We start from the raw sequence: 87,608 nt of genomic DNA on the forward strand, positions 1-87,608 counted from the left end.
CGACGTCTTTCAATACGTGGAATCCTTTTTGAAAAAACACGGACTTCGCACTCAACCCGGAATCGCGGCCAAGATTAAGGAAGGAATTCTTTCCACGTTTTCCCGATTTCGCAGATAGATTTTTCGTAAAATCTCCGTAAGTTTCTGTAAATCTTCCTAAATCTCCGGACTTCTCGGTCCATTCTCCCTTAAAAACTGCTGTGTTTTTAATAATTCTGATTTTTCTCTGCTTGTTTTGAAAGCATTTTATAATTCGAGGCTATTAAAATGCTCTTTATTCTTAAAAAAGGGGCAGAATTCTCCGCGTTTCACCTGGTACGTTTCTTGCATTAAGATATTGAAAGCAGAAGCGAATTCAAGGAGCCAATCCTTTCCTTGGAGTGCGGTATATGATAGATATAAAATTTGGTCAACGTAAGGTAGTCAGTTTTCGGGGAAGTCATAAGGTCGTCGGGGGCCTAACGGAAAAGAATAAGATCGATATTCTTCTCTACATCAGTAAAGAATTTTCTTCGGTGGATAAACACGAAGAACTTTACGAATCCGTAATCAACATTTGTAAGGACATCTTCGAGTGCGATAATACGACATTGAGAATCTGGGAGAAGGGGCTTCTCGTTCCGGTTCGTTATCTTATGGAAACGACTCCTCCGAGAAGAAGCGTTTCGGAAAACGAAGGTTATTCCGGTCACACGTTTAAAACGAAGTCCTCTTTGCTCGTTCAAAATCTCGCGTATCATCCCGAATACATCGACGAGGGAGAATCCACTCTTTCCGTTATGTGTGTTCCCATTCTTTACAAGGACGAGGTTCTCGGTACGATCGCGGTCGAATCCGAACACAGCTTTTTTTACATCGAAGACGATATCGAAATTCTCGAGGCGCTCGCGGCGCAACTCGCGTTGGCTTTGACCTCGGTTCGTTTGATCGAAGGTCTTGTGGAAGCGAACCAACGCGAAGCGTCGATTCTCAAACAACTCGAGTTCGATATGAAGATGGGTCGTAACGTTCAAAGTCAGATCATCAACACGAACATTTCTCCTTGGAACGGAATTCATTTCGGAACCTACTACGAACCGATGACCGAGGTTTCAGGGGATTACTTCGACGTTGTGCGTCACGGGAACGCCATCACGGTCATCATCGCGGACGTTTCCGGTCACGGGATTCCCGCGGCTCTGGTTACAATGTCGATTCATTATCAATTCAGACGATGTACTTCTCTCGGTTTGGGTCTTACCGAAACGTTAACCGAACTCGGCGAATCGATTCGTCCTCAACTTCCGGACGGAACGTATTTCACCGCGTTTATCCTGAGAATCTACGGAGACTATTCATATTCTTACGTGAACGGTGCGCATCAAAAACTGATTCATTTTAGAAACGATACCGGTGTGATCGACGAACTCGATTCCAACGGAGTTCCCATGGGAATTTTCGAAGTCAGCAGAAGCAACTTCGAAGAAAAACACGGACGTATCAATCCCGGCGATATTCTCATTCTTACCTCGGACGGAATCGTGGAACAAAAAAATCCGGAACGCCAAGAACTCGGCAACGCGCGCTTTTTGGATTGGGTTCGTCAGGAGAAAAAAACTCTCGAAGAGCAAAGAGATCGTATCTACGTCGCTGATCTTGTGGATTCTTTGATCTCCCGTTTCAAACGGTATAAAGGAGAAGCGAGAAACGGAGACGATATCTCCATCATGGCTCTTCAGTGTAATCCGCTTTTGAACAAGGCCAAATCGATGATGAACGTCGCCAAAACCGCGGCCCGCGAAAAGAACGATTCTCTCGCGTATGATAAGGCCTTGGACGTTTATTCTTTGGACGATTCGATCAAGGACAGCCTTCTTCTTTTGGGAAGAATGTATTACAGAGATCGTAACTTTCCGAAGGCGATTCAGTTCCTCGATAAGTTCGTAAAAACATCGGGAGAAGATTCGGCTTACATCCATTATCTGATCGGAAGAGCTTACTACGAAACGGATAATATCAACGAAGCGAAACGTTCTCTCAAACGTTCTCTTGCGATCGATCACACGTATTCAAAGGCGAGCCTTCGTCTTGCAAGATGTTATCTCAAGGAAAACCAAAGTCCGAAGGCGATCAAGGTTCTTCAGCAAGGAATCAAGAGCGCACCTACGAACGAATATCTAAAGATCTCTCTCAAGAAACTGGAAGATCTTATGCGTAAGAAAGACGATTCTTCTCCGGACGGAGAGGAAGATGCGAAATTAGCCGTTTAACCTCGGCACGATCTAAACAAAAAAAGGAGATTAGTTCTGCATGCGTTGGTATATTATTTTAATCCTCGCCTTGTTGACCACGGGACTCTTTGCCCAAGAAACACCCGTAACCGAAACCGTCGCTCCTACACCGGACCCCGCGATCACAGCGGTGAGCGATGACATTGCAACGTTAAGGTCCGAGATCAATTGGCTCTGGACTTGTATCGCCGCATTTATGGTCTTTTTTATGCAGGCCGGATTCGCTTACGTGGAAGCCGGTTTTACCCGCGCGAAAAACGTAGTGAACATCTTGATGAAGAACTTCATAGACTTTTGTCTGGGTTCCATCTTCTTTTGGTTGCTCGGATTTTCGATCATGTTCGGTCCTCAACTGTTTCCGGGTTTCGGAATCGGTATGCCCGGTCTTGCGGAGAATCTGATCGTTAAGGACGGAGTTCCCGACAAGTGGGGATTCGCATTCTTTATCTTTCAGATGGTGTTTGCCGGAACCGCCGCGACGATCGTTTCGGGTGCGATGGCGGAACGGACCAAGTTCGTTTCTTATATCGTCTTTTCGGTTTTGATGACCGCACTCGTATATCCGTTCTTCGGTAGTCTTGCTTGGGCGGGTCTTTGGGGACTCGGCAAAGGATTTTTAGAACAACAAGGTTTTATAGACTTTGCGGGTTCCACCGTGGTTCACTCGGTCGGAGGTTGGGCCGGTCTTGCGGGCGCTTTGATTCTCGGGCCTCGGATCGGTAAATACCAGGACGGAAAATTATTTCCGATTCTCGGTCACAACATGTCGATGGCCGCGCTTGGTGTTTTTATTCTTTGGTTTGGTTGGTTCGGATTCAATCCGGGTTCCACAACCTCGGTCAACGGAGGAAACTTCGCGGTGATCGCGGTGACTACGAATATGGCCGCGGTTTCCGGAGCCTTGGCTTCGATGATCGTCACTTGGATCATGTTCAAAAAACCTGATATAGGTCTTTCGTTAAACGGCGCGTTAGCCGGTCTTGTCGCGATCACGGCTCCTTGTGCGAACGTGAGTATTTCTTCAGCGGTGATCATCGGTTTTATCGCGGGAATTCTCGTGGTGTTAAGCGTGTTGTTCTTCGATAGAATTCACATCGACGATCCTGTCGGAGCGGTTTCCGTTCACGGCGTTTGCGGCGCTTGGGGAACTCTTGCGGCCGGCTTGTTCGCTCAGGAGAATTACGGCGGAGTCAACGGTCTCTTTTTCGGAGGAGAATTGAGCGTCGTTCTGACTCAGTTGACCGGAATCGGAATCGCGTTCGTTTGGTCCTTCGGTGTAAGTTCGATCATCTTTTTGGTTTTGAAATACACTCTCGGTCTTCGGGTTTCCGAGGATGAAGAAATCACCGGTTTGGATATTCTCGAACACGGAAACGAGGCGTATCCGATTTCTAAGTGAGAATGGAACGTTAAAGACGAAGTCGTTTTAGCGCCGGAAAGGGTTGTTTCCGGCGTTTATAATTACGTTGACGGAATCCTTTTCGGTCTCAGATTTGATGCATGAGCCACTTCTGCGGCCGAGTTTCCAAATTTTTTCTTTTAGCGATCGTCTTTTTTCTCGTTTCGAACTGCTTCGACTACGAGGAGACTCTCACGATCAATCACGATTTTTCTGGAACATTAGAAGTTTCTTATGTAGTTCCGACCCGCAGAAATTCGGACGAATCCCTTATTAAATTCTTACCCACTCAAAAAGACGAGATTTTGGGAAGATTGAATAAGGGATTTTTTTCCAAAAACGTTTCTCTCAAAGATTACACGTATCAAAAGATCGTAACTCCGGAAACCGATCCGAGTTTGTTCCGAGAAAAAGGAAAGGTCTACTACAAGGTAGAGTTTCAGGATCTTTCTCAGATCGAAGACGCGATGCTCGGTAAGGTTCAGATCCGTAAAAAGGGAAACACGATCTACGTCAAACGCGAAATCCCGACGATCAGCCGCGCGCCCGAAACGTTGAAGAAGGACGGAGAAAAGAAAATTTATTCCGAAACACTTCGATTGCTTCGTACAAGTTCCATTCTTTTTAAGGTGAATTTTCCGATCGCTTCCGTATGCAGATCGAACCGCGGAGATGTGAATCTCGGAAAACTCAGTTATCGTTTGCCGTTAGCGGAAACGATCGAAAAGACCGGGAACAATTCCTGGGATTATAGAATCACCGTAATCTACTGATCAGAAGAATGACCCCGCTTCACCGTTTGTTTCTCCGTTATAAACGGTTCCAAACGTTTGAAATGGATCTTGACAACTCTCCAATTTTATTTACCTTTAAAATATGGAATATAAGAATCGATTGAGTTCCGATCCCAACATAATGCTCGGTAAACCGGTTATCAAAGGAACACGGATTACCGTCGAGTTGGTTCTGGAAAGATTGGGAGAAGGAATGTCGATCGAAGACGTAATTGCCGCCACGCCCGGCATAACAAAAGAAGATATTCTCGCTTGTCTTTCCTATTCGAGTGACGTTATTTCCAGAGAAAGTTTGATTGCAAGTTAAGATTCTTGCTCATAAAGAAGAACCGCTTGGAATCGTTTTACTAAGATATCATCCGAAAGACTTTCAAAAAATTGCAAATACCCTTTTGAAGTTTCTGGATCAATTCGGTGCAAAATTATACGGGAAATTTGCGGTTTTGACCGCAACTAAAGTAAGAATCCGAGAAATTCATCTTTGAACCTGAAGCTATAGTTCCGTATCATTTTAAACCCCGATCCGATTTCGCTTTCAGCTTCAACAAGCCCGCAAGCTCCGGATCGATTCTTTTTAGATTTCCCGTTTTCGAGTTCACGCCCGCATAGATCAAAATCCCCGAACAGATCAAAACGTCTTCGCGAAAGACCGCGAGTTCCCAAAAAATTTTTACTCCGCTATAAGAACCCTTAACGAAAATATCGAGTTTCTCGTCGAAACGCGCCTGAGCCTTGTAATCGATCGAAGTATGAATGACGTGAAAGTCGATTTCGTGAGTGGAAACGGATTCTCCATACGGAAGACCGTTGGCGCGAAAGTATTCCGTGATCGCGACGTCGAAGTAGACGAGGTAATTCGCGTTGAATACGATTCCCTGCGGGTCCGATTCCGCATAACGCACTCTGAGAGTATGAAAAAATTCGAATTCTTCCCTTGAAATTTTAGAAGCCATCGATTCGTCGTCCTTGTTACTTGTATCACATCGTATCGCGTCCGATTCGATTCTTATCTCATTCCAATCTTACGCTGATCCAAAACTATAAAAGATTCAATTTTCTGCATTTATCACCGAAGAGTAAAAAACCTTTGCGATCCTCTTCGGTGACTTTGTAGTGAAGTTCGCGGGTGAGATATTCTCGGACCACGGGTTCCGGAAGTCTCGATTCGTGCGAAATGATTTCCTCTATATGAGAAATTCCATATTCCAAAGATTGAATGAAAATGGAATCATCCGCTTCCAATATTTTTTTACTCGCCCAAAGCGCGAAGATAAATCCTACACCGGTAAGTTCGTTCCACCATTGCGCGAGATCCTTGACCTCGTAAAAATCGGGATTCCATTTTGCGAGCAACGCATTGTCGCCGAAAAGCATATGAGATCCGATTCCGTTTTCGATTTGTTCCTGAATCAGTTTCGAATCCGTGGGCTTCACGTCCGGTACAACTCCGCTTTCTTCGTGAACCAGAACTCTCACCAAGGACATGCTCGTTTTCGAACCGTTGTCCGTAAGAATCAAACGGGGCGGAAATTCTTCCCTTTTGTTTTTAAAGAATAGAATGGATCTTACTTTTTCCCGAGCGCATACTCCGGTCGCGTAATACGTGTTGAGAATTTTTTCGTTGCGAAGACATTCTATGGAAGAGATCAAACCGAGATCGATTTCTCCGTTTAAAAGATAGTCTTTGAGTATCGCGGGATTGTCCGAAACGATTTCGTGTTTTTTATCTTGTTCGAATCCCCAGGTTAACGGTCTTGCGTTTAGGTGTTTAACGATTCCTATTTTCAACTGTGCTCTCTTTCTAAAAACTCTAATAAGATCGGATAATCCCGTTCGCCCATATAAAGAACCGCGAAATGATTTCCCGCGGGAACGGCGGCCCCTTCCAAAAAGAACAATTCCTCCCCGACTACGAAATAATGGATTTCCTGCGCGTCCAAAAACGATTTCACAATGGACAATAGGATCGGGTCCGAGGTTTCCCATCGTGCCGAAAAATCGTCTTCGTTTTCTTCTTGGTTTCTTTCAAAGGGTTCCATAGCGACTCGAAAAATATTGCGGTTGAATTCTATTTTTTATACCGTCTAATTTTATCAATGGTTTTCAACGAGAAAGTTACCATCTCTCTGAAATTGAACGACCTAACTATGGAGTACGAGGATCTACGAAACTATCTAAATTCGCATCTTGAAAAAAATCCAACGGGTATCGTATTGGATTTCTCCCAAATCGAAGTGATCTCCTCGGTCGCTCTCGGGATTCTGGTGGGATTTACCAATCGTGTTCGCGGTCTGGGAATCGAAGTGGAGGTGGAAAACGTTTCTCCTCGCCTGAAACAAATCCTTAGACTTGTATCTCTTGACAGAGTATTCGGCTCTATATAAACCATTCTATACTATGACAGAAAGCCAATTCGGGATGACATCGATTTCCGACGAGGAATTTCAATTTATCAAATCCCTCATGTATAAAGAAACCGGGATATTTCTCGCGGATCATAAGAAGATTATGGTTCAATCCAGACTCAACGGAAGGGCGAGGCATTTCGGTTTAAAAACCGTATCCGAATACATCGGAAGGTTGCGCGCCGATCACGGATTTTTCAACAGCGAACTTACGGAACTCATCAATCGAATCACCACGAACAAAACGGATTTCTATCGCGAGAATCATCACTTCGAATTTTTAAAAAGTACATTCTTTCCTTCGGTCGAAGAAAAGGCCGCGAAGAGCGGAAAGAAAATCCTGAGAATTTGGTCCAGCGCCTGTTCGACCGGAGAAGAACCTTATACGATCGCGATGACTTGTCTCGAATATTTCGCGTTCAAATCGGGATGGGATATTAAGATTTATGCATCCGATATCGACACGAACGTGATCAACACCGCTAAGGAAGGAATCTATCGCGAGGATCGTCTTCAACCCGTGGACGACAAACTCAAAAATAAATATTTTATCAAACACAAGGATCCGGAAAGGGGAGAATTGTCGTACGAGGCAAAACCGGAACTGAAAGCGCTGATCGATTTTAGAAAAGTGAATCTTTTGGAAACTCCATATCCGATTCCTGAGAAAATGGACTGTGTGTTTTGTAGAAACGTAATTATCTATTTCGATAAACAGACTCAGAAAAAAATATTCGAGAATTTTGAGAAGGTCTTAAAGGATCGCGGTCTTCTTGTGATCGGTCATTCGGAAACCTTGTTCGGAATTTCGGAAAGTTATAAGTTCCTCGGTCATACGATTTATCAGAAAAAACCGGTGATCTAAGCGGGGATCTGTCGGAGTTCCGACAAATTTTTTTGATGGCCCCCACCCGAGATTAGGTGGCGGTGGCGGGCCTTGTGGGAGTTTTTCCGGCAAAATTCCTAATATCAGAAAAATTGCATATAGTCAAGCGAATTTTAGACACACAGTTTGTAGGAACTCCTACAAAATCTTCTCTTCGAATCTTCTCCCACAAATCTCCCATATCACTTAAATTCTTCCCAGATACGAATCCATTCTTTCTGCATTTCGTAGGGTTCGTAGATTACAATTCTTGAATTTGCTAATACGTCTAAGAAGCCGGCTTCGTTCGGGAATCTCGGAACGATATGCGCGTGGATATGAGGAATCGAACCGCCGGAATTTTTTCCCAAGTTATAACCGACGTTGAAACCCTGAACGTTCCAAAGTTTTTTAAGAATCGAAATCGCCTTCACGGTTCCTTCGTGAATTTCCAGAGCCTCTTCTTGCGTGAGTTCCTCGTAGGAAAGAATATGACGTTTCGGAAAGATGATCAAATGTCCCGGATTGTATGGATAAAGATTCACCGAAACGATCGTAAGAGGAGTTTCCGAAACGGTGAGATTGGGAACGTCCGGATCCTTTCTACAAATTCCGCAAAGGATACAATCCACTTCGGGTCTTTTCCCTCTCGCATAATCCAACTTATGAATTGAAAAAAGATTTTTCCTAGGTTCGTCCCATTGCGTAGAATTCGATTCTTCCATTGACCCTAGAATAATCCCGCGCTCGTCCGTGTCAAAATAGAATCTCCTTGCAGGACCGGCACTTCGGAAAAGAATGGAACGAGATTGGAACCGGTTCATTATTCAGTTCAAGGAAACGATATTCTTCGAATATTTGCGGAGAATTTTTCCAAAGACGATTCCGTTTTATTCTTAGATGGAACCGCGGGAGAAGGCGGGCACAGCCTTCTCTTCTTAAAAGAATTTCCCAAATCCAAAGTTATACTCTGCGATCGGGATCCGGTCATGTTGTCCAGGGCTCGTGCAAGGCTCGCAGATTTCGAGGAAAGAGTGATTCCGATCGAAACGAATTTTTCGGACATCGATTCGAATCTTTTAAACAAACACGGAATCGCAGAAGCGCCCCAGGGAATTCTTTTGGATCTGGGGATTTCCACGTTTCATCTTTTTCATTCGGGAAGGGGATTCAGTTTTCGCGAAGCCGAACCGCTCGACATGAGGCTTACACCGGACGGCGGTTTGAGCGCCGAAGACGTAATCAACACGTATTCCAAAGATAGATTGATGCAGATCTTTTATACGTACGGAGAAGAACGTTGGTCCAAGAAGATCGCCGAGGTCATCGTAGAAAGAAGAAAACAAAATTCGATTTCTTATACTTCGGAGCTCGCCGATCTGATTTCCAAAATCATACCGCGCAAGTTTTGGCCCCCCGGAAGACATCCCGCGACTCGAATCTTTCAAGCGCTTCGTATCGAAGTCAATCAGGAGTTGGCTCATATCGAAAGAGGGCTCGATTCTCTTTTGAATCTTTTGCGTATGGGTGGAGTGATTCAAGTCATCTCCTTTCATTCTCTCGAAGATAGAATCGTAAAAAATTCTTTGCGAGACTATGCGAAACAAAACGGGTTCGAACTTCTCACCAAAAAACCGATTCTTCCCTCCGAAGAGGAAACAAGGGAGAATCCCGCTTCTCGTTCCGCAAAATTGAGAGTGCTTAGAAAAACGAAATCGGTCGATAAAAAATATAGAAAGGAAGATTTCGAGGAAGAGGAAGAATAGATGTCGTCGTTTTCCGCGTTTTTCAGTCGTCCCGTTTGGAAGGATCTCGGAATTTTATTTTGGAATCTGGGCAAGGTCGTTCTGTTTCTAAGTATATTCTTTCTTTATGTATGGCAGAACGTTCAAGTCGCAAGACTCAACCGAGAAATCGGAATCGCAACCGGCGAAAAAATAAAACAGATCAAAAAGAACGACGACTTAAAGATCGGAGTCGCCACTTATACGTCCGCAAGAAGAATCGAAACACTTTATAGAAAAACATACAACTATCTTCCCATCACTGTGGGGGATAGAATCATCACGTTGAATTTACCTCCCGAAAAGAACGAAGAAGAGAATGAAGTTAACCAGCCTTCTCCATAAATTTCCAGAACTCAAAATCGGATCTATTCCTTCGGGTAAGAATCCGGACACGATCGAGGTGGATTATATCCAATCCGATTCGAGAAGGGCGAACGAATCCGACATATTCTGCGTCGCCGATTCGATCGGCTTGAAAACGGAAGAATTTATAACGAACACAAAGGCTTCTTTGATTTTGTTAAGCGAAGACACGAAAAACGCCGTCGACAACGACGCGGGTACGAATTCGAACTTGCAAAATGAAACTTCGACTGCGACCGCAGGTTCGAACGATTCCACTTCGTCCTTTAAGATTTCTTCTTCCAAAACCGTTTTGAAATGCAAAGGCGATCCAGAACAACTCCAAGGTCAAATCGCATCCTTTCTGTTAGGTGATCCTTCCAAGGACTTGGAAATCGTCGCAGTCACTGGAACGAACGGAAAAACGTCGCTTACAAATATTCTTTATACGCTCGCAAAAGATCAGGGAAAAAACTGCGGACTCATCGGAACGATCGGAGTCAAGTTCGGAGACCGGTTGATCGACACGGGTTATACTACGCCGGACGCTTCCTCCTTAAATCTGATTCTAAAACAGATGAAAGACGCGGGTGTAACCACCGTTTTTATGGAAGCGAGTTCCCACGGACTCAAACTCGGAAGAATGAACGGGATTTCGATCCGCGCGGGAGTGTTCACCAATCTCACTCAGGATCATCTCGACTTTCATTCCGATATGAACGATTACTTCGAGAGCAAGTTCCGTTTGTTCGAAATTCTGGACAAATCCAAATCCCCGTTTGCGGTTTTGGATTACGCTTCTCCGGGCGGCCGGGATCTATATGAGAAAATTCTAAACAAGTTACCGGCTTTGTCCGTAAGCGCGTTAGACGGTCCTTCGAAAGAATGGGCTGTCGACGATCTTTCTCTGACGTTGCAGGGAACTTCTTATTCACTCGGGCTTTCTTCGGGGGTTTCCGCGGGAAACAAACGAAACGTTCGCACCAATCTTTTGGGTTCGTTTAACGTGCGTAATACGGCTCTCGCATTTATCACGGGCGCAGGTTTGGGGCTGAACGAGGAGAAGATGCTTTCTTCCTTGGAGAAAATTCCCCAGATCCCGGGAAGATTTCAGATCGTGTACAACAAGGATCGTTCTCGGATGGCGGTCGTGGATTACGCGCATACTCCGGACGCCCTCGAAAATATAATTCGAAGTGTGAGGGATTCGCGCCCGAAACGTCTGATCACCTTGTTCGGATGCGGGGGAGATCGGGACAGAACCAAACGTCCTAAGATGGCGCGTATCGCGGAGGAACTTTCGGATCAGGTCATTCTCACCTCGGACAACCCGAGAACCGAACAACCCGAAGCGATCTTGGACGAGATTCAAACCGGGTTTTCTCAGGGTTTTAAGCCGCTTTTACGCGAAGTCGATCGCGCGCGTGCGATCGCCGAGGGAGTTGCGGGTTTGCCGGAAGGCGGTTGTCTTCTTGTGGCGGGAAAAGGACACGAAGAATATCAGATCATCGGTAAGGAAAAACGTCGTTTCAGCGATGTGGAAGAAGTTCAAAAAGCGTTCGGCCTTTTTTAAAAATTCTCCGATACAAAAAAAGAACACTCCGTTTTTTTGAAAACAGGGCAGGCAAAATGTTTTATTATCTCTACGATCTTTACTTCAATCACTTGGATTCTCTTCGGATTTTCAGCTATGTTACCTTTCGCGCGTTGATGGCGGGTTTGACTTCCATGCTCGTTACGTTTTGGCTCGGACATAAGGTCATCGACTTTTTATACGGTTTGAAGTTCAGGGAATCGGTTCGGGACGACGGTCCTAAATCCCACGAAGCGAAGAAGGGAACGCCGACGATGGGCGGTCTTTTGATCATCGGTTCGCTTTTGTTTTCGGTTTTGCTCTGGGGTAATTTAAAGAATTTGAATGTTCTTATGCTCGCCGGATTTTCTCTTTGTTTTTCCGCCTTGGGTTTTGCGGACGATTATATGAAGTCCGTCAAAAAGATCAAGGGGGGGATGCGCGCGAGAACCAAGTTCGTTCTTTCGATTCTGATTTCTCTGGCTTTTTGTATATTATTCTTTTATTATACGGGTTTGACCCCGTTCGGACATTCCGGTAAAATTCCCTTTCATCTGACGGATTTGTTTTTCCCGTTCGTAAAAGGTCCCGTGATCGCGTTAGGCGTTCTTGCGATTCCTTTTTCCATCATCGTTATCATCGGTTCTTCGCACGCCGTAAATCTTACGGACGGTTTGGACGGACTCGCGACCGGAACCGTCGCGATCGCCGTGGTAACTCTCGGGATCATCGCGTATTTTTCCGGAACTCCGATCGTCGCGAATTATTTAAACATTCCGTATCTTCCCGGCGCTCACGAATATTCCGTTTTTCTTTCGGCTCTTGCGGGAGCTCTTTTGGGTTTTCTTTGGTTCAACGCGCATCCGGCTCAGGTGTTTATGGGTGATACGGGATCTCTCTTTTTGGGAGCGACTCTCGGGATGGTCGTCATTCTTTTGAAAAAGGAAATTCTACTTTTGATCTTGGGAGCGATCTTCGTAAGCGAGGCTCTTTCCGTGATCCTTCAAGTCGGTTCGTTTAAACTCACGGGCAAACGGATTTTTAAGATGGCGCCTTTGCATCATCACTTCGAGTTGGGCGGCGTGAAAGAAACCAAGATCGTGATCCGTTTTTGGATCATCGCGGTCATTCTTGCGATCATCTCCTTATCCACATTGAAAATTCAATGATCGATTTTCTCGCAAGAAAGTGGAGGGAGGTCTGGCTTCCGGGGAAGAATTCTCTGGATGTCCTTTTGATTCTTACGATCTTCATTCTTCTCTTCTTGGGACTTTGTGTGATGTATTCCTCTTCGAGCATAACGGCTTGGAGAGAATTTAAGGATTCCGAATACTTTCTAAAAAAACAGGCGATCTGGAGTTGTATCGGGCTCGTATTCTTCTTTTTCTTTTCCGCGTTTCCGTATCAGAAGCTCGAAAAACTCGCGTTAGTCGGAATGATCGTCGCAATCGGTCTTTTGATTTTGGTTTTTATTCCCGGAGTCGGTAAGTCGGTTTCCACGTATTACGGACGGAACTTTCATAGATGGATTGCGATCGGTCCGTATCAGTTGCAACCTTCCGAGATGGCGAAGGTCGCGGTTCTGATTTATCTCGCGTCCCTCTTTCAAAAGTTGAAGTTGGAATCCTCTCCCGATTACAAAAAACTTTTGATTCCCACGGCGCTTTTGTTGACGGTCATCGTTTTGATTCTTGTCGAACCCGCGTTTGGAACCACTCTTGAAATTCTGTTCGTCATTTTGGGTTTTATCTTTTTATTCGGATTTCCGTTTCGAAACCTACTCGTTGTGGGGATCGTTTCGCTTCCGTTGATCTACATTCTGATCGATCGTGTGGGTTATCGGAAAAAACGCGTGGAAGTCTGGCTCGATCCGTATCGGTATCGTTTCGACGAAGGACATCAGCTCGTAACGTCGTTTCGCGCGTTTCTGGACGGAGGTTGGTTCGGAAATAAATTGGCCTCGGGTTACGCACATAGATATCTAACATACAGTCATACGGACTTCGTATTAGCCACGTTTGTCGAAGATTTCGGCTTTCTCGGGTTCGCGACTTTTATTTTTCTCATAATTCTTTTGTTATTCCGAAGTTTTTATCTCGTCCAAAAGGTCAAAGATCCGTTCGGATTTTATTTGGGAGCGGGAATCCTGATCATCTTAGGAACGCAGTTCATCATCAACATGTTCGTCGTGACCGGAATTTTTCCGATCACCGGGATCAGTTTGCCGTTCGTGAGTTACGGAGGATCTTCCATTCTCATCGTGTTGATTTCTCTTGGAATTCTTGTCAATATTACGCGAAAGGAAAACCTGGGTCTATGAGATCGATCGTAATCGCGGCCGGCGGGACCGGCGGACATATTTCACCGGGTGTCGCCTTGGCGGAAGTATTGACCGAAATGAAGGAAAAAATCGGATTCGAAAATTTATATCTATATTCTCTCGTAAGAAATCGGAACAACCCGGATCTGGAACAGGCTCCTTGTCCGGTTCTATGGCACAACCTTCCTCCGCTTTCGAGCAACATTCTGCTGTTTCCTTTTCGCTATACGTATCAAATACTCAAGACTTTTCTTTTATTCAAAAGATTGAATGTGGATGTCGTCATCGGAATGGGCGGTTATTCCACCGTGTCTTCCATTCTTTACGGAATCGTTTTCAGAAAGAAGGTTTATCTCTGCGAACAGAACACGGTTCCCGGAAACGTAAACCGTTTGTTTTTCCGTTTTACAAACAAGGCCGCTTTCAGTTTTCCACCGAAGAATTCGGCGATCCCGTGCGATTATCAAGTTCTTGGAAACCCTCTTCGTAAAAAGACGATTCCGAAGATGTCCTTAAAGTTTTCCGAAAAATACGACACAAAAAAGAAAAAACAATTCAACGTTCTTGTGATGGGCGGAAGCCAAGGCGCGAGACAAATCAACAACATCGTGGTCGCGTTGATGGGTCACGAAGAGATCAATACCCAGTTTAGATTCCGGGTCCTCACCGGTTCCGCTTTGTATGAAGAGGTTTCTCAAAAAACCAAAAAAGACGCCGAGCTCATTTCTTATTCGGACAATATGAAAGAACACTACGAATGGGCCAACTTCGTGATCGCACGTTCCGGTTCGGGAGTTCTTTCCGAATGCGCCGCATTCGCTTTGCCGATGATTCTGATCCCTTATCCGTATGCGAAGGACGATCATCAGATGGCCAACGCGAAATACTTCGAAATGAACGGAGCCGCGGTCGTAATCGATCAAAAGGACGAGGACGAATCCCATCTTTTTAGGATTTTGGATCAAATGGCGAATAACGTGAATTTGTTAAACGACATGTCCATCAGTTCGCTTCAGTGTTCCCACGTGGAAGCGTCCAAAGACACCGCGAAATATTTTTTCTCCCTCGATTGAAGATGAACCCCGACTGGAAAAATTATCAAAGACCGTTCTTTCTCGGAATCGGCGGTTCCGGAATGTCCTCTCTTGCGTTTTTACTTTTGAGCAAAGGATTGAAAGTCGGGGGCTACGACGGAAAACATTCTTCCGTTGTGGAAAAACTCGTCAACGACGGCGCTGTCGTATTACATAAATCTGATATTCTAGAAGTCGAAAATTACGACCTCGCGATCTATTCTTCCGCGATTCGATTGGATTCTCATCCGTTGGTAAAGAAGTTTAGAGAGAAAGGAATTCCTTTGGTGCACAGATCCGAATTGTTGCATCAAGTCATGTCCGAAAAAAAACAAATCTCCGTGGCGGGTTCTCACGGAAAAACGACCACAACCGCGATGACCGTGTTTCTTTTGGAACGATGTGGAATGTCTCCGTCCGTGATGGTGGGCGGAGAGGTTGCGTTTTTAAATGGAAAGGGCGGTTTTTGGGGTAAGGGAGAATGGGGGGTGTTCGAATCGGACGAGTCCGACGGAACATTCAACAATCATAATGCTGAAATCCGAGTTCTAACGAACGTAGACGAGGATCACCTCGACTATTATCAGACAAGGGAGAATTTGTTAAGCGCATTCGCCCGTTATATGGATCGTACGACTCGTAGATTGATCCTCAATCTGGACGATATCGGAATCGTGGATTCCTTGAATTTGATTCAGGATCGTTCCAAAATTTTGGGGTTTGCAAAAGAGGAAACTTCGAACTCGAACAAAATCGTATCGACCCTTGAGGATTCTCGCGTGGCGAAATATACGATCCGAGACGGGGTTTTGTATTTTCGCTTTCAGAAAAAAGAATATTCGTTTTCTCTAAAATATCCCGGTGAGCATTATTTGAAAAACGCTCTCGCCGCAATCCTGGCCGGTCACGAGGCAGGAGCCGACATCGCCGAACTTGTATCGAAGATCCCAGACTATTCCGGAGTAAGCAGAAGACTCGAATATATGGGAAGTAAAAACGGAATCGAAGTCTACGACGATTACGGACATCATCCCACCGAAATCAAAGCGGTGATCCAATCCATGGAAGGATTGAAAAAGGACGGAAGGGCTATCATTCTATTTCAACCGCACCGATATACACGCACTCAAAATCTTTATAAGGAATTTGCGGAAAGCCTCGATACGGGAGAAACGGTTTATCTTTTACCGATTTATTCCGCGGGAGAGGACCCGATCGACGGGGTCAAAACCGAACTCATCGGAAATTCGATGAAAATCCCCGCGAAAATTCTTCCCAAAGAAATCGAAGAAGGGGTCGCCGTTTTGAAAAGTTTTCTAAAACCGGGAGATAAGTTCGTAACTCTCGGCGCCGGAAACGTTCGGGATTGGGGACTTGCTTTTTTAAAAGATTAGAATATTCTAATTTAAAGATTCGATTCGGATCTGAAGATCCTTTTTTTCTTCCGGATCGGTCGTCAGCTCCAAAACCTTTTTGTAGTCGGCCTTCGCTTCTTCCTTTTGGTTCAATTCTTCATAAGCGTTCGCACGGAAGAATAAGACCGAAGACAAATCCCCGTTCGGATATTTTGCAACGTAGGTATTGAACGTAGAGACCGCAGATTTGAAACTTCCCGTTTCCAGATAAGAAATTCCTAAATTGAATAGTGCGTCGTGTTTTTTATCCGCGTTTTTCGTATCGTTTGAGTCGATTGCCTTTTGAAAAAATTGGATCGCCTTCGGATATTCTCGCGCTTCGAAGTAATACACTCCGACTTGAAAGTTGGCTTTGATTCCGTTCGGGTCCTTGGATAGAGCTTCGAGATATTCCTTTTCCAAGTTTCTCCGCGCGTATGCTCCTCGAAGTAACTTGAGAATCATCTTCGTATCCGGCATTCCGGTGATCTTGTCGATGAGACTTCCGTTCTGATCCAGAAAAAGAATCGAAGGATAACCCTTGATTCCGTATTTGCGTTTTAAGTTCGGAAACGTATCGCCATCCAAAGAAAGAGCGACAAACTTGGAGAGTTCGAGTTGCACTTCCTTTTTCGGATAGATTTCATTCTTCAGAGTTTTGCAGTAACCGCACCAATCCGCGTAAACGTCTATAAAGATCGGTTTGCCGTCGGTCTTCGCTTTTTCAAACGCGGTCTTAACCGATTTTTCCCATCGGATTTCGGCGGAGACGGGGGAAACGAAAAGGATCAGTAAAAATGCGGAAATAGCAAAACGTAAGTTCTTCATTCTCAATCATCAGACTCTTTTGCGAACGCTTTAGCGAGCGTTTTCTTTTGGAAGAATCGCAAAAATACGGTTGTCGGAGAACCGGAGGCCCGGAAAACTAGGGGCAGATTTTGTAAAGGAAACTCGGTTCATGGAATTTTTATTACAGTTGGAAAGCATTCTGAAAAAGAGAAAACAGGATCTTCCCGATAAATCTTATACCGCCGATTTGTTCCGTGGTGGAGTGGATCGAATTCTGAAAAAAGTAGGGGAAGAGGCCGGAGAGGTCATCATCGCCGCTAAGAACTCGGACAAAAAAGAACTCACACACGAAGCGGCCGATCTTCTTTTTCATCTGCAAGTGTTGCTCGTCGAACAAGGAATTTCTTTGCAAGACATCGTGGAAGAACTTCGCAAACGCCATTCTTAAAATGGATCTTCCGGCGATCGTCTTTTCCAAAAGAATTTCCGGAAGAATCATCCTCTTTCTTTTCGCCTTTCTACTTTATTCGTTTCTTTTTTATCAAAGCGCCTGGTTGAGCGACGATTCGTTCATCACGTTTCGCGTAGTCGATAATTTTTTGAGCGGTTTCGGTTTACGTTGGAATCCTCTGGAAAGGGTTCAGGTGTTTACACATCCGCTTTGGTTGTTTCTTTTGATTCCGATCGAATGGGCGGTTCGAGAAATTTCGATTTCCGCGTATCTTCTTTCCTACGTCTGCGGAATTCTTTTTTTATCCGTCTATTGTTTTTCCTTTTTTAGGTTTCGAAACGGACTTTTGTGGACCGCCTTGTCTTTCGGAGTATTTTTTTCTTCTCGAATATTCATAGATTATAATACTTCAGGGCTTGAGAATCCACTTTCTTTTCTGCTTCTTTTGATTTTTCAGATCAAGTTTTACTCCTTGTATGCGGAACAGAAGTCGGTCGAAACGGAAACGGCTTCGGCCGAGTCCGAAAAGAAATCGAACGGAACGATCAACTCGGATTCGTTTGAAATCGGGGTTTTGTCCGCGCTTTTGTTATTGACCCGTTTGGATCTGGGTCTGTTTTTGATTCTTCCCGGTTTTGTTTTTTTGGGGAGAATCTATCGGGATCATCGCATTCCATTTTTAAAATATTCCTTTTTAGGAATATTGCCTTTGATTTTTTATTTGGGATTTTCTCTCGTTTATTTCGGTTCTTTTTTTCCGAATACCTTTTACGCAAAAACGAATGTTTTATCAAGTTTTTCTGAAAGAATCGTTGCTGGTTGGGATTATCTGAGGATTAGCTTGAAATGGGATCCGATCGTAACGTTTGTTTTCGGGTTTCATTTGATTTGGATTTTTGCGGATCTTGCGAGTTCGGTTCTGAGCCGCTTTTCGAACTTCCCGCGGAAATTTCAATGGAAGTTGTCGCCCGAAGAACGCGCGATTCTCGGGTTGAGCGCCGGTTCGATTTTACTCGCGTTTTTATATCTCCTTTGGGTCGGGGGAGATTTTATGGCGGGAAGATTTTTGGGAACCTGTTTGATTCTTTCCGTTTTTTCCCAATTTCTTGTTTTGGCTCTTCGTTCCGAACAATCAAATTTGAATATTCAAAAATACGCAATTGTTTTCTGCGTTGTTGTCTCGATTTATTTTTTGGCGCATCCCGCGAGCCCGTTTCGTTATACGTTTGTTAGGTCTCCGGTCCGTGTGGATAGAGGAGTGGTGGACGAAAGGGCTTCGTATCAGGATAATTCTTCCCTAAAACGTTGGATGCAAGGAGTTACTCCGGAAACACATCCTTGGGCTGTCTATGGGAAAAAAATCGGTCAGAATGGAAGCGCGGGAACAAACGAGCGCGGGGAAACAAGTGCGTCGAACCGAAACCGACGAGATGCGCTTACGGCGATGGACGTACAACGTGTGCACGTTACAACCAATGTCGGTTTAGCGGGTTACTATGGAGGTCCGAACGTTCATTGGATTGATCTTTTGGGGATCACCGATCCGTTCTTGGCTAGATTGCCGGGCAAAGGTTTTCCGGGACATTACGTTCGTCTTTTGCCTTCCGGTTACCGGGAATACATCGAGGAAATTTCGTCGTCTCTTCCGAATCCTCTGCTTGATCGTTTTTATTACGAGGTTCGATTGTTAAGCGAAGAGGAGCTTTGGACGAAGGAACGTTGGGTGACGATCTTTAACTTCACTTTTTTGGGGAAGGGGAACTTCCGGGTCGTGGTCGAAACCGAAAAGGGATTTTACTATCCGTTCGACTTAAAGGCTTATCGAAACACCCTCTACGGTTTTCCGTATGCCGGTATGAGCGACGATGAGTTGAACAAACTTTTGATTCGGGAATATTTCGGTCGAGTTGTTCCGACAACTCTTCCGTGAAGTCAGGCGGCCCCACCCGCTTTTGGGTGGGGGGTGAGGCGGTGGGAGATTTCCCAAAAAACTCTATATCACAGAAACGTCCGCGATTCAACGAAAAAATAACCGCAAAAATTGTGGGAACTCCTACGAAATCGCCTCGTGCAAAAAACGATTTTCTAGAAAATCAAAAAATTCTAATATTCAAAATTAAGAATGGATTTAGCGGGAGTGACGATCTGAAAAATATTTTTGCTCGGAGAATTTTTGTTCAGCGCGTCCTTTGGAAAACGCACCAAAAAACGATAGATATGTTCCGTTTCCGCGGTCACGTCCGAATCGTATAGAATCGTTCCCGACGGATAAACCCCGGGTGGAACCGTATGATACGGATAACCGAACGTTCCGTAAACCGGAAGAGCCGAAAAACGGGAATTGCGAACCCTTGCCGTAAACGTCTGCGCGTAGTAACTCCAAATTTTTTCGGAAGCCTTATCGTTTAAGGAAAATTGAAACTCCAAAAACTCCGGCAGGACCCTCGTTTCGGGAACGATCTGAAACAGAATGTAAATCCCTTCGTTGCCGTTGAGAGAATTTACTTCCTTCCATCGTTCGACCCGATCCTTGGGAATTCGGGAAGCCAGTTCGTTTTTGAGATCCTTACGAATTTCGTCCAAATCCTCTTTTTCGATTTTGGACGCGGAAACGTAAAAACCCGCGCCGTAATAGGGAAGTTCCGTGAGACGATTAGGCTCTCCTTTGAGTCTTAGGGTCTTACTCGAACAGCTTAAAAGAAAAATCGAATATAGGAATATTATAAAAAACGAAAGTATCTTTCGTGTGAGTTCGGTTTCGGTCTTCGAAGCCGGATTTATACGATCAGTTTGGTTCCGCACGAAGGACAAAATTTTGCTCCGTAGATTTCGATTTTAAAACCGCATTCGTGACAGTATTTGGTGAGAATTTCTCCGGAACTCGGAGAAGAAACCTGAATCGGTTTTGGAATGTTCTGCGCGATCACTCGGATCTTCTCGTCGAAATCCTCCAGATCCTTTACGATTCCGGAAGAGATGTTTTGAAATTCGGTTTCGGTGAGTTTGCCCGTGTCGAATTCGATTTTAATGTCTCGCAAATTTTCGAGGATGACTTCGCGTCGATTGATGAGTTCTTGTTTTTCGGATTCCGTTTCGGAAGCCTTTGCGTTGATCGCAAATCGAACGTATAAAAACGGGGAGACTACGATTCCTAAAAGAACGATATAAAACGGAATGAGTAAAAGATCCATTACTTCTGTTTTTCCTGTATTTCGGAAAGATATCTCTGAAAAGAATCTTCGCCTTGTTTTACGTTTTTGCCGGACTCGGTTTTTGCCGCGTTCGGATTTTTACGTTTGATGAATAAGTAGATAAAAAGAATTCCGAGTAACCCGGCGAGCACAAGACTTAGATTGATCCAAGTGGAATCCGGGGTCGCAAGAATATTCTCTCCAAAACCGAAAACGACTGAGTTCGCCATTCCGGTATTACCGGCTTCCACGAATTTTTGAATCACAGGATCTGTTAGGGCTTCTTCTCCGAAACCGTTGACCATCTTGTTTACGATTACGTCCGCACTTTCACCCTTTTGAATTCTGTTTTCGATAAACAGTTTCAGTTTTGCGGAAACCGTACAATTGTTAAACGAACAACTTTTGATCGTAATCGATGGAATACAAATACAACGGATTCTGGAAGTGACCTCGTGAAAGGTTCGGATCTGATCCGGTTCGGTAAGATTGGTGAACGTAGAATCAGCGGAAACGTCGGAAAGTTTGAGCACGGGAAGAGCCGCAGACCAGATCGCGAATATGATTAGAATTTTAGAATATTCTTTTTTCATGATCTGGATTCTCCGATCGGAAGAAGAATCAAAAGACCCGAAAAGAAAAAGAGCAAGGATCCCGCCCAGATGAATTTTACGAGGGGGTTTACCCAAACTTCCAGGTTTGCCACGATCTGTCTCGGAAATCGATTGAAGTTTTCGAGTTTACGGACCGGTTGATTCTCGTTCGTGAAAAGATAATTCATAAACAAAAGAGGAAGATCCGGATTCTCATCCGAAAGATCGGAATGTTCGATCGCTCCGAGTTGAATGTAAAGATCCTCTTTCGGAGTGGAAGTGATCGCGGGTTCGCTCGTGGGAATATGAGTTTCAAAGTCCCCGCTCAAGTGCGATATCTGCGGATAAAATCTTCTTTCGGTAACCATCGTGGAAAATTCTTTCAGATGGCGTTTCACCAAAAACGTAGCCTCGTGCGATACGATTACGTTTTGGATATTCAATCCGTTCTTTGCGTCCCCGTTTACGAGAGGTTTTATCTTCAACGTGTTCGCTGAGATCTGATAGTTCCCGAGAACCCCGGTGTCTTGGCTGGAATATACGATCTCGTTTTTTTCGGGAGCGTTTAAGAAGTAGAAAAACTTAATGGATGTGTTTTGTTTAAAAGCGTTTCCGGCAAAGCCGATAAAAAGAATCACCATCGCCAAGTGAACGAGATAACCGCCGTATCTTCTTTTGTTTTTCAAAAGCATTCTAAAACCGGCAAAGAAATAATTCTCACTCGGATACGAAGCCTTTCTGGCGACGATTCCTCTGTGATATTCCTGAGCGATTCCTGCGATCGTAAAAATTCCGAGACCCACCGCGACAACCGAATACACTTCGCCTAAAACGTCTCCGAGACTGTAATCGCTGATCGTAAAATTCTGCGTATAAAAAAGAATATAAGCGCCCGCGCCTACGATTCCGACTAACAACGGTTTGAAGAGAGTGGAAAAGAAAATCTTATCCGCGCCCTTTCTCCAAGCGAGAAGAGGAGCCGAACCCATCAGAAGGATTAGAAGAATTCCGGACGGAACACCCCAAGAGTTAAACCAAGGAGCCTTAAATTCTCTTCCGTAGAGAAGGGGAGAAAATACTCCGAGAAGAATCGCAAGGGTTGCGATCACAAGAAGAAAGTTGTTAAAAAGAAAACTTCCTTCCTTGGAAGTCATCGCTTCGAGATTGCGCTCCGGTTTGAGCGCGTCCCTGCGGAAGATCAAAAATCCGAGAAAGAAAAAGAAACTGACTCCGATGTAGATGATAAAAGGGGTTCCGATCGTGGATTTGGAAAAACTATGAGGGCCTTCAAGAACGCCGCTTCGAGTGATCCAGGTTCCCAATAAACAAAAATGGAACGCGAGAATGATCAAAAGCATATTCCAAAACTTTAACATTCCTCTTCTTTCCTGAATGATCATGGAATGAAGAAACGCGGTAGATAAAAGCCAAGGCATCAGAGATGCGTTTTCAACGGGATCCCAAGCCCAATAACCGCCCCAACCCAATTCTTCGTAAGCCCATTTGGAACCGAGAAGGATTCCCGTTCCCAAAAAGAACCAGGAGAAGATCGTCCATCTTCGTACGAAACGAAACCAGTTTTCGGAAAGATGTCCGGTGATCAAAGCCGAAGCCGCGATCGCAAACGGAATCGCAAAACTCACGTAGCCGATGTACAAAATCGGAGGATGGATGACCATCGCCCAGTGTTGCAAAAGAGGATTGAGTCCTCTTCCCGCGACTGCGGCAGGTTGAAATTCCCGGAAAGGTTGTGCGTCCGGATAAAAAACCGCGAGATACGAAAAGAAAGCCGCGATTGCGGCTAACGTGAGGTTCATGACTGGAATTCTATCCTGAACGAGTTCTCTGGTTTGCCACAAAACGATAAACGTAAAAAGGGATAGAAGAAGATTCCAAAAAAGAAGAGAACCGGAGGAACCCGACCAGATTCCAGTAAGTCTGTAGAACAACGGAAGGTGTTCGTTCGAATGCATCACGACGTAATAGTTGGAAAGATCGGTTCTGAAAAGTTGAACGAGCAGAACTATAAACGCGAGAAGAATGACGGCGGTGTTCGCCATCAAGGTATATCTTCCGAGTTCGACGGCTTGTTTGTCGTCTTTCCAAATTCCGTAAGAGGTTTGAACGATGGAAAAAAGAAGAACCGCGAAAGAGGTTATGATGCAGAGTGCGCCGAAATCATTCATATTAGAAAATTGGAATCCTTTTTACTTGTTTTCTTCCGAATAGTCGGCTTCGTATTTGGAAGCGCATTTCGCCTCCACGTGATCGGAGACGAGAACCCCGTCCTTCATATAACCGTCCACTCGGGCTCTGGTTCCTTCCTTAAAGGCGTCGGGGAGCAGAGATTCTCCGGTGAAAAAAACCGGGATTTGTTTTTCGTTAAATTCTAAGATGAACTTTGCGGTTTTGCCTTCCCGAACCACGGAGCCTAATTTCACAAAACCTCTTACTCTCAAAAGGTCGTCATGATATTTGGCGGGGGAAGCGGCGAGTTCGGAAGCGTCGAGAAGAGTGTATGATGTTTCCTTGGAAGAGAAATATGCGATGGAGCCGAGGGATACAAGGATGATCCCTGCGAGGACCGTAAATTTGATGTTCATCGTTAAAGTTCCGATCGATTGTTTTTGTTTTAGACCATGAAATCAGAACGGACGGTCGGAGAAAAGTGGAAATATCCCCGTTTTATTCCGTTCTATGCCCGATTCAGGAATTTCGGATCTTATGAACGAGAATTCCGATCCATTCCTTGATCGATATCGTGGAGTTTTCCAGACACGACGTGGAAGGGAAAAAGTTATCGAGGGTCAGAACCGATTTCTGAGTTCTAAAATCCGTGGGAAACGGAATGATCGTAATCCCCTTTTCCTGAAAGATCTCCACGGATCGTTTCATGTGGAAGGAGGAAGTGACCAAAATCACCGAGGACCAACCGCGTTCTTTGAGCAACTCGACCGCAAATCTCTTATTCTCCGCCGTGTTTCTGCTTTTGGATTCCAGGATCAGGGAAGAATCCGGTATGCCCATCTGCTTTAAAAATCTTCCCGCGGGTTCAGACTCGGGAACTTCCTGATAAAAAAGATTTCCGGAACCGCCGGAGAATAGAATTCTCGGGGCCTTTCTGGCGTTGTAAAGTCTTACCGTTTCGGTCAGTCTTTCGGCGCTGTTGTAGAGTTCAACGGGTTCGTCGTGAATGCTCAAGGTGGAAACCATTCCGCCTAACACGAGTATGACGTCCGCCTTCGGAACTTTTTCGAGGGAAACGGGCGGATAATAAATTTCCAAGGATCGGATGAGAGTTTGAGAAACCGAACTCGTGGATAAGATCCAGAGAAACAAAACCGGAATCCAAACCGAGAATTTTTCTTTCCAGGTTCTGAGTTTCGCTCCGACAAAAAGAAGAATCACAAGAACCAAGGACAACGGAAACAGTACGAGTGTAACGAGTTTGGAAATCGAAAATAAGATCGTGGACATGAATGGATCGGGACTACGTCCCGTTCTCCTTATAGGATTAACGAAACGAGTAGGAATTATTCGAGCAGTTTTCCGCCGACCGCCCAGTTTTCTTTGGCTACTTCTTCGATTACGATGTAAGTCACTGCGGGAGGTTTACCTGCGACCTTATGTAAGGTTTCGGAAAATTCTTTTACGATTTCCTCTTTTTGTTCGCGAGTGAGAGGACCGGCTACTTGTAAATTTACGTAAGGCATGTGGAACGACTCCGTTTGAATTGAAAGAAAAACGATTTCGAAGGTCGCGAGTTTACACCGAATCGACGAACGCAATCGTTTGCTCTTTTCAAATCAAAGAAATCCGTAGCGAAATTGTAAATCGGTTTTCCGATTTCCGAGAATGTTCCGACAGGGTTGTCGTTTTGCGATTGCGAGTATGTGTTTTTTGTGATAAAGGGAATTGTCCGAAGATTTCCCACGAAGCCCGCCTCCACCGCCCAATGAGGGTGGGGGCCGACGTGATCACTACAACATCGTCGGAACTCCGACAACCTTCCCGTGATCACGAGAATTTCAAAGTCCGTCCGGAGTGAACGCGGCCCGATACGCTTCGGGAGGACAGGTCAAATACGAACAGGATTTTGCACCCGAGTTCTCCGAGTCTTCGGTCCAAACTCCTTTTACAGTCAGATCCGCACACGAAACTTTCACCGAGTTCGATTTCTGACGTCCGGACGAACGGCCTTGGCAACTCCAAACGGGAATGTTCGTAAAACAGGAACAGTTTCCCTGAAACGCCTGCGTGTCCGTGCAGTAAACGCAATCGGAACGGGTTTCGCTGAACGCGCCCGCGAGAAGACGAACCGTTTGATCCTTTTCGTATTCGTCCTTGTCCTTTTGACAAAATAGAATCGGAATGATTAAGAATATTAGAATATACTGTTTCATAAAATCTCCTATTGAACCATCGTAAACGGAAACGAAATCTTTAAGATCGCGTTTACGCCGGGATTGAGAGCGTAGTCTTTGTATCTGCTGAGATGATCCACATAAGAAATGTTGAATACGTTTTGAACGCTGAAGTCCACGCTCGGTTTGGATGTGCCGTCCCCGAAGTTGGGAAGTTCGAAACCGAGACCTATGTCAGTCAGATTGTAACCTTTCGTGGGTGTTTCTTTCGGATCGACCCTGTATTGGGAATCGTAGAATCTTCCGTTGACCGAAAAGTAAAAATTTTTCAACCCGAGAATGGAATCCTCCGTCCATCGAAGACCGGCCCGCGCTCGGTTCGGAGTCGTTCGTGGAAGAGGATTTGTGTCGTTTTGATTTCTGGAATGAACGATGTCGATTCCGCCGGATAAAACGAGTTTACGAGTGACTTCCGCTTGGATCGAAAATTCTCCCCCGCGCAAAACCGCGTCTCCTTGTTTGTATCTGTATTTCGGTAAACCGGAATCGACGTCTATCTCGGCGATGCTCGCGGCATATATGAAATTTTGAATGTGATTTTGGAACACGCTGATTTCGGTCTGGATTTTCGAAGAGGCGTATCGGAAGGATAAATCCAGATTATTTGAATATTCGGGTTTTAAGGTATTCTTGCCGATTTCGAATTTCCCCGTTCCTTCGTGGACCCCGTTTGAAAAAAGTTCGAAAGGAGTGGGCGCGCGAAAACCCCGTCCATAGTTCAACAGGGTCGAAAAGAATTTATCGATTCTCCAAACGAGACCCGTGGAACCCGTTGTCGCATAATAATTTTTGGTTTGTTCCGTGATTCCGAGCAAGGCGTTGTTGCGTATATCCGCGGATCGTTTGTCCGCTCGAACGCCCGCGCTCAACGTGACCGAACCTAGTTTGAGTTCCTCCAAAAAATAACCCGCTACGTTTACGATTCCGTAAGAAGGAATCAGAGGTTCGGTTCCGATCGTTCTGTTTTTTTGTTCCAAACCGGAAACTCCGAAGGTTCCTTTCAAAAAATTGAATATAGGTTTGTGGTGAAACTTCGCGTCCGCCGTTGCCGTATCCAGAAAAAGATTCAAGCCCTGATTCTTCGCTCTGGAAGTGACCTGATAAAACTGAAAGGACTTATCGAAAACGTCCACACTCTCGTCCAAAAGAACGTCTTTGATCGGAAGAAGTTTGTTTTTGGATTCGATTTCTCTTCGATTGTTTCTTTGATACGAAAGATCGATCTCCAGGTTTCCCGCGGAAAATATAAAGAAAGAATGGAAATGAGATTTTTCATGAAGCAATTTTTGAAACACGGTTGCGCCCGGATTTTCGTTCGGGTTGTCCAAAAGATCCTGGGTTTGTTCTCTTCGAAACGAATCCACGTAAAAGTTTCCCCATTTCCCGTCCAAACCGATCGACGCGCTTTGATTTTTTTCGATCATACCCGTGTTGCGCATCGTTCCGTTCGGAGTTGTGATTCTTCCGGCCTTTCTCGTGTTCGAACTGGCACGATAACCGAAACCGTCTATGTTTCCGTAGATCGCAAAGTTCCCCGCGTCTTGTTTATTGTTGGAGTAACTGTTTGAGTTGAAGATCCCGGCCATTTTCGGGACACCTTCTCCGCTTAAGGGAGCCTTGTCCCGAATCACGTTCACCACTCCGCCAAGCGCGTCCGAACCGTAGAGAAGACTCCCTGGTCCTCGGATGATTTCAATTTTTTGAATATTAAAAGCGTCTAATTCGACCGTGTGATCGTCTCCGAACTGTTGTTCCTCTTGACGGATTCCGTCCGTCATCACAAGAACCCTTTGCCCGGTCAAACCTCGGATGATCGGTTTGGAAGTTCCCGCTCCCGTAGTGAGGTTTGAAACACCCGGCGTGTTGTTGATCGCGGACATCGCATTCTCGCCTCTTTGACGATCGAGTTGTCTTCCCGAAAGAACCGTAATCGGTTGTGGAGAAGTGAGAAAGTCCGATATCGTGGATTTTGCGGTGACGTTGATCGCGGATTCGTCCAAAGAACTTTTGGAAAGAATCAGTTGGATTTTTTGATCCTTGTCGTTAACCTGAACGCCAATGGTTTCGGATTGATAACCCCTTGCGATCGCAATCACGGTGTATTTACCGGGGGGAACGTGGTCTAAAACGAATTCTCCCTTGTCGTCCGTGATTGTACCTTTTCGGAATTCCTGGATGAGAACCCTCGCGTTGGAAACCGGATTTCCGTCCTTGTCCTTGACGACGCCCGTTAATGCGACATCCAAAGCGAACAAAGAAAACGGTGAAATAAAAATCGAAAATAAGAATATTCTAATATATAAAAATGATTGCTTTTTCAAGCGAAACTCCCGGACAAAAAGTCCATTTTAAAACGAAATCGGGTGAAAACGATTTTGAATTTTAGGAGTGAAGAGGAGGGGCCCTACCGAGGCGGATCGGATCGAAGCTAAACGTAAGAACGAAGATTTCGGAAGTATAAAATTCTTCCCTTTGAAAAATGGGAGAGGATAGGGAAGACTGAAAATCAGGATTCCAAAAAGAATGAGTGCCTCTTTGAAACTGGCAAATCGGACAAGACTGCGCTTGTTGGTAGTCGTGATCGACGGAATAGGCTGGTTCTCCGAAAGTCCGATTCTCTCTTTCTGTGTGCGTATGAAGTCCCGCGCTTACAAAGAGCGTAAGCAGAATTGCCAGAAATCCGGATTTGAGAACTTTTGTGATCATTTCGTTTTAATGCTAATGATAAGCCAATATTAATAAGACGGGAAAGAATGTAAAATCATAATTCCTGAATTTTTACGGTTTGTTTCTTTTCCATTTATTCACTTTACTCGGAAATATTTTTTCCAATTCTTTATAAACGGAGGGATCATGTTAGAACTAAGACCCAACTGCGAAAATTGCGATAAACCACTGCCTCCGGAATCCGTCGAAGCGATGATCTGCACGTTCGAATGTACGTTTTGTGTTTCTTGTTACGATCAATTTCTTTTCGGAATCTGCCCGAACTGCGGAGGAAATTTCGTTCCACGTCCGATTCGCCCTGTGAACAACTGGAACGGCGACAACTACTTGGGAAAATATCCGGCAAGTACGAAGAAAAAATTTCGACCTATCAATGTGGAAGCGCATCTCGAATTCGTTAAAAAACTTTCTTCAATACCGCCTGAAAAAAGATAAACGAGCCGAGGACGAATGGAAATTTTTAAAGGGTCATTGTCGCAGAGTGGACATTTCTACGATCGAGGATTTGGGAATTCGAATCAAACCCGAGTCGATCGTATAAATCGAATAGAAGTCCCCGATTTCGGTAAGATATCCTTCCTTGATTTTCCCGTCGTTTGTCGTGATCTGAACATAGGGTCTCGAAGACCAACTTTCGGAATTTCTAATATTCTCGATCGAATCCAAATCGACCTTGTCGTATTCTTTCGGAGAATTTCCTTCGCGGATTCTTTTTACGGAATCCAGTTGGGAATGTAGAGCGGATTCTTCCTTAGGGGACATTTTGTTGATGGATATCCGATAGGTTTGGGAAGAATCGTTCGCCTCGCCCGTGTTAGTCGCTTCTGCTATAAAACCGGGTTCGACCGCGATCGGTTTTTCGGAAACATTCAAAGAATTTAATATTTCTACTTTGATGTGTCCTTCTATCAAAACGATTTTTTCCTTATCCGGATTTGCGGAAACCAACAAGGAGGTTCCGAGCAGAACGGAACGAATATGAGGACTGTTCACTTCCACGATGGAACCTTCGCGTTTTGATACGGAAGAAAAAAGAATGGAACCTTCCTGAACTTCGATTCTCAGAGTTTGTGAATCGGATTTTGCAGTGAAACGCGTTTTGGGAAACGCACGTATGGAGAATTCTCCTTGTCCGTTTAAACCGAGATCACAGGTTGAATTTTCCTGCGTCTGTAATTGAATCTCGTTTCCGATTTGAGTTTGTTCGCAGATTCCTTGAGACGCCTTTTTGTTTAAGACGATTTTGTAAGAATCCCCTCTCGTTTGATAATATAAGAACGTTCCGAAAACGATTAAAAGAGAAGCCGCCGCCAAAAGAAAGGCTCCGGTTTTCTTTTGCCAAGAAATCGTATGAACTTTTTGCGGAATCGGAAAATCTTCGGGATCTAAAGAACCTAAAAGGGTTTTGACTCGGATTAAATCGAAATATTCTCTGAGAGCCTCCGGATCGTTTTTCAATTCTTCCGGAAGTTCTTTGGATTTTTGCGAATCCGAAAATAAGTGAAGTAGATTTTCTTTTGAATGTTCTTTCATTCCTTCACTCCTTCCAGCCAGGTTTTGTCGATTCCCAACGATTTTAATTCTTCTCTCAAAAGGGTCAGTGCGGATACCAATCTTCTGCTCACGGTTCTTTGTGCGACTCCCGTTCGCTCCGAAGTCTCCGCGATGGACTTTCCGTGTATACAATGCAGAATAACAATCGATCTTTCCGGTTCTTTCAAAATGGAAATCGATTTCTTCAATTTCTCCATTAGGATTTTTTGTTCTTCTAACTTATAAGTCGAGGACTCAAAAGAAGAAACCAAATTCTCCCAAGATGAAAATTCGACGACATTTTTGTCCTTTTGACTTTTACGATAAAAATCAATCAGCTCGTTTCTTGCAATCGAATAGATCCAAGTACTTTCCGATCCCTTGGTTGCGTCGAACTTTTCCCGATGATTGTACACCTTGATAAAAGTTTCTTGGCAAAGTTCTTCCGCTGTCTCGGTTGTAATACCAGACTTTAAAAAGAAAAACTTGAGTTTATCGTAGTAACTCTTATAAAGGTACTCGACGTTGTCTAATGTTACACTCATTCGTGTGAGGGGCGCTTCCAAGACTTATTACGAATGGACGATTTCATGTTCGCCAAAATTATTGATTCTTTTGTTAAAAAAAACGTAAAAAATTTTTTTCTCACTTTTTCGGTGCTTCTTGCACTCGTGTTTTCCCCGAAAGTCCGAGCGGACGTTTTGATTCTGAAAAACGGTAAAAGAATCAAAGCCGATCAAGTGAAGATGAAAAACGGCAATTCGGTCGAAATTCGGATCGGAAACGAAACTCAAACGATAGACTTCTCGAAGGTGGAATCGATTCTCCCCGAATTTTCCGCCAAAAAGAAAATCAAAGAGGTGGTAAGGAAAGAAAAAATTTCCAAAGAAGCGGATACTACTCCGGTTCTTGCCCCCGCAAAATCGGAACAAACGATTCCACTTTCCCCAACGGAACCGGAACCCGCAAAGACGGAACCCCAAGAAATTAATACGACATCGGTCGCAGAGCCGAAAAAAAAGAATCGTTATTACCGTTTGCAGGCGCTGATTCCGGGTTGGTCTCCGCTTCTGCTTTCAGACAATTACAGAATAAAAGCGACGGGCGGTTTGATCGCATTCTCCGAACTTTATCTTTTATACAAGGGTTTTGAATTTTTCGAAAAGCCGGAACGTTTTTTCCAAGCGCCTTTTGGTCCGCCTGCTTCGGAAGCCATTGTTCCTTGGATCGCGAGTTTTTCTTCTTCTTTCAACTCGAGTACGAACAATTTTCCGGTTTTGTTTTTCCAATTTCAGGCCCCGCAACTCGTCGTTACGAATCGCGGTCACATCATGGAAGAATCCGAGTTCAATCGACAGAAACAATTTTACATGGTTGCGTTCGCCGCGGTTCTCACCTTGGATTTCGTTTTGAGTAGCAAGGATTTGATCGAAGGTGATTTTCGAAGCGTTCGTTTGTCGACGAGCGACGGAGGAAGAACCTCTAACATTTCCCTGACTTGGGTCTTTTAAAAAATAAGATTCTTCGGAATGATTTTCTTTTTATGTGGCGAACTCGTTTTTTCGATTTCGTAGATCAATGCGTTGTCCTTCGTAACATCGAAGGATTTTACGCATATGAAACAAAAACATAGAAAACGATTTTTATTCGTTACGTAATTCGTCCTTTTCGCTTGCGACACTAAGTCTTCCGATTCGAACACCGAAATTTTTCTGCATCTGATTGCGGAACGTCCTTCTCTTCTGATGGTGGGGGACAGCATCTCCTCTTTTTGGCCGGAAGAATTGTTGGATCCGTTCACGGTTGTAAAAGCCGCGTTTCCGAATCGAAACACACAACAAATTTTAACCGCCGCGCAGAATGTACAAGGGCATTATAGAGCCTGCACGTATAACGGAGGGGCGAACGATTATTTGGGAGTTGTTTCTCCCGTGAGCGACGTTCGTATCACCGAAACGGTTCAAAGGCAAAAGGATACGATCGGGATTATGAAATCGAAATGTGATGCGATCGTAGTGATCGGTTTCTGGAACGTAGAAGCCCCTTGGCCCATCTTTGCCGCTCGCCAGTTGAACGAGAAGATGAAAACTACGATTCACGACGAATTCATATTGGATCCGACCGCGGAGATTACGCCCGATATGCTCATGGACGGAGGACATCTTACGTATAGGGGTTATCAGGTTTTGTCTCCGCTGATCAAGGAGTCGTTTCGTTTGGGCGGGATCTTGATCCAATGAATTATAAAACAATAATTTACGTTTTAATTGTATTCTTTTGGTCCTCTTTTGTTTTCGGAGAATCCTTATTCTTTACTTCCCCGGAACCTAAGGATCGTTTAGCGGCTTCTTTCCAAAAACAAATTCAGGAATCGGGAACCGCAAAGAGGGAAACCACAAACATCGCGATTCAAGCCGAGAAAACCTTAGGGAAGAATTTTTCCGTATTTGCATCCGCACCTTATACTAGACTGCAGGAATCCGGTGAAAATCGAAAGCAACATCTCGATCAACAGCAAGTCGGATTAAAAGTTTTATACAACTTCGGGGATTGGAGTGCAATCGGAGGTTCTCATTATTTCTTTGCGACGGGTAAGGAGCGTTTGGGCATCGGTTCTGAACGATTCGGCAATCTGGAATTTTACGGGGGACTTCTGTTTCAAAAAGGTCCTTGGGGATTTTTTGGGCGGGCTCGATGGAATACCCAAGTCACGCCGTATCTGCGCGAAAGAAGAGGAGAAGAATTCGAGAAGGTATGGTATTTCGATCTATGGTTTTCCTATAAGGCCGAAGTATTCGAGTGGATCGTGGAAGTTTCCAGAGTGATCCAATACGATCCTCAAAAGGAGAATTTATACTCCACGATCGTTGCGCCGGGAATGTTGGCGCACTTCGATCTTTTGAGCGTGGGGTTATCGGTTCCGTTCACGACTTCGAGAAGTTATACGCCGGACGGAACATTAGCGGTTCCGAATGCGACGTTTCAGAAAAACGACTTCGATTACGGAGCGATGATCAAGGTCTTCAAGTATTATTGATCTCGATTTTTGTTTCGTTTTCCCGTAAAGAGGATTGCATTTCGACTACCTTGCCGAACCATTTTTCCTTGATCAACATGAACGGTCTTTCGGTGATCAGATGAAAAAAATAACCTAACAGTAATAATACGATTCCGATCGGAATCGTATTCAAAAGAAGATCCGAATACTTCGCGGTTTTGGCGTTGATGAATGTGGGCGCGAGAATTCCCTGAAAGAAAAAATGAATGAGATACGTACAATACGTAAGTTTCGCCACGGGTGAGAATATCTTCCAAGAAAAGACTCGATTCGTCAGACTTCCGGTTTTCATCGATAACAATGCGATCGTCGCCCAAGCGACGGAGTTTATGTTAAAACGAAATACCATAGAGATCAGTCCCTTATCGTATTCGCAGAAAAAAGCGGAGACTACGATCAGCGAAGTCCAAGCGGCAATCGAGGCGAACAGGAATTTTTTCCGATCGTTTAAGAAGTTTTGAATTTCTTTCGGATACGTGTTGTAAACATAAGCAAGAATGATTCCCGTAAAAAGACAATCCAATCTTCCTTGAAGAGGGTAGTAGATATTTTCAAGGTAGAGTTTTCTTGTAAGTTCCGGCGTCGCAGGTTCTATGATCGTAAAATATACGATACAACGATACAGAATCGGAACGACTAAAAAGCCGAACAACGTGGAAAGTCTGTGCCTTCTTTTTACTTTTCTAAAGATCAACAAAAGAAAAAGAGGAAACAACAGATAAAATTGTTCCTCCAAAGAAAGAGACCAACCGTGCGGAAGTGTTCCCATCACGTAATTGGAAACGTACAGAAAATCGTAAATCACCTTGGATTGAAGATTGTTGACGTAGTCCGCGTAGTCGGGGCGAAGTTTTATAAAAAGAGGTGCGATGATGAATGTTTGGAAAAGTAGGAACGCGAAGTAGGGAGGAAAAATTCTAAGAGTACGTTTGCTGAAGAACTTTCCGAGTTTGATCGTGTTCTTATTTTCGATTTCCTTGAACAACGGGCCCGAAATCAAAAAGCCACTCAAAACGAAAAAAATGTCCATACACTGGCTCGTAGAATATAATAGATTTCGCATGATCCAGCTTTTGTCCTGAATGAACATTTCGAAACCGATGTAAAGATGTCCCAATACCAGAAGAAAAAAACCCAAACAACGGATTCCGTTTAAGGACGAGATTTCTCTCGGATCGGATTGGAATATTCCAAAAAAATAATATTTGATCGATTTGAGCATGCTAAATCCGGGAAATATCCGGACTTACGCGTTTCGATCTGAGTTTTTGAATCGCGTTCGGAAGTTACGGATCTCCGTATATAAATACGGAATCCGAAATTGCGAACGCCATTTTTTTTGAAAAATGGCGAGGTCGAATTTGACCACCGTATCCATCCGTAGATTTTACAAAGGAGAATCTACGATGAAAAAAATAAAATCCATGTTGGTGATCGCGTTTGTTTTCGGAATGGTCGCCTGTTCTCACAAAGAAAAAGACAACAACAATGAGGTTGCGGCCATTATTCTTTTGGCGCAAGCAAGTGCCGATCAAAAAACGAACACGCAGGTATCTCAGTTATTCTCGGCTCTTTATCCGTTACCCGCGGACGCGACTTCTTCCACAAATAGGGTGTTAGGCGATGTAGACCCTTCTTACAATCCGTTTGCCGCCGTTGTGTCTCAGGCTTGTCAATTGGGCGGAACACAATCTATCGACGGAACGATCACCGCAAGCATGACGGGTAACGTGGGAAACGACATACTCTGGACTTATGATAATTGTAAGGAAAACTCGATCGGAATGGGACCTAACGGGGTTGCGATTCCTGTTCCGCTAACGTATAACGGAACTTTAAAACGATCCTTAAATCAAAAGTTCAACGCATCGACTTCCGGTAACGTTTACACTTCCATAAATTCAGGAACCGATCGGATTCAATCCTCGAATTATTCGATCAACGGAACCACGTTTCCGACATTTGATATTACGTTTACGAGAAACGATTCGGTTTACACTCGGACGGAATATCAAACCGGAAAATTCAAAGGAGTTCTGGAAGAACACGTTCGAGTTACCGGTGTGATCGACGGAATCAACGTGGATACTACGATCAATTATAAAATGTATTTCGGCGCTCAGTAAAAAGATTGGCCTAAGAAGAATGGCGATTCGTCCGTTGCGTTTTGCGGATGAATCGTCTGATCGTTGTTTTGATTCCCTGAAATGTTAAAATTTTAAACCGAAGTCGCAGGTGATATAGATCACAACACGCCTAAAATTCTTTCCAAGGTTTTTTGTTTTTCCTCGAACGGAAAAAAGTGAGTGGTTCCGGGCCAGATCTCCACAGTCGAATTTTGATTACCCGATGCGATTCTTCTCGCGCCGGAAGGCGAACAAACCTCGTGCGGATTCGGAATCGTTATGTGCGTTTCCGTTTTGATTTTTCCATATTGAAAGAGACTCAGATAACTTACCGAATCGAAAATTTTCGCTTCGATCTCCGGAGCGCAACGTAAGAGCGCCTGTTTGTTTTCGCCGATTCGAAAACAACTTTGGATATAATCCTCGTAAATCGTATCGTCCCATCTGGAAAACGAAGGAGTTCTTTTATAAATTTTACGAACCGTATCCAGATCCTTGAATTCTCTTCTTCGTTTGATCGCCACTTTTGCAAGAGGGTTGTGAAAAAGTCTGGAATACGTTATTTGCAAAAAATCTAATGCGACCGGATCGTGTGCGATCACCTTCTTAAATTTTTGAGGAGAATGATACGATGATAAAAGAAGACTCGCGCCCCCTAAGGAATGGCCGACCCCCGTTATATTTTCCAGATTCTCGTGTTGAATCAAAGCGAGGATCTGATCTCGAAAAAAATACCAATTCTTAAAATTCAAAGTATCTTCGGATTCTCCGTGACCCGCAAAATCCAAAGCGATCACTCTATGCGTTTTGTTCAGAGAATCGATGTAAAACTTATAAGTAAGAGCGCTGTAGCCGTTTGCATGACATAGAAGAAGAATCGGTTTTGAAGAAGAATTCGAGTCCGTATCGATATAAGAAAGATTGAGTCCTCGAAAGGAGAATGTTTTTCTGAGCATGACGAAAAGATTTGACCTTGATCTTTCCAACTCCTGCGGTGAACTGGTTTTCGTAAAGCCAAAACCGGAGCTCTTCATGCAGATTCAAGTCCTCATCGTTTTTATCATCGCTCTTGCGTTTAACGCACTTGCAAACATTCTCATTAAGGCGAGTTCTTTAGGCGACGTATCCGAAAAGCCGGAAGGGTTTCAAGGACTTCTTCAGGTTATCTTCAATCCGATCTTTATCGGAGGTCTGGCTTCTTTCGGTTTGGCTCTTTTGGGATATCGTTTCGTTTTAGGAAAAGGTCTTAAACTTTCTCTTGCGTATCCCGTCTTTACGAGCGCGGGTTTTATCATCGTGTTGATCGTATCATCGATCGCGTTTAAGGAAAGATTGACCTGGGCTCAGTGGGCCGGAATCGTTTTGATCCTCGCCGGTGTTTGGCTTTGCGCGGCCAACATGTTCGAAGCGAAGTCGTAGTCGATCCGCGAACGTCTACTGAAACGTAACTTGAAAGATTTTGTTCGCGGTGGAATCCGCGACAAGAAGTCTTTGATTCGCACAATCGATCTTAACCGCGCCGATCGCGGCGAACGTATGGGAAATCGTAGTGACGTTTAAGAACTCATCCACGATACGAATCACGTTCGAACTGGAATCCGAAACGAACATAACTCCGTTGTTGTCCATGGCGATATGAGCCGGTCCGTTGAAAGACGCACTCGTACCTCTGCCGTCCACGCTTGCCCCCGTTCCCGTTCCTAAAAGTGTGGAAACCGTCGAAGTGTTCAAATCGATTTTTCGAATTCTATGATCTTGAATGTCCGCGGCTAAGATGCTGTTGTTTTTTCGATCATAAGCGATTCCTAATGGAGATTTGAACAGGGCGGTCAAAACGCTTCCGTCTTGATAACCTAACGAACTTCCGGATAACGTGCTGACCGATAGAAAGTTCAGATTGAATTTTCGAATGTCGTGATTGCCGAGTTCTCCTAGATATAAATTTCTTTCACGATCGAAATCCATAAAGAAGGGCCCGTTGAACAACGCGCCTGAGTTGTCTCCGTTTTGAAGGCCCGCCGTACCTCCCGGGCTTCCGGCGAACAAAGTGAATTGATCTTGTGCATCGATCTTATAGACTTGCGCGCTACTTTTACAGGAAACGTATTTGTCTCCGGTGACGGGGTCGTATTTGATGCCTGCGGGATCGCCTAACGTAAAGCTGGTGCTCAGAGTGGTGACGATATTGCTTGAAGGAATGATCTTACGAATCTTGTTTACGGTTTGTTCCGAAACGTAAATGTTTCCGAACGAATCCAATTCGATTCCGAAAGGGTTTTGGAACGTCGCGGTCGATATGCTTCCGTCTACGCTGGAAGCGGTTCCGGTTCCCGTAAACACCGTGACGACCGGATTTTTGGTGAGTTTTAAAGTACAAAGATAACATTCCTTAAGAATACAATCCAAGATCGTGTTTTCCGTCCAGGCCTGGCTCATAAAGATACTCGGGTTGTAGATCTTAGAAGTATTGCAAGAAATGAAGATAAGGATTGAGGGAAGAATTTTATAAAACATGAATGCCTTCCTGAAACAAATACAGCATAAACGTTCGCGATTAAAAACGATAGGAAAAATCGAATTGGAAATTTCTTTTTTACAAAAATTGCAAACGATCCAAGGAGCGGATTCCGTTTTGAAACGTCCTCGGTCTGGCGTTTTCCACGATCGGTTTCTCCTGAACGGAGATAAAAAAAGGTATCTCAATTTGATCTTTTCGTCTCTATGGGCAAAGATTCTTCTTTGAGAGGTTGTCATCCGATGAACAAAGGTCCACTTTCCGGAGTAAAAGTAATCGACTTAAGTCTGCTTCTTCCCGGGCCGCTTTGCTCCATGTATTTGGGAGATATGGGAGCGGACGTGATCAAGATCGAAAATCCAAGAGCCATGGACGCGACCCGCGTGATGTTTAAAAAAGCGAACGGCGCACCGTCTTTGTTCCTTATGTTAAACCGAAATAAAAAGGCGATCACGCTCAATCTGAAAAAGGAAAAATCCAAGGAAATTCTTTTTAAACTATTAGAAGATGCTGATATACTTCTGGAAGGATTCAGACCGGACGGACTTTCCAAGATGGGACTCGGTTACGACGATCTCAAGGAAAAATTTCCGAGATTGATCTATTGCGGAATTTACGGCTACGGAACCGAAGGAAAATACAGGGACTTCGCGGGACACGACGTGAACTATCTTTCCTTATCGGGTGTTCTTTCCCAAACCGGGAAAACTCCGCAGATCCCGGGCTTTCAGCTCGCGGACATAGGCGGTGGAACGATGACCGCATTGTCTTCCATTCTCGCGGCATTGTATGCGAGGGAAAAAACCGGAAAAGGACAAAAGATCGCCGTGTCGATGATGGATTCTTCCCTTCCTTTTCTTTCCTTATACGGAGGAATATACGCCGCCACCGGGAAAAATCCGGAAGGCGGGAACGAACTTCTTTCGGGTAAATTACCGAATTATAATGTTTATCAGACCAAGGAAGGAAGATGGGTCGCGTTAGGCGCTCTTGAGGACATGTTCTTCAAGACGTTTCTTCGTCAATCGGGACTGGACAAACACTTGGAGGAATTCCCGGCGGAAGAAAAGAATTTCGGCAAATGGAAGGAGATTCTTACCTCGTATTTCGCCTCAAAAACATTAGAAGATTTGAATGTTCTTTTCGAAAACGAAGATTCCTGCCTCACACCCGTGAAAACGATGGAAGAGGTGAGCCAAGATCCGGTTCTCAAAGAAAGAGGAATGATCCTCGATAAAAAACATCCGGAATACGGGGACTACTTTCAGTTCGGAGCGCCCTTTCCATTCTCCGAAACGCCGGTCACATATCGTTTGGAACCGCCAAAACACGGGGAACATAATGCGTCGATTTACGCTTCTTTGGGTTATACGGAGGAGGAAATCGAAACGATGAAAAAGGAAAAAGTGATCTGATTTAACTTTGAAACATTTAAGACACCGAAATATTTTTCCGAAATCGAAAGCGTTGGAAGTCCAAACAGAACGTTCGTTCTTTGAATATGATAAGAATCATATAGATACGCTTTCGTTTCGAAGAGGTTCATTATAGGTATCTAAATTCTAAATTTAGAATGAATAAAAAAGCTGAAAAACAAGCGAGACTTATGATTTTTCCCCCATATTTTGGTTTGATCTAATCGCCGTAAAAAAAAAAGTAGGATCAGAACACTCTCGCAAAAAGGGAAAAACCGATGTACCAGGAATTTACTGAACAACAGCTCGAAATCAGGGACCAGATCCGCAATTTCGTGAAGAAAGAAATCACACACGAAGTCGCAATCCACTGGGACGAAGAAAATAAACATCCCGAAGAACTCATCAATCGTATGAGAAAAGAACTCGGAGTCAACGGTTTGACCATCCCCGAAGAATACGGCGGTTGGGGACTCGGTTCTGTTGAGCAGTGCCTTGTAACTGAAGAACTTTCCAGAGGATGCCTCGGAATTTCTCTTTGTTTCGGTTACACCGGTCTTGGAATCCTTCCTATTTTGAAGGGAGCTTCTCACGAGCAAAAGAAGAAATGGTTACAACCGGTCGTTGACGGAGAATACGGAGTATCTTTCTGTCTTTCCGAGCCTGGCGCAGGATCGGACGTTCCCGGTATGAGCACTACCGCCGTTAAAAAAGGCGACAAGTGGGTCATCAACGGAACTAAACAGTGGATCACCGGTGGCGGTAGCGCTGGAGCTTATACTGTATTTGCATACACCGATAAAGGAAGAGGAACCAGAGGAGTTAGCTGTTTCTACGTTAAGAGAGACACTCCCGGTTTGACCGTCGGTAAAAAAGAAGACAAACTCGGAATCCGCGCATCCGATACTCGTCAGATCATTTTCGAAGATTGTGCCGTTGAAGAAGCGAACATGATCGGAAAAGAAAACTTAGGATTTATTTACGCACTTCAAACTCTGAACGCTTCTCGTCCTTACGTTGCGGCTATGGGAGTGGGTGTCGCTCAAGCGGCTCTTGACTACGCTTCCAAATACGCAAGACAAAGAGAGCAGTTCGGATCTAAGATCTCCAGCTTCCAAGCGGTTCAACACATGCTTGCGGATATGTCTATCGGTCTTGAAACTTCCCGCCAAGTGACTTATCTTGCGGCGAGAATGTCCGATGCCGAGGATCCAAGACTTCCAAAGTATTCCGCGATCGCAAAAGCTCACGCTTCCGAAACCGCAATGAAATGCGCTCTGGATGCGGTTCAAATTTTCGGCGGATACGGTTACACAAAAGAATATCCTGTTGAAAAACTGATGAGAGACGCGAAGATTCTTTGTATCTTCGAAGGAACTACTCAGATTCAAAAGAACGAAATCGCGGCTTATGTGATCCGCGAGGCGGCTTCCGCAAAATAAGAAAACCGATCTTGTTCGGATTTTCAAAGGCGCTTGGTCGTAAGACCGGCGCCTTTTTTATTTTGGATCGATTGAATCGGCGGACCTAGTCGAGGTTTGATCGTTCTTCTTTTCTTTTTTCGATTTACCGGAACGGATTCGACTGAGTGAAACTGGAGTGATTCCGAGATAAGAAGCGATATGATATTGAGGAATGACATCCTCTATGTTCGGATGATTCTTCTTTAAAAGTTCGTATCTTTCTTCCGCATTCAAAGCGAGCAGTTCGTATTCTCTTCTGGCCTTTTTCAAAAAAAGATTTTCCGCGACGATTCTTCCCAAATGTTCCCAAGCGATATGAGTTTCGTATAACTGAGTTAGATGAGAGAAGTTCGCGACGGCGAGTTTACAATCGGTGATCGCTCGTATGTTGCAAGTAGAAGGTTGTTTTAAAAGAAGATCAAAATAGGAACCGGTGAATTCTCCCGGGAAGTTGAAACTTTTGATGTACTCGGTTCCGTCCGGCGTGAGATAATATTCTCGGAGAACGCCGGAGAATACGAACGCAAACTCGGTAGGAATTTTTCCTTGTCGGATTAAAAAATCTCCGTAGGAAAGTTCTTTCACGGTGTAGACGAGTTTTGCTTGGGTCCAAACCTCTTTCGGAATCGGAGAGATGGAATTCACCTTTTCATAAATCGTCCACCATTCCGGACTGTTTTCCACGACTGGATATTCTGCCACTCGCAGTAGTGAAATCGATCGTCGAATTTTTGCAAATCATATTGGGTATGATCTTGGAAAGAATTTTCCAAAAAGAACCGGCCCTTGTTCTCGTTTACGGTCGGGGCCGGTATAAACATTCAAATTTACGTAAGTGTGGCGTTTGATTCTTTTTAACGAATCGATTTTAAAAATGGAATCATCGCGGCCAAAAATCCTTTCGGATCTTCCGCAAACGGAACGTGACCCGTTTTTAAAAACACGAGTTTGGAGCCTTTGATCTTTTCGTGAAGTTTGGTTCCGAGCTCGGGAACGATCACCGGATCGCTTTCTCCCCATACGATGAGGGTGGGTGCGGAGATTTTGGAAACTTTTTCCCTGAGGTCGTGTCTTTCGTCTCCGAAACTTTTCCAGATCGCGGCTCTTATGTTTTTGGAACCTTCCACGGATTTCTTTTCTTCGATTCTATGGAGAATGGATTTTGTGTAATCGTTTTCCACTTTGATGTAATAGTTCGGAAAGGAATTCCAAGTCGCTCCGGTGAACCAAAGAGTGCTCATTAGTTTTACGAAAATTCTCGACTTAAAATCCGGATCGTTTAGACCGCCCGTGTCCACAAGGATCAAACCTTTTACTAAATTCGGTTTTTCTAATGCGAGATTCATGGAAGCGAAACCTCCGAGAGAATTTCCCACCAAAACCGCTCCCTGAGGCGCGAGTTTCTCCATAACCTCCGGAAGAACGTTCGCGAATTCCACCGCCGACGCGGAATCGAAAGGAACCGGGGAATCCGATTTTCCGTGTCCGGGCCAATCGATGCTGATAACTCTATGCAATTCCGCTAATGTAGGAACGATCGCTTCGAAGTCTCTGTGTTCGTGACCCGGTCCGGCGGAATGAAGAAGCATCAGGGTGTTGTCTCCTTTTCCATGAATCCAATACGCGATGCGGCCCATTCGAGTCGGAATAAAACCCGTGGGTTTTTCCTCGCTTTGAGTTTTCGGTTCTTCGATTACGGTTTGCATTTCCTGTCCTCCCGAACATGCGACGATCCATCCGATGTACAATACGGTTAAGATGCGGGTACAATTTTTCATAACCAGAGTTTGTATTAGAGAACAGAAAATGTCAATACTGCGAGCCTTCTTCGCACCGAGAATGCGATTATCCTATGATAATCTACTTTTTACGGGTGATCGCCCAGTGAACCAATTTAAAAAGAGGTTTGGTCCAAACGGGAGGAGTCGGGTTTTGAATCGAAGACTTAGGAAACAAAAGAAAGAATTCCAAAGGAACGATGATCTTTTTGTCCAAGAGTTCCTGTTTGTTTCGATAAGCCTGGAGTTTATCGTCGTTTAACATCGTATAGATGGAATTGATTCCGTTCTCGTCCATCAAGAAACTTCTGAGATAAATCGGCTTGTTATCCTTGTAAACAAGAAGACTTTCGGCTCCGTTGCTTTCGGTAAAGTAAAATTCCGTATCTGTAAAGATCGGATTTCTGGAAGTCCTAATGAGAAACGCCGCCACTCTTTCTTTTCCGAGAAGGGGAATTCTCGCGGCATGAACCTTACCCCCGCCATCCGACCAAAGAACGATTTCCTCTTTGAAAAATGGAAGAAGAAGTTCCGGTTGTCCTTTGGCCGAAGCCAATAAGAAGTTATGAAGTAGTTTTCTTTTCGCTTCCTTATCGGGAGAATATTTTTTTCTTCCGGACTTGAGCGCGTCCTTGGCTCTTTTGAGAGTTTGTCTACAATTCTCCTGCGTTTTTCCGATCGCTTCCGAAATGATTTTGTAATCCAGATCGAAAGATTCCCGAAGAATAAAAACCGCTCTTTCTATCGGATTCAATTTTTCTAATAGATGGAGGAAGGCCAGATCCAAGGTTTCCGGATCCGGCTCTTCCATTTCCGGCGAAGTGGGAATCGGTTCGGGCAACCAAGGCCCGATGTACGTTTCGCGTTTATTCTTCACCTTACGAAGAGTGTCCAAGGACAGACGCGTTGCAATCGTGGATAAGAACGCTTTCGGCGATCGGATTTCCGTGGAGACGGATTTCTCCCAGCGAAGAAAGGATTCTTGAACGATGTCTTCCGCGTCGTTTACGCTTCCGGTCATACGATACGCGATTCCGAAAACGAGAGACTTGTGTTCTAAAAATTGCCCGAGTCTGTCCAAGATTATTTCTCCGTTTCCGCCGCGAGGGTTCCGCTTGCGAATTCTTCCTTGTTTTCAGGAAAGGATTTCCAGAAATAAAAATCGAACGATTTTTCAAATCGAAAGGAGAGGATCGTAAATTTACAAATCAGTTCCTTGATCCACTTCGCACTTTTTGCGGTCCAGATTTTATTCGTGGGGGAATCGTCCGGGTTTGATTCTTGAATGACCCCGTCCTCTCTTCCAAGACTTACGTTTCTTCCGAGATACGCCAGGGAGAATGGGATTTTTCCTTTTTTAGAATCGATTCCGAGTTTGTGGGAAAGTCTTTCCGCCGCATAAACTCCCATAGGAAGCGCGGTTGCACAAGCCATTCTCAGATGATCGTAACCGCTTGAGACAACTTGAACGCAGTCGCCCGCGCCGATGATTTCGGGGTGGTCTTCCACTTCCAGGAATTGATTTACGTAAACCTGCCCGATCGGATTGGTTCTTAAACCCGAAGCGCCTCCGACCTTGGACGCGGCTAAACCGTTCGCCAATATACAGAAGTCGTGGCCGATTTCTCCTCCGTTCGCTGTGAGAAGTTTTTTATCCGCGTATTTTATAATTTTCGTATTTTCTAATATTCTAACATTGTTATCGGAGAAAAATCCGATCATTTTGTTTTTGCCATCGTCCGAAAAACCTTTCCCGAACGCGTTCGAGTCCACTAAGGTTACGATCGACTTCGGAAATACTTTGGAAAGCTCCGCGGCTGTTTCGATTCCGCTCAGGCCCGCTCCGAGAACCGTGATTCTTGCGGATTCGTTTTGTTTGATTCTTTCGTGCATTGTAGCGCACGCTTCCACGTCCGAAACTCCAACGTAAGAATCTCCGCTTGTTTCGACTTTGGATCCGTGAACCCCCAACGAATAAATCAAATGATCGTAACCGAGTTCCGATCCGTTTTCTAAAACGACCCGTTTCGATTCCGGTTCGATTTTCGCGATTCTTTCGATCACGAGTTTTACTTTTTTATGCAATAAGGATCTTACCGAATAGGTTCTTTTGAGAGTTCCCGCGAGCAGTTGGTGATTGCGGATTCTTTCCTGAAATTGTTCCTGAGCGGTGACTAAAACGATCTCTAACGGAAGTTTTTTTCTGACAAGACGATTGGCCGCGACGATTCCCGCGTAACCTCCGCCTGCGATCAAAACTGTTTTACCTTGTGACATGTTTGCCTCCCTGTCTGTAAGGAAGACGCGGCTGGGAATTTTCCCGTGACAGAAACTCGTAAATTTTTTCTTTCTTGAAACCCACTTCGAATCGGCGGGGTAACTCAGCATCCACCTCTCTATGGATCGGTGTCTATGAATATGTAATTAGAATTGTTCTAAATTCGAATTGACAGAAGAGCCCGTCGTTCGAACCATTGACCCAGGATGGTCCACATGTTTAGGATTTTGTCCATTTTGTTTCTCATCTCTCTCCTTGTAGCCTTCGGCGCTTGCAAGGAACCCGTTCAAAAAACGGAACTGGAAGGTTTCGTAGTAAAAAACGTAATTCATCCCAACAACAATCCTTACAATAAGGACAAGGTGGAATTGGGAAAACTTCTCTATTTTGATAAGCGACTTTCTCTCAAAGGAGATACGAACTGCGCCATCTGTCATTCCGTGGAAATTCAAAACTCGGAAAAAAATTCAGCGCCGAGAAACAAGATCCACAATTCTCCGGCCCCATCTTTGACGAACGTAGGTTTGTATAAGGACGTATTCTCCGATCCTCAAGCGAACGATCTCGAAGATATCGTAAAGGAAAGAGTTCACACCGCGGTGATGTTGAAGGACGAAAAGACGATCGTCGCAAGACTCAATCAGGTTCCCGAGTACAGAGAACTTTTCGAGAAGTCCTTCGGATCTCCCGGCATCACGATGGACCGAATCGTTAAGGCGATCTCCGCGTTCGAAAGAACGATCGTATCCAAGAATTCCAAATTCGATCGTTATGTGATGGGGGAAGAATCAGCGCTTTCACCCGCGCAGAAACGCGGCCTGGACGTTTTTATGAACAAGGCAAAATGTTCTCAATGTCATAAAGGCCCGAATTTTTCGGATTCGGAAAAACACACCACGGGTTTGAGCGGAATCGAACAAAAGATAAGAACCCCGAGCTTACGCGACGTGAGTAAGAAGAATGAATTCATGCACAACGGAAAGTTTACGAAATTAGAAGACGTCGTAGATCATTTCGTAAAAGGCGGTTCCAGAGGTTCCATCGAAGATCCTCTTTTGAAACCTTCCACGATTACGGAAGTGGAAAAGAAGGATCTGATCGAGTTTTTGAAATCTCTGGAAGGGGAATCTCATCCATTAGAAATGCCTAAAATTCCAAAGGCATAATATAGGAGACTCGTTTCTCAACTTCCCGAATCTATTTTTTCCAAAAGCGCGATCAGGATTCTTCTTTCTTCAAAGGTCGTATGTTTATAGATCCTCGTGAACATTTTTCTGGAGGAGCGAACCACCGCGGATCTCGCGGCCTTTCCTTTTTCCGTTAAGACGATTTCCGAAATCCTAGAATCCTGTACATTCTTAAAACGTTCCACGTAACCGTTGGCGACCAATCGTTTGACGATTTGTGTGACCGTGGATCGATCCCTAAAAACTTTTTTCGAGATGGAAGTCATCGACTCCGGAATTTTATTTCGTAAGGCGCAGAGAACGGCTCCTTGTGTAGGGCTTATATCCTTATACCCTTCTTTTTCATAACTCAAAGAAAGGCTGAAGAAGATTCTTTCCGAGATTCCGGAGAGTAAGTGTACGATCTTTTCGGGTTGCGCGCTCATACAACACGGCTCCTAAAAATGCTTTGTACCAAAAGCAAATACCGACATCGGAGATTCTTCTTCGAATCAAATACGTTGACCGATCCCGATCGAGTTATAGACAAATATTTATGAAACAAACTTCATCCATTTCTAACTTTGAAAGTATTGAGATCAACGAAAAATACAACGGGCCTCCCAAGAGCGGAAACGGGGGATACGTCGCGGGTATTACGGCCAATCGAATCGAGAACAACGCGGTTGTTATCAAAATTAGGGCGCCGGCTCCGTTGAACGAAACCTTGTATTATTCTCGGGACCCGAGCGGAAGCGGAATTAAATTATTGAGTAAGGGAACGAACTCGGTCATCGCGGACGCAAAGGAAGATTCAGAATTTTATATGGATGTTCCAGAGTTGAATTCTTCGTCGTTGGAAGGAATTCAAAATCCGGAACAGGAATACCTGGGTTTTCACAAACATCCGTTTCCAACCTGTTTCGTATGCGGTCCGAATCGGAATCACAAGGACGGGATGAGAATTTTTCCCGCGAAGATATCGGATCAGGTCGGGTTTACACATCTGCACGGCGCGTTTTGGAATCCTTGGAAGGATTTGAGCGGAACGGACGGAAAGATTCGCGATGAGATCGTATGGGCCGCTCTGGATTGTCCCGGAGGTTTCGCGGCTTCTTATGTGGAACCGACCTTGATCGTATTGGTAAAATTGCGGGGACGACTTTTGGAAAGTATATTTCCCGAAGTTCCGTACGCGATTCAAGCCTGGGAGATCGGAAGGAATCGCAGACAAAGAATCGCCGGAACGGCGATCTACAGAATCGACGACCGCAAATGTGTGGCGTATTCGGAAGCATTGTGGATGGTTCCCGGAAACTGGAATCCGGACAATCAAAAAGAATTATAAAAATTGAATATAATCAAAATCAAACGAGGGACTGATCATGTGTGTCCAAAAAACGCCTACCTTGAGCTTAGTAAACGCTTACTTTTTTCAAACCATGCAGGGATATTTACATTACAAATACCGGAGCATCAAAAGAAAACTTTTTGAAAACTTACCGGATAAGATCGTAGAGTTGGGTCCGGGAGTTGGTTCCAACCTGAGATACTTCAAACCCGGTACAACTTTATTGGCCGTAGAACCGAACGCAGGAATGCATTCTCTTTTGAAAAAGAATTCGGAGAAGTATTCCGTCAAAATCGAACTGGTAAACCTATCCGCGGAAAAACTTCCGTTTGCGGATTCTTCCGTGGACGCAGTGGTTTGCAGTTTGGTTCTTTGCACCGTTGAAAAACCGGATCAAGTTTTGAAAGAAATCAAACGTGTTTTGAAAGCGGGAGGAAAGTTCGTTTTTTTGGAACACGTTGCGGCGGAGCACGGATCCTGGATAGAATGGATTCAAAAGATCGTCTTTAAACCTTGGCTTTGGTTTTTTGAGGGATGTCGTCTGAACCGAGATACGTATCAAACTCTGCAGAACGCGGAGTTTTCGAATTTGAAAATCGAAAGGAGTTCGCTCTCTACGATTTTTTTACCGATCCGACCCCATATATACGGGATTGCGACTAAGTAATAAAGAAATTTATTTTTGTTCGGAAGTGTTCGAGGCGGATGCCGCGCTTTGAAGCAGTGCGGGGTCCGCCATCTTCATCAAACGATCGATGATATCGTTTACGTTGACGCCGAATTTTTCGAAGATATGATTCTTAGCGAGTTCGTAACGAAGAATGTCGATGTTCAACTGAATCTTGGATTGAGTCACTTGGAGTTCGGATTGAATCACGTTGTCCAAAGCGGCCTTAACTGCGACCGCCGTGAATCTACCCTGACGAAAACGTTCGGAAAGACCCCTGTAGTATTTACTTGCTTCTTCCCTTCTCTTTTTTGCGCCTTCAAAAAGATCCTTATCCGCGACAATGGCCGCATAACGGTTCGACAATTCTTCTTTGATGCTCAGTTTGAGTTCGGCTTCTTTCTTTTCTAAATTCTCCACATCCAATTTGGCGTTTCGAATATCGGCCTTGATTCCCTTGTCCCAAAGAGGATAAGAAAATTGGAATGCGGCGTAAGCTTCCGGATATTTAAAGGAAGCGATTCCTCGGTTCGTATCGGAAATGTTCTGTTGAGGAGAAACGATGTTCTGACCTCTCGTGGAATAAGCTCCCGATACTTTCAACGAAGGCATGTCTTCGGCTTCTTTGATTCTCAGATTGAGTTCTGCGATTTCCCTTTGTTTGCGAAGATTCTTCAGATCGGTTCTATGATCCAAAGCGAATAGATAATCCTTTTCCACTTCGAAGTCCGCAGGAACCTCTTCTTGAAGATCGGTAACACCTTCGATTTTGGAAGTTGGATCCGCGTTTAAAATACGAATCAGGTTTCTTTCCGCTTCCTTACGGGAAACCTTCGCCTTTTCCAAGTTCCCCGCGGTTTGGGAAAGAATGGAACTCCAAAGATTCACTTCAAAATTTTCTGAAAGACCGAGGTTGCGTTTTCTTGCGGTAAGGTCGCGGATGTTTTTTGTGTTGGATTGCAATTCTTCCAAGGTTTTCACGTTGGAATCGTAGATATTCAAACTCCAGTATTGAACGAGGGTTTGAACCACGAGTTGGGAAAGAGTATAGATCAATTCTTCCCTTTTGATAACCGTATTTTGTCTGATGATTGCGTCTTTGTCTTTCTGAGTTTTCCCAAAGCTATATTTGAGAAGTTCCTGGCTTAAAGTGATCGTAAGCGCACTTGTGTACTGCGGAGGAATCGCAAGAAAAGTCAGGTTTGACGGAGTGGTTTGCGGGTTTTCAAACGCGCTTGTATCGAAACGGGTAGTGCTTGCTTCGAACTTTGCGTAGGTTCCGGTTCTGAAATTCTTTTCAACACCGACGCTGAGTTTGTCCTGACTTTGTTTTTGTCCGGCAAAGACGTTGTTTCGGTTGTTGGGAAGATTCGTTTTAAAGACCGTGATCCCGCCTATGAGATTCCAAGTGAACTGAGACTCGTTTTTGAGTTCCGTTCCGTCGGCTTTTACGTATTCCATCTTTGCGTTTTGGATCGTGATGTTTTTTTCGAGGACGTGATTGACCGCTTCACGAAGAGTTAAACGCAGTACCCTTCTCGAATCGCTTAGGTTCCCTTCGGAAGATTTTTTTTCCTCTTCCAAAACGGCCTCTTCCGGTAAAATGTCCTCACCGATTATAGGTTGCGTTGCTACAAAAAGGATGGTTCCGAAAATGAGAAGATTTCTGAATTTTCCGCGAGTCCTTTCCTTTTTGAGATCCATGTAAGTGCCTACTTAATGGACATGGTTGAATGCAGGAAGTTTTTTACAAATCGAAAAATGAATTTTACGGGTCTAAAAGAGAACAATTCAATGAATTTACATTCACATAATCCCAATCGTCTCCTTCAAGAGAAAAGTCCTTATCTCCAACAACATGCGTACAACCCTGTGGACTGGTTTCCATGGGGTGAGGAAGCCTTAACCAAAGCAAGGGATCAGGACAAACTCATATTCTTATCGATAGGTTATGCGACATGTCATTGGTGCCACGTGATGGAGAGAGAATCCTTTGAAAATCAAACCATTGCGGATTATCTAAATTCTCATTACGTTTCGATCAAGGTGGATCGGGAAGAACGGCCCGATATCGATCGAATTTTTATGGACGCGTTGCACGCGATGGATCAGCAGGGAGGTTGGCCGCTCAATATGTTTTTGACTCCGGACGGCAAACCGATCACCGGAGGAACGTATTTTCCGCCCGAGCCGCGATACGGAAGAAAGAGCTTTTTAGAAGTTTTGAATGTGATTCAGGGTGTGTGGAGCACGAAACGTCAGGAACTGATCACGGCTTCCACGGAACTTTCGCAATATCTGAAAGAATCCGGAGAAGGACGCGCGAACGAAAAACAAGAGGCAGGTTTTCCTGCGGAGAATAGCTTCGATGCGGGATATTCCCTTTACGAAAGTTATTACGATCCTCAGTTCGGCGGCTTTAAAACGAATCATGTCAATAAATTTCCTCCGAGCATGGGGCTTTCGTTTTTGCTTCGATATCATCATTCTTCCGGAAATCCCCGTGCGCTGGAAATGGCCGAAAACACGCTTTTAGCGATGAAACAAGGCGGAATTTACGATCAGGTCGGGGGCGGTCTTTGCCGTTATTCCACCGATCATCACTGGTTGGTTCCTCACTTTGAGAAGATGCTCTATGACAATTCTTTGTTTTTGGAAAGCCTTGTGGAATATTCTCAGGTTTCCAAAAAGATTCCCGCGGAGTCGTTCGCATTGGACGTGATCGATTATCTACATCGGGACATGAGAATTCCAGGAGGTGGAATCTGTAGCGCGGAAGACGCCGACTCGGAAGGAGAAGAAGGACTTTTTTATATCTGGGATCTCGCGGAATTCAGGGAAGTCTGCGGCGAAGATTCTTCCTTGCTCGAAAAATTTTGGAACGTTACCGAGAAGGGAAACTTCGAAGAGAAGAATATTCTTCATGAAAGTTATCGAAGCGCGGTCGCGAAACTCGACTCTGAGGAATTGAAGCGCATCGACGCGGCCTTGGAAAGAGGCAGAAAAAAACTTTTGGAAAGAAGAAGCAAACGGATTCGTCCCTTGCGCGATGATAAGATTCTTACTTCTTGGAACGGTCTTTATATCAAGGCTCTTGTCAAGGCCGGTTCCGCGTTTCAAAGGGAAGAATTTTTGGTTCTCGCGGAAGAAACGTATTCTTTTATAGAAAAAAATCTGATCGATTCAAACGGAAGAATCTTACGAAGATTCCGAGACGGAGAATCCGGTATATTAGGATATTCGAATGATTACGCGGAGATGATCGCGGCTTCGATCGCGTTGTTCGAAGCGGGTCGAGGAATTCGTTATCTGAAAAACGCGGTCCTTTGGATGGAAGAGTCGATTCGTTTGTTCCGTTCTCCTGCGGGTGTGTTTTTTGACACCGGATCGGACGGAGAAGTTCTTTTGAGAAGAAGCGTGGACGGTTACGACGGTGTGGAACCTTCTGCGAACAGTTCTCTTGCGTATTCTTTGGTGAAGTTATCCTTGCTCGGTGTTCACTCGGATCGCTATCGCGAAATTGCGGAATCCATCTTTTTGTATTTTACGAAAGAATTGTCCACACACGCTTTGAGTTATCCGTTCCTTCTTTCCGCGTATTGGACTTATAAACATCATTCGAAAGAAATCGTTTTGATTCGTAAGAATGGAGAAGCGGGTAAGGATCTTTTGTCCGCGATCGGTAAGAAGTTTTTACCGAACTCGGTGGTTGCCGTCGTAAACGAGGACGAACTCGAGGAAGCGAGAAAACTTTCTTCTCTTTTTGAGGCAAGAGACAGCGGGGGAGGCGCGCTCGTGTATGTTTGTGAAAACTTTGCGTGCAAACTTCCCGTGGACAACGTTGCCGATTTGGAAAAGTTTCTCGAGTAGTAAATTCAATTTTGCAGGCGCTTTGTCGGAGTTCCGACAAGGCCGAGGGTCGAATCGCGTTTGACAGGATGCGATTTTTCTGTTAGAGGAGAATTGCGGGAGTTTTCCCACAAACCCGCCACCTCCACCCAATGCGGGTGGGGGCCGCCTCGCGATCACGATCGAATTGTCGGAGTTCCGACAAAGTGCGCGCTTCAATATCCGAGTTTGTGAAACATCTCGTTTGTGGCTTTGGCGCCTTGACAGTTGAGATGGATTTGATCCGAGTAATATTCAGATTTCATAAACTGTTTTTCAAACTGAAGAACCTTCAGATGCGGATACTTCGTTTTCAAAGGTTCGAACGCTTTCCAGAATTTCGAAAAATAGTTCGTGGGTTCTATATAATCCGGAAAAGGCATTACGATATAATAAACCTGGATGTTTTGATCCCGTGTGTAATTTAAAAAATCCTCGAACGCGGAAAAGTCGAAAGAAGGTTCCGTTTTGTAAGGAGCCAATACCTCGTCTTTGAGTTTGTCCTGACTCATCTGATAAAGAATGGCGTGTTGCGGTTTCATCCGGTCGGAGATATTGAGTCCCCCGTTCTGAAAATTCAACTTCTCCGAAATCCATTTGTTATCTCGGAAATTACTTTCGGGCGGCATACACTGAGGAGTATAAAGTTCGTCACAACCGCAGTCGAGTTTCATCTTCGCTTCTTCGGGTTTGTAGTTTTCGTATGAGAAAACGTTTAATAACGCCTTTCTGTATCTGTATGTGGAGAATGCGTTCGGGATCGAAGCGGAAAGGACGTATAAAAGTTCGGGTCCCTTGTATTGTTCCACCATTTCTCTCATGGAAAACAAATGGAGAATCCTGTGCGAAAAAAACTTCCAGTTGATTTCGGAAACTGTTTTTTGCATGGTCGCCGGAGCGCTTTCCATTACGAAATTCTTATACGTTAAACCGGAAACGAAACGGTTCACCAAATATTCAGAAAGACTCATATTCGGTTTTACGTATTGGATCAAAGTAGGATCGATGATCGGTTCTCCGTAACCTCTTGTGATAAGTCCGGGGCTGGACGCGAAAAGGATGAATTCCGGTTTTTTATTTCCGGCTTTTAGATATTTGGAAAGATAATGCGTATAATAACGCGCTCCCATAGCGGGAAGGCTAAAGTTATAAACCTTGGACGAGGAAGAGGGAACCAAGGACATACTTCTGGAATCCCCGAAGATCAATCCGTCGTAGTTCAAGGCTCCGGATTCCATATTCTTACGGACGTTGTTTACCAGAAAAACTTCGGTATGTTCGTAAAAATAGATTTCCGTGAACCGAGCCGTAAGCTCGATCGCAACCACGATTCCGAGAAGGATTAAAACGACTTTATTCTTAAAAAGCGAAGTAAATGACATTTTTGCCGAACACACCTTTTAGAACTATGCAGTAAAAGAAAAACAGATACGTAAGAATTCGGATTACTGCAGGTTTTTCGAATATAAAGAAAGCTGAATTGTTCTTATAGTGGAAATAATCCCAGAGGAGGAGAGGCCCGATAACCTTGATGATTTCCGTGAAATAATTGGCGATGCTGATCTGATCGTTCGGACCTTTGAGCGTGAAAAAGTTTTCGAAGATACTCGCCAAAAGAATTCTCGCGTGTTGACCGTCGTAACTTCTGAAGAAGATGGACGTCATCGCGAACATAAACGTGGTGAAAAAACAGGACCAGAAAAAGAATCCCTTCGTAAAGAACGCGTGATTTAAAAAAGGAAACGCACTTTTTGCGGAGAGTTTCAACTTTTCGAACGGTTCCTTGAAGATCATATAAAGAACGATGTAAAGACCGCAGGCAAGTCCCCAGAACGCGAAGTTCCAACTTGCACCGTGCCAAATTCCCGAAAGACCGAAGATGATGAACAAGTTTCTAAAATTGTAAAGTCTGCTTACCTTGCTTCCGCCTAACGGGATGTATACGTAATCCGTGAACCATCGGTTGAGCGTAACGTGCCATCTGCGGAACAGTTCTCGAAAATTCACGCTGAACTCGGGCGTAATGAAGTTCTCGCTCAGATTGAATCCGAGTAAAAACGCGGAACCTCTTGCAATATAAGAATATCCCGCAAAGTCGCAGTAGATCTGAAAGAAAAACGCCAAAAACGAAAGAATGATATGAATCGCGGAATGCCCGCCCGCTAAATCCGGATTCGCCTTATAGATCAAAGGATTGTCGAGAAAAACGAGGTTTACGAGTTCGGCGAGGTTGTCCGCGACGTAGGTTTTCATATAAAAACCCACGAGAATCAAAAGACAACCCTTGTAAAAAAGATCCAAGTTGATCTTTCTGTCTTCCTTGATCTGAGGAAGAAGATCTCCGGCTCTTTCGATTGGACCCGCGACCAACTGCGGAAAAAAACAAACGAACAAAGAGAAATCGATCAGGTTCGTTTCCGCTTTGAGTTTGCGATAATAAACGTCGATCACGTAAGAAAGCGTTTGAAACGTAAAAAAGCTGATTCCCACCGGGAGAATGATCTGTAAAAAAGTCGCGTCCTGAAACAAGGTCGGATCTTCCACTCCGAAAAGACCGGCCGAGGTTTTGACCGCGACGCTTAGATTCTCTATAAAAAAATTATAATATTTGAAAAAGCCGAGCATCCCCATATCGATCACGATCGCTAAGAACAAAAGCCATCCTCGGATCTTGTTGGATTCTTTTTGTTCTATGAGAAGAGCGATGTAGAAGTTCGAAACGGAAACGAAGATGATTAGAATCAAAAAGATCCAGTCCCACCAGCCGTAGAACGTATAAGACGCGATCAGAAGAAAAATATTCTGAATGTTGGTAGACGTTTTTCTTGCGGCGAAAAAATAACAAACCGCCAAAACGATTAGAAAGAAATAAATAAAGACCGCAGAGTTAAAGATCATGATCGACGGACCGATCCGAAAGGAACGGTTTCTCCTTTAGAGTTCCATTCTCTTGGCGTCTCGCCAGAGTCTGTCTAGATTATAATATTCTCTTTTTTCGGGAGTCATGATATGAATGATGATTTCGCCGAAATCTAAAAGTGTCCAACCCGAGTTCGCTGAGGTTCCGGTTTTATCCGCTTCCTTGTGCGCTAGTTTATATTCTTTTAATGTTTTTCTGACTTCTCTTGCGACTGCGTTCGCTTGAACGGCCGAGTTGACGGTGCAGATGACGAAGTAACTTAGATAGCTATTCACACCTTCTAAGTTTAGAATGCTGACTTCTTCACATTTTTTATCCACCATGATGTCGTGGATGATCTGAAGAATTTCTTTGGTTGTTGGGTTTTGTTTGGGAGCGGGGGTCATGAATCTTTATTTTCTCGGTTCGTAATCGGAGCCGACCACGACGGTCGCGTCGAGGCCAAGATCCTTTCTCAGTACGTGATGTACTTCTGCTTTTTCTAATACTGTCGATATGCGGTCCATGATCGCCGTGTTTCCGGAACGATCGATGACCACTGTTTTAGGAAATCCTTTTTTCCAAGCGTTGTCCGCGGCGAGAACCTTGATTCTTTTATCGGAAAGAATACTGCGAACGTCCTTTGCAAGACCCGCTACTTCGGTTCCGTTCAACACTTCGGTTCTTGCGAATTCCGCGTCCATAAAAACATCGGAGTTCATGTCCTTGGAGAATTTGCGAAACGCAACTCTGGCTCTCGCTATATCGGTCTTCAGATAAAGTTTTTTCGTCTTAGGGTCGTTAGACGGTTCACCCGGAAGTTCCGAAATGCCGAATTGAATTCTTCTGGAATTGGCGAACTTAACAAGACTTACAAAATCCTCTTTGGAAAGATCGGATTCGATCAGACTGTGAGCGAAGATCAGAAGAGGAGTGGTTAAGAATTCTTTTCTTTGGGAAAGAGTTTCATACAAAGTAAGCACCGCGCTTTCTTGACGGCTGATTCTTTCCAAGTAATCCAAGGTTTCTTTTTTATCCATCTTACTCGCGTAGTCGTACACGTCTTGACCGGACATCGTATAAACGCCCGGTTCACGGTTGTATTCGGAAGAATTGCGTACGGTTTTGTTATCCGTATAAACGCTCAAACCTCCGAGAAGATCCACGATACGAATCCAATTGGATGCGGTAAGAGAAATCGTATAATGCGGCTTGGCTCCGATCAAATCGGTGACCGCGCTTTTCACGGAGGACTTGGCCCCCGATTTCAAAAGATCCAAGGAATCGTCCGGATCGTCGAACGATGTGATCGGATGAATAAAATATAACGCGCAACGATTGTTCGAAGGAAACAAGGTTGCCAAAACGCCGAATTCGTATTCTTCGTTATCGCCGAGAGCATGAAATAAAAAATAGATCGGTTTACCGGCCGCGATTTTTTCTTCCAAACCGGTTCGATTGAATTTGCTAATCAGAAAGATAAGTGCGGAAAATAAGAGAATACCCGCGGCGATATAAAGCGGCCAGCCGGTTGTTTTTTTAGAAGGTTCTTTTGAATCCAAACGTGCGCTCCGATTCCATTTCAAACCGGAAAACCTGACTGTCAAACGGTTATTTTCCGAATGTTTTTCGTTTCAAAGCGGAGAATCGAATCGCGTACGATCGAACTTTTATTGACGAAGATTGAAAACTTCCTAAAAATCCATTCTTACGTTTTAAATCCAATCGGCCTTTGCCCGGGAGAATCAAGTGAAATCAACGATGATGAATTATCAACTAACCGTTCCCGCCATTTTAAGAAGAGCTTCCGAGGTTCATCCCGAAAAAGAAATCGTAACGAAGATGAACGACGAATCGATGCACCGTTATACGTACGGAGAATTTTCGGTTCGTGTTAAAAAGCTGATCGATTCTTTGCAAAAACTCGGGATCAAACCGGGGGATCGGGTCGCGACGTTTGGGATGAATCATTATCGGCACTTGGAAGTTTATTTTGCGGCTCCTTCGATGGGTGCCGTTCTTCACACGTTGAACGTCAGACTTTTTCCGGAACAACTCGTGTATATCGTAAACGACGCGGAAGATTCCGTGATCTTCGTGGATAAAAGTTTGAGTAAGATTCTTTACGATCTGCTTCCTCAGTTTAAAAAGAAACCGAAGTTCGTTCTGATGGACGATCTCGAGGCGATGGAATCCGCGCCTTTGCCGGATTTAGTAGATTATGAAATTCTAATTCAGAATGGAAATCCGGATGTCGCCTTACCCGAGTTAGACGAAAATTCGGCCGCGGGAATGTGTTACACATCGGGAACGACCGGAAATCCGAAGGGAGTCGTATACAGTCATCGTTCGATCTATCTGCACAGTATGTCGATCTGTATGTCCGATAGTCTCGGGGTTTGCGAGAAGGAAACGATTCTTCCCGTGGTTCCGATGTTTCACGCGAACGCCTGGGGAATTCCGTTCGGTTGTGTGATGACCGGAGCGATTCTTGTGTTTCCGGGAAAACATCTTTTGGGTCACGGGCTTGCTTCCCTTTTGGAACAAGAGAAGGTGAGTATGGCCGCAGGAGTTCCCACGATTTGGAACGTACTCTACCAACATCTGAAAAAGAATTCCTACAACCTAAGCAATCTTCATACGATGATCGTCGGAGGATCGGCGGCGCCCCAATCCATGATCGAAGGATTCAAAAACGATTTTGGAATTCACATTCTCCACGCGTGGGGAATGACGGAGTTGTCGCCGGTCGGAACGGTGTGCAGACTCAAAACGACGATGAAGGACTTAAACGAATTAGAAAAATTGCATATTCTTTCCAAACAAGGACCCGCTGTCGCCGGTGTGGAACTCAGAGGAATCGACGATCAGGGAAAGGAAATTCCAAAGGACGGAAAAACTCCGGGAGAGATGATCGTAAGAGGACCTTGGATCGCTTCTTCCTATTACGGAAATCCAAGCCGAGAATCGTTTACTTCAGACGGTTGGTTTAGAACCGGAGACGTGATTACGATCGATGCGCATGGTTATGTTCAAATCACGGATCGCAAAAAGGATCTGATCAAAACAAGGGGAGAATGGATTTCCAGCGTCGAGATGGAAGGTTATGTTTTAAAAGCTCCCGGTGTTTTGGAAGCCGCGGTGGTCGCCAAACCCGACGAAATACGTGGAGAAGTTCCGGTCGTGTTTGTGGTCGCAAAGGAAGGTGAAACCGTGGATAAAAAATCCGTTCTTGAAATTCTTAGGGAGAATTTTGCGAACTGGCAAGTGCCTCATCAAGACGACATTCGTCTGATCGACGCGATTCCGAAAACGAGCGTGGGTAAGTTCGACAAGAAGGTTTTGCGTGCGGGAATGGCTAAACATTCTTGAAGTCGATCTTAGAAGAAGTTTATTTTAAGAGGAAGTTGCGGCGATTGAAACGTCCTATTTCAATTTGCCTTGACGGATCATTTTGAAAAAAGCAAAATAACGTAACGGATCGATACGATGATTACTTCCTCTCAAGTTCAACAAGCGCTTTCCTCATATAAAGAAGAGCTCGTCGAGTTAGGCGTTGAAAAACTTTTTTTGTTCGGCTCCGTTGCAAGAAAGGACAACCAAGAAACAAGCGATATTGATATCCTTGTAAAATTCCATTCCGGAAAAAAAAACTTCGATAATTTTATGAATTTGTCCTTTCGTTTGGAAGACATTTTGCGGACTCCTGTGGATCTTCTGACCGAGGATTCCTTAACCGGTGAGATGAAAGGCTCGATACTCGCAGAGGCTCTTCCGATTGAAATCTGATTTATCGTATTTGAATCATATCCAAGGTGAAATCGGGTTCTTAATTTCAAAATCGGAAAACTTCACTCAAGAACAATTTCTTGCCGATGAAGTAATGAAAAGAGCTTTTGCGAGAAGCATTGAGATTATTGGAGAAGCCGCAAACAAACTTTCCGATCCGTTGAAAAAGAAATATCCGACGGTGGAATGGAAAAAATTATCGGCTACGCGTAATAAACTGATTCACGGATACTTTGTCGTAGATTACGAAATCGTTTGGGACTTGGTAAAAAATAAGATTCCGAATTTAGACTTGCAAATCTCTACGATACTGGAACGCGAAAAAACGATGTTCGACTAATCTATATTCAATTCGCTTATCATCTCACGCAACGAACGCCCGCGTAGTTGCTGAGGTGATCCCAACGGATTTCTCCCTTGAATACGTCCAGGTTGTAGGCTCCGTTTTCTCCGACGGAAACGGTCGAAGACCAATATCGTTTATCGGCGTCGTTTTCGGTCCAGGATTCGGTTTCTCCGTTTTCGTAAGAATCCTCGAGCTCCTCGATCGTAGGAAGACGAAGATCCTTGGAGTCGCAGATCTGACTCGCCTGATACCAATTGTAACTTCCCTCCGAAATCTCCCAAAATTTATCCTTGGACGAGGATTGTCTTTTGATTCGTTTCTTTTCGGAATTCGTTTTTTGAATATTCAAAGATTGGAATGTGTTTTTGGACGTATTCTGACTCGCACCCGGATTTGAGCTTGAACTCGCGTTCTGGTCGACGTTCGACTTTGCGCCCATTTTCGGAGAACTCGGATTTGTTTCTCCCTGAAAATGAATGTTCAAAAGTTTTTTAAATTCTCGATTCGGATTGGAGAGCTCCGCAGTAGTTTCGAGAATTTCCTTGAGTTTGGATTTTGCGGAACCCCAAAAAAGACCGGTTTTACTTTCCCAGTCGGCTCCGAGTTGATGACTGTTTACGATCTGAGTCGGGTTTCTCGTTTCCAAACCCTCGTGTAAAAGAGAATCGATCTGTTCCTGAAGCGAAATCGGATTCTTCAGTTTTTGATTCACACGTTTGATTTCTTTTTTGATTCTTTCAAACTGCAAAAGACCGGCGAACTCCGATTTGGCGAGTGTCACGATTCCGTCGGCCAAGGCGTCGTGAATCCGAACCTGATGGGTTTCCTTTTCATCCTCCGTATCGGCCAGAGCTTCCGCGGTGAATTCCTTTTCGATCAAAAGATAAAGCGTTTCCAAACGATTGGTCAGATGAGAACGGCCCGTTCTTTCCGCGGTCTCCGATTTTTTTTCGATCGTTTCCCGCATGGATTTGTAAGGAACGGAATTCTTATCCGCAATCTCCTTTAGAAGATTTGCATATAGTTTGGAAGAAAGGGAAAAGTCGAATCGGGAATACGCCTGGTCCGCCTCTTTTTCCTTTAGAGAAAACAAGGCCAGTTCCACCTTGTCCTTTCTTTCCTGAATGCTTTGTTGAATCTGAAGTTGTTTGTGTTTTTCGGGAACCTTGGAAGAATATTCCTCTCCGAGAGAAATATAATCGACGAGACGTTTTTGCAGATCCTCCGAGTTTCCTTGTCCCGCTACGAAAAGATTTTGATCGGCTTCGTTTATCTTTTCCTTATATTCCAAACTGTAGTTGTTCGTGATGCTTGATTGGATTTCGCGAACGAAAGGTTCCAACTTTTTTAGGGATTCTTCCGAAAGACGATCGTTAAACGCTCTTAGGATTCGATCGTATGTTTGTGTGGATTCCGAAAATTCTTTGGAAAGACTTTGTTTTGCGGCCTCGTCCAATTCTTCCCTTACCTCGTCCAAAACTCCTTCGAGGATTTTATCCGAGGTTTTGAATTCCATAGAGTTTAGGTTCGTGCCGGGAACGGGTTTGATTTTTAAGAAGGCCACGCTTAAGTTTCCGTTTGTCGAAGCGGGGATCTGATTCGGATCCAGATTGTAACGATTGTCTAAAAGTTTTTTACCGGATTCTCCCGCGTAATAATCCAAAAGAAATTCCGGAAACTCCATTTGAAACGTGGACTTGATCGAATAGTTTAAGGTTTTTGAATCTCTTGTCTGATTGCGAAGAGAAACATATACGAGTCCGTTTTTCGAGGAGATGTTTCCGGAGATCACTTCGTTCGCGTCGATTGCGTCCGCGATCTGTTTCATACAGATTTCATCGGAACAATCCAACTTCTGAAGGAGGGCAACTTTTTTATAAAGAATGGCGAGGGATTCGTCGTCTACGATCGTGTATTTTCCTTCGAAGTTTCTAAGGACGGAATTGATGATCCCGTTTCGAAATCGATTCTCCAATCCCGCGTTTAGATTTCCTTCGACCGCCAGTTTATGAACGTAAATTTTTGAGGACTTGGATTGGGCCGAGGTTTCGGCTACGATAAAAATAGATAAAAGAAAAACGAAAATAAAAAGAAGTCTGACGTTCATCCGTTGATCCTGATTTTTGAAACGACTGTCTGCTTAAATCCGATCTTGGATCGGAGAAAAGTAAACAATTATTTGAATTCTTCGAAATAGGATTTACAATCTTATCGATCGGAGAGGTTTAGATTCTCGGAAATCGAAATACTATGTTCTTATTTTTGTTTTTGATTCTTTCTTTGGGAACCCTCGGCGCCGAACCTATTTCTAATTTCGCCTTTTATAATCTAAAAGAGGAAAGAATCGTTCTTTCCAATTCGCTTGAGAATTTTTCGGAAAAGGACGTTCTCATCCTGAACTTTACGGGTTCTCAGTGTAAACCCTGCAAGGAACAGGTTCCCGTTCTTTTGAATCTTACCGCACAAACCAATCTTTCCACAGTGGGAAAATGGAAAACACATCTCTGGATCGTGTTCGTAGGGGACGATTTTCGAACCGGAAAAGAATATTCAGATTTACTAAAGTTAGGCGGAATTGCCGAGTCGCTCGTCGATCCTTTGTCTTCGAGTTATTCTCAGGCGAAGATCAAGGGTGTACCCACGGTTTTTATTTTGAATCGGAATCGGGAAATTCTTTTTCAATCGGAAGGATATACTCCGGCCGGGGTCGCTTCTCTGAAGAATTTTTTGAGTTCGCTCGGAAAATAGAATTTCGAGATCGGACAAAAATTCGATTTTTACGAATCCACGTTTCGGGGACGCAGTCAAACAAATATATGGAAAACACTTGGCTCAATAAATGGAACGAACGATACAGTCAGGAAGAATTCGCATTCGGTGAACAACCGAACGAATATCTGAAAGAACAATTAGAAAAATTGAATGCAGGAACGATTCTTTTCGCCGCGGAAGGAGAGGGAAGAAACGCGGTATTCGCGGCCAAACAAGGATGGAAGGTTTCCGCGTTTGACATCAGCATCGAAGGACAAAAAAAGGCCTTTCAACTTGCGGACAAAAATCAAGTAACGATCGATTATCGAGTCGGCGAATTGGAAACGTTGAAGTTTCAGCCCGAGCAGTTTGACGCGATCGCTTTGATCTACGCGCATTTTCCTTCGGATATAAAGTCCTCTCTTCACAAAATTTTGAATTCTTATCTCCGTAAAAACGGCGTAATCATCTTCGAGGCTTTTAGTAAAAATCACGTGGGTTATCTCGCAAAAAATCCGAAGGTCGGAGGTCCTACCGAACTCGCTATGTTGTTTTCAATCGAAGAATTGAAGTCCGATTTTCCGAACTACGAGATCATCGAGCTTACGGAAAAGGAAATCGAATTGAACGAGGGTCTGTATCACAACGGAAAGGGTTCGGTGATTCGATTCGTGGGTCGCAAAAAGTGAATATTCTCAAATCTTAATGTTCTTATCCTTAATGTAGGAATGCCATAGGATCATCGCCGCGACGGAACGAAACGGTTTCCAAGTTTCGGCGATGGAAAGAATTCTTTCCTTGGACACGTCGGCCGGTAGGTTTTTGACTTTTTTAAAGGATTGAATCAACGCAAGATCTCCGATCGGAAAAATATCCGAACGATGCAAACCCATCAAAAGAAAAACGTCCACGGTCCAGTTTCCGATTCCTTTGATCGAGACGAGTTCCTTTCGGATTTCTTCGTCCGGTTTTTCGGGCAACTTGCCGAGTAAAAGCCGTTTGGATAAAACCGCGTCCGCGAGATGACGGACATACGCGGTCTTTTGTCTGCTGAAGTAACATTCTCTCAATTCGATGTCGCTTAACAAAATAATCTTTTGCGCCGTCACCGGTCCGATCCTGTCTTTCAGTTTGACCAAAGCCGCTTTGGCTGAAGCGAGAGAAACCTGTTGCTCCAAGATGATATGAACCAGGGTTTCGAAATTCGGTTTGCGGCTCCAAAACGGAGGATAGCCGTATTTAAGAAGAATTGAATGTAGCTCGCGGTCCTTTTTCGACAATCGATCGCAGATGGAATGAAATTCTTCCTTTTCGAACTTTCGAATCTTTTCCTTCAAAGTTTTAAGTTTCCTTTTTTTGATTGCCAATAAACTAATTATTTGTTTAGTGGCTCCTATGAATTCTCAACGCCCCGCCGCATTAGGTTTTATATTTGTAACGGTCCTCATCGACGTGATCGGTTTCGGAATCATCATTCCCGTATTGCCGAAACTCATACAAGAATTAACTCAGGGAAGTTTGAGCCAAGCCGCATGGGACGGCGGACTTTTGATGTTCGCGTATTCTCTCGTTCAGTTCGTCTGCGCTCCGTTTGTCGGCGCCCTCAGCGATCGATTCGGAAGAAGACCGATTCTACTCGCGTCTCTTTTCGGATTTGCATTGGATTATTTATTTTTGGCGTTCGCTCCTTCCATTCTTTGGCTTTTTGTGGGACGGGTTGTGGCTGGAATTATGGGCGCGAGTTTTACAACCGGTTACGCTTACATCGCCGATATCAGTCCGCCCGAAAAAAGAGCGGAGAATTTCGGAATACTCGGAGCGGCATTCGGTTTGGGATTTATCATCGGACCGGTGATCGGAGGTTCTCTGGGTCAGTTCGGCTCCAGAGCTCCGTTTTTGGCCGCGGCGGGTTTTGCGCTTTTGAATTGGTTGTTCGGGTTTTTCATTCTTCCCGAATCCTTGGCTTTGGAAAATAGAAGAAAGTTCGAATGGAAGAAGGCGAATCCGATCGGTTCGCTTATCAATTTGCAACGTTATCCTATGATCGTCGGTTTGGTAGTTGCGTTTTTTCTAATAAACACCGCAGCTCACGCGGTTCAAGGAACTTGGAATTACTACACGATGGAAAAATTCCAATGGGACGAAGCGATGGTGGGTTATTCTCTCGGAGTTGTGGGTCTTGTTTATGCGATCACACAAGGAGGTTTGATTCGGATCATTCTTCCCGCGTTGGGACAGAACCGAAGTATTTATCTCGGTCTTGCATTGAACTCGCTCGGATACGCGTTATTCGCTCTTGCCACGAAAAGTTGGATGATGTTCGTCTTTTTGATTCCGTATTGTCTCGGTGGAATCGCGATGCCCCCTTTGCAAGGAATCATGTCGTCTCAGGTTCCGGCAAACGAACAGGGAGAATTACAGGGAGCTCTTACGAGTTTGATGAGCGTGACGGCCGTGATCGGACCCGTTTTGATGACCGGTCTTTTTTCCTACTTCACGGCAAAGGGTGCGCCGGTTTATTCTCCCGAAGCTCCTCTTTGGATGGGAACGATTTTGACCGCGGTCAGTCTTTGGATCTCGGTGGGTTCCCTTAGAAAACATCATTCTTAATTGAGAAAAAAAGAATATTGTGAAACTTTGATGTTTTTGAAAAGGTCAAGAAATTGCAGATGAAAGGGTTTTTATCCGGATCGAAACTTTCGTTTTTGGGAATCGTTCTGTTGTTCATCGGATGTTCTTCGTTTCCGCGGGAAAAACCCTCGGTGATTCCGAACGATCAAAAACTTCTTCTCGGATTCATCAACGAAGACGGTCGAGTCTACAGTTCCAAGATCGGCGTTAAAACGAAATACAAGGAAGCCGAGGACAAACTCAATCAATTCGAAGAGAAAGTCCACAAACCCTTGATGGAACGTTTCGATAAACGAATCGAGGAGATTAAAAAACACGGACTCGAACTCGAAAAAAACAGTACATCGATCAAAAGACAATTGGTCGCGGCCGTTTTGATCGCATTGATCGTTCCGATTCCCGGCGCGGTGGAAACCGTTCTTACCGTGGGTTTGATCACGATCGCATATAGAAAGATCCGCGAAAAAAAAGAGGATCGGATCGCAAAGGCCGCAGTGGAGGAGTTGATTCAAAACTGCGACGCCGCGCGTGAAAATCTGATCGAGTTTCAAAAAAATCAACTTTCCGATTTCGTAAAGAATTGGAGAAAGGAATTCAAAAAAGAAACGAATCACGTAGTCAGTCATACAGATCCGAACGATATTCGAATCTACGACTTTGTGAGTGAAAAGTTTCAGAAAGACGGGGAGTGGTTGAAGAGCCGGGCGGAAACGGAACTTACACACGCGAATCAATACTGCGCTCAGGAAATCGCATTCAAAAATCCTGAAATCAAAAAATAAACAGTCTAAGTTTTAATCTTATGAAAATCATTTCAGCAATCCTCAAAGATCTCGGAGACAATTTTCGAGTTCGAAGAATTCTTCCCTCGATCGAAGCGCGTCACGTCGGACCGTTCGTATTCGTGGATCACATGGGACCCGTTCCGATTCAAACCGGAAAAGAACTTTCGGTTCGTCCTCATCCTCATATAGGACTTGCGACGATTACGTATTTGTATGACGGAGTTATTTTTCACAGAGACAGCATCGGGTCCGAGACTGCGATTCGTCCTTACGAAGTCAATTGGATGACCGCGGGGAACGGGATCGCACACAGCGAACGTTCTCAGTTGGATTCTCAATACACTTTTTTGGAAGGAATTCAAACCTGGGTCGCGCTTCCAAAAGAATACGAAGAAGTGGACGCTGAATTTTTTCACCTCGATCGCAAGGACATTCCGGTCATTCACGGAGACGGATGGGAACTCAGACTTGCCGCCGGAGAATTCTTAGGAAAAAAATCTCCCGTAAAAGTTTATTCAACTTTGTTCTACGCGGACTTGGAAACAAAACCAAACGCAAAGGGAGAATGGAAAATTCCAGACGATCAGGAATCCGCGTTGTATGTCGCTCGAGGAAGTTTGAAGATACAAGGTCAGACGATCGGAATCGGTCAGATGGCGGTGTTCGCGCCCGGTGAAACCATAGAGTTTTCCTCCGAAGAAGGAAGCAGGGCGATTCTTTTAGGCGGCATTCCGTTTCCGGAACAAAGACATCTTTGGTGGAATTTCGTTTCGACTTCCTTGGAAAGAATCGAAAAGGCGAAACTGGAATGGAAGGAAGAACGTTTTCCAAAAGTTCCGGGCGAAACGGAACGAATTCCGTTGCCCGAACCTAAATTATAATATTAGGATTTACGAATGCTTACGGGGACGCCGCTGAATGCCGCGTTTCCCGAAAGTTCGTCGATCGCTTTTTCGTCCGTAAGATCGTTGATGCTCACACCCGCGAACTGACTCGCCACATTCAAACGAACCCCGTTTTTTCCGTGACCAAAACCGTGCGGAATACTCACAACACCCGGCATGATTTCGTCCGTGATTTCGGTTTGAATCAGAATTTTTCCGACTCTGGATTCCACTTGAACCTCTTCCTCTTCGCCGATTCCAAGTGAACGCGCGTCGTCGGGATGAATCATCAACGTACAACGATTTTTACCGGTCATCAATTTGGGAAGATTGTGCATCCAGGAATTGTTGTTTCTTAAATGTCTTCTGCCGATCAAAAGAAAATTCTTACCGTTTTCCGGAACGGACCATTCTTCGAACGTACTCGCAAGTCTTGGAAGATCTTCGAGGATCGGTTTGGGAAGAAGGTTTATCTTTTTATTCTCCGTCAAAAGTCTTTCGGGAAAACAAGTCATCAAAGGACCGAGGTCGATTCCGTGAGGATTCTCCTTTAACAATTGAATGTTGAGCATACGATTGTGTTTTCCTTTTTCACCGTACGGTCCGCCTTTTAATGCGAAGTCGATGATAGAAGCAGGCCCGAGTTTGGTGGTGATGAGTTCGCTCGGAAGAGGTTTACCGGAACGTAAAAGCTCGAGACGTTTCGTAAGATCCACAAAAATTTCCCAGTCGTGAAGCATTCCCGGTTGCGGTTCGAAAACCGGTTGTGCGTATTTCGTAGTATTACGAACGGCGAATACGTTAAAGATCATATCGTAGTGATCGTGTTCCAACGTCGAAGTCGGCGGGAGAATGTAGTTTGCGTGTTTTGTGGTTTCGTTGATGTAAAAATCCACGGAAACCATAAATTCAAGATTTTGAATGCCTTCTTCCAACTTCGCGCCGTTAGGCGTGGATAAAACCGGATTCCCCGCCGAGGTGACAAGCGCTCTGACCTGACCTTCTCCCCGAGTGAGAATTTCATCGGAAAGTGCGGCGACCGGAAGTTCTCCGTTGAACTCGGGAAGTTTGCGGACCCTCGAATGAAAGGAATGGAAACTACCCGGAGAACTTTTTAACGCTCCTTTCGGATCGATCGGATCCACCGCGGGAAGGGTGAACATCGCGCCCCCGCGTTTGTCCATGTTCCCGCTCAGAACGTTCACAAGATTGATGAGCCACTGGGAAAGAGTTCCGAATGCTTGTGTGGAAACTCCGATTCTTCCGTAACAAACCGCGCTTTCGGAAGATGTAAATTCCAGCGCGATTCGTTCGATCGTAGCCGCGTCGACTCCGGTGACTTTTTCCACTTTGGAAGGCGCATAACGCGAGGAGAGTTCGCGGATCCGGTTCAGTTCCTCCGAATCCCAAAGCGCGGAGGATTTTACGAGATTCTTCTCGAAAAACACATTCAAAATCGCTAATAAAAAGAAAGCGTCGGCTCCGGGACGGATAAAAACGTGTTCGTCGGCATTGGAAGCCGTTTCCGTTTTTCTCGGATCGACCACGACGAACTTACCGCCTCGTTCCTGAAGTTCCTTCAGTCTTTTTTTGACGTCGGGAACGGTCATCAAACTGCCGTTAGACGCAAACGGATTTCCGCCCAGGATCAGAAAGTATTTCGTATGATCGATGTCCGGGATCGGAATCAAAAGCTGATGTCCGAACATAAGATAGGAAACGAGCTGATGCGGAAGCTGATCCACGGAAGTCGCGGAATATTGATTTTTCGTTTTTAAACGATTGGTAAAACGATCTCCGAACAACATAGAACCGTAGTTGTGAACGTTCGGATTTCCGTTGTAAATCGCGACTGCGTCGTTTCCGTATTTGTTTTGGATTTCAAAAAGAGCCTTTGCGGTTTCGGAAAGGGCTTCGACCCAAGTCACTTGAACCCAACCTTGTTCCGTTCTTTTGACCGGAAACTTGAGACGATCCGGATCTTCGTAGAGATTTTTGAGTTCGGGTCCTTTTGCGCAGAGATGACCTCGGCTAAACGGATCCTCTTTGTCGCCTCGAATCGCCGAAATTTTTCCGTCTTCGACTTCGATTCTAAGACCACACATTGCCTCGCAAAGTGTACAAGAACGATAGTGGGTTTGTGAACTCATAAAATTCTCCCTAGTTTCAACACATTGATAGAATCCCGAATTTCAAAATGGGCAAGAATTTTATAATCTCAAAGGTGATCCAAGGGAAAATAAAACGTTTTTTGGCTCAATCTTACGCCCAATGTCCCGCTCGATCTATCTAAAAAAGTGAGGGCTTCGTTTTCAAAAGGCTTTTCATGAAAGCGGAGAATCGAATTCTTTCCTTTATGTCAGTAGAACCGGATCCAGACCTCAAACTTCAAAAGGACTTTGCCGAAGCGTTCTTTTTGGAATTTCGAGAATTCTTCGGAGATGAAAAAGAACTCGGGTATGAACTATATTCTTTAAGCGGGGGAGAATCCGGTCCGAAAGGGAGTTGGGCGACGTTTACGATTCGCAATCCTTTCGGAGGAAGATCTCTCGTGTTTCGATACGATCCGACTTCTCATACTTTTTTCGCGATGCTCAAGATTCAGGTGATTCCCGGTGAAGAAGATTGGGATTTGGATTCTTTGTTTCGACGAAAGGGTTATCCGGTTCCCGAGTTTACGGAATCCTTAAAACGCGCGGGAGAATGGATCTTTCATTCGATTGCGAGACATTATTTCGGTGCGATCTTCGAGTTTTGTCCCCGCATCTTAGAACCCGATTTTGTTCCGGGAGAATGAGATAGAATCGAATCGCTCGTAACGAATCGTCGAATCGCACGCGCTGTGTTGCGCTTTTGAGTTATGGTTACACATTATCGAGTTATAACGCGACGTCAAAAAGAAGAATTCAAACTTGTTGATTCATTCAAACCCAGAAAGGATCGACCATGTCCCTATCCGAACACGAATTACAAGAAGCACTTTCCAAGGCCATTCTCAGCCAAGAAGAATCGAAGATTCAAGAACTGATTTCCGCAGGCGCCGATCCGAATCGTATAACGTATGTTAAAAGTCTGGAAGTTCCTCTTTGGTTCAGCGCTTTGCCGATCAGTTTTTCAGGCGGTGTTTCCTTTAAGTCGAAATCTCTTTCGGTGCTTCTTCAAAACGGAGCCGACATACACGCATCCAACGGAAAAGGAAGCAACGCTCTTTCCAGTCTTGTATATTATTGTAAGGACATCGAAAGGTTTTCCGAAGCCGTAAAAGTTCTCGTTTCATTCGGTATGAATCTGAATCAAGGAAAGGAAACCGGAAAAACCATTCTTTACAGCGCGGTATATGCGAGAGATTTTAAGAAAGTAAAATTCTTACTCGAACAAGGCGTCGATCCGAATACGGTCGATATCAAAGACGGAGAATCTCCTTTGATCCGCGCTTGTATCAATTCCGATAAGGGTCAGGACGAAATCTTAAAGATCGTGGACGCGTTGATTACAGCGGGCGCGGACGTAAACGTTCACGAAACTTGGACGGGACGATCTTCTTTGATGTGGGCGGTTCGACAAGGGAATTTGGACGTTGCAAAACTTTTAGCAAAGGCGGGGGCCGATCTAAAGGCGGAAAATCCAAAAGAGAATCTAAACGCGTATTTGACCGCATTGGAATTAAAACACTACGACATCGTAGAATGGTTGGACGGACTGGGCGCAAAAGATACATCCGCACGACCTTACAGAGCTTTACAATATAAGAATATTCAAAAAGAAGAATGGAAAGAATCGATTGCCGCCGGTCTCAAAGCGAAGGACGTTTTCCCGGACGATTGGAAGGTCCCGTATAATATCGCGTTTGCATATTGGAAACTGGGTGCCTTGGTGGAATCCGGTCAATGGGCGCAGAAAACCCTCGAAATAGAATTCAATCTGGGCGCCTTGAATTTGATTTTTACGAATTACATTCACAAATCCGATCCGGAAGGAGCTCTTTCCGTTTGGAAAAAATACAAGGCTCAGGTTATGGAGGACAAAGGCAACAGCGGCGACAAGGGAAACGTTTTAACGAACGTCCTTTGGGCTTATTATGCGACAAAAAAATATTCCGAGGCGATCGAAGATCTGGGAAATCCTTGGAGCATTTCCACGGATGAGAATACCTTTTTTCTCAACTTGGCCTGCATTTATGTTGCGTTAGGCGATACGGCGTCGGCGATTCGGGCGGTTATGGAAACTCTTCGTCGCAAATATCCGATCGATAAGTTGAAGAAGGACGCCGATCTAGAACCTTTGGCGGGAACGACCGCGTTTCGAGTGTTGATCGACAACGTAAACAATCCGCATGTCAGCGAAACCGTTTCTCGCGGAAACGATTTCATCGAACTGATCTGGAACGACGACGAAGTCATCGAACGCAATCAGTTTGCGGAAGAGGAAATTTCTCAGAACGTTTTTAAGTTCGATTCTCCACACGAAGCCTTGCTTAAGTTCGCCGAACTGGAGGACGAACATATCGGAACCGGTTGGAAATTGGATTCTTCCAAAGTCCTGGATGTAGAAGACGATTTAGCGGCGGAGCTAAACGAAGTTTTGATGGAGTATGCGGATTCTCAAAAAGCGGATTTAGGCGCTTTGCTTCTCGAATGGGATTATGAAGACGACGGATTCTCCTATTATCTTTGTCTCGAAACCTATCAAAACTTGGAAAAGGCCCGCAAACGATATTCGGAATACCACGGTACGGATCGGAATACGGTCTACGAAAACAATCTCGAACATCGGGATCGGATTTACGCGCAGGTTTCTTTTGAAAGAATGATCGACCGTTTGATCCAAGGAGAAGGTTTTCAAAAGGTGAAGAAACTTCCTTTGTTTTTCTTTGTTCACGCCGAGCATGATTCGGGGAACGAATTCTCGGTCGAACGAAAGGTTTGAGAACCTGAGAATGTGGGAACTACCACGTTTTTAGAAATCCGGGAATCCTTTCGATCTCCAACGAGTGTAGGAACTACTTCGTTTTCGTAGATCGGGAAATCCTTGTTTCAAACCGGTTAAAAGATTCTTCCTTTAAAAAATTGACAAAAAACAAGGTTTACACCACAAGGCTTCCGAAATTTTTGGTCTTAGAATGGAAATCCGCAACATAGCTATCATTGCCCACGTAGACCATGGGAAAACCACACTTCTGGACGGAATTCTCCGTCAAACCGGCGCCGTCACTGCAAAAGAAGACGGGGAAAGGATCATGGACTCCAACGACCTGGAAAAGGAAAAAGGAATCACGATCAAGGCGAAGAACACCGCCGTGGTTTACAAAGGAACCAGAATCAATGTCGTAGATACTCCCGGCCACGCGGATTTCGGCGGGGAAGTGGAACGAGTTCTCGCAACTGCGGATTCTTGTCTTTTACTCGTGGATGCTTTCGACGGACCGATGCCACAAACTCGTTTCGTATTGGGAAAATCCCTTCAGCTCGGACACAAACCCATTCTCGTAATCAATAAAATCGATCGTCCCGGTGCAAGACCCGAAGCCGTCGTAGACATGGCTTTTGATCTTTTCTCCGACCTCGGAGCAACCGACGAACAACTCGACTTCCCGATCGTTTATGCTTCCGCAAAACAAGGTTGGGCGGTTCAAAATTTAAGCGAATCTCCGGGCACGAACTTAGATCCTCTTTTGGACACCGTTCTCAGTCATGTTCCGCCCGTTCAAGCGGACACAGAGGCTCCGCTTCAATTCCAAGTGACTTCCTTGGATTACAACGACTATGTAGGAAGAATCGCGGTCGGAAAAATCTATGCTGGAAAGATGGCGCTCGGAATGAACGTGATCCAACTCGCGGCAAAAAAATCCGACACGGCCGCGCCTGCGGACACTTCCCTTTTTAGAATTACTAAATTGTATAACTTCGAAGGTCTGAAACGAAACGAAGTCAATAACGCGGAAGCGGGTGATATCGTTGCGATCGCCGGTCTTCCCGACGTGTTTATCGGGGATACGATCTGCGAACCGGGTAAACCGGCTCCAAGACCCGCTATCGAGGTAGAAGAACCGACCGTTTCCATGTTCTTTATGGTAAACAATTCTCCGTTTGCCGGAAAAGAAGGGAAGTTCGTAACGACCCGAAACATCCGCGAACGCTTGGACCGAGAACTCGAAACCAACGTTGCGATGAGACTCGAAGAAACCGAGGACAAGGATCGTTTTAAGGTTCTAGGCCGCGGTGAACTTCACTTATCCGTATTGATCGAAACGATGAGAAGAGAAGGATTCGAAATCCAAGTTTCTCGTCCCGAAGTAATCTTAAAATCCAATGAACAAGGTCAAAAACTCGAACCGTATGAGTATTTGGTAATGGACATTCCCGATCAGTTTACCGGTCAGATCATCTCCGAACTCAATCGCAGAAAGGGAGAACTCCAGTTGATGGACGCGCATCCGTCCGGAATGACTCGTGTCGAGTTCGTAATTCCGACACGCGGAATCATCGGTTTCAGAGGATACTTCATCTCTGAAACTCGTGGAGAAGGTGTGATGTCTTCCCGCTTCCTTCGTTTTGACATTTACAAAGGGGATATTCCAGGTCGTAAGAACGGCGCCTTGATTTCTATGGACTCCGGAGAATCTACGGCCTATGCTCTTTGGAAGATTCAAGAAAGGGGAGAATTGGTGATCGGACCAAATACCGCGGTATATCCCGGAATGATCATCGGAATTCATTCTCGTGAGAACGACCTGGAAGTGAACCCCGTTAAAGAGAAAAAACTCAGTAACGTACGTTCTTCCGGAGCGGACGAAGCGATTCGTCTTGTTCCTCCGAGAAAATTCTCCTTGGAACAAAACATCGAGTTCTTGGACGACGATGAACTTTTGGAAGTAACTCCTGCAAGTTTACGTCTTCGTAAGAAATACCTCGACGCGAATATGCGCAAACGCAACAAGTAAAACTTCTTTCGAGAGTTTTGGATTCGTTATGGATCTGAAACTCTCGAAAAAATTCTCTTTTCGATTCACATTCAATTCCGAACTTCCCATCTGATTCTTCCCTTCCTTCTATTTCACTTTTCTCTTCGGTTGATGTCTTTCCATCTCACTCTCTTTTAAATTTCATTTCTTTTCTTCTTTCCTCTTGATTTCATTTCCCTTCTCTTCTCGTTTTTTAATTTGATATTAACTCTTCGTTTTAATTTTCATTTCGATTTTCTAAACTTCTATTTCAAAAAATTCACTTTATATTTCGTTCCGAATCAAAGGTCTTTGGTTCCTCTTTCTTTGTTACTCGTTTCTCATTTCATATTTCAGTTTATAAAAACGAATCTTAGAATTTCGAAAAGATGGAACCGATCCAGATAATCTTCTGTCTACGGAGAATAGAAAGGATTCAAAGAATAGAATATAATAATTTTCTCCGCAGAATGCGAATCGTAAAACCAACGTTAGTTGCAATTGGATTTATGATTCAACCGTGTTCATTTATAACAACAAAGAGGATTAAAAATGAAACTGATTGTTGTTATAGGAGAATGTTTTAGTTCTGACGATAAAATTTGGATCTGATCGTTTTTTACGCGTTTTGTCCATCGAGGAATTTTTTTGCCTAATTCTTATTCGAGATTTTTTTTGGCTCACTTCCGCGGTTCATGCGTATCAATTATAAAAAGTAAAAATTTTTGTTTCATCGAATGTTAGAGAGTTATAGAATTAAAATTTATATTTGCGGGAAGATTCTCCAAAAAATTCCCGTAAAGGGTCATGAGAAGCTATGAAAGCTTTTATTAAGGATCTTTTGTATCATAGGGATAATGAGATTCAATCCTTGAATGGTCTTCGGGCGTTTGCGATCGTTCTTGTGATTCTCAATCACTACGCGCTCGCTTGGAAGGATGTCGGAACATTTCAATCCGATTCTTTTTTTTGGTCCGGTGTGGACTTGTCTTTTGTGTTGAGCGGGTTTTTGATTTCCAAAGGGCTATTGAGCGATTGGAATCGAAACGGAACGATCAACTTCAAACAGTTCTATTTAAAACGAACACTGAGAATCTTCCCTGCCTATTTCTTTTTTATCCTGTTCAGCTTAGTTGCTTTCAAATTCGCGTTGAAGATCGCGCAAAAAAAGGGACTTGTTTTCGAATCGTACATACTTTCCTCCAGGCTTTCGAACGCGTGGGGTGATTTCGTATTCTTGGGAAATTATTTCCCGGGAATGAACATTCATACCTGGTCCTTGTCGATCGAAGAACAATTCTATCTTGTGTTTCCTTTACTCTGTAGTTTGTTTCTGTTTAAAAGAGTTTCACATCGTAGGCAATTCTTTCTTTGGGGTTTGGTTTTGATTCCGACATCGGTTCGAATCGCGGTTTATATGACCACGACCTATCCTCTCAGTCCGGAATACTTCGATGAAATTTATTTACCAACGCATACCCGGTTTGATTCTCTTTTAATGGGTGTGATCGCGATGGATCTTTTTACGAGTCATAAGAATCTGATGGATCGTTTGCGACGGGAAGATCGGCTTTATTATCCGCTTCTATTTTTGTTTTTTTCGTTTTTGTTGATTGCACATTGGGTTCATCAGGAGACGACGGGGTTCTTTACCCAAACCTTTAAATACAATCTTTTGAATATAGGTTTTGCGGGAATTCTTCTTCTCGCGGTGGTCCGTTTGGAAAACGGGTTCGCTCGATTCTTAAGTATGAGAATGTTCGTTCCAATTGCAAGATTGAGTTTTACGATTTATCTTTGGCACTTGGTGCTGATCGGAGTGGCTCTTTCCATTCTGGGAATCAAATCGGAACCGACTTCCAATCTTACTTTTTTCGTTCAGTTTACGGCCGTTCTCGGTTTGATCGTGATTCTTTCGGTTCCTTTCTATATTCTCATCGAGTATCCGTTTCAGTTTTTGAGAATGAAAATTCTTCCTCAAAAAAAGAAAGTTCAATCTTCTCAACTGCAACCTCTATACAAGGTTCAAGAGAAACCTTCGGTTTTATTTTTAGATATGGCTTCGGATCGAAACATGGTGGGTGTACATCCGAAACGTTCTTGAAAGAGTTTGTGAAACGCGGATTTGGAATTGAATCCGGATGCGTAGGCCGCGGAGAGAACGGATCTTTGAGGCTCTTCGATCAAAATTCTTGCGGCCTCATCCAAACGAAAACCGGCTACGTATTCTCGAAACGGTTTACCGAGATTTTGATTTAAGATTTCGGAAAGTTGGTGCGTATGGATTTCAAGTTCCTCCGCAAGACGTCCTAAAGTAAGATCCTCGTCGAGATAATATCTTTCACTTCGCATTAAATCGTTAAGACGAAATACGATCTCGTCGACGTTCACACCCTTGAGTCGGCTTTCCGTATATCGAGCCTCTCTGGATTCCTTTTTGAATTTTTCGATCCAAACTCCGTTCGTGCTGTTTCCGATTAAAAAAACGACACACATCAAAACGGAAACTCCCGAAGAAGCGATTAAGAATAAAGGCATGTAAAGAATTTGCGCGATTACAAAAAGGATCAGAACAAAAATCGTTCCCGCAAAAAGGAATAGAAACGGACGGAAAGAAGCGCGTTTGTTTTTGTCCGTCGTCGTGTTGAGCCATCTCCATACATTTTTTATCAAAGTGATCGGATAGATGAAATTCAATACGGTTCCCAATACGAGCAGACCGAGTATGATCGAATGGTAAGGATCGGAAGGGTTTGTCAGAGCGATGAATTCTTTTTTAGAGTTTGCATCGCGCAGATAAAAAGGCAGTAGAATGAAAAACGAGAATAGGGCTGGAATTAAGTGAATCGGAGAAAGGCGATTCGGAATTTGTCCGCTTAAATTCTGAAAGTAAAGATAGGTCAGGGGTCCGATCAAAAAGATAAACGGAATGTGAAATTCGCCGAACCGGGAAAATCTTATAAGCCGATCGGACAATTCGAAGAAGATATGGAGTTGTACAAAGGCCACGGATAGGAATAAAAGTGTAACCGCGTGTTTTTGTATAAAAATTGTTAAACGACTTTGTTTTGGCCGGGACTCGGGTGATTCGTTTTTATCGTTTTGTAAATCCTCCGATCGATTTCGCAGTGAAGTCAGAAAGCCGGAAATCGCAAGTAAGGCCGCAAGCCCCGCCCCGAAGGCCAAAAAGGTATACATGCAGGGTATTGAGGTCGGTATTTCCGTTCGAGTCCAGATTTTTTTTCCCGTTTTTGAGGTTTGTCCAAGTCCGTTTGTATCCGAAAGGACGACCCGGAACCGAGGACGGTGTAGAATGAGGACATGAAAACAAAACGTCCACCTTCGTTCTTCCGAGTTCTCGGCTTCGACAACCATTACAAATTTCTAATGCGAATTCTTGGCCTATCCGTATTTGCCTTTGTTTTTTCGGTTTATACCTTCGAGCTTTCGGCGGAAACGCAAACGATTCCTAAATACCAGAGTCGATTCGGAAGAACACGTCCCGTGGTCGCCGTAATCGGAGACAATTATATGACGGAACTCACGGACTTCGTAATTCCATACGGGGTGTTGACTCGTTCTCAAACTGCAGACGTGTTTGCCTTGGGAACGGAGATCGGTACGATGAATCTTTTTCCCGCAATGAAAATCGAAGTGAAGGAATCACTTTCAACCTTTGATCGAAAATTTCCGGAAGGAGCGGATTACGTGATCGTTCCGGCGGTTCATCATTCCGAGAATCCGATTCTTTTAAAATGGTTGAACCTTCAGTCTTCCAAAGGCGCAACCGTGATCGGAGTTTGCGACGGGGTTTGGGTGGTCGCAAACGCGGGCCTTTTAAATGGAAAGAAGGCGACCGGTTTCTGGTATTCCTTAAATGATCTGGAAAAAAAATTCCCGAAGACTACATGGATTCGAAATCGAAGATATGTGGCCGACGGAAAGATCGTGACGACAACCGCGGTTACCGCTTCGATTCCGGTTTCTTTGGCTTTGGTCGAAGCGATCGCCGACAAGGAAGCCGCGATGAAAGTCGCCAAAGACCTGGGAGTGAACGATTGGGATCCGAATCACGATAGCAATCGATTTCGCTTAACGATGAATTCGGTTTATACGATCGTTTCGAATACGATTTCGTTTTGGTCTCATGAGGAGATAGGAATTCCGGTATTTTCGGGAATGGATGAAATCAAACTCGCGTTAGTCGCCGATGCGTATTCTAGAACGTATCGTTCTCACGCTGTTTCCGTCGCGGATTCTTCGGAAAAGAAAATCGAAACACAAAGCGGTTTGGTTTTGATTCCGGATGTGAATGTGAACCAAACCAAGTCCGTGGATCGAATGCTCCCTAAGTTCGATGCGACTCCGGCAGTGACCGAGTTTGAATTCGCTCTAAGAAAAATAGGGGAACTCTACGGAAAATCAACCGCGGCCTTCGTAGCGCTTTTGCTCGAATATCCGCAGTTCTGAAAATTACTTTTCGTTTTTGAGTTTTTCGATTTCCCGGATGAGTTCTTCCTTACTTACGTTCGGATCGGATTTGAGTTTGCGAATGAGTTCGTCCGCGGTCGCTCTTTTGTTGATCGCCTTTCTATCGATCGTACCTTTGAGAACGACTGAGTCGCCTACGGATACGGGAAGAATTTTTTTACCGTCGATCGGCTCCAAGGTTCCGGATTGTTGAAATACTTCCACGATCTTGTATGGAATTTGATCCTTTCCGACGAGGAAAATCATTCCGGGTTTGATCAACTCCGTTTTGGAAAATACGGATACGATCTTTTCCGTTTCTCCGGGAATTTTATAAAAAACTACTCCGGCGATTTCGTTGTCGATCGTTACGTTTTTCTGATTCACGTTAGTCGTAATTCTTCCCTGAAACGGCTCGCCGATTTTAGTAAACGTCGCTTTAGAAAACTTTAAAGTTCTTCCGTCCGGCGAGATTTCTCCCAAAAGATTGCCGCTCGCGGTAACGTTGCCGACTTCTCTTACTTTCGAAGCCGCGCCCATCTCGCTGAGTTTCCAAAGTCTCGGATCGCTTTGTCTTTTGCCCATGTGAAGCTGGTGGAATTCCTGATAGAGCGATTCCTGTAAAAGAATTTCGTTTTCGCTCGTTACGATTCCGCCGGTTCTGATTCTCCATTCTTCCCGATCCTCGCTCGCGAGAAAGCTGAGTCTGACGATCACCTTTTTTTCGAAGGCAAGATCCCCGTTCGCTTTCGGAAAAACGCTCAGCACCTCCAGTTTCATCTTGTCGTCTTTTGCCCATTCGCCGCTTTCGGAGGAAAGATAAAAGCCCGCGAGATCCGGGTTCGCGGGAATCGGTTTGCCTCTGAGGTTGCCGCCGCATTGGACGAACGCGAAAGTATATAATAAAATAAGAATATATCCGATCTTTGTATTCATAAAAGTTCCGAAACTTAGAATTCCTCTTAACCCGAGACCGTAAAGTATCTTTTTAAGGTTCCCTCGTTTTTCGAAAATGGAACGCGGAAACGCTTTGAAAATCCAAAAAACGGCAACGAAGGCCGCGGTAAAGGATTGACTTCTTTTTTTGCCGGTGTGGAATTCTACGCGGTTCAAATCCTATTTATGCGGAGAGAATTCTATGTTTATCGGACATTACAGCGTTGCGTTCGCTCTCAAGAAAGCCGTTCCTAAAACTCCGTTTTGGTCCTTGCTCGTCGGAGTTCAATTCGTCGATTTTTTGTTTATGATTTTCATTATGATCGGGATCGAGCACATGAGACTCATTCCCGGATTTACCGCGAGCAATCCGTTCGATCTTTATTACATGCCGTATACACACAGTTTGGTGGCGGGTGTTCTCTGGTCGATTTTCGCGTTTATTCTTTTTTACTTTTTGACAAAGACTGAGGAAGGAGTCCCCCGATGGAAGATTCCGTTTGCGGTTGCCCTTTCCGTGATGTCGCATTATATTTTGGATCTTCCGGTGCACACACCCGATCTTCCGATCTTTACGGACGATGGATTGAAGTTGGGACTCGGTCTTTGGAACAATCTCTGGTTGACCGTCGGAATCGAAGTTGTATTGACCATTCTTTCCTTCGCTTATTATTTAAAGGGAAGTTTGCAAGGAGAAGGTTTTGCGGGTAAGTGGGGAATGATCGTACTCGCCGGAATTTTTCTTTTGTTGGTCCTGATCAATCCGTTCGCTCCCGTACCGGATAACATATATGCGTTTGCGATCCAAGCCTTGTTTCTTTATACGTTGATCGCGATCGCGGGTCATAAACTCGACGAAAAAAGAATCTATAAAAATTCTTAAGGACAGTGCGGAATTTTATTTCAGAACTCGTGACTTAGAGGATAAGGAAACGCGACATCGATGAGAAGTTTCGCATAAGAAAGGCTTGTCAAGAAAGGTCTAAATTTCAGAGTTAAGAATGTATGGCAACTCGGGACGATTCTCAGGAAAAGAACGAAACTAAAAAACGTCCTCTTCATAATATCTACGGAAAAGAGATTCTTAAAAAACGTCTCGAAGCGGAGAATTTTCCGAGGACCACACTTTCCTTTTATCGTTATGTCATTTTAGAAAATCCGGACGAACTTAGAAATCGTCTTTACGCGGAGTGGGATGCGCTCGGCGTTTTGGGAAGAATTTACATCGCTCACGAAGGAATCAACGCACAACTTTCGATCCCGTCCCACAATCTGAATTCTTTTCGAGAGAATTTGGATTCGAGAAAAGAATTGAAGGACATGCCGTTTAAGATCGCCGTTCAGGACGAACACGGTTCCTTTTTAAAACTCGATCTTAAGGTTAGAAAAAAAATCGTAGCCGACGGATTGGAGGACGGAACCTTCGATGTGACTAACGTGGGAACGCACCTGAACGCCGAAGAATTCAATCGTCATCTCGAAGAAGGAAAGTCCATCGTCGTCGACGTAAGAAATCATTACGAAAGCGAGATCGGTCATTTCGAGAACGCGATTCTTCCCCAATCCGATACGTTCCGAGAAGAGATGCAAATGCTTCTGGAACTTTTAAACGGTAAAGAAGATCAGAAAATTCTAATGTATTGTACGGGCGGAATTCGTTGCGAAAAAGCCAGCGCTTGGCTCAAACACCACGGATATCAAGACGTAAATCAACTTCACGGAGGAATCATCGCCTACGCTCACGAGGTTTCCGAAAAAGGACTCGAATCGAAGTTCAAAGGAAAAAATTTCGTGTTCGACGGAAGATTGCAGGAAGCGATCGGAAACGAAGTCATTTCAACCTGTCATCAATGCGGAGAAAAAAGCGACCGTCACGTAAACTGTGCGAACCCCGGATGTCATATTCTTTTCATTCAATGCGAAAGTTGTTCCGAAAAGTTTGAAGGATGTTGCACCGAAGAATGCAGAACGGTTTTACACCTTTCCAAAGAGGAACAAAAAGAAATTCGTAAGGGCAAGTTGAACGAGAATCGTTTTTTTACGAAGTCCAGAATCCGTCCGAAAGTTTCCGAACTCTATCGGAATCAATAACCTTTCGAAACCGATTGAACGTTTAACGAAGACGTTCTTTTGGACCAGAACCACGCGAGGGTAACACCCGCGATTGCGTGCCAAATTCCCCAGGTTGCGGCGATGATCGCCATACTTCCCTGACCGCCGAAAAAAGCGAAGATCAATACAAGACCGAGTCCCGAGTTTTGAATCCCGGTTTCAATCGATATACAACGTGCGTCCTTTTCTTCGAGACGCATCAGTTTTGCGAAGTAATAACCCAAAAGAAAGCCCACGGAGTTCATTAGGAAAACGTAAAGAAAGACTTTATGAATTACCCTTAAAAAGATCTGAAAATTTGCCGCGAGTGCGATCACCAAAAACGCGACGAAGATCAGAGCGGAAAGAATTTTGATCGGCTTTTCGATCTTTGCGGTGACCTTCGGTAAATATCTTTTTGTCAAAAGCCCGAGAACGATGGGGATCACCAAGATCACGAGAATCGCCTTAAAAACGTCCCAGGGATTCAGGGTGATTTCCTTTAAGGCCGCGTGAACCGGCGGATATAAATTTCCCCAAAAGAAAAAATTAAACGGAGTCGCGAAGATCGCGAGCGCTGAAGAAAACGCGGTCAACGAAATGGAAAGAGCGGTGTTTCCCTTTGCGAGAAGTGTGATGAAGTTCGAGATGTTCCCGCCGGGACAAGCCGCGACGAGAAGCATTCCAAGAGCCACTCCGGGAGGCGGATTCAAGATCCAGAGCAACAGAAAGGTGGCGAACGGAAATAGAACGAACTGGGAAAGAATTCCCGTGATGGACGCCTTCGGCTTATCGAATAGAAGTTTAAAATCCTCTAATTTAAGTTCGAGAGCGATCCCATACATGATCAATCCCAAAAGAAGATTCAATAAAGCTAAACCGCTTTCGTTGAAATTAATCCGAACTGCGTCCAACTCGTGCATATTTTAATCCGCCCAAGCCACGTAAATTTCTCTCGGACCGGAGAACGGATGTCTTCCGTGCGAAACGGAATAGTTGTCGATCACGAGCACGTCCCCATTCTTCCATGAGAAAAGGGATATGTTGTTCCAGAACGCGTCTTGAATCTGTTTCAACTCTTTAGCTGAAATTTCTTGACCGTCTCCATACGTGCAATGTGTGTCCAGATATTCCGTTTTAGTCGTGATCTTTTTGATAAAGGTCAGAATTTCGAGAGCGAGACCCACAAAAAAACCTCGGATCGTTTTTTGACGCGCGAAAATTCTCCAATACTCCTTACGAGCCGCGTCGATGTGAAATACCTGAGAATGGTTGTGCCAAGCCGGAGACTTGAACTCGGGATGTTTACGAATCGCTAATGTAGTGTTGATCAATCTAAGATTGTCCTCGCCGAACCATTCCACTTTGAAGTTTTGTTTTTTGGAAATTTTTTCCACTTCGTCTCGATTCTCCGTTTGGAACATTTCGTCCCAACGTTTGGTTTTCCAAAATTGAAAGCGGGATTGATTGGAAGGTCCGTTGTAAACTCTCGAATAGCGGATTTTTTCGTTTCCGAATTTTTCACGAATGGATGCAGGCACTTCGTTTAAAACCTTTCTGAGATCGGTGATCGGAGTTTCTCCGAATTGACCCGGAGCCTTGCCGCAATAAAAGAAAAGTTTTCTCGGTGGAGAATCCAAAAAGCTCATCTCTGCGTGTTGCATGATCGGGTACGCGGGCGGAAGTTCCGTCGCGGTAAACGCATATTTCGTAACTTGATTGCGCGGAGAAGTTCCGAGATAATTGTTCTTCAGATTGGAATCCACGTTGAGAATCACGTCTTCGAAATCCTGCGGCGAGGAAACGTCGAACCCGCGAAACAAGATCGCCCCGTATTCTTTCAGGTCTTCGGTTAACGCGCGTTTGTTGGTCTTGATCCAACGAATCAATGCGTCCTTACTTTTTTGATCCGATGTATTCGGTTGATAAACGACCGGTAGGGGATTTTTCGAATCGAGAAAACCCTTGGATAGGGAGGAAGCCGATTTCGGTTTAATATTCTTTGCGGAAGTCGCTTTCGTTTTCGGTTTAGATTGTATTTTGTTTTTCGATTTGGGCTTGGATAAGGTTTTAGTTGCCATGGCGTATAACGTCCCCCGAAAGATTTCCAGATCGTACTCAAGGATTGATTTGGAAAAAGTCTTTTTTAGTATGATGAAGAATCTTTCAGTCTTTAGACGCAAGATATATTTGCTATAACAGAATAAAATTTAATAAAATGAATGAGAGCTTTAACTCGGATTTGTGCGGGAGCTCTTCACGAACTCCCCCGATTTCGCGGGAACTCCTAAACCTCCTATTCTTTATCAAAGAATGATTCCGGAACGGTTTGTACAAGATCCTTTTCAGAATGCTAAAGATACTTTGTTTTTGTGGTCGATCGAGAAGCGTTCGTGTCTGTGGAAAAATTTTCCAAATTTCATTCTTCTTCGGGAATCTCGTTTTGAACGGCCCCAATCGAAATTTTTAAGAAAAATTTTAAAGCGACTTGCCCGAGCGTCGTTGTGCCGTTTTTTGTTTCGTAATCCATTTTCAAATTTAGTAAAGGTGAATATAACGATGAAATCCATTCGATTCGGTTTGATTCTTTTATTAGCAGTAGTTTTCTTATCGATTTCCGTTTGTAAAAAGGCGGGCACGCCCCAACTTCCGGGCGATCGCAAATCCTTAAAGATCGGAATTTGTCCGGGACCGTACGGAGATCTTTTGAAAAAGGCGGTGTTCCCGAATCTGATCAAAAAAGGTTATAAGATCGAGATCGTTGAATTCAGCGATTACATACAGCCGAATCTTGCATTAGAAAACGGTGATATAGACGCCAATCTTTTTCAACATACCGTTTATCTGAATAAATTCTCCAAGGATAAGAATCTGAATCTTTCTCCGATCGTTTCGGTTCCGACCGCGCCGATGGCGATTTTTGCGGGAAAGAGTAAAACGGCTCAGGCGGTTCCGAACGGAGGAACGATCACTCTTCCGAACGATCCGACCAATCAGTTGAGAGCTTTGAAGTTGTTTCAAGAATTAGGATTGTTGAAAGTATCTCCCGATGCGAACCCTACGAAGGCTTCCCTTGCCGACGTAACCGAAAATCTTAAGAAACTCGATCTGCGTCCTTTAGAAGCCGCACAACTTCCGAGATCGCTTGAAAGCGCGGAACTCGCCGCGGTAAACGGAAACTTTGCGATCGCTTCCGGTTTGGATCTGACAAAGGCGATTAAACTGGAAACTCTCGCGGAAGAACACAAGAACATCATCGTGGTTCGTTCCAATGAAAAGGAAGTTCCATTCGCTAAGGATCTTGTGGAATCCGTTCATTCTCCCGAGTTTGCAAAGGTGATTGACGCGGACTTTCAAGGTTTTCAAAAACCGGATTGGCTTTTAAACAAGAAGTAAATAAATTCTCATTCATGTCCCGCATTCCTTTTTTAGAATTTAATGAAGTCTCAAAAACCTTTTCTTTAGGAAAGGGAAATACCTTTTCCGCCGTGGACCGTGTCAGTCTTGAAATCGAAAAGGGAGAAATTTTCGGTATCATAGGAACGACCGGAGCCGGGAAGAGCACTCTATTACGTTTTCCTAATTTATTGGAACGTCCGGACTCAGGTCGCATTCTTTTGGACGGTTTGGATATCACCGATCTTCAAGGTAAGAATTTAAGACGACACAGACAGAAGATAGGAATGGTCTTCCAGCAATTTCATCTCGCTTCCAATCGGACCGTTTTCGATAATATCGCGTTTCCGTTAAAAGTTGCAGGAGCCGGTAAAACGGAAATCGGGAGAAGGGTGCGCGAACTTTTAACGCTGGTGGAAATTCCCGAAAAGGAAACCGTTTATCCCGCACAACTCAGCGGAGGTCAAAAACAAAGAGTGGGGATCGCAAGAGCGCTGGCCAATCATCCCGAGCTTTTGTTATGCGACGAACCGACTTCCGCGCTCGATCCCGAAACGACCCGATCTATATTAAAACTTTTGAAACAGATTCGAGAAACCCTTTCGATTACGATTTTAGTAGTAACTCACGAAATGGAAGTGGTCCGGGAAATCTGCGATCGAACCGCGATCATGGATCGCGGAAAAATCGTGGAACTCGATGATACACATTCTTTTTTTGCGAATCCGAAGTCGGAAGCCGCCAAAAAACTTTTGGGTTCTTTCTACGATTCGAGAAGTTCTTACGATCCTTCCGGTCGCGGACTTTCTTCCGAAACCATTTCGAAAACTTCCGCGGAGGATCGTATTCTATGAATCTAATATTCGAAAATCTTCCCTTGGATGAATTCGCAAAGGCGTTTGTACAAACGTTTTGGATGGTGGGAATTTCACTTTCCATTTCGATTCTTTTCGGAATTCCTCTCGGACTTTTGATTTATCTGACCGACAAGGGAATTTTTATCCGAAATAAAATCGTTCATTCCGTTTTGAACACGATCGCAAACGTGGTTCGTTCGGTTCCGTTTGTGATTCTTTTGGTTGCGCTTCTTCCCTTAACTCAATGGATTACGGGAACAACAATCGGGCCGATCGCGGCTTCGGTTCCATTGTCCGTTGCGGCGATTCCATTCTTAGCAAGACTTGTGGAAGCGGCTCTTCGAGAAATTCCGGAAGGGGTTTTGGAAGCCAGCGTTGCAACGGGCGCTAGCCTAACATTGATTATACGAGAAATTCTGATTCCGGAAGCGTTACCCGGAATCGTCGCGGGAATCACTTTGACCACGGTCAGTCTTTTGGGTTTTTCTGCGATGGCCGGAATCGTGGGCGGGGGAGGGATCGGGGATCTTGCGATCCGTTTCGGTTATTACCGCTACGAGGACGGGATCATGTTTGCTACGGTCGCCATTCTCGTGATATTGGTGCAGTTGATCCAGTGGACCGGGGATAAGATCCGAAGAAAAACGGACAAACGCGCGGGTTAAGGACAAGTCGATTAAGAACCGCGCGGGTTCGACGAGAAGCGGCTTTGATTTCCGCGTCGCACGTCACTCTATTCTTTTTTTGGAATGTCTTATTAAATTTCGATACAAACCTTGCCGAAATGTTTTCCGGACTTCAGAGTCTCGAGCGCTTTCGGAGCGTCTTCGAAGGAAAAGATTTCATCCACGACGGGTTTGATTTTGTTCGTGTTGATTGCTATGTTCATGTCCTCGAAATTTCTTTTGCTTCCTACGATGATTCCTTGGATTCGAATTCCTTGCATAAGAATCGGAAAGAGCGAAAGGTTATTGCTTTCTCCTCCGGCCAAAACTCCGATCAATGCGATCGTTCCCCAGGGTTTGGTGCTCGAGATGGACTTTTGAAGAGTTCCCGCGCCTCCGACTTCGATGACGAGATCGGCGCCTTCCATATCGGTTATCTTGCGGACTTCCTTTTCCCAGTTCGGTTTTTCGTTGTAGTTGATGATTTTGTCCGCACCGAGAGCCTTACACTTCGCAAGTTTTTCGTCGCTCGAAGAAGTGGCGATGACCCTACACCCCATCATTTTAGCAAATTGTAATGCGAATATGGAAACGCCTCCCGTTCCTTGAACGACTATGGTCGCGCCGGGTTGGATGTTTCCGTGTGTAACGATCGCGGTGTACGCGGTCAAGGCCGCGCAGGGAAGGGTCGCGGCTTCCGCAAAGGAAAGATTCTCGGGCATAGGAACGATCCCGTGTTCCGGAAAAATTCTATACTGACAAAGAGTTCCGTCGAGCGGTCCGCCGAGAGTATTTTTGAGCATCGTCTTATCCGGTGCGCCGTCCAACCAAGTCTGAGCGAAGTTCGCACAAATCTTATCTCCGACCTTCCACTTGGTGACACCGGGACCGACTTCCGCGATTTCTCCGGCTCCGTCCGAAAGCGGAATCAAAGGAAGTTTTAGTTTCGGGTTATACTTTCCGATCGCCATCAGATAATCCCTGTAGTTCAACGAAGCCGCTCTAAAACGAACGAGAACTTCTCCGTGACCGGGAGTAGGATCGGGACGATCCGCGATTTTTAAATTCTCCAGTCCGAATTGATTTTGAATTTCATAAACTTTCATGAATGCGATTGCTCCGAACGGCGAGAACGACTTTAGAAAATTCTTTCTTGGATCGGAATCTTCTCATTCTTCTTTTCCGTTTTTTGAGAATCTAATTTAGGGTTACGGTTTAAGAAAACACATTTTTCTTTTTACGGATTCGAGGCGGATTCGTTTTGTTTTGACCGGCTGGGTTCGTCTAAGATAAGGATCGTTCCGTTGTTTTCTGATTGATTGGAGGTGGAACGTGGAAAAGCTGGAATCAAAGACTATGAATAGCGTTGCGGACGTTCAGAAAGAAATCGTATCCGAATTTTCGGAATGTACGGATTGGCAGGAACGTTATCAACTTCTAATCGAGATGGGAGACGAGTTGAACTCGATTCCGGATTCCGCAAAAACTTCCGAACGTTTGGTTCCCGGTTGTCAATCTCGGGTTTGGATCGTTTCCGAAGAGAAGGACGGTAAGATCAATTTTCAAGCCGACAGCGATTCCGCGATCACCCGCGGTATGATCGCTCTTCTGATTCGAGTTTTTTCGGGTCGTACTCGCGAAGAAATCAAAAACGCTTCCCTCGAATTCCTAAAAGAGATCGGACTCGACAAACATCTTTCCATGTCGAGAAGAAACGGTCTTTATTCTATGGTCAATATTCTCCGCAACAGCTAAGAAGGACTTCGCGACGATCGCGTCGTTTTGTTGTCGCAGTTTCCTGTCTTCGTTTAACAATTCGAAACTTTCGGGATCGTCGAAACGATCGAACGATCCCGGATTTCTATTTCGCTTAACAATTTAGAATCTTAGAAATTAAATAATTTCCGGTTTGTCCGAAAGTTCGTTCGGATTCCGTTTTCCGGGAGGAAAATGTTTTTGAAGAAGATGCGTAAACCGATCGATGCAGGTAAGAATACTTTCCGTATAATTTCCGTTCCGAAAACCGCTCTGCATCTGATTGCAGATTTCGTCTAACGTTTCCTGCCCGATCTTCTTATAGATCCCTCGGTCGGCCAAAAGTTCGATCTTTCGATCCGTCAGTTGAACGTAGATTAGAATCCCGGTGTTTTCGTCGGTATCCCATACTTTTTTTTCGGAAAAAAGTTCCATCGCTCTTTGTTTTGCGGTAAGACCGGAAATCACTCGAAACACGGGAAGTCCGCCCTCCAATACGACCTTGATTTCTCCTTTGTGCAACGTTTCCGATTTTGCGACCGAGGATTCGATCATTCTTAAGTTTTCAGAGCTGAAATATTTTTTAAAACGATAGGATTTCGATTTGTCCGGATGAAAGGAGAACGCGGAAAAAAAGGATTCCAAAAGATGATTCCAAATTCTTCCTAGGTTCGATCGTTCGGTAGTATTTTGATGTATCATAATATTCGAATATCCTTTACCAGCTTCCGGAGGCTCCGCCCCCGCCAGAACTGCCTCCGCCTCCGCTCCAGGAACC

87 protein-coding genes (1 of these 87 only partly in view) are annotated in these 87,608 nt (G+C 44.5%); 48 read left to right on the top strand and 39 right to left on the bottom strand.

Annotated elements, in window-relative coordinates; genetic code table 11:
• The 6 genes from CH367_RS19370 to CH367_RS19395 form a co-directional block, all read left to right on the top strand.
• Positions 1-118 carry the 3' portion of an alpha/beta hydrolase gene (locus CH367_RS19370; protein WP_100764149.1) on the top strand. It extends 1,121 nt beyond the left edge of the window, so only the last 118 of its 1,239 coding nucleotides appear in the window; its start codon lies off the left edge, out of view; its stop codon occupies positions 116-118.
• 271 nt (positions 119-389) lie between these two features.
• The gene (locus CH367_RS19375) at positions 390-2,249 is read left to right on the top strand and encodes a SpoIIE family protein phosphatase (RefSeq protein ID WP_100764150.1); all 1,860 of its coding nucleotides are present in this window, start codon (positions 390-392) and stop codon (positions 2,247-2,249) included.
• A 40-nt stretch (positions 2,250-2,289) separates the two neighbouring features.
• Complete coding sequence (locus CH367_RS19380; protein ID WP_100764151.1) at positions 2,290-3,669, top strand: ammonium transporter; 1,380 nt, start codon at positions 2,290-2,292, stop codon at positions 3,667-3,669.
• Positions 3,670-3,770: 101 nt separating this feature from the next.
• The gene (locus tag CH367_RS19385) at positions 3,771-4,442 is read left to right on the top strand and encodes an LIC11874 family lipoprotein (RefSeq protein WP_100764152.1); all 672 of its coding nucleotides are present in this window, start codon (positions 3,771-3,773) and stop codon (positions 4,440-4,442) included.
• Between the two features lie 103 nt (positions 4,443-4,545).
• Entirely contained in the window at positions 4,546-4,770 is a 225-nt protein-coding gene (locus CH367_RS19390) for a DUF433 domain-containing protein (protein ID WP_100764153.1), read from the top strand.
• Positions 4,760-4,948, top strand: coding sequence for a hypothetical protein (locus CH367_RS19395; protein WP_100764154.1), 189 nt, complete (start codon positions 4,760-4,762; stop codon positions 4,946-4,948). Before CH367_RS19390 ends, CH367_RS19395 begins: the two co-directional genes overlap by 11 nt.
• A 21-nt stretch (positions 4,949-4,969) precedes the next feature.
• Here CH367_RS19395 and CH367_RS19400 read toward each other — a convergent pair whose 3' ends face one another.
• From CH367_RS19400 to CH367_RS19410, 3 genes are all read right to left on the bottom strand, one after another.
• A complete protein-coding gene (locus tag CH367_RS19400; RefSeq protein WP_100764155.1) occupies positions 4,970-5,416 on the bottom strand; it encodes an acyl-CoA thioesterase in 447 nt (148 codons plus the stop codon).
• Between the two features lie 85 nt (positions 5,417-5,501).
• Positions 5,502-6,251, bottom strand: a complete 750-nt coding sequence (locus tag CH367_RS19405) for a menaquinone biosynthetic enzyme MqnA/MqnD family protein (protein WP_100764156.1) — start codon at positions 6,249-6,251, stop codon at positions 5,502-5,504.
• Positions 6,248-6,502, bottom strand: coding sequence for a putative signal transducing protein (locus CH367_RS19410; RefSeq protein WP_100764157.1), 255 nt, complete (start codon positions 6,500-6,502; stop codon positions 6,248-6,250). The genes CH367_RS19405 and CH367_RS19410 overlap by 4 nt, the downstream gene beginning before the upstream one ends.
• A 174-nt stretch (positions 6,503-6,676) precedes the next feature.
• On the opposite strand from CH367_RS19410, the gene CH367_RS21035 reads away from it, so the two are divergent.
• Both CH367_RS21035 and CH367_RS19420 read left to right on the top strand, forming a co-directional pair.
• Positions 6,677-6,847 carry an STAS domain-containing protein gene (locus CH367_RS21035; protein ID WP_244284646.1) on the top strand — a complete coding sequence of 57 codons (171 nt, stop codon included), beginning with the start codon at positions 6,677-6,679 and terminating at the stop codon, positions 6,845-6,847.
• Between the two features lie 13 nt (positions 6,848-6,860).
• Entirely contained in the window at positions 6,861-7,733 is an 873-nt protein-coding gene (locus CH367_RS19420) for a CheR family methyltransferase (protein ID WP_100764158.1), read from the top strand.
• Positions 7,734-7,936: 203 nt separating this feature from the next.
• Here the strand turns inward: CH367_RS19420 and CH367_RS19425 are convergent, their stop codons facing one another.
• On the bottom strand, positions 7,937-8,458 hold the full coding sequence (locus CH367_RS19425; protein ID WP_100764159.1) for an HIT family protein: 522 nt from the start codon (positions 8,456-8,458) through the stop codon (positions 7,937-7,939).
• Between the two features lie 84 nt (positions 8,459-8,542).
• On the opposite strand from CH367_RS19425, the gene rsmH reads away from it, so the two are divergent.
• From rsmH to murC, 7 genes are read left to right on the top strand one after another with little or no spacing between them, the layout of a single operon-like run.
• Positions 8,543-9,499 carry a 16S rRNA (cytosine(1402)-N(4))-methyltransferase RsmH gene (rsmH, locus tag CH367_RS19430; protein ID WP_165783346.1) on the top strand — a complete coding sequence of 319 codons (957 nt, stop codon included), beginning with the start codon at positions 8,543-8,545 and terminating at the stop codon, positions 9,497-9,499.
• Positions 9,500-9,862, top strand: a complete 363-nt coding sequence (locus tag CH367_RS19435; RefSeq protein WP_100764161.1) for an FtsB/FtsL family cell division protein — start codon at positions 9,500-9,502, stop codon at positions 9,860-9,862. It begins immediately after the preceding gene.
• Positions 9,837-11,435 carry a UDP-N-acetylmuramoyl-L-alanyl-D-glutamate--2,6-diaminopimelate ligase gene (locus CH367_RS19440; protein ID WP_100764162.1) on the top strand — a complete coding sequence of 533 codons (1,599 nt, stop codon included), beginning with the start codon at positions 9,837-9,839 and terminating at the stop codon, positions 11,433-11,435. The genes CH367_RS19435 and CH367_RS19440 overlap by 26 nt, the downstream gene beginning before the upstream one ends.
• 56 nt (positions 11,436-11,491) lie before the next feature.
• Positions 11,492-12,604 carry a phospho-N-acetylmuramoyl-pentapeptide-transferase gene (gene mraY / locus CH367_RS19445; protein WP_100764163.1) on the top strand — a complete coding sequence of 371 codons (1,113 nt, stop codon included), beginning with the start codon at positions 11,492-11,494 and terminating at the stop codon, positions 12,602-12,604.
• On the top strand, positions 12,601-13,755 hold the full coding sequence (locus tag CH367_RS19450; RefSeq protein ID WP_100764164.1) for an FtsW/RodA/SpoVE family cell cycle protein: 1,155 nt from the start codon (positions 12,601-12,603) through the stop codon (positions 13,753-13,755). Before mraY ends, CH367_RS19450 begins: the two co-directional genes overlap by 4 nt.
• Positions 13,752-14,828: a UDP-N-acetylglucosamine--N-acetylmuramyl-(pentapeptide) pyrophosphoryl-undecaprenol N-acetylglucosamine transferase gene (locus CH367_RS19455; RefSeq protein ID WP_100764165.1), complete on the top strand. Its 1,077-nt coding sequence runs from the start codon at positions 13,752-13,754 to the stop codon at positions 14,826-14,828. Before CH367_RS19450 ends, CH367_RS19455 begins: the two co-directional genes overlap by 4 nt.
• Positions 14,829-14,830: 2 nt before the next feature.
• Entirely contained in the window at positions 14,831-16,222 is a 1,392-nt protein-coding gene (gene murC / locus CH367_RS19460) for a UDP-N-acetylmuramate--L-alanine ligase (protein WP_100764166.1), read from the top strand.
• 6 nt (positions 16,223-16,228) lie between these two features.
• On the opposite strand, the gene CH367_RS19465 is transcribed toward murC, so the two are convergent.
• Entirely contained in the window at positions 16,229-17,050 is an 822-nt protein-coding gene (locus tag CH367_RS19465) for a thioredoxin family protein (protein WP_100764167.1), read from the bottom strand.
• A gap of 130 nt (positions 17,051-17,180) precedes the next feature.
• Between CH367_RS19465 and hisE the strand changes: the two genes are divergently transcribed.
• Together hisE and CH367_RS19475 are read left to right on the top strand one after the other, a co-directional pair.
• Positions 17,181-17,459 (top strand): phosphoribosyl-ATP diphosphatase, encoded by a 279-nt coding sequence (gene hisE, locus CH367_RS19470; RefSeq protein WP_010575721.1) that lies wholly within the window; start codon positions 17,181-17,183, stop codon positions 17,457-17,459.
• Position 17,460: 1 nt separating this feature from the next.
• The gene (locus tag CH367_RS19475) at positions 17,461-19,392 is read left to right on the top strand and encodes a hypothetical protein (protein ID WP_100764168.1); all 1,932 of its coding nucleotides are present in this window, start codon (positions 17,461-17,463) and stop codon (positions 19,390-19,392) included.
• Between the two features lie 173 nt (positions 19,393-19,565).
• Here CH367_RS19475 and CH367_RS19480 read toward each other — a convergent pair whose 3' ends face one another.
• The 10 genes from CH367_RS19480 to CH367_RS19525 all read right to left on the bottom strand — a co-directional run bounded on the left by CH367_RS19480 (position 19,566) and on the right by CH367_RS19525 (position 28,376).
• Positions 19,566-20,273 (bottom strand): hypothetical protein, encoded by a 708-nt coding sequence (locus CH367_RS19480; RefSeq protein WP_425268883.1) that lies wholly within the window; start codon positions 20,271-20,273, stop codon positions 19,566-19,568.
• A complete protein-coding gene (locus CH367_RS19485) occupies positions 20,240-20,653 on the bottom strand; it encodes a zinc ribbon domain-containing protein (protein WP_100764169.1) in 414 nt (137 codons plus the stop codon). Before CH367_RS19485 ends, CH367_RS19480 begins: the two co-directional genes overlap by 34 nt.
• Positions 20,653-21,246: a cytochrome c-type biogenesis protein gene (locus CH367_RS19490; RefSeq protein WP_100764170.1), complete on the bottom strand. Its 594-nt coding sequence runs from the start codon at positions 21,244-21,246 to the stop codon at positions 20,653-20,655. Before CH367_RS19490 ends, CH367_RS19485 begins: the two co-directional genes overlap by 1 nt.
• Positions 21,243-23,432, bottom strand: coding sequence for a heme lyase CcmF/NrfE family subunit (locus CH367_RS19495; protein ID WP_100764171.1), 2,190 nt, complete (start codon positions 23,430-23,432; stop codon positions 21,243-21,245). Before CH367_RS19495 ends, CH367_RS19490 begins: the two co-directional genes overlap by 4 nt.
• A 21-nt stretch (positions 23,433-23,453) precedes the next feature.
• Complete coding sequence (locus tag CH367_RS19500; protein ID WP_100764172.1) at positions 23,454-23,849, bottom strand: cytochrome c maturation protein CcmE domain-containing protein; 396 nt, start codon at positions 23,847-23,849, stop codon at positions 23,454-23,456.
• Positions 23,850-23,952: 103 nt separating this feature from the next.
• Positions 23,953-24,723: a YdcF family protein gene (locus tag CH367_RS19505; RefSeq protein ID WP_100764173.1), complete on the bottom strand. Its 771-nt coding sequence runs from the start codon at positions 24,721-24,723 to the stop codon at positions 23,953-23,955.
• Between the two features lie 56 nt (positions 24,724-24,779).
• Entirely contained in the window at positions 24,780-24,959 is a 180-nt protein-coding gene (locus CH367_RS19510; protein ID WP_100764233.1) for a tautomerase family protein, read from the bottom strand.
• A gap of 315 nt (positions 24,960-25,274) precedes the next feature.
• Positions 25,275-25,649 (bottom strand): hypothetical protein, encoded by a 375-nt coding sequence (locus CH367_RS19515; RefSeq protein WP_100764174.1) that lies wholly within the window; start codon positions 25,647-25,649, stop codon positions 25,275-25,277.
• Between the two features lie 8 nt (positions 25,650-25,657).
• Positions 25,658-27,991 (bottom strand): TonB-dependent receptor, encoded by a 2,334-nt coding sequence (locus tag CH367_RS19520; protein ID WP_100764175.1) that lies wholly within the window; start codon positions 27,989-27,991, stop codon positions 25,658-25,660.
• Positions 27,992-28,052: 61 nt separating this feature from the next.
• Entirely contained in the window at positions 28,053-28,376 is a 324-nt protein-coding gene (locus CH367_RS19525; protein ID WP_100764176.1) for an LIC10965 family protein, read from the bottom strand.
• 147 nt (positions 28,377-28,523) lie between these two features.
• On the opposite strand from CH367_RS19525, the gene CH367_RS19530 reads away from it, so the two are divergent.
• Positions 28,524-28,832, top strand: coding sequence for a DUF1272 domain-containing protein (locus CH367_RS19530; protein WP_100764177.1), 309 nt, complete (start codon positions 28,524-28,526; stop codon positions 28,830-28,832).
• A 33-nt stretch (positions 28,833-28,865) separates the two neighbouring features.
• Here CH367_RS19530 and rsx read toward each other — a convergent pair whose 3' ends face one another.
• The gene (gene rsx / locus CH367_RS19535; RefSeq protein ID WP_100764178.1) at positions 28,866-29,930 is read right to left on the bottom strand and encodes an LIMLP_03685 family anti-sigma factor; all 1,065 of its coding nucleotides are present in this window, start codon (positions 29,928-29,930) and stop codon (positions 28,866-28,868) included.
• Positions 29,927-30,475 (bottom strand): RNA polymerase sigma factor, encoded by a 549-nt coding sequence (locus CH367_RS19540; RefSeq protein WP_100764179.1) that lies wholly within the window; start codon positions 30,473-30,475, stop codon positions 29,927-29,929. Before CH367_RS19540 ends, rsx begins: the two co-directional genes overlap by 4 nt.
• A gap of 45 nt (positions 30,476-30,520) precedes the next feature.
• Between CH367_RS19540 and CH367_RS19545 the strand changes: the two genes are divergently transcribed.
• The 3 genes from CH367_RS19545 to CH367_RS19560 all read left to right on the top strand — a co-directional run bounded on the left by CH367_RS19545 (position 30,521) and on the right by CH367_RS19560 (position 32,967).
• The gene (locus CH367_RS19545) at positions 30,521-31,441 is read left to right on the top strand and encodes a hypothetical protein (protein ID WP_100764180.1); all 921 of its coding nucleotides are present in this window, start codon (positions 30,521-30,523) and stop codon (positions 31,439-31,441) included.
• 234 nt (positions 31,442-31,675) lie between these two features.
• Positions 31,676-32,170: an SGNH/GDSL hydrolase family protein gene (locus CH367_RS19555; protein WP_100764182.1), complete on the top strand. Its 495-nt coding sequence runs from the start codon at positions 31,676-31,678 to the stop codon at positions 32,168-32,170.
• Positions 32,167-32,967, top strand: coding sequence for a hypothetical protein (locus CH367_RS19560; protein WP_100764183.1), 801 nt, complete (start codon positions 32,167-32,169; stop codon positions 32,965-32,967). The genes CH367_RS19555 and CH367_RS19560 overlap by 4 nt, the downstream gene beginning before the upstream one ends.
• Here the strand turns inward: CH367_RS19560 and CH367_RS19565 are convergent.
• Complete coding sequence (locus tag CH367_RS19565; RefSeq protein WP_100764184.1) at positions 32,954-34,210, bottom strand: acyltransferase family protein; 1,257 nt, start codon at positions 34,208-34,210, stop codon at positions 32,954-32,956. The genes CH367_RS19560 and CH367_RS19565 overlap by 14 nt on opposite strands.
• A gap of 184 nt (positions 34,211-34,394) precedes the next feature.
• On the opposite strand from CH367_RS19565, the gene srp reads away from it, so the two are divergent.
• Positions 34,395-35,114, top strand: coding sequence for a sigma factor SigX-regulated lipoprotein (gene srp, locus CH367_RS19570; RefSeq protein WP_125226151.1), 720 nt, complete (start codon positions 34,395-34,397; stop codon positions 35,112-35,114).
• A gap of 119 nt (positions 35,115-35,233) precedes the next feature.
• Here srp and CH367_RS19575 read toward each other — a convergent pair whose 3' ends face one another.
• Positions 35,234-36,070, bottom strand: a complete 837-nt coding sequence (locus CH367_RS19575) for an alpha/beta fold hydrolase (RefSeq protein ID WP_100764186.1) — start codon at positions 36,068-36,070, stop codon at positions 35,234-35,236.
• Between the two features lie 76 nt (positions 36,071-36,146).
• Here CH367_RS19575 and CH367_RS19580 point away from each other — a divergent pair, with 76 nt between their 5' ends.
• Positions 36,147-36,533 carry a DMT family transporter gene (locus CH367_RS19580; protein WP_100764234.1) on the top strand — a complete coding sequence of 129 codons (387 nt, stop codon included), beginning with the start codon at positions 36,147-36,149 and terminating at the stop codon, positions 36,531-36,533.
• Positions 36,534-36,548: 15 nt separating this feature from the next.
• On the opposite strand, the gene CH367_RS19585 is transcribed toward CH367_RS19580, so the two are convergent.
• On the bottom strand, positions 36,549-37,628 hold the full coding sequence (locus CH367_RS19585) for an NHL domain-containing protein (RefSeq protein WP_100764187.1): 1,080 nt from the start codon (positions 37,626-37,628) through the stop codon (positions 36,549-36,551).
• A gap of 315 nt (positions 37,629-37,943) precedes the next feature.
• Here CH367_RS19585 and CH367_RS19595 point away from each other — a divergent pair, with 315 nt between their 5' ends.
• Together CH367_RS19595 and CH367_RS19605 are read left to right on the top strand one after the other, a co-directional pair.
• Complete coding sequence (locus CH367_RS19595; protein ID WP_341865112.1) at positions 37,944-39,044, top strand: CaiB/BaiF CoA transferase family protein; 1,101 nt, start codon at positions 37,944-37,946, stop codon at positions 39,042-39,044.
• A 278-nt stretch (positions 39,045-39,322) separates the two neighbouring features.
• On the top strand, positions 39,323-40,486 hold the full coding sequence (locus CH367_RS19605) for an acyl-CoA dehydrogenase family protein (RefSeq protein ID WP_002152868.1): 1,164 nt from the start codon (positions 39,323-39,325) through the stop codon (positions 40,484-40,486).
• Positions 40,487-40,543: 57 nt separating this feature from the next.
• Here CH367_RS19605 and CH367_RS19610 read toward each other — a convergent pair whose 3' ends face one another.
• The 4 genes from CH367_RS19610 to CH367_RS19625 all read right to left on the bottom strand — a co-directional run bounded on the left by CH367_RS19610 (position 40,544) and on the right by CH367_RS19625 (position 44,562).
• Positions 40,544-41,209, bottom strand: a complete 666-nt coding sequence (locus tag CH367_RS19610; protein ID WP_100764190.1) for a Crp/Fnr family transcriptional regulator — start codon at positions 41,207-41,209, stop codon at positions 40,544-40,546.
• 152 nt (positions 41,210-41,361) lie between these two features.
• A complete protein-coding gene (locus CH367_RS19615; RefSeq protein WP_100764236.1) occupies positions 41,362-42,213 on the bottom strand; it encodes an alpha/beta fold hydrolase in 852 nt (283 codons plus the stop codon).
• A 154-nt stretch (positions 42,214-42,367) separates the two neighbouring features.
• Positions 42,368-43,366, bottom strand: a complete 999-nt coding sequence (locus CH367_RS19620; protein WP_100764191.1) for a sigma-70 family RNA polymerase sigma factor — start codon at positions 43,364-43,366, stop codon at positions 42,368-42,370.
• A 2-nt stretch (positions 43,367-43,368) separates the two neighbouring features.
• Entirely contained in the window at positions 43,369-44,562 is a 1,194-nt protein-coding gene (locus CH367_RS19625) for an NAD(P)/FAD-dependent oxidoreductase (RefSeq protein ID WP_165783347.1), read from the bottom strand.
• A 216-nt stretch (positions 44,563-44,778) separates the two neighbouring features.
• On the opposite strand from CH367_RS19625, the gene CH367_RS19630 reads away from it, so the two are divergent.
• Positions 44,779-45,729, top strand: coding sequence for a cytochrome-c peroxidase (locus CH367_RS19630; protein ID WP_100764193.1), 951 nt, complete (start codon positions 44,779-44,781; stop codon positions 45,727-45,729).
• Positions 45,730-45,746: 17 nt separating this feature from the next.
• Here CH367_RS19630 and CH367_RS19635 read toward each other — a convergent pair whose 3' ends face one another.
• The gene (locus CH367_RS19635) at positions 45,747-46,175 is read right to left on the bottom strand and encodes a MarR family winged helix-turn-helix transcriptional regulator (protein WP_100764194.1); all 429 of its coding nucleotides are present in this window, start codon (positions 46,173-46,175) and stop codon (positions 45,747-45,749) included.
• Positions 46,176-46,285: 110 nt separating this feature from the next.
• Between CH367_RS19635 and CH367_RS19640 the strand changes: the two genes are divergently transcribed.
• The gene (locus tag CH367_RS19640; RefSeq protein ID WP_100764195.1) at positions 46,286-47,077 is read left to right on the top strand and encodes a hypothetical protein; all 792 of its coding nucleotides are present in this window, start codon (positions 46,286-46,288) and stop codon (positions 47,075-47,077) included.
• 37 nt (positions 47,078-47,114) lie between these two features.
• Complete coding sequence (locus tag CH367_RS19645) at positions 47,115-47,747, top strand: class I SAM-dependent methyltransferase (protein ID WP_100764196.1); 633 nt, start codon at positions 47,115-47,117, stop codon at positions 47,745-47,747.
• 9 nt (positions 47,748-47,756) lie between these two features.
• Here CH367_RS19645 and CH367_RS19650 read toward each other — a convergent pair whose 3' ends face one another.
• Entirely contained in the window at positions 47,757-49,451 is a 1,695-nt protein-coding gene (locus CH367_RS19650) for a TolC family protein (RefSeq protein ID WP_100764197.1), read from the bottom strand.
• A gap of 21 nt (positions 49,452-49,472) precedes the next feature.
• On the opposite strand from CH367_RS19650, the gene CH367_RS19655 reads away from it, so the two are divergent.
• On the top strand, positions 49,473-51,617 hold the full coding sequence (locus tag CH367_RS19655) for a thioredoxin domain-containing protein (protein ID WP_100764237.1): 2,145 nt from the start codon (positions 49,473-49,475) through the stop codon (positions 51,615-51,617).
• Between the two features lie 194 nt (positions 51,618-51,811).
• On the opposite strand, the gene CH367_RS19660 is transcribed toward CH367_RS19655, so the two are convergent.
• From CH367_RS19660 to CH367_RS19675, 4 genes are read right to left on the bottom strand one after another with little or no spacing between them, the layout of a single operon-like run.
• Positions 51,812-53,017: a hypothetical protein gene (locus tag CH367_RS19660; RefSeq protein WP_100764198.1), complete on the bottom strand. Its 1,206-nt coding sequence runs from the start codon at positions 53,015-53,017 to the stop codon at positions 51,812-51,814.
• Positions 52,995-54,533, bottom strand: coding sequence for an MBOAT family O-acyltransferase (locus tag CH367_RS19665; protein ID WP_100764199.1), 1,539 nt, complete (start codon positions 54,531-54,533; stop codon positions 52,995-52,997). Before CH367_RS19665 ends, CH367_RS19660 begins: the two co-directional genes overlap by 23 nt.
• Before the next feature lie 36 nt (positions 54,534-54,569).
• Entirely contained in the window at positions 54,570-54,941 is a 372-nt protein-coding gene (gene rsfS, locus CH367_RS19670) for a ribosome silencing factor (protein ID WP_100764200.1), read from the bottom strand.
• A 6-nt stretch (positions 54,942-54,947) separates the two neighbouring features.
• On the bottom strand, positions 54,948-56,141 hold the full coding sequence (locus tag CH367_RS19675; RefSeq protein ID WP_100764201.1) for an LCP family protein: 1,194 nt from the start codon (positions 56,139-56,141) through the stop codon (positions 54,948-54,950).
• A gap of 142 nt (positions 56,142-56,283) precedes the next feature.
• Between CH367_RS19675 and CH367_RS19680 the strand changes: the two genes are divergently transcribed.
• The 3 genes from CH367_RS19680 to CH367_RS19690 all read left to right on the top strand — a co-directional run bounded on the left by CH367_RS19680 (position 56,284) and on the right by CH367_RS19690 (position 58,663).
• Entirely contained in the window at positions 56,284-57,906 is a 1,623-nt protein-coding gene (locus tag CH367_RS19680; protein WP_100764202.1) for a long-chain fatty acid--CoA ligase, read from the top strand.
• Positions 57,907-58,023: 117 nt separating this feature from the next.
• Positions 58,024-58,323 (top strand): nucleotidyltransferase family protein, encoded by a 300-nt coding sequence (locus CH367_RS19685; RefSeq protein WP_208862017.1) that lies wholly within the window; start codon positions 58,024-58,026, stop codon positions 58,321-58,323.
• Entirely contained in the window at positions 58,313-58,663 is a 351-nt protein-coding gene (locus tag CH367_RS19690) for a HepT-like ribonuclease domain-containing protein (protein WP_100764203.1), read from the top strand. The genes CH367_RS19685 and CH367_RS19690 overlap by 11 nt, the downstream gene beginning before the upstream one ends.
• A gap of 19 nt (positions 58,664-58,682) precedes the next feature.
• Here CH367_RS19690 and CH367_RS19695 read toward each other — a convergent pair whose 3' ends face one another.
• The gene (locus tag CH367_RS19695; protein ID WP_425268890.1) at positions 58,683-60,644 is read right to left on the bottom strand and encodes an Lcl C-terminal domain-containing protein; all 1,962 of its coding nucleotides are present in this window, start codon (positions 60,642-60,644) and stop codon (positions 58,683-58,685) included.
• 275 nt (positions 60,645-60,919) lie between these two features.
• On the opposite strand from CH367_RS19695, the gene CH367_RS19700 reads away from it, so the two are divergent.
• Complete coding sequence (locus tag CH367_RS19700; RefSeq protein ID WP_100764204.1) at positions 60,920-61,417, top strand: TlpA family protein disulfide reductase; 498 nt, start codon at positions 60,920-60,922, stop codon at positions 61,415-61,417.
• A gap of 68 nt (positions 61,418-61,485) precedes the next feature.
• Positions 61,486-62,109, top strand: a complete 624-nt coding sequence (locus tag CH367_RS19705) for a class I SAM-dependent methyltransferase (RefSeq protein ID WP_100764205.1) — start codon at positions 61,486-61,488, stop codon at positions 62,107-62,109.
• 6 nt (positions 62,110-62,115) lie between these two features.
• Here CH367_RS19705 and CH367_RS19710 read toward each other — a convergent pair whose 3' ends face one another.
• A complete protein-coding gene (locus CH367_RS19710; protein WP_100764240.1) occupies positions 62,116-62,757 on the bottom strand; it encodes a DNA-3-methyladenine glycosylase family protein in 642 nt (213 codons plus the stop codon).
• 58 nt (positions 62,758-62,815) lie between these two features.
• Between CH367_RS19710 and CH367_RS19715 the strand changes: the two genes are divergently transcribed.
• Genes CH367_RS19715 through CH367_RS19725 form a run of 3 tightly spaced genes read left to right on the top strand, consistent with a single transcriptional unit; the run spans position 62,816 to position 65,717 of the window.
• Complete coding sequence (locus CH367_RS19715) at positions 62,816-64,030, top strand: TCR/Tet family MFS transporter (protein WP_100764241.1); 1,215 nt, start codon at positions 62,816-62,818, stop codon at positions 64,028-64,030.
• Between the two features lie 59 nt (positions 64,031-64,089).
• Positions 64,090-64,833: a hypothetical protein gene (locus CH367_RS21040; RefSeq protein WP_244284649.1), complete on the top strand. Its 744-nt coding sequence runs from the start codon at positions 64,090-64,092 to the stop codon at positions 64,831-64,833.
• Between the two features lie 20 nt (positions 64,834-64,853).
• Complete coding sequence (locus CH367_RS19725; protein WP_100764206.1) at positions 64,854-65,717, top strand: pirin family protein; 864 nt, start codon at positions 64,854-64,856, stop codon at positions 65,715-65,717.
• A 2-nt stretch (positions 65,718-65,719) separates the two neighbouring features.
• Here the strand turns inward: CH367_RS19725 and CH367_RS19730 are convergent, their stop codons facing one another.
• A complete protein-coding gene (locus CH367_RS19730) occupies positions 65,720-67,825 on the bottom strand; it encodes a molybdopterin oxidoreductase family protein (protein WP_244284652.1) in 2,106 nt (701 codons plus the stop codon).
• A gap of 251 nt (positions 67,826-68,076) precedes the next feature.
• On the opposite strand from CH367_RS19730, the gene CH367_RS19735 reads away from it, so the two are divergent.
• From CH367_RS19735 to CH367_RS19755, 4 genes are all read left to right on the top strand, one after another.
• The gene (locus tag CH367_RS19735; RefSeq protein ID WP_100764242.1) at positions 68,077-68,517 is read left to right on the top strand and encodes a hypothetical protein; all 441 of its coding nucleotides are present in this window, start codon (positions 68,077-68,079) and stop codon (positions 68,515-68,517) included.
• 149 nt (positions 68,518-68,666) lie between these two features.
• Positions 68,667-70,646, top strand: a complete 1,980-nt coding sequence (locus CH367_RS19740; RefSeq protein ID WP_100764208.1) for an ankyrin repeat domain-containing protein — start codon at positions 68,667-68,669, stop codon at positions 70,644-70,646.
• Positions 70,647-70,839: 193 nt separating this feature from the next.
• A complete protein-coding gene (typA, locus tag CH367_RS19745) occupies positions 70,840-72,660 on the top strand; it encodes a translational GTPase TypA (RefSeq protein ID WP_100764209.1) in 1,821 nt (606 codons plus the stop codon).
• A gap of 817 nt (positions 72,661-73,477) precedes the next feature.
• A complete protein-coding gene (locus tag CH367_RS19755; RefSeq protein WP_100764211.1) occupies positions 73,478-74,764 on the top strand; it encodes an acyltransferase family protein in 1,287 nt (428 codons plus the stop codon).
• Here CH367_RS19755 and CH367_RS19760 read toward each other — a convergent pair.
• Positions 74,686-75,858: a helix-turn-helix domain-containing protein gene (locus CH367_RS19760; RefSeq protein WP_100764212.1), complete on the bottom strand. Its 1,173-nt coding sequence runs from the start codon at positions 75,856-75,858 to the stop codon at positions 74,686-74,688. The two genes, CH367_RS19755 and CH367_RS19760, sit on opposite strands and share 79 nt — an antisense overlap.
• A gap of 123 nt (positions 75,859-75,981) precedes the next feature.
• Between CH367_RS19760 and CH367_RS19765 the strand changes: the two genes are divergently transcribed.
• Positions 75,982-77,130, top strand: coding sequence for a DJ-1/PfpI family protein (locus CH367_RS19765; RefSeq protein WP_100764213.1), 1,149 nt, complete (start codon positions 75,982-75,984; stop codon positions 77,128-77,130).
• Between the two features lie 3 nt (positions 77,131-77,133).
• Here the strand turns inward: CH367_RS19765 and CH367_RS19770 are convergent, their stop codons facing one another.
• Complete coding sequence (locus tag CH367_RS19770; protein ID WP_100764243.1) at positions 77,134-78,066, bottom strand: LIC12353 family lipoprotein; 933 nt, start codon at positions 78,064-78,066, stop codon at positions 77,134-77,136.
• A 202-nt stretch (positions 78,067-78,268) separates the two neighbouring features.
• Between CH367_RS19770 and CH367_RS19775 the strand changes: the two genes are divergently transcribed.
• Together CH367_RS19775 and trhO are read left to right on the top strand one after the other, a co-directional pair.
• Entirely contained in the window at positions 78,269-78,949 is a 681-nt protein-coding gene (locus CH367_RS19775; RefSeq protein ID WP_100764214.1) for a hypothetical protein, read from the top strand.
• 122 nt (positions 78,950-79,071) lie between these two features.
• Positions 79,072-80,157 (top strand): oxygen-dependent tRNA uridine(34) hydroxylase TrhO, encoded by a 1,086-nt coding sequence (gene trhO / locus CH367_RS19780; protein ID WP_100764215.1) that lies wholly within the window; start codon positions 79,072-79,074, stop codon positions 80,155-80,157.
• On the opposite strand, the gene CH367_RS19785 is transcribed toward trhO, so the two are convergent.
• Complete coding sequence (locus CH367_RS19785; protein ID WP_100764216.1) at positions 80,151-81,080, bottom strand: bile acid:sodium symporter family protein; 930 nt, start codon at positions 81,078-81,080, stop codon at positions 80,151-80,153. The two genes, trhO and CH367_RS19785, sit on opposite strands and share 7 nt — an antisense overlap.
• 3 nt (positions 81,081-81,083) lie before the next feature.
• A complete protein-coding gene (locus CH367_RS19790; RefSeq protein WP_100764217.1) occupies positions 81,084-82,238 on the bottom strand; it encodes a TauD/TfdA family dioxygenase in 1,155 nt (384 codons plus the stop codon).
• Positions 82,239-82,716: 478 nt separating this feature from the next.
• On the opposite strand from CH367_RS19790, the gene CH367_RS19795 reads away from it, so the two are divergent.
• From CH367_RS19795 to CH367_RS19805, 3 genes are all read left to right on the top strand, one after another.
• Positions 82,717-83,553, top strand: a complete 837-nt coding sequence (locus CH367_RS19795) for a MetQ/NlpA family ABC transporter substrate-binding protein (RefSeq protein WP_100764244.1) — start codon at positions 82,717-82,719, stop codon at positions 83,551-83,553.
• Between the two features lie 92 nt (positions 83,554-83,645).
• Positions 83,646-84,407: a methionine ABC transporter ATP-binding protein gene (locus CH367_RS19800; protein ID WP_244284650.1), complete on the top strand. Its 762-nt coding sequence runs from the start codon at positions 83,646-83,648 to the stop codon at positions 84,405-84,407.
• A complete protein-coding gene (locus CH367_RS19805) occupies positions 84,404-85,075 on the top strand; it encodes a methionine ABC transporter permease (RefSeq protein ID WP_100764218.1) in 672 nt (223 codons plus the stop codon). The genes CH367_RS19800 and CH367_RS19805 overlap by 4 nt, the downstream gene beginning before the upstream one ends.
• 92 nt (positions 85,076-85,167) lie before the next feature.
• On the opposite strand, the gene CH367_RS19810 is transcribed toward CH367_RS19805, so the two are convergent.
• Positions 85,168-86,181 carry a zinc-dependent alcohol dehydrogenase family protein gene (locus CH367_RS19810; protein ID WP_100764219.1) on the bottom strand — a complete coding sequence of 338 codons (1,014 nt, stop codon included), beginning with the start codon at positions 86,179-86,181 and terminating at the stop codon, positions 85,168-85,170.
• A gap of 250 nt (positions 86,182-86,431) precedes the next feature.
• Here CH367_RS19810 and CH367_RS19815 point away from each other — a divergent pair, with 250 nt between their 5' ends.
• Entirely contained in the window at positions 86,432-86,830 is a 399-nt protein-coding gene (locus CH367_RS19815; protein ID WP_100764220.1) for a SufE family protein, read from the top strand.
• 138 nt (positions 86,831-86,968) lie between these two features.
• On the opposite strand, the gene CH367_RS19820 is transcribed toward CH367_RS19815, so the two are convergent.
• The gene (locus tag CH367_RS19820; RefSeq protein WP_100764246.1) at positions 86,969-87,532 is read right to left on the bottom strand and encodes a TPM domain-containing protein; all 564 of its coding nucleotides are present in this window, start codon (positions 87,530-87,532) and stop codon (positions 86,969-86,971) included.
• Positions 87,533-87,608 lie beyond the last annotated feature (76 nt).

The sequence above is a fragment of the Leptospira barantonii genome (assembly GCF_002811925.1).
Lineage (GTDB): Bacteria > Spirochaetota > Leptospiria > Leptospirales > Leptospiraceae > Leptospira > Leptospira barantonii.

What these genes read in the sequence shown, in the direction of transcription:
- CH367_RS19790 (WP_100764217.1), bottom strand. Translation starts at nt 82,238, where the DNA reads ATGGCAACTAAAACCTTATCCAAGCCCAAATCGAAAAACAAAATACAA.
- rsfS (WP_100764200.1), bottom strand. Translation starts at nt 54,941, where the DNA reads ATGACCCCCGCTCCCAAACAAAACCCAACAACCAAAGAAATTCTTCAG.
- CH367_RS19585 (WP_100764187.1), bottom strand. Translation starts at nt 37,628, where the DNA reads ATGTTTTATAAAATTCTTCCCTCAATCCTTATCTTCATTTCTTGCAAT.
- CH367_RS19640 (WP_100764195.1), top strand. Translation starts at nt 46,286, where the DNA reads ATGAAACAAACTTCATCCATTTCTAACTTTGAAAGTATTGAGATCAAC.
- CH367_RS19645 (WP_100764196.1), top strand. Translation starts at nt 47,115, where the DNA reads ATGTGTGTCCAAAAAACGCCTACCTTGAGCTTAGTAAACGCTTACTTT.
- CH367_RS19545 (WP_100764180.1), top strand. Translation starts at nt 30,521, where the DNA reads ATGTTCGCCAAAATTATTGATTCTTTTGTTAAAAAAAACGTAAAAAAT.
- rsx (WP_100764178.1), bottom strand. Translation starts at nt 29,930, where the DNA reads ATGAAAGAACATTCAAAAGAAAATCTACTTCACTTATTTTCGGATTCG.
- CH367_RS19795 (WP_100764244.1), top strand. Translation starts at nt 82,717, where the DNA reads ATGAAATCCATTCGATTCGGTTTGATTCTTTTATTAGCAGTAGTTTTC.
- CH367_RS19625 (WP_165783347.1), bottom strand. Translation starts at nt 44,562, where the DNA reads ATGTCACAAGGTAAAACAGTTTTGATCGCAGGCGGAGGTTACGCGGGA.
- CH367_RS19755 (WP_100764211.1), top strand. Translation starts at nt 73,478, where the DNA reads ATGAAAGCTTTTATTAAGGATCTTTTGTATCATAGGGATAATGAGATT.
- CH367_RS19815 (WP_100764220.1), top strand. Translation starts at nt 86,432, where the DNA reads ATGAATAGCGTTGCGGACGTTCAGAAAGAAATCGTATCCGAATTTTCG.
- CH367_RS19725 (WP_100764206.1), top strand. Translation starts at nt 64,854, where the DNA reads ATGAAAATCATTTCAGCAATCCTCAAAGATCTCGGAGACAATTTTCGA.
- CH367_RS19525 (WP_100764176.1), bottom strand. Translation starts at nt 28,376, where the DNA reads ATGATCACAAAAGTTCTCAAATCCGGATTTCTGGCAATTCTGCTTACG.
- CH367_RS19385 (WP_100764152.1), top strand. Translation starts at nt 3,771, where the DNA reads ATGAGCCACTTCTGCGGCCGAGTTTCCAAATTTTTTCTTTTAGCGATC.
- CH367_RS19485 (WP_100764169.1), bottom strand. Translation starts at nt 20,653, where the DNA reads ATGGATCTTTTACTCATTCCGTTTTATATCGTTCTTTTAGGAATCGTA.
- CH367_RS19425 (WP_100764159.1), bottom strand. Translation starts at nt 8,458, where the DNA reads ATGGAAGAATCGAATTCTACGCAATGGGACGAACCTAGGAAAAATCTT.
- CH367_RS19420 (WP_100764158.1), top strand. Translation starts at nt 6,861, where the DNA reads ATGACAGAAAGCCAATTCGGGATGACATCGATTTCCGACGAGGAATTT.
- CH367_RS19435 (WP_100764161.1), top strand. Translation starts at nt 9,500, where the DNA reads ATGTCGTCGTTTTCCGCGTTTTTCAGTCGTCCCGTTTGGAAGGATCTC.
- CH367_RS19510 (WP_100764233.1), bottom strand. Translation starts at nt 24,959, where the DNA reads ATGCCTTACGTAAATTTACAAGTAGCCGGTCCTCTCACTCGCGAACAA.
- CH367_RS19775 (WP_100764214.1), top strand. Translation starts at nt 78,269, where the DNA reads ATGTTTATCGGACATTACAGCGTTGCGTTCGCTCTCAAGAAAGCCGTT.
- CH367_RS19495 (WP_100764171.1), bottom strand. Translation starts at nt 23,432, where the DNA reads ATGAATGATTTCGGCGCACTCTGCATCATAACCTCTTTCGCGGTTCTT.
- CH367_RS19505 (WP_100764173.1), bottom strand. Translation starts at nt 24,723, where the DNA reads ATGTCCACGATCTTATTTTCGATTTCCAAACTCGTTACACTCGTACTG.
- CH367_RS19685 (WP_208862017.1), top strand. Translation starts at nt 58,024, where the DNA reads ATGATTACTTCCTCTCAAGTTCAACAAGCGCTTTCCTCATATAAAGAA.
- CH367_RS19605 (WP_002152868.1), top strand. Translation starts at nt 39,323, where the DNA reads ATGTACCAGGAATTTACTGAACAACAGCTCGAAATCAGGGACCAGATC.
- CH367_RS19400 (WP_100764155.1), bottom strand. Translation starts at nt 5,416, where the DNA reads ATGGCTTCTAAAATTTCAAGGGAAGAATTCGAATTTTTTCATACTCTC.
- CH367_RS19490 (WP_100764170.1), bottom strand. Translation starts at nt 21,246, where the DNA reads ATGAAAAAAGAATATTCTAAAATTCTAATCATATTCGCGATCTGGTCT.
- CH367_RS19555 (WP_100764182.1), top strand. Translation starts at nt 31,676, where the DNA reads ATGGTGGGGGACAGCATCTCCTCTTTTTGGCCGGAAGAATTGTTGGAT.
- CH367_RS19730 (WP_244284652.1), bottom strand. Translation starts at nt 67,825, where the DNA reads ATGTGTGGTCTTAGAATCGAAGTCGAAGACGGAAAAATTTCGGCGATT.
- CH367_RS19785 (WP_100764216.1), bottom strand. Translation starts at nt 81,080, where the DNA reads ATGCACGAGTTGGACGCAGTTCGGATTAATTTCAACGAAAGCGGTTTA.
- CH367_RS19665 (WP_100764199.1), bottom strand. Translation starts at nt 54,533, where the DNA reads ATGATCTTTAACTCTGCGGTCTTTATTTATTTCTTTCTAATCGTTTTG.
- CH367_RS19810 (WP_100764219.1), bottom strand. Translation starts at nt 86,181, where the DNA reads ATGAAAGTTTATGAAATTCAAAATCAATTCGGACTGGAGAATTTAAAA.
- CH367_RS19500 (WP_100764172.1), bottom strand. Translation starts at nt 23,849, where the DNA reads ATGAACATCAAATTTACGGTCCTCGCAGGGATCATCCTTGTATCCCTC.
- CH367_RS19715 (WP_100764241.1), top strand. Translation starts at nt 62,816, where the DNA reads ATGAATTCTCAACGCCCCGCCGCATTAGGTTTTATATTTGTAACGGTC.
- CH367_RS19650 (WP_100764197.1), bottom strand. Translation starts at nt 49,451, where the DNA reads ATGGATCTCAAAAAGGAAAGGACTCGCGGAAAATTCAGAAATCTTCTC.
- CH367_RS19565 (WP_100764184.1), bottom strand. Translation starts at nt 34,210, where the DNA reads ATGCTCAAATCGATCAAATATTATTTTTTTGGAATATTCCAATCCGAT.
- CH367_RS19820 (WP_100764246.1), bottom strand. Translation starts at nt 87,532, where the DNA reads ATGATACATCAAAATACTACCGAACGATCGAACCTAGGAAGAATTTGG.
- CH367_RS19595 (WP_341865112.1), top strand. Translation starts at nt 37,944, where the DNA reads ATGTATTTGGGAGATATGGGAGCGGACGTGATCAAGATCGAAAATCCA.
- CH367_RS19440 (WP_100764162.1), top strand. Translation starts at nt 9,837, where the DNA reads ATGAAGTTAACCAGCCTTCTCCATAAATTTCCAGAACTCAAAATCGGA.
- CH367_RS19560 (WP_100764183.1), top strand. Translation starts at nt 32,167, where the DNA reads ATGAATTATAAAACAATAATTTACGTTTTAATTGTATTCTTTTGGTCC.
- CH367_RS19375 (WP_100764150.1), top strand. Translation starts at nt 390, where the DNA reads ATGATAGATATAAAATTTGGTCAACGTAAGGTAGTCAGTTTTCGGGGA.
- CH367_RS19465 (WP_100764167.1), bottom strand. Translation starts at nt 17,050, where the DNA reads ATGAAGAACTTACGTTTTGCTATTTCCGCATTTTTACTGATCCTTTTC.
- CH367_RS19380 (WP_100764151.1), top strand. Translation starts at nt 2,290, where the DNA reads ATGCGTTGGTATATTATTTTAATCCTCGCCTTGTTGACCACGGGACTC.
- CH367_RS19410 (WP_100764157.1), bottom strand. Translation starts at nt 6,502, where the DNA reads ATGGAACCCTTTGAAAGAAACCAAGAAGAAAACGAAGACGATTTTTCG.
- CH367_RS19660 (WP_100764198.1), bottom strand. Translation starts at nt 53,017, where the DNA reads ATGTCATTTACTTCGCTTTTTAAGAATAAAGTCGTTTTAATCCTTCTC.
- typA (WP_100764209.1), top strand. Translation starts at nt 70,840, where the DNA reads ATGGAAATCCGCAACATAGCTATCATTGCCCACGTAGACCATGGGAAA.
- CH367_RS19475 (WP_100764168.1), top strand. Translation starts at nt 17,461, where the DNA reads ATGGATCTTCCGGCGATCGTCTTTTCCAAAAGAATTTCCGGAAGAATC.
- CH367_RS19760 (WP_100764212.1), bottom strand. Translation starts at nt 75,858, where the DNA reads ATGTATACCTTTTTGGCCTTCGGGGCGGGGCTTGCGGCCTTACTTGCG.
- CH367_RS19455 (WP_100764165.1), top strand. Translation starts at nt 13,752, where the DNA reads ATGAGATCGATCGTAATCGCGGCCGGCGGGACCGGCGGACATATTTCA.
- CH367_RS19655 (WP_100764237.1), top strand. Translation starts at nt 49,473, where the DNA reads ATGGTTGAATGCAGGAAGTTTTTTACAAATCGAAAAATGAATTTTACG.
- CH367_RS19530 (WP_100764177.1), top strand. Translation starts at nt 28,524, where the DNA reads ATGTTAGAACTAAGACCCAACTGCGAAAATTGCGATAAACCACTGCCT.
- CH367_RS19740 (WP_100764208.1), top strand. Translation starts at nt 68,667, where the DNA reads ATGTCCCTATCCGAACACGAATTACAAGAAGCACTTTCCAAGGCCATT.
- CH367_RS19515 (WP_100764174.1), bottom strand. Translation starts at nt 25,649, where the DNA reads ATGAAACAGTATATTCTAATATTCTTAATCATTCCGATTCTATTTTGT.
- CH367_RS19575 (WP_100764186.1), bottom strand. Translation starts at nt 36,070, where the DNA reads ATGCTCAGAAAAACATTCTCCTTTCGAGGACTCAATCTTTCTTATATC.
- CH367_RS19735 (WP_100764242.1), top strand. Translation starts at nt 68,077, where the DNA reads ATGTCAGTAGAACCGGATCCAGACCTCAAACTTCAAAAGGACTTTGCC.
- CH367_RS19770 (WP_100764243.1), bottom strand. Translation starts at nt 78,066, where the DNA reads ATGAATACAAAGATCGGATATATTCTTATTTTATTATATACTTTCGCG.
- hisE (WP_010575721.1), top strand. Translation starts at nt 17,181, where the DNA reads ATGGAATTTTTATTACAGTTGGAAAGCATTCTGAAAAAGAGAAAACAG.
- trhO (WP_100764215.1), top strand. Translation starts at nt 79,072, where the DNA reads ATGGCAACTCGGGACGATTCTCAGGAAAAGAACGAAACTAAAAAACGT.
- CH367_RS19630 (WP_100764193.1), top strand. Translation starts at nt 44,779, where the DNA reads ATGTTTAGGATTTTGTCCATTTTGTTTCTCATCTCTCTCCTTGTAGCC.
- CH367_RS19540 (WP_100764179.1), bottom strand. Translation starts at nt 30,475, where the DNA reads ATGAGTGTAACATTAGACAACGTCGAGTACCTTTATAAGAGTTACTAC.
- CH367_RS19765 (WP_100764213.1), top strand. Translation starts at nt 75,982, where the DNA reads ATGAAAACAAAACGTCCACCTTCGTTCTTCCGAGTTCTCGGCTTCGAC.
- CH367_RS19450 (WP_100764164.1), top strand. Translation starts at nt 12,601, where the DNA reads ATGATCGATTTTCTCGCAAGAAAGTGGAGGGAGGTCTGGCTTCCGGGG.
- CH367_RS19580 (WP_100764234.1), top strand. Translation starts at nt 36,147, where the DNA reads ATGCAGATTCAAGTCCTCATCGTTTTTATCATCGCTCTTGCGTTTAAC.
- srp (WP_125226151.1), top strand. Translation starts at nt 34,395, where the DNA reads ATGAAAAAAATAAAATCCATGTTGGTGATCGCGTTTGTTTTCGGAATG.
- CH367_RS19390 (WP_100764153.1), top strand. Translation starts at nt 4,546, where the DNA reads ATGGAATATAAGAATCGATTGAGTTCCGATCCCAACATAATGCTCGGT.
- CH367_RS19635 (WP_100764194.1), bottom strand. Translation starts at nt 46,175, where the DNA reads ATGAGCGCGCAACCCGAAAAGATCGTACACTTACTCTCCGGAATCTCG.
- mraY (WP_100764163.1), top strand. Translation starts at nt 11,492, where the DNA reads ATGTTTTATTATCTCTACGATCTTTACTTCAATCACTTGGATTCTCTT.
- CH367_RS21040 (WP_244284649.1), top strand. Translation starts at nt 64,090, where the DNA reads ATGAAAGGGTTTTTATCCGGATCGAAACTTTCGTTTTTGGGAATCGTT.
- CH367_RS19805 (WP_100764218.1), top strand. Translation starts at nt 84,404, where the DNA reads ATGAATCTAATATTCGAAAATCTTCCCTTGGATGAATTCGCAAAGGCG.
- CH367_RS19700 (WP_100764204.1), top strand. Translation starts at nt 60,920, where the DNA reads ATGTTCTTATTTTTGTTTTTGATTCTTTCTTTGGGAACCCTCGGCGCC.
- CH367_RS19705 (WP_100764205.1), top strand. Translation starts at nt 61,486, where the DNA reads ATGGAAAACACTTGGCTCAATAAATGGAACGAACGATACAGTCAGGAA.
- murC (WP_100764166.1), top strand. Translation starts at nt 14,831, where the DNA reads ATGAACCCCGACTGGAAAAATTATCAAAGACCGTTCTTTCTCGGAATC.
- CH367_RS19615 (WP_100764236.1), bottom strand. Translation starts at nt 42,213, where the DNA reads ATGCAAACCGTAATCGAAGAACCGAAAACTCAAAGCGAGGAAAAACCC.